General features: G+C 68.1%; 116 protein-coding genes and 1 tRNA gene (2 of these 117 cut by a window edge). 73 read left to right on the top strand and 44 right to left on the bottom strand.

All coding sequences use genetic code 11. The features are described 5' to 3' along the window. The 4 genes in view from G4H71_RS07310 to G4H71_RS07295 are tightly spaced (each overlapping or abutting the next) and all read right to left on the bottom strand, a layout consistent with a single transcriptional unit that may run on beyond the window. A protein-coding gene (locus G4H71_RS07310) for an acyl-CoA dehydrogenase family protein (protein WP_072736268.1) crosses the window boundary here: on the bottom strand, positions 1-462 show its 5' end (the start). Its footprint begins 504 nt before the window's first position; the window shows 462 of its 966 coding nt (coding positions 1-462); the start codon lies at positions 460-462; its stop codon lies off the left edge, out of view. Then, entirely contained in the window at positions 459-1,616 is a 1,158-nt protein-coding gene (locus G4H71_RS07305) for an acyl-CoA dehydrogenase family protein (RefSeq protein ID WP_072736267.1), read from the bottom strand. Before G4H71_RS07305 ends, G4H71_RS07310 begins: the two co-directional genes overlap by 4 nt. Further along, complete coding sequence (locus G4H71_RS07300) at positions 1,617-2,486, bottom strand: enoyl-CoA hydratase (RefSeq protein ID WP_072736266.1); 870 nt, start codon at positions 2,484-2,486, stop codon at positions 1,617-1,619. Then, positions 2,483-4,030, bottom strand: coding sequence for a FadD3 family acyl-CoA ligase (locus G4H71_RS07295; RefSeq protein WP_072736265.1), 1,548 nt, complete (start codon positions 4,028-4,030; stop codon positions 2,483-2,485). Before G4H71_RS07295 ends, G4H71_RS07300 begins: the two co-directional genes overlap by 4 nt. A 48-nt stretch (positions 4,031-4,078) precedes the next feature. Here G4H71_RS07295 and G4H71_RS07290 point away from each other — a divergent pair, with 48 nt between their 5' ends. Genes G4H71_RS07290 through G4H71_RS07275 form a run of 4 tightly spaced genes read left to right on the top strand, consistent with a single transcriptional unit; the run spans position 4,079 to position 7,950 of the window. Next, entirely contained in the window at positions 4,079-5,311 is a 1,233-nt protein-coding gene (locus G4H71_RS07290; protein ID WP_072736264.1) for an acyl-CoA dehydrogenase family protein, read from the top strand. Next, positions 5,308-6,111, top strand: coding sequence for an SDR family oxidoreductase (locus G4H71_RS07285; RefSeq protein ID WP_072736263.1), 804 nt, complete (start codon positions 5,308-5,310; stop codon positions 6,109-6,111). The genes G4H71_RS07290 and G4H71_RS07285 overlap by 4 nt, the downstream gene beginning before the upstream one ends. 38 nt (positions 6,112-6,149) lie before the next feature. Beyond that, positions 6,150-6,788 (top strand): TetR/AcrR family transcriptional regulator, encoded by a 639-nt coding sequence (locus G4H71_RS07280; RefSeq protein WP_072736262.1) that lies wholly within the window; start codon positions 6,150-6,152, stop codon positions 6,786-6,788. Between the two features lie 13 nt (positions 6,789-6,801). After that, entirely contained in the window at positions 6,802-7,950 is a 1,149-nt protein-coding gene (locus G4H71_RS07275) for an acetyl-CoA C-acetyltransferase (RefSeq protein WP_072736261.1), read from the top strand. 179 nt (positions 7,951-8,129) lie between these two features. Here the strand turns inward: G4H71_RS07275 and G4H71_RS07270 are convergent, their stop codons facing one another. The 3 genes from G4H71_RS07270 to G4H71_RS07260 all read right to left on the bottom strand — a co-directional run bounded on the left by G4H71_RS07270 (position 8,130) and on the right by G4H71_RS07260 (position 11,368). After that, the gene (locus G4H71_RS07270) at positions 8,130-8,903 is read right to left on the bottom strand and encodes a TetR/AcrR family transcriptional regulator (protein WP_072736260.1); all 774 of its coding nucleotides are present in this window, start codon (positions 8,901-8,903) and stop codon (positions 8,130-8,132) included. 60 nt (positions 8,904-8,963) lie between these two features. Further along, positions 8,964-10,379, bottom strand: a complete 1,416-nt coding sequence (locus G4H71_RS07265) for a cytochrome P450 (RefSeq protein WP_072736259.1) — start codon at positions 10,377-10,379, stop codon at positions 8,964-8,966. An 86-nt stretch (positions 10,380-10,465) separates the two neighbouring features. Then, a complete protein-coding gene (locus G4H71_RS07260) occupies positions 10,466-11,368 on the bottom strand; it encodes a bile acid:sodium symporter family protein (protein WP_072736258.1) in 903 nt (300 codons plus the stop codon). Between the two features lie 174 nt (positions 11,369-11,542). Between G4H71_RS07260 and G4H71_RS07255 the strand changes: the two genes are divergently transcribed. After that, positions 11,543-11,818: a DUF2277 domain-containing protein gene (locus G4H71_RS07255; RefSeq protein WP_072736257.1), complete on the top strand. Its 276-nt coding sequence runs from the start codon at positions 11,543-11,545 to the stop codon at positions 11,816-11,818. Here G4H71_RS07255 and G4H71_RS07250 read toward each other — a convergent pair. The 4 genes from G4H71_RS07250 to G4H71_RS22565 all read right to left on the bottom strand — a co-directional run bounded on the left by G4H71_RS07250 (position 11,815) and on the right by G4H71_RS22565 (position 14,631). Further along, positions 11,815-12,282, bottom strand: a complete 468-nt coding sequence (locus tag G4H71_RS07250) for an LLM class flavin-dependent oxidoreductase (protein WP_072736256.1) — start codon at positions 12,280-12,282, stop codon at positions 11,815-11,817. The two genes, G4H71_RS07255 and G4H71_RS07250, sit on opposite strands and share 4 nt — an antisense overlap. Next, positions 12,279-13,487 carry a DegT/DnrJ/EryC1/StrS family aminotransferase gene (locus G4H71_RS07245; RefSeq protein ID WP_072736255.1) on the bottom strand — a complete coding sequence of 403 codons (1,209 nt, stop codon included), beginning with the start codon at positions 13,485-13,487 and terminating at the stop codon, positions 12,279-12,281. Before G4H71_RS07245 ends, G4H71_RS07250 begins: the two co-directional genes overlap by 4 nt. An 89-nt stretch (positions 13,488-13,576) precedes the next feature. Then, complete coding sequence (locus tag G4H71_RS07240) at positions 13,577-14,377, bottom strand: mycofactocin-coupled SDR family oxidoreductase (RefSeq protein WP_072736254.1); 801 nt, start codon at positions 14,375-14,377, stop codon at positions 13,577-13,579. Beyond that, positions 14,356-14,631, bottom strand: coding sequence for a VOC family protein (locus G4H71_RS22565; protein WP_072736253.1), 276 nt, complete (start codon positions 14,629-14,631; stop codon positions 14,356-14,358). The genes G4H71_RS07240 and G4H71_RS22565 overlap by 22 nt, the downstream gene beginning before the upstream one ends. Before the next feature lie 404 nt (positions 14,632-15,035). Between G4H71_RS22565 and G4H71_RS07230 the strand changes: the two genes are divergently transcribed. Further along, the gene (locus tag G4H71_RS07230) at positions 15,036-15,671 is read left to right on the top strand and encodes a TetR/AcrR family transcriptional regulator (RefSeq protein WP_072736252.1); all 636 of its coding nucleotides are present in this window, start codon (positions 15,036-15,038) and stop codon (positions 15,669-15,671) included. A gap of 109 nt (positions 15,672-15,780) precedes the next feature. Here G4H71_RS07230 and ipdC read toward each other — a convergent pair whose 3' ends face one another. From ipdC to echA20, 4 genes are read right to left on the bottom strand one after another with little or no spacing between them, the layout of a single operon-like run. Continuing rightward, on the bottom strand, positions 15,781-16,854 hold the full coding sequence (gene ipdC / locus G4H71_RS07225; protein ID WP_072736251.1) for a (3aS,4S,5R,7aS)-5-hydroxy-7a-methyl-1-oxo-octahydro-1H-indene-4-carboxyl-CoA dehydrogenase: 1,074 nt from the start codon (positions 16,852-16,854) through the stop codon (positions 15,781-15,783). Continuing rightward, a complete protein-coding gene (gene ipdB / locus G4H71_RS07220; RefSeq protein WP_072736250.1) occupies positions 16,851-17,639 on the bottom strand; it encodes a cholesterol ring-cleaving hydrolase subunit IpdB in 789 nt (262 codons plus the stop codon). Before ipdB ends, ipdC begins: the two co-directional genes overlap by 4 nt. Further along, positions 17,636-18,535, bottom strand: coding sequence for a cholesterol ring-cleaving hydrolase subunit IpdA (gene ipdA, locus G4H71_RS07215; protein WP_139183144.1), 900 nt, complete (start codon positions 18,533-18,535; stop codon positions 17,636-17,638). The genes ipdB and ipdA overlap by 4 nt, the downstream gene beginning before the upstream one ends. Positions 18,536-18,542: 7 nt before the next feature. After that, a complete protein-coding gene (echA20, locus tag G4H71_RS07210) occupies positions 18,543-19,352 on the bottom strand; it encodes a (7aS)-7a-methyl-1,5-dioxo-2,3,5,6,7,7a-hexahydro-1H-indene-carboxyl-CoA hydrolase (protein WP_072736248.1) in 810 nt (269 codons plus the stop codon). 80 nt (positions 19,353-19,432) lie between these two features. On the opposite strand from echA20, the gene G4H71_RS07205 reads away from it, so the two are divergent. Genes G4H71_RS07205 through G4H71_RS07195 form a run of 3 tightly spaced genes read left to right on the top strand, consistent with a single transcriptional unit; the run spans position 19,433 to position 22,088 of the window. Continuing rightward, positions 19,433-20,218 carry an SDR family oxidoreductase gene (locus G4H71_RS07205; RefSeq protein WP_072736247.1) on the top strand — a complete coding sequence of 262 codons (786 nt, stop codon included), beginning with the start codon at positions 19,433-19,435 and terminating at the stop codon, positions 20,216-20,218. 49 nt (positions 20,219-20,267) lie between these two features. Next, positions 20,268-21,182: an SDR family oxidoreductase gene (locus tag G4H71_RS07200; protein ID WP_072736246.1), complete on the top strand. Its 915-nt coding sequence runs from the start codon at positions 20,268-20,270 to the stop codon at positions 21,180-21,182. Positions 21,183-21,230: 48 nt separating this feature from the next. Further along, complete coding sequence (locus G4H71_RS07195) at positions 21,231-22,088, top strand: LLM class F420-dependent oxidoreductase (protein WP_072736245.1); 858 nt, start codon at positions 21,231-21,233, stop codon at positions 22,086-22,088. Positions 22,089-22,094: 6 nt separating this feature from the next. On the opposite strand, the gene G4H71_RS07190 is transcribed toward G4H71_RS07195, so the two are convergent. Further along, positions 22,095-23,081, bottom strand: coding sequence for an XdhC family protein (locus G4H71_RS07190; protein ID WP_072736244.1), 987 nt, complete (start codon positions 23,079-23,081; stop codon positions 22,095-22,097). A 261-nt stretch (positions 23,082-23,342) separates the two neighbouring features. On the opposite strand from G4H71_RS07190, the gene G4H71_RS07185 reads away from it, so the two are divergent. The 23 genes from G4H71_RS07185 to G4H71_RS07075 all read left to right on the top strand — a co-directional run bounded on the left by G4H71_RS07185 (position 23,343) and on the right by G4H71_RS07075 (position 43,877). Further along, positions 23,343-23,894, top strand: a complete 552-nt coding sequence (locus tag G4H71_RS07185) for a MarR family winged helix-turn-helix transcriptional regulator (RefSeq protein WP_072736374.1) — start codon at positions 23,343-23,345, stop codon at positions 23,892-23,894. Positions 23,895-24,213: 319 nt separating this feature from the next. Then, complete coding sequence (locus G4H71_RS07180) at positions 24,214-25,182, top strand: ABC transporter substrate-binding protein (protein WP_072736243.1); 969 nt, start codon at positions 24,214-24,216, stop codon at positions 25,180-25,182. Between the two features lie 5 nt (positions 25,183-25,187). Beyond that, entirely contained in the window at positions 25,188-25,979 is a 792-nt protein-coding gene (locus G4H71_RS07175) for an ABC transporter permease (protein ID WP_072736242.1), read from the top strand. After that, entirely contained in the window at positions 25,976-26,905 is a 930-nt protein-coding gene (locus G4H71_RS07170; protein ID WP_072736241.1) for an ABC transporter permease, read from the top strand. Before G4H71_RS07175 ends, G4H71_RS07170 begins: the two co-directional genes overlap by 4 nt. After that, positions 26,898-27,680 carry an ABC transporter ATP-binding protein gene (locus G4H71_RS07165; RefSeq protein WP_072736240.1) on the top strand — a complete coding sequence of 261 codons (783 nt, stop codon included), beginning with the start codon at positions 26,898-26,900 and terminating at the stop codon, positions 27,678-27,680. Before G4H71_RS07170 ends, G4H71_RS07165 begins: the two co-directional genes overlap by 8 nt. Then, positions 27,680-28,567 carry an FAD binding domain-containing protein gene (locus G4H71_RS07160; protein ID WP_072736239.1) on the top strand — a complete coding sequence of 296 codons (888 nt, stop codon included), beginning with the start codon at positions 27,680-27,682 and terminating at the stop codon, positions 28,565-28,567. Before G4H71_RS07165 ends, G4H71_RS07160 begins: the two co-directional genes overlap by 1 nt. Next, positions 28,564-29,088, top strand: a complete 525-nt coding sequence (locus G4H71_RS07155) for a (2Fe-2S)-binding protein (RefSeq protein WP_072736238.1) — start codon at positions 28,564-28,566, stop codon at positions 29,086-29,088. The genes G4H71_RS07160 and G4H71_RS07155 overlap by 4 nt, the downstream gene beginning before the upstream one ends. Continuing rightward, positions 29,085-31,469, top strand: coding sequence for a xanthine dehydrogenase family protein molybdopterin-binding subunit (locus G4H71_RS07150; RefSeq protein WP_246442488.1), 2,385 nt, complete (start codon positions 29,085-29,087; stop codon positions 31,467-31,469). The genes G4H71_RS07155 and G4H71_RS07150 overlap by 4 nt, the downstream gene beginning before the upstream one ends. Further along, a complete protein-coding gene (locus tag G4H71_RS07145) occupies positions 31,466-32,272 on the top strand; it encodes an aspartate dehydrogenase domain-containing protein (protein WP_072736237.1) in 807 nt (268 codons plus the stop codon). The genes G4H71_RS07150 and G4H71_RS07145 overlap by 4 nt, the downstream gene beginning before the upstream one ends. A gap of 171 nt (positions 32,273-32,443) precedes the next feature. Continuing rightward, on the top strand, positions 32,444-34,000 hold the full coding sequence (locus tag G4H71_RS07140) for an aldehyde dehydrogenase (RefSeq protein WP_083342854.1): 1,557 nt from the start codon (positions 32,444-32,446) through the stop codon (positions 33,998-34,000). Positions 34,001-34,013: 13 nt separating this feature from the next. Further along, positions 34,014-34,355 carry a RidA family protein gene (locus G4H71_RS07135; RefSeq protein ID WP_072736236.1) on the top strand — a complete coding sequence of 114 codons (342 nt, stop codon included), beginning with the start codon at positions 34,014-34,016 and terminating at the stop codon, positions 34,353-34,355. Between the two features lie 46 nt (positions 34,356-34,401). Continuing rightward, positions 34,402-34,938, top strand: a complete 537-nt coding sequence (locus tag G4H71_RS07130) for a cupin domain-containing protein (RefSeq protein ID WP_072736235.1) — start codon at positions 34,402-34,404, stop codon at positions 34,936-34,938. Between the two features lie 29 nt (positions 34,939-34,967). After that, positions 34,968-35,927, top strand: a complete 960-nt coding sequence (locus tag G4H71_RS07125) for a PDR/VanB family oxidoreductase (protein ID WP_083342819.1) — start codon at positions 34,968-34,970, stop codon at positions 35,925-35,927. 43 nt (positions 35,928-35,970) lie between these two features. Then, positions 35,971-36,951 (top strand): VOC family protein, encoded by a 981-nt coding sequence (locus tag G4H71_RS07120; RefSeq protein ID WP_072736234.1) that lies wholly within the window; start codon positions 35,971-35,973, stop codon positions 36,949-36,951. Next, positions 36,948-37,772, top strand: coding sequence for an alpha/beta fold hydrolase (locus G4H71_RS07115; RefSeq protein ID WP_083342818.1), 825 nt, complete (start codon positions 36,948-36,950; stop codon positions 37,770-37,772). The genes G4H71_RS07120 and G4H71_RS07115 overlap by 4 nt, the downstream gene beginning before the upstream one ends. Then, positions 37,769-38,509, top strand: coding sequence for a 3-oxoacyl-ACP reductase family protein (locus tag G4H71_RS07110; protein WP_072736233.1), 741 nt, complete (start codon positions 37,769-37,771; stop codon positions 38,507-38,509). Before G4H71_RS07115 ends, G4H71_RS07110 begins: the two co-directional genes overlap by 4 nt. Positions 38,510-38,523: 14 nt before the next feature. Beyond that, positions 38,524-39,312: an SDR family oxidoreductase gene (locus tag G4H71_RS07105; protein ID WP_072736232.1), complete on the top strand. Its 789-nt coding sequence runs from the start codon at positions 38,524-38,526 to the stop codon at positions 39,310-39,312. A gap of 92 nt (positions 39,313-39,404) precedes the next feature. Next, a complete protein-coding gene (locus tag G4H71_RS07100) occupies positions 39,405-41,126 on the top strand; it encodes a thiamine pyrophosphate-binding protein (protein WP_072736231.1) in 1,722 nt (573 codons plus the stop codon). A 3-nt stretch (positions 41,127-41,129) separates the two neighbouring features. Beyond that, a complete protein-coding gene (locus G4H71_RS07095; RefSeq protein ID WP_246442491.1) occupies positions 41,130-41,786 on the top strand; it encodes an alpha/beta fold hydrolase in 657 nt (218 codons plus the stop codon). Then, complete coding sequence (locus G4H71_RS07090) at positions 41,779-41,997, top strand: recombinase-like helix-turn-helix domain-containing protein (RefSeq protein WP_072736230.1); 219 nt, start codon at positions 41,779-41,781, stop codon at positions 41,995-41,997. Before G4H71_RS07095 ends, G4H71_RS07090 begins: the two co-directional genes overlap by 8 nt. A 1-nt stretch (position 41,998) precedes the next feature. Continuing rightward, the gene (locus tag G4H71_RS07085; protein WP_072736229.1) at positions 41,999-43,087 is read left to right on the top strand and encodes a Rieske 2Fe-2S domain-containing protein; all 1,089 of its coding nucleotides are present in this window, start codon (positions 41,999-42,001) and stop codon (positions 43,085-43,087) included. A 20-nt stretch (positions 43,088-43,107) separates the two neighbouring features. Beyond that, entirely contained in the window at positions 43,108-43,419 is a 312-nt protein-coding gene (locus tag G4H71_RS07080) for a hypothetical protein (RefSeq protein WP_072736368.1), read from the top strand. 89 nt (positions 43,420-43,508) lie between these two features. Continuing rightward, positions 43,509-43,877 (top strand): Rid family hydrolase, encoded by a 369-nt coding sequence (locus tag G4H71_RS07075; RefSeq protein ID WP_072736367.1) that lies wholly within the window; start codon positions 43,509-43,511, stop codon positions 43,875-43,877. Here the strand turns inward: G4H71_RS07075 and G4H71_RS07070 are convergent. The 5 genes from G4H71_RS07070 to G4H71_RS07050 form a co-directional block, all read right to left on the bottom strand. Then, positions 43,859-44,356, bottom strand: a complete 498-nt coding sequence (locus tag G4H71_RS07070) for a nuclear transport factor 2 family protein (RefSeq protein ID WP_072736228.1) — start codon at positions 44,354-44,356, stop codon at positions 43,859-43,861. The genes G4H71_RS07075 and G4H71_RS07070 overlap by 19 nt on opposite strands. A gap of 161 nt (positions 44,357-44,517) precedes the next feature. Next, positions 44,518-44,943 (bottom strand): DNA-binding protein, encoded by a 426-nt coding sequence (locus G4H71_RS07065; RefSeq protein WP_072736227.1) that lies wholly within the window; start codon positions 44,941-44,943, stop codon positions 44,518-44,520. 71 nt (positions 44,944-45,014) lie between these two features. Next, a complete protein-coding gene (locus G4H71_RS07060) occupies positions 45,015-45,665 on the bottom strand; it encodes a GNAT family N-acetyltransferase (RefSeq protein ID WP_072736226.1) in 651 nt (216 codons plus the stop codon). Between the two features lie 32 nt (positions 45,666-45,697). Continuing rightward, positions 45,698-46,222 (bottom strand): nitroreductase family deazaflavin-dependent oxidoreductase, encoded by a 525-nt coding sequence (locus G4H71_RS07055; protein WP_072736225.1) that lies wholly within the window; start codon positions 46,220-46,222, stop codon positions 45,698-45,700. 4 nt (positions 46,223-46,226) lie between these two features. Further along, positions 46,227-47,390: a steroid 3-ketoacyl-CoA thiolase gene (locus tag G4H71_RS07050; RefSeq protein ID WP_072736224.1), complete on the bottom strand. Its 1,164-nt coding sequence runs from the start codon at positions 47,388-47,390 to the stop codon at positions 46,227-46,229. Positions 47,391-47,562: 172 nt separating this feature from the next. On the opposite strand from G4H71_RS07050, the gene G4H71_RS07045 reads away from it, so the two are divergent. Together G4H71_RS07045 and G4H71_RS07040 are read left to right on the top strand one after the other, a co-directional pair. Then, positions 47,563-48,816, top strand: coding sequence for a cytochrome P450 (locus G4H71_RS07045; protein ID WP_072736223.1), 1,254 nt, complete (start codon positions 47,563-47,565; stop codon positions 48,814-48,816). 190 nt (positions 48,817-49,006) lie between these two features. Beyond that, the gene (locus G4H71_RS07040) at positions 49,007-49,495 is read left to right on the top strand and encodes an acetyltransferase (RefSeq protein ID WP_072736222.1); all 489 of its coding nucleotides are present in this window, start codon (positions 49,007-49,009) and stop codon (positions 49,493-49,495) included. A gap of 42 nt (positions 49,496-49,537) precedes the next feature. Here the strand turns inward: G4H71_RS07040 and G4H71_RS07035 are convergent, their stop codons facing one another. From G4H71_RS07035 to G4H71_RS07015, 5 genes are read right to left on the bottom strand one after another with little or no spacing between them, the layout of a single operon-like run. After that, a complete protein-coding gene (locus G4H71_RS07035; RefSeq protein ID WP_072736221.1) occupies positions 49,538-49,951 on the bottom strand; it encodes a nuclear transport factor 2 family protein in 414 nt (137 codons plus the stop codon). Next, positions 49,948-50,820: a TIGR03619 family F420-dependent LLM class oxidoreductase gene (locus G4H71_RS07030; RefSeq protein WP_072736220.1), complete on the bottom strand. Its 873-nt coding sequence runs from the start codon at positions 50,818-50,820 to the stop codon at positions 49,948-49,950. Before G4H71_RS07030 ends, G4H71_RS07035 begins: the two co-directional genes overlap by 4 nt. Next, complete coding sequence (locus G4H71_RS07025; protein WP_072736219.1) at positions 50,817-52,001, bottom strand: thiolase family protein; 1,185 nt, start codon at positions 51,999-52,001, stop codon at positions 50,817-50,819. Before G4H71_RS07025 ends, G4H71_RS07030 begins: the two co-directional genes overlap by 4 nt. Then, positions 52,001-53,065: a thiolase family protein gene (locus G4H71_RS07020; RefSeq protein WP_072736218.1), complete on the bottom strand. Its 1,065-nt coding sequence runs from the start codon at positions 53,063-53,065 to the stop codon at positions 52,001-52,003. Before G4H71_RS07020 ends, G4H71_RS07025 begins: the two co-directional genes overlap by 1 nt. Positions 53,066-53,090: 25 nt before the next feature. After that, positions 53,091-54,095, bottom strand: a complete 1,005-nt coding sequence (locus G4H71_RS07015) for a Zn-ribbon domain-containing OB-fold protein (RefSeq protein ID WP_072736217.1) — start codon at positions 54,093-54,095, stop codon at positions 53,091-53,093. Positions 54,096-54,168: 73 nt separating this feature from the next. On the opposite strand from G4H71_RS07015, the gene G4H71_RS07010 reads away from it, so the two are divergent. From G4H71_RS07010 to G4H71_RS07000, 3 genes are all read left to right on the top strand, one after another. Beyond that, the gene (locus tag G4H71_RS07010; RefSeq protein WP_072736216.1) at positions 54,169-55,203 is read left to right on the top strand and encodes an LLM class F420-dependent oxidoreductase; all 1,035 of its coding nucleotides are present in this window, start codon (positions 54,169-54,171) and stop codon (positions 55,201-55,203) included. 234 nt (positions 55,204-55,437) lie between these two features. Beyond that, positions 55,438-55,998, top strand: coding sequence for a hypothetical protein (locus tag G4H71_RS07005; protein ID WP_139183128.1), 561 nt, complete (start codon positions 55,438-55,440; stop codon positions 55,996-55,998). An 89-nt stretch (positions 55,999-56,087) separates the two neighbouring features. Further along, positions 56,088-56,651 (top strand): septum formation family protein, encoded by a 564-nt coding sequence (locus G4H71_RS07000; protein WP_072736214.1) that lies wholly within the window; start codon positions 56,088-56,090, stop codon positions 56,649-56,651. Positions 56,652-56,718: 67 nt separating this feature from the next. On the opposite strand, the gene G4H71_RS06995 is transcribed toward G4H71_RS07000, so the two are convergent. Next, positions 56,719-57,453 (bottom strand): crotonase/enoyl-CoA hydratase family protein, encoded by a 735-nt coding sequence (locus tag G4H71_RS06995; protein ID WP_371842129.1) that lies wholly within the window; start codon positions 57,451-57,453, stop codon positions 56,719-56,721. 168 nt (positions 57,454-57,621) lie between these two features. Here G4H71_RS06995 and G4H71_RS06990 point away from each other — a divergent pair, with 168 nt between their 5' ends. Then, positions 57,622-59,286 (top strand): acyl-CoA synthetase, encoded by a 1,665-nt coding sequence (locus tag G4H71_RS06990; protein WP_072736212.1) that lies wholly within the window; start codon positions 57,622-57,624, stop codon positions 59,284-59,286. Beyond that, positions 59,286-60,401: an NAD(P)H-dependent flavin oxidoreductase gene (locus G4H71_RS06985; RefSeq protein ID WP_072736211.1), complete on the top strand. Its 1,116-nt coding sequence runs from the start codon at positions 59,286-59,288 to the stop codon at positions 60,399-60,401. The genes G4H71_RS06990 and G4H71_RS06985 overlap by 1 nt, the downstream gene beginning before the upstream one ends. Before the next feature lie 27 nt (positions 60,402-60,428). Here G4H71_RS06985 and G4H71_RS06980 read toward each other — a convergent pair whose 3' ends face one another. The 3 genes from G4H71_RS06980 to G4H71_RS06970 are packed head-to-tail and all read right to left on the bottom strand — an operon-like array spanning position 60,429 to position 64,429. Then, positions 60,429-62,054 (bottom strand): long-chain-fatty-acid--CoA ligase, encoded by a 1,626-nt coding sequence (locus tag G4H71_RS06980; protein WP_072736366.1) that lies wholly within the window; start codon positions 62,052-62,054, stop codon positions 60,429-60,431. A 55-nt stretch (positions 62,055-62,109) separates the two neighbouring features. Continuing rightward, positions 62,110-63,237, bottom strand: coding sequence for an acyl-CoA dehydrogenase family protein (locus tag G4H71_RS06975; RefSeq protein ID WP_072736210.1), 1,128 nt, complete (start codon positions 63,235-63,237; stop codon positions 62,110-62,112). Between the two features lie 10 nt (positions 63,238-63,247). Beyond that, positions 63,248-64,429, bottom strand: coding sequence for an acyl-CoA dehydrogenase family protein (locus G4H71_RS06970; protein WP_072736209.1), 1,182 nt, complete (start codon positions 64,427-64,429; stop codon positions 63,248-63,250). A gap of 144 nt (positions 64,430-64,573) precedes the next feature. Here G4H71_RS06970 and G4H71_RS06965 point away from each other — a divergent pair, with 144 nt between their 5' ends. The 14 genes from G4H71_RS06965 to G4H71_RS06900 all read left to right on the top strand — a co-directional run bounded on the left by G4H71_RS06965 (position 64,574) and on the right by G4H71_RS06900 (position 78,346). Then, positions 64,574-64,765, top strand: coding sequence for a ferredoxin (locus G4H71_RS06965; RefSeq protein WP_072736208.1), 192 nt, complete (start codon positions 64,574-64,576; stop codon positions 64,763-64,765). Between the two features lie 110 nt (positions 64,766-64,875). Further along, complete coding sequence (locus G4H71_RS06960; RefSeq protein ID WP_072736207.1) at positions 64,876-65,793, top strand: 3-oxoacyl-ACP reductase; 918 nt, start codon at positions 64,876-64,878, stop codon at positions 65,791-65,793. Positions 65,794-66,311: 518 nt separating this feature from the next. Continuing rightward, complete coding sequence (locus tag G4H71_RS06955) at positions 66,312-67,076, top strand: MlaE family ABC transporter permease (RefSeq protein WP_072736206.1); 765 nt, start codon at positions 66,312-66,314, stop codon at positions 67,074-67,076. A gap of 22 nt (positions 67,077-67,098) precedes the next feature. Beyond that, complete coding sequence (locus G4H71_RS06950; protein ID WP_072736205.1) at positions 67,099-67,950, top strand: MlaE family ABC transporter permease; 852 nt, start codon at positions 67,099-67,101, stop codon at positions 67,948-67,950. Between the two features lie 30 nt (positions 67,951-67,980). After that, on the top strand, positions 67,981-69,135 hold the full coding sequence (locus tag G4H71_RS06945; protein WP_072736204.1) for an MCE family protein: 1,155 nt from the start codon (positions 67,981-67,983) through the stop codon (positions 69,133-69,135). 2 nt (positions 69,136-69,137) lie between these two features. Then, the gene (locus tag G4H71_RS06940; RefSeq protein ID WP_072736203.1) at positions 69,138-70,160 is read left to right on the top strand and encodes an MCE family protein; all 1,023 of its coding nucleotides are present in this window, start codon (positions 69,138-69,140) and stop codon (positions 70,158-70,160) included. Continuing rightward, positions 70,157-71,212 carry an MCE family protein gene (locus G4H71_RS06935; RefSeq protein ID WP_072736202.1) on the top strand — a complete coding sequence of 352 codons (1,056 nt, stop codon included), beginning with the start codon at positions 70,157-70,159 and terminating at the stop codon, positions 71,210-71,212. Before G4H71_RS06940 ends, G4H71_RS06935 begins: the two co-directional genes overlap by 4 nt. Continuing rightward, positions 71,209-72,501 (top strand): MCE family protein, encoded by a 1,293-nt coding sequence (locus G4H71_RS06930; RefSeq protein WP_083342816.1) that lies wholly within the window; start codon positions 71,209-71,211, stop codon positions 72,499-72,501. The genes G4H71_RS06935 and G4H71_RS06930 overlap by 4 nt, the downstream gene beginning before the upstream one ends. Beyond that, positions 72,498-73,718: an MCE family protein gene (locus tag G4H71_RS06925; protein WP_072736201.1), complete on the top strand. Its 1,221-nt coding sequence runs from the start codon at positions 72,498-72,500 to the stop codon at positions 73,716-73,718. Before G4H71_RS06930 ends, G4H71_RS06925 begins: the two co-directional genes overlap by 4 nt. After that, the gene (locus tag G4H71_RS06920; RefSeq protein ID WP_072736200.1) at positions 73,715-75,151 is read left to right on the top strand and encodes an MCE family protein; all 1,437 of its coding nucleotides are present in this window, start codon (positions 73,715-73,717) and stop codon (positions 75,149-75,151) included. The genes G4H71_RS06925 and G4H71_RS06920 overlap by 4 nt, the downstream gene beginning before the upstream one ends. Then, positions 75,151-75,855, top strand: a complete 705-nt coding sequence (locus G4H71_RS06915) for an Rv1363c family protein (protein ID WP_246442493.1) — start codon at positions 75,151-75,153, stop codon at positions 75,853-75,855. Before G4H71_RS06920 ends, G4H71_RS06915 begins: the two co-directional genes overlap by 1 nt. Before the next feature lie 65 nt (positions 75,856-75,920). After that, entirely contained in the window at positions 75,921-76,451 is a 531-nt protein-coding gene (locus G4H71_RS06910; RefSeq protein ID WP_072736363.1) for an Rv1363c family protein, read from the top strand. Continuing rightward, entirely contained in the window at positions 76,421-77,263 is an 843-nt protein-coding gene (locus G4H71_RS06905; RefSeq protein ID WP_072736199.1) for a nuclear transport factor 2 family protein, read from the top strand. Before G4H71_RS06910 ends, G4H71_RS06905 begins: the two co-directional genes overlap by 31 nt. Positions 77,264-77,344: 81 nt before the next feature. After that, positions 77,345-78,346: an NAD-dependent epimerase/dehydratase family protein gene (locus tag G4H71_RS06900; RefSeq protein WP_072736198.1), complete on the top strand. Its 1,002-nt coding sequence runs from the start codon at positions 77,345-77,347 to the stop codon at positions 78,344-78,346. A 28-nt stretch (positions 78,347-78,374) separates the two neighbouring features. Here the strand turns inward: G4H71_RS06900 and G4H71_RS06895 are convergent, their stop codons facing one another. The 3 genes from G4H71_RS06895 to G4H71_RS06885 form a co-directional block, all read right to left on the bottom strand. Next, positions 78,375-79,907: an alpha,alpha-trehalose-phosphate synthase (UDP-forming) gene (locus tag G4H71_RS06895; protein ID WP_072736197.1), complete on the bottom strand. Its 1,533-nt coding sequence runs from the start codon at positions 79,905-79,907 to the stop codon at positions 78,375-78,377. Between the two features lie 28 nt (positions 79,908-79,935). Then, a complete protein-coding gene (locus tag G4H71_RS06890; protein ID WP_169847108.1) occupies positions 79,936-80,109 on the bottom strand; it encodes a hypothetical protein in 174 nt (57 codons plus the stop codon). Positions 80,110-80,279: 170 nt separating this feature from the next. After that, complete coding sequence (locus tag G4H71_RS06885; RefSeq protein WP_072736196.1) at positions 80,280-80,801, bottom strand: LpqN/LpqT family lipoprotein; 522 nt, start codon at positions 80,799-80,801, stop codon at positions 80,280-80,282. A gap of 223 nt (positions 80,802-81,024) precedes the next feature. Between G4H71_RS06885 and G4H71_RS06880 the strand changes: the two genes are divergently transcribed. The 3 genes from G4H71_RS06880 to G4H71_RS06870 all read left to right on the top strand — a co-directional run bounded on the left by G4H71_RS06880 (position 81,025) and on the right by G4H71_RS06870 (position 83,586). Next, positions 81,025-81,828, top strand: coding sequence for an alpha/beta fold hydrolase (locus G4H71_RS06880; RefSeq protein ID WP_072736195.1), 804 nt, complete (start codon positions 81,025-81,027; stop codon positions 81,826-81,828). Between the two features lie 175 nt (positions 81,829-82,003). Then, the gene (locus G4H71_RS06875; protein WP_072736194.1) at positions 82,004-83,341 is read left to right on the top strand and encodes a lysine N(6)-hydroxylase/L-ornithine N(5)-oxygenase family protein; all 1,338 of its coding nucleotides are present in this window, start codon (positions 82,004-82,006) and stop codon (positions 83,339-83,341) included. After that, positions 83,338-83,586 (top strand): MbtH family protein, encoded by a 249-nt coding sequence (locus G4H71_RS06870; protein WP_072736193.1) that lies wholly within the window; start codon positions 83,338-83,340, stop codon positions 83,584-83,586. The genes G4H71_RS06875 and G4H71_RS06870 overlap by 4 nt, the downstream gene beginning before the upstream one ends. 63 nt (positions 83,587-83,649) lie before the next feature. Here the strand turns inward: G4H71_RS06870 and G4H71_RS06865 are convergent, their stop codons facing one another. After that, positions 83,650-85,131 (bottom strand): threonine/serine exporter family protein, encoded by a 1,482-nt coding sequence (locus tag G4H71_RS06865; protein WP_072736192.1) that lies wholly within the window; start codon positions 85,129-85,131, stop codon positions 83,650-83,652. Between the two features lie 153 nt (positions 85,132-85,284). Here G4H71_RS06865 and G4H71_RS06860 point away from each other — a divergent pair. Next, a tRNA-Thr gene (locus G4H71_RS06860) sits at positions 85,285-85,359 on the top strand. 71 nt (positions 85,360-85,430) lie between these two features. On the opposite strand, the gene G4H71_RS06855 is transcribed toward G4H71_RS06860, so the two are convergent. Then, positions 85,431-86,807 carry an MCE family protein gene (locus G4H71_RS06855; RefSeq protein ID WP_072736191.1) on the bottom strand — a complete coding sequence of 459 codons (1,377 nt, stop codon included), beginning with the start codon at positions 86,805-86,807 and terminating at the stop codon, positions 85,431-85,433. A gap of 150 nt (positions 86,808-86,957) precedes the next feature. Beyond that, positions 86,958-88,274, bottom strand: a complete 1,317-nt coding sequence (locus tag G4H71_RS06850) for an NAD(P)/FAD-dependent oxidoreductase (protein ID WP_072736362.1) — start codon at positions 88,272-88,274, stop codon at positions 86,958-86,960. A 151-nt stretch (positions 88,275-88,425) separates the two neighbouring features. Between G4H71_RS06850 and G4H71_RS06845 the strand changes: the two genes are divergently transcribed. Beyond that, the gene (locus G4H71_RS06845) at positions 88,426-89,313 is read left to right on the top strand and encodes a LysR family transcriptional regulator (protein ID WP_072736190.1); all 888 of its coding nucleotides are present in this window, start codon (positions 88,426-88,428) and stop codon (positions 89,311-89,313) included. Between the two features lie 179 nt (positions 89,314-89,492). Here the strand turns inward: G4H71_RS06845 and G4H71_RS06840 are convergent, their stop codons facing one another. Then, positions 89,493-90,299, bottom strand: coding sequence for an ABC transporter (locus G4H71_RS06840; protein WP_072736189.1), 807 nt, complete (start codon positions 90,297-90,299; stop codon positions 89,493-89,495). A 187-nt stretch (positions 90,300-90,486) separates the two neighbouring features. Here G4H71_RS06840 and G4H71_RS06835 point away from each other — a divergent pair, with 187 nt between their 5' ends. The 3 genes from G4H71_RS06835 (at position 90,487) to G4H71_RS06825 (ending at position 92,904) form a co-directional block, all read left to right on the top strand. After that, a complete protein-coding gene (locus tag G4H71_RS06835) occupies positions 90,487-90,624 on the top strand; it encodes a hypothetical protein (protein ID WP_169847101.1) in 138 nt (45 codons plus the stop codon). Positions 90,625-90,781: 157 nt separating this feature from the next. Beyond that, positions 90,782-91,477, top strand: a complete 696-nt coding sequence (locus tag G4H71_RS06830; RefSeq protein WP_072736361.1) for a response regulator transcription factor — start codon at positions 90,782-90,784, stop codon at positions 91,475-91,477. Beyond that, complete coding sequence (locus G4H71_RS06825; protein WP_246442495.1) at positions 91,474-92,904, top strand: sensor histidine kinase; 1,431 nt, start codon at positions 91,474-91,476, stop codon at positions 92,902-92,904. Before G4H71_RS06830 ends, G4H71_RS06825 begins: the two co-directional genes overlap by 4 nt. 19 nt (positions 92,905-92,923) lie before the next feature. On the opposite strand, the gene G4H71_RS06820 is transcribed toward G4H71_RS06825, so the two are convergent. The 3 genes from G4H71_RS06820 to G4H71_RS06810 all read right to left on the bottom strand — a co-directional run bounded on the left by G4H71_RS06820 (position 92,924) and on the right by G4H71_RS06810 (position 94,740). Beyond that, positions 92,924-93,775, bottom strand: a complete 852-nt coding sequence (locus G4H71_RS06820; protein ID WP_083342813.1) for an oxygenase MpaB family protein — start codon at positions 93,773-93,775, stop codon at positions 92,924-92,926. A gap of 82 nt (positions 93,776-93,857) precedes the next feature. Next, positions 93,858-94,283, bottom strand: a complete 426-nt coding sequence (locus G4H71_RS06815) for an HIT family protein (protein ID WP_072736188.1) — start codon at positions 94,281-94,283, stop codon at positions 93,858-93,860. A gap of 40 nt (positions 94,284-94,323) precedes the next feature. Next, complete coding sequence (locus tag G4H71_RS06810) at positions 94,324-94,740, bottom strand: pyridoxamine 5'-phosphate oxidase family protein (RefSeq protein ID WP_072736187.1); 417 nt, start codon at positions 94,738-94,740, stop codon at positions 94,324-94,326. Positions 94,741-94,871: 131 nt separating this feature from the next. Here G4H71_RS06810 and purD point away from each other — a divergent pair, with 131 nt between their 5' ends. From purD to G4H71_RS06785, 5 genes are all read left to right on the top strand, one after another. Further along, positions 94,872-96,122: a phosphoribosylamine--glycine ligase gene (purD, locus tag G4H71_RS06805; RefSeq protein WP_072736186.1), complete on the top strand. Its 1,251-nt coding sequence runs from the start codon at positions 94,872-94,874 to the stop codon at positions 96,120-96,122. A 495-nt stretch (positions 96,123-96,617) separates the two neighbouring features. Then, the gene (locus G4H71_RS06800) at positions 96,618-97,745 is read left to right on the top strand and encodes a pyridoxal phosphate-dependent aminotransferase (RefSeq protein WP_072736358.1); all 1,128 of its coding nucleotides are present in this window, start codon (positions 96,618-96,620) and stop codon (positions 97,743-97,745) included. Between the two features lie 66 nt (positions 97,746-97,811). Next, positions 97,812-98,423, top strand: coding sequence for a TetR/AcrR family transcriptional regulator (locus G4H71_RS06795; RefSeq protein ID WP_072736185.1), 612 nt, complete (start codon positions 97,812-97,814; stop codon positions 98,421-98,423). Between the two features lie 23 nt (positions 98,424-98,446). Next, complete coding sequence (gene purB / locus G4H71_RS06790) at positions 98,447-99,868, top strand: adenylosuccinate lyase (RefSeq protein ID WP_072736184.1); 1,422 nt, start codon at positions 98,447-98,449, stop codon at positions 99,866-99,868. Then, positions 99,865-100,275: an HIT family protein gene (locus tag G4H71_RS06785; protein ID WP_072736183.1), complete on the top strand. Its 411-nt coding sequence runs from the start codon at positions 99,865-99,867 to the stop codon at positions 100,273-100,275. The genes purB and G4H71_RS06785 overlap by 4 nt, the downstream gene beginning before the upstream one ends. 36 nt (positions 100,276-100,311) lie before the next feature. On the opposite strand, the gene G4H71_RS06780 is transcribed toward G4H71_RS06785, so the two are convergent. After that, positions 100,312-100,827, bottom strand: a complete 516-nt coding sequence (locus G4H71_RS06780) for an OsmC family protein (protein ID WP_072736182.1) — start codon at positions 100,825-100,827, stop codon at positions 100,312-100,314. Positions 100,828-100,906: 79 nt separating this feature from the next. After that, positions 100,907-102,325, bottom strand: a complete 1,419-nt coding sequence (locus G4H71_RS06775; protein WP_072736181.1) for an MDR family MFS transporter — start codon at positions 102,323-102,325, stop codon at positions 100,907-100,909. 117 nt (positions 102,326-102,442) lie between these two features. Between G4H71_RS06775 and G4H71_RS06770 the strand changes: the two genes are divergently transcribed. The 6 genes from G4H71_RS06770 (at position 102,443) to G4H71_RS06745 (ending at position 110,296) form a co-directional block, all read left to right on the top strand. Continuing rightward, a complete protein-coding gene (locus G4H71_RS06770) occupies positions 102,443-103,327 on the top strand; it encodes a phosphoribosylaminoimidazolesuccinocarboxamide synthase (RefSeq protein WP_072736357.1) in 885 nt (294 codons plus the stop codon). 4 nt (positions 103,328-103,331) lie between these two features. Next, positions 103,332-105,479: a S9 family peptidase gene (locus tag G4H71_RS06765; RefSeq protein WP_072736180.1), complete on the top strand. Its 2,148-nt coding sequence runs from the start codon at positions 103,332-103,334 to the stop codon at positions 105,477-105,479. Between the two features lie 145 nt (positions 105,480-105,624). Then, the gene (locus G4H71_RS06760; RefSeq protein ID WP_371842125.1) at positions 105,625-106,923 is read left to right on the top strand and encodes an acyl-CoA dehydrogenase family protein; all 1,299 of its coding nucleotides are present in this window, start codon (positions 105,625-105,627) and stop codon (positions 106,921-106,923) included. After that, positions 106,920-108,332, top strand: a complete 1,413-nt coding sequence (locus tag G4H71_RS06755; protein ID WP_072736179.1) for an LLM class flavin-dependent oxidoreductase — start codon at positions 106,920-106,922, stop codon at positions 108,330-108,332. The genes G4H71_RS06760 and G4H71_RS06755 overlap by 4 nt, the downstream gene beginning before the upstream one ends. Before the next feature lie 52 nt (positions 108,333-108,384). Next, positions 108,385-109,767, top strand: a complete 1,383-nt coding sequence (locus G4H71_RS06750; protein ID WP_072736178.1) for a styrene monooxygenase/indole monooxygenase family protein — start codon at positions 108,385-108,387, stop codon at positions 109,765-109,767. Between the two features lie 34 nt (positions 109,768-109,801). Then, on the top strand, positions 109,802-110,296 hold the full coding sequence (locus G4H71_RS06745) for a glutathione peroxidase (RefSeq protein WP_072736177.1): 495 nt from the start codon (positions 109,802-109,804) through the stop codon (positions 110,294-110,296). Between the two features lie 188 nt (positions 110,297-110,484). Here the strand turns inward: G4H71_RS06745 and G4H71_RS06740 are convergent, their stop codons facing one another. Further along, complete coding sequence (locus G4H71_RS06740; protein WP_072736355.1) at positions 110,485-111,474, bottom strand: ABC transporter substrate-binding protein; 990 nt, start codon at positions 111,472-111,474, stop codon at positions 110,485-110,487. Between the two features lie 149 nt (positions 111,475-111,623). Here G4H71_RS06740 and G4H71_RS06735 point away from each other — a divergent pair, with 149 nt between their 5' ends. Then, on the top strand, positions 111,624-112,325 hold the full coding sequence (locus tag G4H71_RS06735; RefSeq protein ID WP_072736354.1) for a DUF2334 domain-containing protein: 702 nt from the start codon (positions 111,624-111,626) through the stop codon (positions 112,323-112,325). Here the strand turns inward: G4H71_RS06735 and G4H71_RS06730 are convergent. Then, positions 112,286-112,587, bottom strand: partial view of a TetR/AcrR family transcriptional regulator gene (locus G4H71_RS06730; protein ID WP_072736176.1) — the end only. 343 nt of this gene lie beyond the right edge of the window; the window shows 302 of its 645 coding nt (coding positions 344-645); its start codon lies off the right edge, out of view; the stop codon is at positions 112,286-112,288. The two genes, G4H71_RS06735 and G4H71_RS06730, sit on opposite strands and share 40 nt — an antisense overlap.

The following is a 112,587-nucleotide window of genomic DNA, read 5'->3' as shown; positions in this document are numbered from 1 at the left end:
CGAGGACCTCGCAGATCCCGCGGTCGCGACACCGACCGTGTCCCCGTCCAGGAGCAGGACGAGGTCGGCCACGTCCGCGTCGAGCGCGTAGGGCACCTCCGGGGGAGCGGCCACCGTCGTGAGTGATCCGGATGCCGCCGTGGACAACCGTTCCGGGGCGACCGCCGTGAGCAGTGCAGGTGCCACGGCGAGGGTTTCGGCCACCGGACCGGGGACGGCGTGGCGGCCCAGCTGTTCCACCGCGACGACGAGATCGATCGCGTCGGCGCCCAGCCCGTCGTGCTCCTCCGGAACGAGGAGACCGTTGACCCCGGTCTCCGCGAGCCGGTGCCAGACCTCGAGTCCCGGTGCGGTGTCGCCGGAGTTCCACGCCCGAATCACCGCCGGCATGTCCGCCTTGGTGAGCAGCGCGTCGATGCTGGACGCGAAGTCCTGGTGGGAGGAGTCGAGGGTGAATCTCATCGGTCCGCCTTCGGTAGGCCGAGCAGGCGCTCGGCGATCACGTTCTTCTGGATCTCGTTGGTACCGGCGTAGATCGGACCGGACAGCGAGAACAGGTATCCGTCCATCCATCCGCCGGCGAGTTCGGCCTCGGGCCCGAGCAGTTCGAGCGCCGTCTCGTGGGTGGCGATGTCCCACTCGGACCAGAAGACCTTGTTGATCGAGGATTCGGCACCCAGCTGCCCGCCGTCCGCGAGGCGGGTGACGGTGCCGAAGGTACTGAGCTGGTAGGCGCGCGCCCCGATCCAGGCATCGGCGACGCGACGTCCGCTCTCGGCGTCCCTGCTGCCGGCGGATCGGTACAGGTCGACCAGTCTGTCCACGGTGGCGAGGAATCGTCCGGGGCTGCGCAGCGACAGCCCGCGCTCGTTGCTCGCGGTGCTCATCGCGACCCGCCAGCCCTCGTTCACGGTGCCGATCACGCCGGACTCTCCGGGGGAATCCGGGTCGTCGGGGACGAAGACGTTCTCGAGGAAGATCTCGGCGAACCCGGGCTCGCCGTCGAGTTGGTCGATGGGACGGACGGTGACCCCTTCGGACCGCAGGTCGAACATGAAGTAGGTGATGCCCTTGTGGCGCGCTGCCTCGGGGTCCGACCGGAACAGGCCGAAACCCCAGTCCGCGAAGCTCGCTCGCGAGCTCCACGTCTTCTGGCCGTTGAGCAGCCAGCCGCCGTCGACGCGGGTGGCGGTGGCGCGCAGGCTCGCGAGGTCACTGCCGGACTCGGGTTCGGACCACGCCTGGGCCCAGATGTCGTCGGCACGGGCCATCCGCGGCAGGATCCGGGCCAACTGTTCCGGGTGTGCGTGTTCGAACAGGGTGGGTGCGAGCAGGAAGATGCCGTTCTGGCTCACCCGGCCTGGAGCCCCGGCACGGTAGTACTCCTCCTCGAACACGACCCACTGCAACAGGTTCGCGTCGCGGCCACCGAGCTCGGCGGGCCAGGACACCACGGACAGCCGGGCGTCGGCGAGCGTCCGTTCCCAGCCGCGGTGGGCTTCGAAACCCTCCGCGGTGTCCATCGAGGGCAGGGGTGTGGTGGGGACGTGTTCGGCGAGGAACGTACGCACCTCGTCGCGGAAGGCGAGGGTCGCGTCGTCGAATTCGAGGTCCACTTATCTGTCGCCTTCCTGCGTGCGTGCGCCGGCCGCCATGGACTTCGCGTCCTGTCCGCCGAGCGGGTCGGTGTCGACCTCGGCGTTGTGGGCGTGGGCGAAATGGTGCAGACCGAACACCGAGTCCATCCCGTTTCGCATCCCCATCTGGTCCTCGCACTGGTTGACGGCCTTCTTCGTCAGGGCCAGGCCGAGTCTGGGCATCTGTGCGATACGGCCGGCGATCGCGAAGGTCTCGGATTCGAGCTCGTCGCGCGGCACCACCCGGTTGACCATGCCCACCTCGTAGGCACGCTGTGCGGTGAAACGGTCACCGGTGAGCAGGATTTCCTTGGCGAAACGCGGTCCCAGCATCCAGGGATGCGCGAAGTACTCGACGCCGGGGATGCCCATACGTACGACCGGATCGGAGAAGAACGCGTCGTCGGAGGCGACGATCATGTCGCAGACCCACGCGAGCATGAGTCCGCCGGCGATACACGCTCCGTGCACCATCGCGACGGTCGGCTTGGGGATCTCCCGCCATCGGCGGCACATACCCAGGTAGACCTCCATCTCGCGGGCGAACCGCTGGTCCCCGCCGGGCTTGTCGACATGGTCCCACCACATCACGGCCTTGTTGTCGTAGTGCACGTGATGATCCCGGCCGGGAGTACCGATGTCGTGCCCGGCGCTGAAGTGCTTGCCGTTGCCGGCGAGGACGATCACCTTGACGTCGTCGTCCTCGACCGCTCGCTCGAATGCCGCATCGAGCGCGTAGGTCATCACCGAGTTCTGCGCGTTGCGGTAGTCGGGGCGGTTGAGTGTCACGACGGCGACGTGGTCGCGCACCTCGTAGGTGACGACGTCGGGTTCGTAGGGGATGGTCACGACTTCTCCTCACGCAAAACGTTTTTCAGAACTTTTCCGGAAGGGTTCCGGGGAAGCGATTCGACGAACCGCACCGAGCGCGGCACCTTGAAGTTGGCCAGCCGCTCCCGGCAGAAGGCGATGACCTCGTCCTCGCCCGCGGTGTGGCCGGGTTTGAGCACGATGTAGGCGCGACCCAACTCGCCCATGCGTTCGTCCGGAACACCGATGACGGCGGATTCGGCGACGGCGTCGAGCCGGGCGAGTTCGTTCTCGATCTCGGCGGGGTAGACGTTGAATCCGCCGGAGATGTACATGTCCTTCAGTCGGTCGGTGATGTCGAGATAGCCGCGTTCGTCGAGGGTGCCGATGTCACCGGTGTGCAACCAGCCGTCGGCATCGATCGCCTCGGCGGTGGCCTCCGGGTCGTCGAGGTAGCCGAGCATCATGTTCGGCCCGCGCGCCAGGATCTCGTCGTGCTCGCCGATCCGGACCTCGAATCCCGCGGTGGCACGGCCCGACGAGGTCGACACGGTTACCGGGTCGTCGTCCGTGCGGCACATGGTGATCACCACTGCCTCGGTCTGGCCGTAGGCCGTGATGACGGCGTCGAACCCGAGTTCGGACTGCATCCGCTCGACGAGGCGTACCGGCACCGCGGCGGCTCCGGTGATCGCCACGCGCAGGCTGGAGAGATCGAAGCGAGGGCGATCCGGGTGGTCGAGAACGGACTGGAAGATGGTCGGGGCCCCGGCGAGCACGCTGATCTTCTCCTCGGCGATCCCGGCCATCAGGGCGGGCACGTCGAAGACCGCCATAGGCACGATCGTGGCGCCGCGCAACACGCACACCACGATGCCGGCCTTGTACCCGAACGAATGGAAGAACGGATTGATGAGGAGGTAGTTGTCCTCGGCGACGACCTCGGCGCAGTCCGCCCACGCGTCGGCGATGTCGACGGTCTGCCGGTGTGCGGTCAATACTCCCTTGCTGCGCCCGGTCGTTCCGGACGTGAACAGGATGTCGCAGATGTCGTCCGGTGCCACCGCGCTCGCTCGGGCGTCGGCCTCGGCGAGGGTGGAGTCGTCGGCGAGCGCGAGGAAGTCCGGCAGGTCGAGCACACCGGCTGTCGGCTCGTCCCGGGCGTCACCGGGAACCCGGACGACCGTGGGGATCTCGAGCCGGGGGCCCGCCTCGCGCAGCCGGGTGTAGCGGTCGGTGCCGAGGAATGCGCCGACGACGACCAGCGCCCGGGCCGCGACGCGTTCGATGATGTCGAGGGCTTCGGCGCCGGTGTACCGGGTGTTGACCGGGACGACGACCGCCCCCGCGTAGTGCACTCCGAGCATCGCGATCACCCACTCGGCGGAGTTCGGCGCCCAGATCGCGACGCGGTCACCGGGCTGTACGCCGCGGGCGACGAGCGCTCCCGCGAAAACCCGGACACGCGCGTGCAGCTGTGCGAATGTCAGTCGGACGCCGTCGTCCACGATGGCGTCCCCGTCCGGAAACTCCCGTGCGGCGCGCACGAGTGCGGCGGGTGTGGTTCTCGGTTTCTCGCTCACTTCACTCCCTACCTACCTAGCAAGTGCTTGGTAGGTTATCTTACAAACGTGGACGAGAGCGAGAGCCGAGACGGACAGGTTGCGGACGAGAGTTTCGCCGCCGAGGTCAGGCAGTGGTTGGCCGAGAACCTCACGGGTGAGTTCGGAAAGTTGAAGGGCACCGGCGGGCCGGGCAGCGAGCACGAGTTCTTCGAGGAGCGGCTGGCGTGGGACCGGCACCTCGCCGCTGCGGGGTGGACCTGCCTCGGGTGGCCGGCCGAGCACGGCGGCCGCGGCGTGGGGATGGGCCAGCACGTGGCGTTCCACGAGGAGTACGCGAAGGCGAACGCGCCGGCGCGGGTCAGCCATGTCGGCGAGGAGTTGCTCGGGCCCACCCTCATCGCGTTCGGCACCGAGGAACAGAAGCGCCGCTTCCTCCCGGGCATCCGCAATGTCACCGAGCTGTGGGCGCAGGGCTACTCCGAACCCGGCGCCGGTTCCGATCTCGCCGGGGTGGCGACCACGGCGCGGCTCGCGGACGGCAAGTGGGTGATCAACGGCCAGAAGATCTGGACCTCGCTCGCCCACGTCGCCCAGTGGGCGTTCGTCCTGTGCCGCACCGAACCGGGATCGACCCGCCACCAAGGCCTGAGCTTCCTGCTCGTCCCGCTGGACCAGCCGGGTGTCACCGTCAGGCCGATTCAGCAGCTCACCGGGACGTCGGAGTTCAACGAGGTGTTCTTCGACGATGCGGTCACCGACGCGGATCTCGTGGTCGGCGAGCCCGGGGAGGGCTGGAAGGTGGCGATGGGGCTGCTCACCTTCGAGCGCGGCGTGTCCACGTTGGGTCAGCAGATCGGCTTCGCCCGAGAACTGCGCGGCATCGTGGATCTGGCGCGGGCCAACGGAGCGCATCGCGATCCGGCGATCCGCGAGCGCATCGCCCGCGCATACGTCGGCCTGCGGGTGATCCGCGCTCACGCGATGCGCACCCTCGACGCCGTCGATGCCGGTACCTCCGGAGGCGAGGCCTCGGTCGCGAAACTGTTGTGGGCCAACTGGCACCGAGACCTCGGAGCCCTGGCGATGGACGTGCGCGGTGCCGCGGGGCTCGTCGCGCCCGTGGCGGACTCGGCCGGAATACCCGGCGACGTGCGCGACCCGGAGCATCTCGAACTCGACGAATGGCAGCGGCTGTTCCTGTTCACCCGCGCCGACACCATCTACGGCGGATCCGACGAGATCCAGCGCAACATCATCTCCGAGCGCGTGCTCGGACTTCCGCGAGAGGCACGACCGTGACGCAATCGTCTCCCCTGTCCGTTCCACCCACCGAGCCCGAGGGGCACGGCCTGCTCGCCGGCAGAAAGGTCGTCGTCACGGCCGCGGCCGGCACCGGTATCGGTTTCGCCTCCGCCCGTCGGGCGCTGCTCGAGGGCGCCGACGTCCTGGTCTCGGACTGGCACGAGCGTCGGCTCGGCGAGACCAGGGAGAAGCTCGCCGCCGAGTTCCCGAACGCGAAGGTGGAGGCAATCGTGTGCGACGTCTCCAGCACCGAGCAGGTGGACGAACTGGTCTCCGGGGCGGCGGCCGCACTCGGCCGGATCGACGTCCTGGTGAACAATGCCGGCCTGGGTGGCGAGACCCCGCTCGTCGACATGACCGACGAGGAGTGGGATCGCGTCCTCGACATCACCTTGAACGGGACGTTCCGTGCGACCCGGGCCGCGCTGCGCTATTTCCGCGAGGCGCCGCACGGCGGCGTGATCGTCAACAACGCCTCCGTCCTGGGCTGGCGGGCGCAGCATTCGCAGGCTCACTACGCCGCTGCCAAGGCGGGCGTGATGGCACTGACCCGGTGCAGCGCGATCGAGGCCGCCGAGTACGGCGTCCGGATCAACGCCGTGGCGCCGTCCATCGCCCGGCACGCTTTCCTCGCGAAGGTGACCAGCGAGGAGTTGCTGGACAGCCTCGCGTCCCGGGAGGCGTTCGGCCGCGCCGCGGAGGTGTGGGAGATCGCGGCGACCATCGCGATGCTGGCCAGCGACTACTCCACCTACCTCACCGGAGAGGTGGTGTCGATCTCCTCGCAACGGGCCTGACCTGCAGAAAGCAAGCGCTTGGTAGATAGGATGGTGGCATGACTCCTCCGCGTGACAACGGTGACCGGCTCCGGACCGACAGCTCCAAGGGTGGTCGCCGAGCAGAACTGCGCGACCTCGCGGCGACGTTGTTCGCCGAGCGCGGCGTGCGTGCCACCACCGTGCGCGACATCGCCGACGCCGCCGGGATCCTCTCCGGAAGCCTTTACCACCATTTCGACTCCAAGGAGACGATCGTCGACGAGATCCTGCGGGGATTCCTCGACGACCTCTTCGCACGGTACCGCGAGATCGTGTCGGCCGGATGGGACAGCCGGACCACCCTCGAGGCGTTGGTGACGACGTCCTACGAGGCGATCGACGCCTCGCACGCGGCCGTCGCGATCTACCAGGACGAGGTCAAGCACCTCATCGACAACGACAGATTCTCGTACCTGCGGGACTACAACACCGAGTTCCGCACGCTGTGGGTCGGTGTCCTCGAATCGGGTGTCCGGGACGGGGGTTTCCGGGCGGACCTCGACGTCGAGCTCGTCTTCCGATTCCTGCGGGACACGGTCTGGGTGGCGGTCCGCTGGTACCGCCCGGGCGGATCGCTGACCGCGGACGCCGTCGCCAAGCAATATCTCGCCATCGTTCTCGACGGGCTCGCGAGCCCGTCGATCTCGACAACCTAGGAGTACTGCCATCATGACCGAGGTCTACATCGTCGACGCCGTTCGCACACCGGTGGGGAAGAAGAACGGCGGCCTGTCGCCGGTGCACCCGATCGATCTGGGTGCGCACGTCATCCGGGAGACGGTACGCCGCAGCGGGATCGGCCCGGAGAACGTGGACGACGTGATCTTCGGCTGTGTCGACGCCATCGGCGGCCAGGCGGGGAACATCGCACGGCTGGCCTGGCTGGCCGCGGGCTACCCGGAAGCAGTACCCGGGGTGACGGTGGATCGGCAGTGCGGGTCGAGCCAGCAGGCCGTGCACTTCGGGGCGCAGGCGATCCTCGCCGGCACCGCGGACGTCATCGTCACCGGCGGCGTGCAGAACATGAGCCGCATCCCGATCTCGTCGGCGATGGTGGTCGGCAAGCAGTACGGATTCGACACTCCGACATCCGGTTCGGAGGGCTGGACCCGGCGCTACGGCGACGAGGAGGTCTCCCAGTTCCGGGGCGCCGAGATGATCGCCGAGAAGTGGGACCTGTCGCGTGAGGAACTCGAGCGATGGGCTCTGCAGAGCCACCAGCGAGCCAAGTCTGCGATTGCCGAGGGGCGCTTCGAACGCGAGATCGTGCCGTTCGGGGACACCGCGGTGGACGAGGGACCGCGGGAGACGAGTCTGGAGAAGATGGCGTCGTTGCAGACGCTGGTCGAGGGCGGCCGGCTCACCGCCGCTGTGGCCAGCCAGATCTCGGACGGTGCCAGCGCGGTGACACTGGCGTCGGGCGAGGCGGTGGAGAAGTACGGACTGACCCCGCGCGCCCGCATCCATCACCTCAGCGCCCGCGGTGACGACCCCATCTTCATGCTCACCGCGCCGATCCCGGCCACCCGCCACGCGCTCGAGAAGACCGGAATGAGTATCGACGACTTCGACCTCGTCGAGATCAACGAGGCGTTCGCACCCGTCGTGCTCGCCTGGCTGAAGGAGACCGGCGCGGATCCGGCACGGGTCAACGTCAACGGCGGCGCCATCGCGCTCGGCCACCCGCTCGGTGCCACCGGCACCAAGCTGATGACCACCCTGCTGCACGAACTCGAGCGCACCGGTGGCCGCTGGGGCCTGCAGACCATCTGTGAGGGCGGCGGTACCGCCAATGTGACGATCATCGAGCGCGTCTGACTCACCCCACTCCACCCGACTCCACCGGACTCCACCGGACTCCACCCCGACTCACCCATCCCGCCCGAGTCCCCGCGCCTCCCCCTCCCTGGGTGACGGGACCATTCGACCGATCTGACGAGGCGAATGGACCCGTCACCCAGGGGTGGGGGATTCCTGCGCGGCGCCACCGCCGACGGTCAGGAGCCGGAGCGGGAGGAGACCAGACCCTCGAGGCCGTCGAGGATCCGTTCGAGGCCGAACCGGAAGGTCCGCCCGGGGTCGCTCGCGGCGTTGTACGTCGTGCCTGCAGTGGTGCCTACGCGCTCCGCGATCGGGTAGCGGTCGGCCGGCATCACCTCCGCGAGAATCGGCGCATTGATTTCCCACCAGCGTGCGTCGCTCATCCCCGATCGTTCCTGGATGCGCTGCATCTGGAGGGCCGCCCGGGCGCAGGAAGCGGTGAACCCGGTGATGGCTGCGACCGTCTGGTCCATCTCGATGTCGTCGAGGCCGAGACCTTCGATCAGCGCCAGTTGCCATTCGAACCGTTCGGATCCGTTCGGCCCCGGCGCGAACCGGAGGTCCCCGACATCGAGAAGCCAGGGGTGCCGCCGGTACTCGTCCCAGAGCGACTCGGCCATCGCGGCGAGCCGGTCGCGCAGGCCACCGGACGGCCCCGGTGGTTCGACCTCTCCCTCGACCTCGTCGACCATGAGGGCGACGAGGTCGTCCTTGCCCGGGACGTACGTGTAGAGGGTCATGACGCCGACGCCGAGGGCTTCGGCCAGTTTGCGCATCGACACCGCGGCCAGGCCCTCGCGGTCGGCGAGCGCGATACTCGCCCGTACCACCTCGTCCACGGTGATGCCCTGTCGGGGACCGCGCGCGCCGGCGGGCTCTCCGAGGGTGTGCCGCCAGAGGAGCCGCAGCAGGCGATCGGCCTCCTCGCTGGGCGACGGCTTCTTCGACATGGCCGCCATCCTAGATTCGTCCGGGTGAGGCTGCCGTACGGTGCGGCCGTACCGAGACGGTCAGCTCCGGCGCCGGAGCTCGAGGGTGAAACCCTCCGGCATCAGAGTGAGTCGTTCGGAGATCCGCAGCCGGTAGCCCGGGTCCGGGGTGAGAGTGTAACGCCGCAGGATCGTTCCGAGCACGAGAACAGCCTCGTGGATCGCGAACTGCCTTCCGATGCAGGCGCGTTCGCCGGTACCGAACGGCTTGTAGACGTGTGCGGGTCGGGCCCGCACACGCTCGGGCAGAAAGTTGTCGGGGTCGAACCGGTCCGGGTTCTCGCCCCACACCGAGTCCCGGTGCAGCCCAGGGATGAGGACCATCATCCATTCGCCGGCCCGCAGCGGGTACCGGCCGGCGAGGACGGTGTCCTCGCGGGCCTCCCGCGCGTACGCCGGCGCCGTGGGCCACAGGCGCAGTGCCTCGTCGAGGACGCGCCGGACGTACCGGAGCTTCGGTACCTGCGCGAACGTGGGCTCGTCGTCGCCCCACACCTCGTCCACCTCCGCGCGGGCCCGAGACAGGAACTCGGGGTGGCGGGCGAGGTAGTAGAGGGCGAAAGACAGTGCACCGGAGGTGGTTTCGTGTCCCGCGACGAGGAAGGTGACCACCTGATTGCGGATGTTGCGCTCGTCGAGCCGATGGGGGTCGTTCTCGCGGGAGGCCTTCGACATGAGTTCGAGCAGGTCGTTCGGGCGCGCTGCCGACGGATCGGCCTCGTACCCGTCCCGCCGTTCACGGATGACGGAGTCGACCACCTCGGCGAGATGGGCGAGCGCCTCCTCGTTGCGCCGTGTCGCTCTCGGGAACAGGTGACGGCCGATCACCGGAAGGGATGTGAGGGTACTCAGCTGCGCGTAGCTCAGTGCATCGACCATCGCTTCGACGAAGGGATGGGGTCGTTCCCGGCGGAACGAGTCGAACGAGTGGCTGAATCCGGTGCGCCCGATCGTCTCGAGCGTCAGCTTGGTCATGTCCCGGGAGACGTCGATCGGTTCGCCGAGACGAGAATCCCAGTGCGACGTCAGTTCTCCGGCGACTTCGGCCATCGTCGCGTGGTACGTACGCATCGCGCTCTGCGTGAACGCCGGACGCAGCAGATCGTGTGCCTTCGCCCAATTGGGCTCGTGGTTGTGGGCGGTGAACAGGCCGTCGCCTCCGATGTCCCGCAGCGCGGCGACGGCCGGCGAGACGTGTTTGGCGAAGCGGGATTCGTCGGAGAGTTCGGCAACGAGATCGGGGTCGGTGACCATCACGAACCGCGTCCCGAACACCACCCGTTCGAAGATCGGGCCGACCTGATCCGCAGTGCGCAGCGCTGCCTGGAGCGGGCGCTTCGTCGACAGGCCGAGGACGTCCCCCACGAGCGGAAGGCGCCGTGGCGGGTGGGGAATCGAGTCCGGGAGCCCGCCGTCCCGGAACGCTGTCGTGCCCATGTCTCGCCCCCGAATCCGGACCGTCGCCGTCGACGGTGTCTGTTACGCAACGTACGCCGCGAGACGGGAGTGTCAACCGTTTCCGGTCAGGTCTGCCGGACGGCCGGCGCGTCCGCGGAATCGTCGGAGGCGGCGGTGCCGCGCCGGGTGATGATCCAACCGAACACGGCGGCCACGGGGAACATCAGGACGCCGTACACCGCGGCGGGTACCGCCACCGTCACGTTCGCGAGCAGACTGACGGCGATGGTGATCGCCAGCGTGCTGTTGTGGATGCCGATCTCCATCGAGCAGGCGATCGACTGTCTGCTGGTGATGCCCAGACGCCGCGGGACGAAGTAGCCGATGCTCAGGCTCAGTACGCAGAAGATGAGGGTGATCAGCCCGACCGACGCGAGGTAGTCGGTGATGCTCTCGCGTTCTGCGAGCACGGTCCCGACGATGACGAGTGCGAGTACCGCGGCCGAGCCGATGCGGACCGGCTTGTCCATCGCTGCCGCGAAACCCGGACGCAGACGCCGGACCAGCACGCCGAGAGCCACCGGCACCAGCACGATCGCGAACACCTGGCTGACCTTCGAGAACTGCAGGCCGAGTGTGGCGCCGTCGTCCGGGTCGAAGTAGGCGAGCGCGAAGTTGGTGACCACCGGGAGCGTGACGACGGCGATGACCGAGTTGACCGCCGTGAGGGTCACGTTGAGGGCGACGTCGCCGTGGAAGAGATGGCTGAACAGATTGGCGGTGGTACCACCGGGGGAGGCGGCGAGCAGCATCATGCCGACGGCGAGGAGAGGATCCAGGCCGAAGAGCTTCACCAGGCCGAAGGCGATGACCGGCAGCAGCAGCAACTGGCATACGAGAGCGATCGTGACCGCCTTCGGGTGCCGGGCCACCCGCCCGAAATCGGCCACGGTCAGGGAGAGACCGAGACCGAACATGATGACGGCCAGTGCGATCGGAAGACCGACGGTGGCGAGAGCGGAATCCAAGGCGTCTCCTGGTGCTGGCTGCGGGGTGGTGCTGGCTGCGGAGTGGAGGGAGGCTACCGCACGGAACCTCCGCTTTGCCCGCTTTCGCGGGAAGCGGGCGGGAGGGCGGGAGGGGAGGTTGCCAATGTTGCTCGACCCTGGAACTCGGCGCGGGCCGGGTCTACCGTCGAAGGTATGTGCCGAAACATCACCGAACTGCGTGGGCTCGAGCCGGCGGCCACCGACGAGGAGATCGAGGCGGCCGCCAGGCAGTACGTCCGCAAGGTCAGCGGAATCCACACCCTGTCCGACAAGAATCGCGAACCGTTCGAACGGGCCGTCGCCGAGGTCGCCGAGGTGACGACGCGCCTGCTCGACGCGCTCCCGTCACGGCGACAGCCGCCCAAGACGGTGCCACCACTGAGAAGGCCGGAGGTTCGCGCCCGGGAGGCGGCCCGCGCGGCGGGCTAGGAGCTGCCGGCCGGGTCGCGGATCCCTGCCAGCTCGTGGATCAGCGGTGCCACCTCGGCGAAGCCCGTCGCTCCGAAATCCACGTAGTTCAGCCCCAGGCGCTCCCGGCGTTCGAGCAACTGTTCGGTGCACTCCTCGACGGTGCCCACGAGTAGCCCCGCCGACAGCACGTCGATGGTCGCGGCGGCCTCGTGCGTGAGTACGGGATGCCGATAGTCGTTGCACGGGACGAGCGCCATGAGTCGAACTCGGTCCGTGCATGCTGCCAGCGCGGCCAGGGCTGCGATCGAGTCCTGCCGCGAGGCCAGGAAGTGGTCCGACACCGACAGCGCGGTGAGCTCGCTCGCGTCGATGTGGCGGATCTTCTCGCGCCACCGCTCGATGTCGGGTTCGACGGGTGGGGCGTACAGCGCGGTCTTGACAGCTGCTCCGGTGACCGGCGGGTCCGATCGAGTCGGGATCACGCGATCCGGGAGGCGAAGGCATGGATGCTCGCGACGACATGGTCGAGTTCCTCGTCCGTCATGCCGTGACTCATCCCCAACGACATCCCCCGTTCGAATACGGCGTCCGCGTTCGGCAGGCCGGAATCCGGGATCCGATGCTCGATGCCCTTCATCATCGGGTGCCGGGTGATGTTGCCGCTCCACACCGTCCGTGTATCGATGCCGGCGGCTTCGAGCGATTCCTGGAGATCGCCCCGAGAGAACCCGGCCTGCTCCTTCACCAGTACGGGGTAGCACAGCCAGGCCGTGTGGAATCCGTCGAGCTGTCGGGGCAGTGAGAACAGCGACGGGTACGCGCCGAAGGCGGCGGACAGCGCCTCGAAGATCTCGGATCGCCGGGCGAAGTTGGCTGGGAGCTTCCGGAGTTGCTGGAGACCGAATGCTGCGCCGAGTTCGGAGGGTTCGAAGTTCCAGGGGAGGACGTCGAAGATGAAGTCGTTGTCGTAGGCAACTCCGTCGAGGTCCTCCCGGAAGACCCGGCCGCCACCGGCGGAACCGAACAGGTGAGGTTCGGATCGACGCCCCCACCGCCGGAGCATGAGGCCTTTGTCGCGCAGGGCCTCGTCGTCGAGGCACACCATGCCGCCGTTCCCGGCGCAGGTGATGATGTGCGCCATCGCGAAACTGGTGACGGTGATGTCCGACCGAGTCCCGGTCTTTGTTCCTCGGAGTGTCGTTCCGATGCAGTCGCAGGAGTCCTCGATCACCTTCAACCCGTGCCTGTCGGCGATTTCGCGGATGACATCCCAGTCCGGGGCGTTTCCCGCGAGGTTCGGGACGAGGATCGCTCCGGTATCGTCGGTGATCATCTCCTCGATCTTCGCTGTGTCGACGTTGTACGTGTCGGGTTCGACGTCGACGAAGACCGGGACCCAGCCTCCGCGGACGATCGGCGAGACGTCGGTGGAGAAGGTCAGTGGCGAAGTGATGACCTCGGATCCCTTGGGCAGGTCGAGAAGTTCGAGGGCGAGATAGATCGCCGAGGACCCGGAGTTGCACATCAAGCCGAGCTTCTTGCCGTAGAGGTCGGCGACCTTCTGCTCCATCTCGGCGACGTTCTTCCCGATCTTCAGTCCCAGTGGGCCACTGCGGAGCACGTCGAGGCAGGCATTGATCTCGGCGTCGTCGTGAACGCTGCGGGCATAGGTGACACGTGGGGACATCTGTTGTCGCTCCTCGGTGTGGAAGGTGACGGAAGGTGTGGAATGTGACGGAAGATGCTGAGGCAATAGTCGAATTGCTCACCGGCGAATCAGCGAATGGTCGCACCGGCATCGACCGGGAAGGCGACCCCGGTGACGTAGCGTGCGGCGTCGGAGATCAGGAACATCATCGCGTTGGTGACGTCCTCGGCGTCGATGCGTTCGACCGGAAGGCTGTTCACGAAGATCGACCGGAGGTCCGGTCGGCTGTCGAGCAGGGCGGGCAGGACGGACGAGTGGCCCTGTGGGGTGTCGACGCCGGTCGGCAGGATGGTGTTCACGCGGATGTTTCGGTCCGCGAGTTCCAGTGCGAGCGTGCGTGAGATGCCGATCAGCGCGTGCTTGGACGCCACATACGGCAGATAGAAGGGAAGGCCGACGACACTTCCCGTGGACCCGGTGATCACGATGTTTCCGCCGCCACCGGACACCAGGTGCGGTATCGCCACCGCGCAGGTGTTCCACACACCGGTGAGGTTGACGTCGAGGGTGGTGTTCCAGATCTCCGGTGTCACGTCCTCGAGCGGCTGCACCGAGCAGACCGACGCATTCGCGACGACGACGTCGAGCCGGCCGAACCGTGCGATCCCGTCCTCAACGACCTTGTGCAGGGCGTCCCGGTCGCGAACGTCGCATCGAGCCGCATGGATCGCGTGGCCGTGAGCCTCCACCTGTCGGACCGTCTCGGCGAGCCCGGCGTCGTCGCCCATGCGGTAGGGAACGACATCGATCTGTTCACAGATGTCGACGGCGATGACGTCTGCACCTTCGGCTGCCAATCGCACGGCGTGGCTCCGGCCCTGGCTCTGGGCCGCTCCGGTGACGAAAGCTACTTTTCCTGAGAGGGACACGAATCCCGCCTTTCCTGGATGATGGTGTCGACACGGGTACGGGATCGGGCCGACAATCGGGCCGCGCTGCGCCGGTCGAGAAGCTCGATCACCTGTCCCAGCGGATCCCGGTGATAGGTGACCCCGAAGGGGTACACACCGTCGCGGATGCCGCCCATCCAGATCGGCGATCCGGCTTCTTCGAGTGCGCGAGCGGCGAATTCGAGGTCGTCGACGACGAACCCGAGGTGGTGGATTCCTTCTTCCGACCACACCACCGAACCCGGACGGCCTGAAGCAGTTCGAGGTGAGGTGCCTTCCCGACCGACAGGCCGAGGCGTTGCGTCGGGTTCTGGTCGACGCCGTCGACACGGCAGGGAAAGGCGCTCTCGTCGAAGATCGTCACGGCTGTCCCGTACAGGCGCTCGACCTGCGTCGCGGCCCGCTCGATGTCGTCCACCACGACTCCGACATGGTGGAGTTGGTCGAATCGCATAGCTGAATCAAAGCTCCTGTATGAACGTTCAATCAACGGCCTCTCCCGCTGAGTGGGCGCGCCGTCGTGGCCGCGCCTTCGACGGCCCGGAGTGTGAAACAGTGTGCGGGAACTGATATTTGATTTCGCTCCGGCACGTCTCTAACGTCGGTGCCCGGTGCTCGACAAGATCCGGAGGAGTGCATGTCTCACGTTCAGGCTCGCCGAGAGTGCATTCTGGAGGCGTCGGCCCGGCTCTTCGCGAGCAAGGGCGTGGCGGCTACCTCGATGCGCGAGATCGCCGAGAGCGTCGGTGTCCGCCCCGGAGCGCTGTACCACTATTTTCCCTCGAAGGATGCCATCGTCAACGAACTCATCACCGGCTACCTGGAGCAGCTGCAGGCCGAATACGAGTCGATGGCGGGCGCGGAACTGGACCCGCGCTCACGATTGCGAGCGATCGTGGATGTCTCGCTCCGCACGGCGCAGGACAGCCCGTATGCCACCCAGATCTTCCAGAACGAACTGGCGAATCTGCGGGAGTTGGCGGAGTACCGGCGGGCGAAACTGCTGTCCGATCGAGTGCAGCAGGTGTGGATCGACGCGATCGAAGAGGGTAGGTCCCAGGGAGTGTTCCGAACGGACATTCCCACGAAGGTCTTTCACCGGTTCATCCGGGACGCCGTCTGGCTGTCGATCAAGTGGCATCGCAGCGACGATCCGTACTCCATCGACGACCTCGCAGACGATTGCCTCGCGGTCTTCCTCGACGGATTCGCCGTCTCGCCTCCGGTCCCGCCCCGCCCCGCCGCGGGTGAAGGGACCATTCGGCCGGTCTGAGGAGCCGAAGGCCACCTTCACCCACGGGTGGGGTGGGTGAAGGTGGCCTGGGGTGAGCGGTGGGTTGTCTCCGGAGAGCTCAGTGGCGGAGAGCTCAGAGGCGGAGAGCTCAGCGGGGGAGGGCGGTGAGAGCGGTGAGGGCATCGATGCGCGCCGCCGCGTCGGCGACGATGCCGTCGATGAGATCCCGACAGGTCGGCAGATCGTCGAGCATCCCCACCACCTGGCCGGAGGCCAGGACGCCGGCTTGCGTGTTGCCGTCCACCAGACCGGCCTTGAGAAGCATCGGGGTGTTGGCGGCCATGATGATCTGCTGCCAGGTACGGTCGCTCGACTTCTTCATGGCGAGCCCGTCGCGCACCAGCGTCGACCACTTCATTCCGGTCATCGACTTGAACTTCGACGCATTGCGTGCCGCCGCGATCAGGCCGCGCAGGTTGCCCGAGTGTTCGAGGCTGGTCACGAGCTCGGTGTCCAGGACGCGGTGCGGCATCCCGTCCACCTTGCGGGAGACGGTGGTGTCCTGCAGGCCACGCGAAAGGTACTCCTGCTTCACCGAATCGGGTACCTGGGACTCCTGGGTGAGCAGGAAACGCGTCCCCATCGCCACCCCGGCGGCGCCGTACGCGAGCGCCGCCGCCAGTCCGCGGCCGTCGTAGAACCCACCCGCGGCGACGACCGGAATGTCCACGGCATCGAGCACCGACGGCAACAGCAGGGTCGTGGCGACCGGGCCGGTGTGTCCGCCACCCTCACCGCCCTGCACGATCACCGCATCCGCGCCCCAGGATGCGACCTTGACGGCGTGCTTCGCCGCACCGATCGAGGGAACGACGACGACGCCGTTGTCCTTGAGCTTCGCGATCAGTTCCTTCTTCGGCGCCAGCGCGAACGACGCGACCTTCACCTGCTCCCGGATGAGCAGATCGATCCGTGCCGGTGCATCGCCGGCGTCGGCGCGGATGTTCACGCCGAACGGCTTGTCGGTGAGCGACTTGGTCTTGGCGATCGCGGCCTCGAGCTCGTCGTACGTCATCGTTGCCGACGCGAGGATTCCGAGCCCGCCCGCGTTGGACGTGCCCGCGACGAGGCGCGGGCCGGCGACCCATCCCATTCCCGTCTGGACGACGGGATGCTCGATGCCGACGAGTTCGGTGAGGGGAGTACGGAGATGGGTACTCACGACGCGACCTCGCGGTCACGCAGCCCGCGGGGGTCGAGGACCTCGCGGATGATCCGCAGTTCCTCGGCGGACGGGTCACGGGTGACGCCGGCCTCGTCCAGCCCGGCCACCTCGAAGGAGGTGGCCGCGGTGACGTCCTCGGGCGTGACGCCCGGGTGCAGGGTCAACGCCCGCAACGTGTGTCCCGGCCCGCCGAAGTCGAAGGAACCGAGGTTGGAAACCACCCGGTGCAGGTGCAGGAACCGGTAGGCCGGGTTCTCCGGGTCCACCTTGTCGTAGCCGACTCCGGAGACGACGTCGACCCGGTCGACGAACACCCGGGGAGAGTGCTTCCCCACCCAATAGCTGGTGGCGTGATTGATCGTGTTGCCGGGAGCGCCACGGACACCGAACATCTGGCGCGTCGGGTGCTGGAGCGGACCGAACGCCGAGAGGTTCTGGTTGCCGTGGCGATCGATCTGGTTGGCACCCATCACCACATGCCGGCGGCCCGAGGCGACGACGTCGAACACCTTCCGGAACGGCATCCAGCCCTCGACGGGGCCCTTCGCCCCGACCGCGGGGGTGTCGGCGAGGATCAGCGCCTCGCCGTCGGTGATCAGCAGGTCCGGCTCGGTGGTCAGCCGGGCGAGACGGGCACCGATCAAGGGCACGGTTGCCATCGGGCTGGCCATGATCTCGCCTGCGCCGGAGAAGATCTCGGCACACGAGATCGCGCAGTACTCGGCCCTGGTCACGGTGTCACTGTCGACGGTGTCGTTGTTCGTGGTTCCGGTGGAGGTCATGCCTTCTCCCCAGTCTTCTCGGCATCGGCGTGGAACTTCGTGACGGCGGCCTGGTAGTCGTCCTCGGATCCGGACAGGAACCGGTCCACGAAACTCTGCCAGGATTCGGGGGTCTTCGCGGCCTCGGCGTAGTGGCGCTGGAACTTCTCGTCGCGGCCGTAGGAGTCGCCCGCGAGGGTGAAGTGGGCGCCGTTCGGCGCCTCGACCACGCCGTCCACCATCATGCGGTTGAGGAGGAGTTGCTGCAGCGGCACTTCCTTGACGAGTTGCTCGGTCTCGACGATCTTCTCGACGGAGACGAAGCGCTTCTCCGCGGCCAGGCAGTACAGGTCGTCGAAGTACGGATCGACGCCCTGGTAGCCGGCGTTGCCGTGGGCGTCGCCGATGTTCAGGTGCACGAACGAGGCGTCCAGGTTCAGCGCGGGCATCGCGACCAGCGTCTCGGCCCTGCCGGAGGCGTCCGGGTAGGGGGAGGTGACGGTCTCGAGCTCGCCGCCCCAGAAGTTGCGCACGTCCGAACCGAGCCCGGCCCGGATCGGCAGGAACGGCAGGCGCGCGGCTGCGGCTTCGAGGCCGCACTTGACCATGCCCTCGTCCATCTCCCGCGCTTCGATCGCGCCTGCGGTGCGGGCCTGGGCGAACCACGGGTCGTAGAACGGCGCCGAATCGAGCGAGACGAAGCCGTAGTAGGCCTTCTTGACCTTGCCCGCCGAGCACAGCAGACCCAGGTCGGGGCCGCCGTAGGTGACGACGGTCAGATCGGTGACGTCCGAGCGCAGGATCGCGCGCACGAACGCCATCGGCTTGCGGCGTGATCCCCACCCGCCGAGCCCGATCGTCATGCCGCTGCGGAGCTCGGCGACGGCATCGTCGAGCGTCGTCCGCTTGTCGCGCATTCTCTTGTCATGCATGGTCGTTCACTTCCTTGTCGTTCGAGCGCGGCTTGCCGGTCGCGACGAACTCGTCCCGGTGTTCGTCGGCGACGCCCGCGAGATTCAACTCGAACGTGAATCCCTGCTCGAGCCGGTAGCTGGTCTTCACGTCGACGGGGTCGATGCCGTTGATCGCTTCCTTGGCGGCGCGGATCACCCGGGTGTCCTTGGCGGCGATCGCGCCTGCGACCTCGAGCGCGGTGGCGTCCAGATCGGCGCGGGGCACGACCTTGTGTACCGAGCCGAGGCGTTCGAGGGTGTGGGCGTCGACGTTCTGTGCGGTGAAGTACAGCGTGCGCATCATGTGCTGCGGCACCAGCCGCGCGAGGTGGGTTGCTGCACCGAGTGCGCCGCGGTCCACCTCGGGCAGGCCGAACACCGCGTCGTCGGAGGCGACGATGACGTCCGCGTTGCCGACCAGCCCGATGCCCCCGCCGACGCAGAACCCGTTGACGGCGACGACGACGGGGACCGCACAGTCGTACACGGCGGCGAACGCCGCAGCGCACCCGCGGTTGGCGCCGATGAGTGCGTCGTACCCCTCGGTGGCCTGCATCTCCTTGATGTCGACCCCGGCGTTGAACCCGCGGCCCTCGGCGCGCAGGACGACCACGTGGGTGCCCGGATCCGCGCCCGCGGCGGTGATCTTCTCGGCCAGTTCGAACCATCCGGCGGACGGGATGGCGTTGACCGGCGGGTAGTCGACGGTGACGGTGACGACCCCGGGTGCGGCGACCCGGGTGACGATGCCGGACCGGTCGGTCCGGGTGGTGCTGCCCATGGCTTGTTCCTCACGTTGTACCGAACCAAGCGATTGCTTGGTAAGTTAGCACAGAGGCCGACGGCAGCGGAGGAGTGACAGTGGACCGAAACGACCTGAACGGGCAGGTGACCCTGGTGACGGGTGGCGTCCGCGGCGTGGGCGCCGGGATCTCCCGGGCCTTCCTCGCGGCAGGGGCCACCGTGGTCACCTGCGCGCGGCGCCCCGCGGACGAACTGGTGGAGGCGGCGGGTAGGCAGGCCGAGTTCCGTCCCTGCGACGTGCGCGATCCGGAACAGGTGGCGACCCTGATCGACGGGATCGTCGCCGACCACGGCCGACTCGACATCCTGGTCAACAATGCGGGTGGGGCACCGTTCGCGCTCGCCGCGGAGGCGAGCCCGAACTTCCACGCCAAGATCGTCGAACTCAACCTGCTCGCGCCGCTACTGGTCGCGCAGACAGCCAATGCCGTGATGCAGCGTCAGGAGACCGGAGGCGCCATCGTCAACATCTCCAGCGTCAGCGGCTCGCGACCTTCGCCGGGCACGGCGGCATACGGCGCTGCCAAGGCCGGAATCGACAGCCTCACCGGGTCTCTGGCGGTCGAGTGGGCCCCGAAGGTTCGGGTCAATTCCGTCGTCGTCGGCCTCGTCCGCACGGAGCAGGCGCACCTACACTACGGCGACGAAGCGGGCATCGAGGCGGTGGCGGCGACGGTGCCCCTGGGCCGCATGGCCTTTCCCGAGGACGTCGGCCACTCTGCCGTGTTCCTCGCGTCGTCCCGCGCGTCCTACGTGAGCGGATCGACGCTGACGGTTCACGGCGGCGGGGAGCGGCCGGCCTTCCTGGCCGCCGCCGACACCGAGTCGCCGGCGCGCACCTGACACCTGGCCCGGAACTACCGAAACACCCACGAACACAGGAGATGTACAGATGAGCGGATTGGTCGACGGTCGCGTCGTCGTGGTCACCGGAGCGGGCCGCGGGATCGGGCGAGCGCACGCTCTCGCCTTCGCGGCAGAGGGAGCCAAGGTGGTGGTCAACGACATCGGTGCGGGTCTGGACGGATCTTCCACGGAGGAACATCCGGCCGAGCAGGTGGTGTCCGAGATCAGGGCCGCCGGTGGTGAGGCCGTGGTCAACGGAGACGACATCGCCGACTGGGACGGGGCGGCGAACCTGATCCGCACTGCGGTCGACACCTTCGGACGACTCGACGTGCTGGTCAACAACGCGGGCTTCCTCCGGGACCGGATGCTGGTCGGCATGAGCGAGCAGGAATGGGACGACGTGGTGCGGGTGCACCTCAAGGGCCACTTCGCGCCGCTGCGCCACGCTGCCGCGTACTGGCGCGCCGAGTCGAAGGCGGGTCGGCCGGTGGACGCGCGGATCGTCAACACCAGCTCCGGAGCAGGGCTGCAGGGCTCGATCGGTCAGGGCAACTACGCGGCCGCCAAGGCCGGGATCGCGGAGCTGACCATCCAGGCGGCGGCGGAACTGAAGAACTACGGCGTGACGGTCAACGCCATCGCCCCTGCGGCCCGGACCCGGATGACGGTCGGTGCGGGCGGAGCGATGGCCGAAGCGATGGCCGCGCCCGAGCAGGGGTTCGACGCCATGGCGCCCGAGAACATCTCCCCGCTCGTCGTGTGGCTCGGTTCCGTGGAGTCGAGCGAGGTCACCGGACGGGTGTTCGAGGTCGAGGGCGGAAAGGTGACCGTCGCAGAAGGCTGGCGGCACGGCCCCACCCAGGACAAGGGCGACCGGTGGGACCCGAAGGAGCTCGGTCCGGTCGTCGAGAAACTGCTCGCCGAAGCGGCGGTACCGGAGCCCGTCTACGGCACGTGACCGTTTCCGTCCCACCCCGCAGTCCGCCCCATCGCAGAGGAGTCGTTCGTGAAATTCGGAATCACCCTGTTCACCAGTGACCGGGGGATCACCCCGGCATCCGCGGCGAGGGCGGCAGAATCGCTCGGTTTCGATTCGTTCTACGTACCCGAACACACGCACATCCCGGTCAAGCGCGATGCGGCACACCCACAGACGGGAGACGCGTCCCTGCCGGACGACCGGTACATGCGCACTCTCGATCCGTGGGTGGCCCTCGCCTCAGTGTCGGCGGTGACCGAGCGTATCGAGCTGGGCACGTCGGTCGCACTTCCGGTCGAGCACGACCCGATCACCCTGGCGAAGACGATCGCCTCACTCGATCATCTCAGTGGCGGCCGGGTGGTGCTCGGTGTCGGATACGGCTGGAACACCGACGAACTCGCCGACCACGGAGTTCCCGCCGGTCGCCGCCGAACCATGTTGCGTGAGTACCTCGAAGCCATGCGCGCGCTGTGGACGGAGGAGGAGGCATCCTTCGACGGCGAGTTCGTGCAGTTCGGACCCAGCTGGGCGTGGCCCAAGCCGACGCGGATCCCGCCGGTGATCGTCGGCGCGAAGGGCACGGACAAGAACTTCGCCTGGATCGCGCGTTCCGCCGACGGGTGGATGACCACGCCGATCGAACAGGATGTGGAGGACCGGATCGAAGCGCTCGGGGCCGCGTGGCGTGAGCGGGGGAGGGCAGGGCAGCCGCAGGTCGTGGTGCTGGACGGGAAGCCGGATCTCGACCGGCTGCGGCGGTGGCGCGACCTCGGCGTGACCGAGGTCGTCTACGGTATGCCGGATCGTTCCGAGGACGAGGTGATCGCCTATCTCGGTCGGCTCGCGGGCAAGCTCGAACCCGTGCGGGCCCCGGTGGCGTGATCGCGCTCAGTGCCCGGTGACCGCGCTCCGGGTGCCCTGCACGATCTCGGCGGCGATCGAGATCGCGGTCTCCGCGGGTCCCCGGTTCCCGATCCGTAGCCCGACCGGGCTGTGCAGGGACTCGAGTTGCGCACGAGTGATTCCCTCGCGCAGTAGATCTCGTCGGCGGCTGTCGTCGGCGGTCCGGGAACCCATGGCACCGACGTAGGCGGGTGGTTCGGCCCACCGTCGCTCGTCGAGACACTCGGCCAGCACCGGCACGTCCACCTTCGGGTCGTGAGTGAGGACGACGATCACCGCTGTCGGTCCGAGGCGGCCGGCGTCCCGCTCGGCGGCGATCCAGTCCGACGGCCATCGGCACACGACGTCGTCGGCGTCGGGAAAGCGTTCCGGTGTCGTGAACACCGGGCGCGAGTCGCACACCGTCACCCGATAGCCGAGCCGGGCGCCCACCCGCGCCAGTTCCGCCGCGAAGTCGGTGGAGCCGACGATCACCATCGGCGGGCGCGCATCGAACGAGCGGACGAAGATCCCCTCTGCGGTCAGCCCGGTGCGTGGGCGGTCACCGAGTGCATCGACGACACGGTGTCGAGCCGGCCCGCGTTCGTCCAGAACGGTCTCCCAGCGCACCGGCAGATCGCCCCGTACCCGATCCGCGACGCGGCCGAAGTCGGGCATCGACTCCGTGTCGATGCGCTCGACCAGCACTCGGACGCTGCCGCCACAGGTCAGCCCGGGTGCGATGAGGTCGCCGTCGGGTCCGTAGTCCTCGATCCGGGGCTCGCCGGTGTCGAGGACGTTCTGTGCGGTGTCGAAGATCGCTCCCTCGACGCATCCACCGGAGATGCTGCCGACCACCGTGCCGTCCGCCTGGACGGCCATCATCGCGCCCGGGTCACGCGGAGCGGATCCGGTGACGGCCAGGACGGTGGCGATCGCGACGGGGCGCCGCGATTTCCATTGCCGGTGAATCGCTTCGAGAACGGTGTCCATGATCGCCTCCCGGGCCGACCGGCCGTGCCGGATTCGAGTCGGATCGTCCGGAACGGGTCGAGTCGCTGGCACAATGACGAGTTGGATCGTACAGTAGTTTTGCGCAAAGGTAAGTGTGAGACGTCGCTTGTGAGCCTGGGTTCGTGAGGGGGGAACGACGACGGAGGACTGGGACACGATGACTGGGACACGACTGAAAGCGGTGACGCGGTGACCGAAACGAGAACGGACGACGGGGTGGGAACGGACGCGCGGCTCGGGGTGGACGACCCGGACGGCTATTCGGACGGGGTCGGCGAGATCATTCGGCAGTGGGCGCGGACGCGTCCCGAGCTCGATGTCTCCGCGCTCGAGATCTTCGGCCGACTGCACCGCAGCTTCCTGCTGTATCGCTCGCAGATCAACGAGGTGTTCGAGGATTTCGGCACCAACGAGGCGGGTTTCGACGTACTCGCCTGCCTGCGCCGTGCCGAGCCGACGTTCAGCCGGACCGCAGGCCAGCTCGCGAAGCAGACGTTGATCACCACCGGCGGCCTCACCCTCCGAGTGAATCGCCTGGAGGAGGCGGGTCTGGTGGTGCGCGAGCGGGACGCCGCCGATGCGCGGGTGGTGTACGTGACGCTCACCGACGCCGGCCGGCAGCTGATCGACGATGTCGCCGACGCGCACTTCACCGAACTGGGTCGGCTGCTTCGTCAGGTCGGACCCTCGGAGCGCAGGCAGCTCGCCGGCCTACTCTCCACTCTCGAGGGCTCGCTGCGTGCTGCGGCCGAGGAAGCCGAGGACGAGGGGGAGGGCGCGAAGGCGGGCTGAGCCCCCGGCGTCACTGCTTCCCGACTGTTTCCGTAACGCTCCCAGATCTCAGTATCTGGGAGCGTTCGGCTTTTCCGGGGAAGTCGGCCACCTGGATCGAGAAGTGACGTGAAGTGCGTTGCGCACCCTCTGTGACCTGGGTCTCTCTGTCGTTCGGTATGTTCCGGTCAGGTAACCCGTCCGTTAAACCTGGCCGGAGGGGTATCTGAGCGGTTGACCTCTTAGCGGTAAGGAAGTAGAAATCTCTTGCACCCAAGATGTTTGGCGCTTCACGGCACCCCAGCCCGGTAGCCGTCAGTCTTCTGGACAGGAGATCCACATGAAGAACACCCGCATCGCGGCGACCGCCTTGGCTGCCGGCGCCGCGCTGTTGCTGACCGCCTGTAGCGGATCGGGAAGCGAGGCGGCCGTGGCGGACGGAACGCTCGAGAAGACGGACATCACGGTCGGGGTGCTGCCGCTCGCCGACTATGCGGCCGTGTACTGGGCGGACGAGAACGGCTTCTTCGAGCGGGAGGGCCTCACGGTCAATCTCGAGCCGATTCAGGGCGGGCCGATCGGTATCCAGAAGGTGGCCTCCGGCGAACTGGACTTCAGCATCGCGAACTCCATCTCCGGGGCGATCGCGCAGTCCAGGAACACGCCGATCACGACGGTCGCGCACACGTCCTCCCTCGGGGAGGGCAGCGGCATCCTGTACGTCGATCCCGACTCGCCGATCACGGATCTGGCCGACGTCGACGGCAAGACTCTCGGGGTCAACACCACCAACAACATCGGTGACGTCACCATCGGGAATCTCGCCGCCGACGAGGGTGTCGACATCTCGCCGCAGTACGTCGAGGTGCCGTTCCCGGAGATGTTGCCCGGGGTCCAGGCCGGTTCGATCGACGTCGGATACGCCCCGGAACCCTTCTCGTCGGCCGCACGCGGCGCCGGCATGCGGGAGATCGCCGATCTCACCACCGGCCCGAACAAGGATCTGCCCGCGTCGATCTTCGTGTCCGGCAACAACTTCGTGAATCAGAACCCGGACACGACGGCGGCTTTCGCTCGCGCGATCTACGCGGCCGGTGCCGACCTCTCGGCCAACGAGGAAGCGCTCCGTGCCTGGTTGCCCGCAGTCGCGAACGTCCCGCCGGAGGTCGCTCAGGTGATGGTCCTGCCGACCTACGTCTCCAGCACGGACGTCGACGCCCTGCTGGCGGTCGACGACATGCTCGCGGCACAGGGCCTCGTCCCGGACGACTTCGACGTGACCGAACATCTCTTCGTCCTCGAGGACTGATCGACGTGAATCTCCTCAGTGAACCCCTCGGCCGGTCCCGGCAGATCGGCTACGGAATCACCGGCATCATCGGTACCGCACTCGTTGCCGAGGTGGTGCTGCGTACCGGCCTGATCTCCACGCCCGGGCTCCCCGTGCCCAGCCAGGTACTGGCCGAGACCGGATCGCTGATCGGGGATCAGTTGTTCTGGCAGGAAGTGGCCTTCACCCTCCAGGAGTGGATGCTCGGCCTGCTGATCGCGACGATCGCGGGCGTCGTGCTCGGTGGATTGATGGGTGCCTTCACCAAGGTGTTCATCGCCTTCGAGCTGCCCGTGGAGGTCTTCCGGGTCCTCCCCTCCGTCGCTCTCGGACCGATTCTGGTCCTGCTGCTCGGTTCGGGAATGCTCCCGCTGTCGCTCACCGTCGCACTCGCGTGCGTCTGGCCGATCCTGCTCAACACCATGTACGGGGTGCGGGCCACCGATGCGACCGCGGTGCAGACGGCGCGGACGTTCGGTCTGTCCGGACTCGCCGTGCTCGCTCGGATCAAGATCCCCAGCGCACTCCCGTTCGCGTTCACCGGAATCCGGATCTCGGCGTCCATCGGCCTGATCGTCGCGGTCAGTGCCGAGCTGCTGATCGGCAACGGTCAGGGGATCGGCGGCTACATCCTGGTCAACAGCGCCAACGCGATGAATCTCGACACCGTGTATGCCGCGACGCTCGTCGCCGGAATTCTGGGTGTCGCGGTCAGCATGGTGTTCACGGTTCTCGACAACAAGGTGTTCGCATGGAAGAAGGGGCTGGCGCAATGACGGCCACATCGACGGGTACCGGAGCCGCCCGGGCCGAGCGGACCGATTCCCCTGCCGCCCGGGCAGAGCAAGCCCCGGCCGCACCGACCCCACCTCGCGCGCAGTCCACGACACGCAGGCGCACACCGAGATCCGTACTCGGAACACTCGGTCTGCGTCTGATCGTGCCGATCGCGATACTCGCCGGATGGTGGGCCCTGTCGCAGTCGGAAGTGGGCTCGCTGGTCGTGGCACAGCCGCTCGACGCATTCGAGCGGGTGTTCACGGACTTCTTCAGCAGTGACCCGAGCCGGCTCTTCCTCGGCGACGCCACCTTCGACCACTTCTTCCCCAGCGTCTACCGGGCACTGGCCGGGCTGGCTCTCGCCGTCGTCGTCGGTGTCGGGCTGGGAGTCGCTCTCGGTTCCAATCGTGTTCTCACGGCGCTGTTCCAGCCGCTGATCCACCTCGGTCGGTCGCTGCCCAGCCCGGCCCTGCTCGGCGTGTTCTTCTTCCTCTTCGGGACGGGGGACAGCCCCAAGATATTCCTCATCGCCTTCTCCGTGGTGTGGCCGATCCTGTTCAACACCATCGACGGAGTACAGAGTGTGGGCATCGGGCGGGTACAGGCCGCCGCGGTGTTCAAGATCCCGCGGCGCGACGTCCTCACCCACATCGTGCTCCCGGGGGCCGCACCGAAGATCTTCGCGGGTGTGCGTACCGCGATGTCGTTGTCCCTGATCATCATGATCATCTCCGAGCTGCAGAAGTCGGAGAACGGACTCGGGTATCTGCTGATCCAGACTCAGCGCAATTTCGACTACACCGGCTTCTGGTCCGTGTTGATCGTTCTCGCCGCACTGGGCGTGGCGCTCAACTTCGTCTTCGTGACCGTCGAACGCCGGGTACTGGCCTGGCACCGAGGAGTGACACAGCAAAATGACTAGCACCGAACTCACCCGTACGTCCGCTCAGCTCTCCCTCGACGGCGTCTCGAAGTCCTACGGCGACAACCTCGCGGTACGGAGCATCACCGCCGAGGTACCGGCAGGAAAGGTCAGCGTCATCGTCGGCCCGTCCGGCTGCGGCAAGTCGACGCTGCTACGCATCATCAGCGGTCTGGACTCGCCCACCGACGGTGCGGTCACCTTCGACGGAGCACGAGTCGACGGCGTCCCCGACGGCCTGGCGATGGTGTTCCAGGACTACGCCCGGTCCCTGTTCCCCTGGATGAGGGTCGACCGCAACATCGCCTTCCCGCTGCGGAATCTCGGCAAGGCCGAGCGCGCCGCCCGGGTCCAGGAGGCGATCGACGCCGTCGGCCTGTCCGGCAAGGAGAAGCTCTACCCGTGGCAGATGTCGGGCGGGATGCAGCAGCGGGTCGCGATCGCGCGTGCCCTCGCGAGCCACCCCACGCTCCTGCTCATGGACGAGCCGTACGCGTCGGTCGACGCACAGACCCGGGCCGAGCTGGAGGATCTGCTGCTGCAGATCCAGGCCAAGCTGGGAATCACCGTGCTCGTCGTCACCCACGACATCGACGAGAGCGTGTACCTGGCCGACCACATCATCGTGCTGTCGACCCCACCGAGCGTCGTCGCCGAGACCATCGACGTCGATCTGCCACGTCCGCGTGACCACATCACCACCAAGACCGATCCCCGCTTCGTCGAGATCCGGGGCCACGTGACGCAGCTTCTGCGGCGCGCCGAGGATCGTTGATGCGGCTGCAGGTCGGTGGCGGCGGTCTCGTCGCGCAGAACCAGTCCGCACTCGCACCGTTCCGGCTGTATCGACCCACGACGATCGCGGAGGCCTCCGGCGTCCTGGAACGCGAGCCGGAGGCGGTGCTCGCGGCGGGCTGCTCCGATCTGTTCGCTCGGTTCCGTGAGGGCCTCTCCCCGGCGGCGCTCGTGTCGCTCCAGTCCGTTCCCGAGCTGACGTCGATCGTCCACTCGGGCGGCGTCCTGCGCATCGGGTCGATGGTCACGCACCACCGTGGGGCCACCGATCCCGTGGTCGCGGAGGCCGTTCCCGGCCTGGCGGCAGCATGGTCCTCGGTCGCGACGGTGCGCATCCGGTACACGGCCACCGTCGGCGGCAACCTCATGGCGGGGCGCACCCGGTACGAGATGTCGCTGCTTCTCGGTGCGCTCGGAGCCGAGGCGATCTTCTCGAACGGTTCGGTCCGTGCGGTCGACGACCTGTGGCGCGAGGGTGGCGGCGTCACCGGGGCGGCGACCTCGCTCCTCACCGAGATCGCCGTACCCACCGGGGATCTCGTCTGGTTCGGCTACGAACGTTCGATGCGCCCGACGGCCACGCTCGCGCTCGCGGTGCGTCGGAGTGGCGGCGGAACCCTCCGGGTGCGAGCCGTCGCCGGATCCGAGTATCGCCCGGGCTTCGTGCTGGAGGCGGACACCGGGGCGGCGAGCCTCGCAGAGCTGGACACCGCCTCGATCGGTGCGGAGCTGGCGGCCGGGCTGCCCGACTCGTGCGCCGACTACACGGGGTCCGCCGAGTACCGGCGGCATCTGACGAACGTGCTCGCGGGCCGGCTCCTCGCCGCCGCGCTCGCCCCGGTGCGACCGGAAGGAGAAGGGCGATGACGCAGGGCACGGAGGGTGTGTTCGGCATCGATGTCGGTTTCACCCTCAACGGTGACGAGCAGATCCGCCACATCGCCACGAACACGGTCCTCCTGGATCTGCTCCGCGACGACCTCGGCTGCCGTGGAGTACGCCGATCGTGCGAACGGGGGGTCTGCGGGGCGTGCACGGTGCTCGTCGACGACGTGCCCGTCGCCTCGTGCTCGACCTTCGCGTTCGCGGTCGACGGCGCGAACGTGGACACCGTCGAGGGGCTCGCGGGTCCCGACGGATCGCTCTCGGCACCCCAGCAGGCCTTCTCCGAGTGCGGCGGCTACCAGTGCGGGTTCTGTACCTCCGGGATGCTGATGCTCGCGACCGGGCTGCTCCGCCAGGACCCGGATCCCGAACGCGCGAAGATCCGCGAATGGATCAGCTCCAACACCTGTCGCTGCACCGGCTACGAAATGATCCTCGAATCCGTCGAACGAGCCGCCCGACTGTCCTGCGGTGCATGCGCGGAGGAGGGGGATCGACCGTGACCACGCTGTCCGGCGAGCCACACACGGACATCTCGCCCGCCACCTCTCCCGGTACCGTCGACGGCTATCGGGTTCATGAGCTGCCCACGGCCCCTTCCGAGCACCGGGTGGTGGGGCGCGACGCCCCGCGGGCGGATGCGACCGCCAAGGTGACCGGACGAGCGGTGTACGGGGTCGACGTCGTGCGACCGGGAATGCTGCACGCGAAGGTTCTGCGCAGCCCACATCCCCATGCCCGGATCGTGTCGATCGACGCGGCAGCGGCTCGCGCCCTCGAGGGCGTCACGGCGGTGGTCACCCGGGACGAGATCACCGGCCTCGAATGCTACGGAACGATGGTCAAGGACCAACCCGTCGTCGCGACCGACGCGGTCAAGTACGTCGGTGACATCGTCGCCGCGGTGGCCGCCGTCGACGAGCGGACGGCCTTTGCGGCACTCGATCTGATCGACGTCCGGTACGAACCGCTGCCTGCCCTCCTCGGTATCGACGACGCGCTCGCTCCCGGCGCCCCGCTGATACATCCCGAGGAGCCGTTCGGCGGGCTACCGAAGTACGGATCGGGGGCGTCCGCGCGGCTGCGCAGCGAACCGAACGTGAGCTACGAATTCCGCTACCGCACCGGGCCCGAGGACATCTGGGACGAGTGCGACCACATCTTCGAGGACACCTTCCGGTTCTCCCGGATGAATCACATGCACCTCGAGCCGTTCGTGACGGTCGCGGAGGCGACCGCCGACGACATCGAGATCTGGACGTCGACGCAGAGCCCGTTCAACCTCCGCAAGGAGCTCGCGCGGGTCTTCCGGATGCCGGAGAACAGGATTCGTGTCCACGTGCCCCTGCTCGGCGGAGGCTTCGGCGCCAAGAACGGCCCGAAGGCGGACCCGGTGGCGATCCGTCTGTCGCAGCTCAGCGGTGGCCGGCCCGTCCGGTTCTGTATGACGACGGAGGAAGTCTTCCTCACCGTCTCGCAGCACGCCGCACATCTCACGGTCCGCTCGGGGGTGAAGGCCGACGGCACGTTCCTGGCGCGATCCTCCACCGTGCTGCTCGACGGCGGCGCCTACGCCGAGCACAGCCCGGCCGTCGCGGAGAAGGCCGGCTACCGCATGCCCGGGGCATACCGCTGGCAGCACATCGACTCGGTCTGCAAGGTCGTGACGACCAATACCGTGCCCGCCGGGGCCTACCGGGGATTCGGTGGAACACAGGCCACCTGGGCCAGTGAGCGTCAGGTCGACCTGATCGCCGAACGGCTCGGTATGGACCCGTACGCGCTGCGGCTGAAGAACCTCAAGACGCTGGGGGAGGAGTTCGTTCCGGGGGAGTCCGGAATCGACTCGGATCTCGCCGAGGGAATGCAGCTCGTGGCCGATGCGATCGGTTACCACGGCCGGGAACGCCGTCCCGGTCGCGGCATGGGCGTGTGCGTCGGGGTCAAGGACGGCGGCGGCATCAACAAGCCGGCGATGGCGCGGGTCAAGGTCACCAGCCGCGGCGACGTCATCCTCAACTGCGCTCTCACGGAGATGGGGCAGGGTGGGCACTCGGCGATGGCCCAGTTGGTGGCCGAGGTGCTGCGGTGCGATCCGTCCCGGGTCGCCTACGCGCGGATCGACACCGACAACACCCCGTTCGACCAGGGGACCAACGCCTCGTCCGGGATGGTCGTCATGGGTCAGGCGGTGCGCGGCGCCGCGGAGAAGCTCCGCGGGCAGGTGCTGGGCTGGGCCGGCGAGGAGCTCGGAGTCGAGGCCGGGGCGCTCGAGCTGGTCGACTGGAAGGTGCACACTCCCGACGGCCGGGTCGTCGACCTGTTCCCGATGATCATGGAGGTCTTCGGCAACACCGGGTTCGAGTTCTCGGCGGACGGCTTCCACAAGGCCCGCAACGACGATCGGGCGCCACTCGAGGCGCCGTGCGTGTTCTGGGAGATCGGTTGGGCCGCAGCGGAGGTGGAGGTCGACCCGGACACGGGCCGGGTGACCGTGCTCCAGCTGGCGGTCAGTGGTGACGCGGGCAAGGTGATCAACAAGATCGCCTGTCGCGGGCAGGACGAGGGAGCGGCGGTGTTCGGTCTCGGCCAGGCGCTGTTCGAGGAGATGCGTTACGGAGAGGCCGGCGCGCTGCTCAACGGCGAGGCGCTGCTGTATCGCGTACCGCTCGCCGAGGACATCCCCGAGCGATTCGTCTCCATCACCCAGGAGCAGGGACACGGAGCCGGGCCCTTCGGTACGAAGGGCATGGGGGAGGGCGGCATGCTGCCGGTCGCCCCCGCGATCGCCCAGGCGATCGCCGATGCCGTGGGCGCCCAGCTGATCGAGTTGCCGATGTCGCCGGAGCGCGTGTACCGCGCGGTCTCGGAGAGGGACCGGTGACCGGGTCGGTTCCGGGACCGCTGCGGGTGAGTGTCCTCGGGTACGGGAGCATCGGGTCGGTCGTCGTCGAGCGGTTGCGGTCGGGTGCGGTACCCGGTGCACGTCTGGTCGGGGTCGTCTGCCGGTCGCCGATCGACGACCCGACCATCCCGCAGTGCGATCTCGGTGACGCGATCGACGAGAGCGACATCGTGGTCGAATGCGCATCCCAGGAGGCCGTGTGGGACGTTGCCGACCGCGTGCTCACGGCCGGACGTGATCTTCTGGTCTCGTCGGTGGGTGCGTTGTCGGACCCGGATTTCGCGCGCGGGCTCACGGAACTCGGCCCGGGCAGGATCGTCTGCACCCACGGGGCGGTGGGAGGTCTGGACCTGCTGGCGGCGGCGGGTGATGCCGCACCGTTCGACCGGGTGCTGGTTCGCACGACGAAGACTCCGGCATCACTCGTGCAGCCGTGGATGGATCCGGTCGAACGAGCGCGAGTCCGAGACACCGGCGAGCGGATCCTGGTCTTCGAGGGCCCGTCCGACACCGCGGTCCGGCGGTTTCCGAAATCGCTCAACGTGGCGGCCGCCGTCGGGTTCGCGGTCCGTGATCCCACGTTGGTGACGGTGCAGCTGTACGCCGACCCGGCCGCCACGCTCACCTGCCACGAGATCGAGGCCTGCGGTCCGATCGGCCGGTACGCCGTGCGGATCGAGAATCTGCCGAGCGAGGACAACCCACGGACCAGCGCCGTCGTCCCCTTCTCGATCCTTCGCACACTCGCGCAGCGGACGGCGCGCCCGAATCTGATTGCTTGACAGGAGGACTGCGTACACCTCTCGGGAAGGGGGTGTGCGTCGTTCGTCACCACCAATTCACGAGAAAGCCTTGACGGTAAATATCTTTTAGCTCAGACTCTTTTAGTGAAGGGAGTTGGAGCCCGACCACCCGACGAAGGCAAGACAGACGAGGAACGGATGAAGACTCCGATGGACTTTCAGAGCAGGACGACCACTCGTCCGACCGCGGCGGCCACGGTGTCGTTCCCGTCGCCGGGCGGCCGTCTCCCGGTCGCCGACACGGTCGACGAGATCTACGTCGCCGGGCGGTGGGTCCGGGGTGCCGGAGAACTGATCGAGTCGGTCGATCCGGCCACCGGAGAGGTCTTCGCGACCCTGCACGGCGCCGTCCCCGGCGACGTCGACAACGCGGTGGACGCGGGCCGGCGCGCCGTGGCGGCCTCCGGATGGGCCACGATGCTCCCGCACGAGCGCGCGGCGGTCCTGTACCGGATCGGCAACGCCGTGGAGGCGCACGCGGAACGTATCGCCGCGCTCCAGACGATCGACACCGGCAAGACGCTCGCCGAGACGCGGGCACTCGCGCACAGCGCGGCCGGCACGTTCCGGTACACGGCCGCGGCGCTGGAGACCGCCGAGGAGGTGGTCACCCCGCCGCGCGGTCCGTTCGTGACGGTCTCCACCTACGAGCCGATGGGTGTCGTCGGTGCCATCACTCCGTGGAACTCCCCGATCGCCTCGGATGCGCAGAAGATCGCCCCCGCTCTGGCGGCAGGAAACGCCGTCGTGTCCAAGCCGCCCGTCTGGACTCCCTGGGTCACGCTGCTGCTGGCCCGCCTGGCGGAGGACGCAGGGCTGCCGGCAGGGCTGCTGTCGGTGCTTCCCGGTCCGGGACGCACCGTCGGGGATCGTCTCGCCCGCCACCCCGGGATCGGCAAGATCTCGTTCACCGGTGGCACCAGGACGGGGCGGACGCTCGCTCACGTCGCCGCCGAGAAGCTCATGCCCATCACTCTCGAGCTCGGGGGCAAGTCGCCGACCGTGGTGTTCGAGGACGCCGACCTGGAACAGGCGCTCGCGGGCGTGCTGTTCGGGATCTTCTCCTCGTCGGGGCAGAGCTGCATCGCCGGATCGCGGGTGTTCGTACACCGCTCGATCCACGACGAGTTCGTCGCCCGGCTCGTCGACGGAGCCCGCGCCTTGCGGGTGGGACCCGGCACCGATCCGGCGACGCAGGTGGCGCCCATGGTGGGCCACGAGCACCGCGACGCGGTGGCTGCGATGGTCGACGATGCCGTGCGCACGGGAGCACAGGTGTTGTGCGGCGGCTCGGTGCCGGACGACCCGGCGCTCGCGGACGGCGCCTACTATCTGCCCACCGTGCTCGCCGGGGTCGACAACTCCGCGACGATCTGTCAGGAGGAGGTCTTCGGGCCCGTCGCGGTGGTGCTGCCGTTCGACGACGAGTCCGACCTCGTCGCGCAGGCCAACGACACCGTGTACGGGCTCGCGTGCGGAATCTGGACCGCCGACTACCGCCGCGCCTGGCGCACCGCCAAGGCGATCCAGGCGGGCACCGTCTGGGTGAACACCTACAAGCAGTTCAGCATCTCCACCCCGTTCAGCGGTCTCAAGGACAGCGGCATCGGTACCGAGAAGGGCCGCGACGGAATCCGGTCGTACATGAATCAGAAGAGCATCTACCTCGACATGTCCGGGGCGCCGTTGCCCTGGGCAGGTCGGTGAGGAAGGGATCACCGTGAGCGCACACCCCTACAGCCCGGCCTTCGGCATCGCCGGATTCGGATTCGTCTCCGGCGCACTGTCGGTCGACGCGACCGGCGTCGCCGTCCCGGGCCGCCGAGAGGCTCTCGAGGCCGCGATGGATCGGTTGACCGAACGGCTCGCGACCGTCGACATGGCGCTCGAGGACGTCGTGAAGACCACCTACTTCGTCACCGACGTCTCACTGCGGGACGAGGCCAACCGCCACTACGAAACCGTCTTCGCCGAGCCCCGCCCGGCGCGATCGTTCGTCGAGGTCGCCGCACTACCGTACGGCGCCACCGTCGAGATCGAGGCCATCGCCCACAAGGCGTGACCGCACACCGCACCACCATCGATCCGGACAGAAGGAAGGCACGACCATGGCAAGCACCGAACAGACCGGAACCGCGCAGGCCGCGGGCACCGATCTCGAAGCGTTGATCGATTCCTGCATCGCCAGCGCCGACACCCGATTCGAGGACTGGGACGCCCTGGGATTCCAGGCGGACAAGGGGGGAGACCGGTTCAAGCGCGCCCAGATCCGCTACATCGGATCGGGAGCCACCGGCAACCACGACACCGACAACCGGATCATCAAGGCCGATCACTTCACCTTCTCCAACATGCGGCTCCCTGCGGGCGCCGTCGGCCCCGAGCACACCCACCATGACGTCGAAGAGGTCTTCTACGTCCTCGAGGGCGAGCTCGAGGTGGCAGTGCACGATGTGGAGGACGGTCACCGGAAGGCCGTGCGCAAGCTCGGGTACCGGGATCTCATCCGGGTTCCCGCCGGTGTGCCCCGCAGCCTCGCGAACGTCGGCGACACCGACGCGCTGTTCTGCGTGATCATCGGCACCCCGAAGCCGCAGCTGCCCACCTACCCGCCGAGCTCGGAGATGTTCGGCGTCACGCGCTGACATCGCGACGAAGGACCGAAGGAGGACTCATGGAGGGCACCGAGCGACGCGTACTGCGTGTCCACGCGAAGACCTGGGAAGCGGAGGGCGTCACGAGCGTCACCCTGGTCGACCCCACGGGTGCCGACCTGCCCGCCTGGGAGCCCGGCGCACACCTGGCGCTGCAACTCCCCGGTGGTCTCGTCCGCGAGTACTCGCTGTGCTCGGACCCGGCCGATCGGAGTCGCTGGACGGTCGCGGTCCTGCGGAAGCCGGACTCTCGCGGCGGCAGTTCGCTGATCCACGACGGTTTGCCGGTGGGCACACTGCTCGAGGTGGACGGCCCACGCAACGCCTTCGGGCTCGACGAGTCGGCGTCCTCCCACGTCCTGGTCGCCGGGGGAATCGGTATCACGCCGATCCTCGCGATGACCCGTCGTCTCGCCGAGCGCGGAGCGCAGTGGACGCTGCTCTACACCGGTCGATCCCGGTCGTCGATGGCGTTCCTGGACGAGATCTCCGCACTTCCCGGTAACCGGGTCACGGTGCATGCCGACGACGAGGCCGACGGTGGCTACCCGGACATCGCCGGTGCGCTGGCGGAACTCGCGCCGGACGCGCTCGTGTACTGCTGTGGGCCCGAGTCGCTGATGACCGCGTGCGCGGACGTGCTCGGTGACTCGAAGCAGCTGCGGATCGAGAGGTTCAAGGCTCCCGATCCGATCGCGCCGGTGGGGGAGGAGTCGGCGTTCGACGTCGTCCTCGCCAGTACCGGGCAGCGGATTCCGGTCGGTCCGGACACCAGCGTCCTGGCGGCACTCGAGAACGCCGGTGTCCCCGTGGAGAGTTCGTGCACCGAGGGTATCTGCGGAACGTGCGAGGTGGGAGTCGTCAAAGGCGACGTCGACCACCGCGACTTCCTGCTCAGCCCGGACGAGCACGCGACCGGGTCGACGATGTTCCCGTGCGTGTCCCGGTGCCGTTCCGCCGAACTCGTCCTCGATCTCTGACCGCCACACAATTCGACCGGCTCCGGAAGAAGGTTCACCGCACATGCGTTACTCCGACACCCCCGTCTGCACCCTCCGGTCCCTGCGCTCGGTTTCGCTGGCGGTGGCCGACCCCGTCGCCTCGCGGGACTTCTATCACGAGGTGTGGGGGCTGAGCACCGTGGACGAGGACAGCGATCGCTTCTGGTTGCGCGCCACCGGCTCCGAGCATCACGTGCTGCGGCTCTCCGCGGGGGAGGGCAACGCTCTCGACAGCATCTCGTTCGCGCTGACCACCCGGCGCGAGGTCGACGACGCCGCGCGGGCATTGCAGAAGCTCGGCATCCCGCTGTTGCGGGAACCCGGCCCACTCGACGATGCGGGCGGGGGATACGGGCTGCAACTGGTCGACCCCGAGGGGCGATGCATCGAACTGTCGGTGGACACGTTCGCGGTGACGCAGGCCGAACCGGCCGGGCGCCGCGCCATTCCGCGCAAGATCGCTCACGTGGTGCTCAACACCACCGACATCGATCGCACCGCGGACTTCTACACCGAGGTGCTCGGCATGCGGATCTCCGACTGGTCGGAACACCAGATGACGTTCCTGCGCTGCAATTCCGACCACCACGTGATCGCGCTCAACCAGGCGCGCTGGCCGTCGATCAACCACGTCGCCTACGAGATGCAGAGCATCGATCACTTCATGCGCGGCATCGGCAGCCTCAAGCGTCACGGTATCGACCCCCAGTGGGGGCCGGGTCGGCACGGGCCGGGAGACAACACCTTCTCGTACTTCACCGACCCGGCGGGCCTGGTCTGCGAGTACACCTCGGAGGTGGCGCAGATCGACGAGGATCGCTGGCTCTGCCGGACGTGGGAGCGTACTCCGGAACTGTCCGACCAGTGGGGCACCGCGGGACCACCGACCACGACGGTACGCACGGCCATGGCCGGGGTCGCCGACCTCGGCCACCGGCAGAAGGTGATCGCCGGAATCGACGAGTACTTCTACGGTTCCGCGGACGAGGAGACGGGGCCGTGAGTGCCGCGCTGGACGAGGCCACCCGGTGGGTCTCGGATCGTGGTGTGGCAGTGCGGATCGCCGGCAGCGGGGACCCGGTCGTGTTGCTCCACGGCATCGGCGGCAGCGCTCGGTCCTGCCGGGCACTGGCCGACACTCTCGCCTCGAACGGCTACCGGACCTTTCGCTGGGATGCGCCGGGGTACGGCGATTCGGCCGATCCCGCCGGGAACGACTTCCTGGACCACAGCGTGGTGGTCGAGGAGTTGCTCGGTGAACTCGGGCTCGGCGGCGTGCACCTGTTCGGGACGTCGTGGGGCGGAGTGATCGCCACAGCGCTCGCTCTTCGGCGGCCCGAACTCGTGCGGTCGATCGTGCTCGCGGACAGCACCCGCGGATCGGGCGTGAACGAGCAGCGTGCACACGGAATGCGTGCCCGGGTGGACGAACTCGCCACCCTGGGTCCGGAGGCCTTCGCCGCGGAGCGGGCACCGAGGCTCGTGTCTCCTCGCTGCGAAGCCGCAGTCGCGCAGGCGGTGACCGCCGACATGGCGCGGGTCCGGGTCCCGGGATACCGGGCCGCGGCGGAGTACATGGCGGGTACCGACCACGGCCCGATGCTGCACGAGCTGACCGTGCCGACCCTGGTGCTGGTCGGTGAACACGACACCGTCACGGGCGTGGACGAATCCCGGTTGCTCGCGGACGCGATTCCCGGTGCGGAGTTCGCGGTGATCACCGGCGCCGGCCATGCCGCGGCCTCCGAGCGACCGGAAGCACTCGCGGCACACATGCTGCGCTTCTGGACCGGCGCACGATTCCGAAAGGGTGCGGGAGTATGAGCAGACTCGTCGTCGTCACGGGAGCAGGCCGTGGCCTCGGATTCGCGATCGCACAGAGGCTGGGCGCCGCCGGCGACCGTCTCGTGATCGCCGAGGTGCGGGCCGAACTCGCCGAATCGGCCGAATCCTCGCTGCGGCAGCAGGGATACGACGTGACCTCCGTCGTCACCGACATCGCCGACGTCCGGTCGGTCCGTGCCCTCGCGCGCCGGGTGGACGATCTCGGCGGCGCGGATGCACTGGTCAACAACGCCGCCCTCGCCGACGGGGTCGGCGGCGACACGTTCTGGGAACTCGACGAGGAGTTCTTCCAGCGAGTGATGAACGTCAACGCCTACGGCACCTGGCTGGTGAGCAAGCATCTCTTCCCGCAACTCGCGCGTTCGGGCCGGGGCGCGATCGTCAACGTCGCTTCCGATGCGGCGCTGTACGGATCGCCGCGGCTCGTGCACTACGTCGGGTCGAAGGGCGCGGTGACGGCGATGACCAGGACCATGGCCCGCGACGCGGGCGGGCACGGAGTGCGGGTCAACGCCGTCGCTCCCGGACTGACCCGGGTGGAGGCCACCGAGTCCGTTCCGGATTCGCGGTACCGGCTGTACGCCGACAACCAGGTGCTCGGTCGTGAGCAGACTCCCGACGACGTCGCGGGCACAGTGCAGTTCCTGCTGTCCGACGCCGCCGGCTACATCACCGGTCAGACCCTCGTGGTCGACGGTGGCTTCGTGATGAACTGAAAGGGACGACACCCATGGATCTGAGGCTTCGCGACCGCACGGTGGTCGTCACCGGGGCGAGCTCCGGTATCGGTCTGGCCACCACGCGGCAGCTCGTGGGCGAGGGCGTGCGGGTGGCAGCGTGCGCTCGCGATCTGGACCGGCTGCGGGCCGCGGTGGGCGCGATCGAGGGCACCGACCCGGACCGGGTGCACCTCGGCACGTGTGATGTCACCGATCGCGAGGACGTCGAGTCGTTCGTCGGCGGCGTGGTCGGCCGGTTCGGCGGCATCGACGGACTGGTGTGCAACGCGGGGCGCTCCCTCATGGCGCCGCTGTCGGAGACCACCGACGAGCAGATCCGGGAAGAGTTCGACCTCAAGATCTTCGGATCCTGGAACGTCGTCCGGGCGGCGCGTAAGGCGCTCGCACAGTCGGACGCGGGCTCGGTCGTCAACGTCAACGCCATCCTGTCCCGGCAGCCGGAGCCGCGGCTGGCGGTCACGTCCGCAGCGCGCGCGGCCCTGCTCAATCTCACCCATTCGATGGCCGAGGATCTCGCGCACGACGGGACCAGGGTGAACTCCGTCCTGCTGGGGCTGATCGACACCGGCCAGTGGCGCCGCCGGTTCGAGGAGTCGGGTACCGCACTGGATTACGACGCGTGGAGCGCCGAGATCGCCGCCGATCGCGGGATCGCCCTGGGGCGCTTCGGTACCGCCGACGAGGTCGCGTTCCACATCGTGACGCTGCTGTCCCCTCTGTCCGGCTACACCACCGGAACATCCGTCGACGTCGGCGGCGGAGTCGGCCGCTACGTCTGACCCGAACGAATCCCGCTCACCTCATCCGCACGAAGTGGCCCGCACGAAGTGGCCCGCACGAAGTGGCCCGCACGAAGTAATCGGAGGACATCATGGCAACCGGAGAGAACACCACACCGAAGGAGCCGACCGGTGGTGACGTTCTGGTCGAGGTCATGCGTCGACACGGCGTCGACACGGCGTTCGGCGTCATCAGTATCCACAACCTGCCGTTGGTGGAGGCGGTTGCCCGCGAGCTGAACTTCGTGGAGGTCAGGCACGAGGCTGCCGCCGTCAACGCTGCCGACGGGTATGCCCGTGCGTCGGGTGGTATCGGTGTGGCGATCACCAGTACCGGGACCGGCGCGGGCAACGCTGCCGGCTCGATGCTCGAGGCGCTGACCGCGGGCAGTCGGGTGCTGCACGTGACCGGCCAGATCGAGAGCGAATATCTCGGCGACGCGGTGGCGGACAGTGCCGGCGACCGGGGCGTCAGGAGTGTGCGGGGCGTCATCCACGAGGTGCCTCGGCAGCTGCAGATGCTCGATGCGGTGTCCAAGTACGCCTCGACGATCGGCGACGCGAAGGGCGTCGAGGCCGAGCTCGAGGCGGCGATCGCACAGATCCTCGCGGCGCCGCAGGGGCCTGCCAGTGTGGAGTGGCCTTCGGACCTGCAGTACCTGGCTCGGCCCGACGAGCAGCGGCCCGCGGAGGCCACCGCAACGGGGCTCGCGGGATCGGGGCCCGGGACGCCGGATCCGTCCGCCGTCGCCGAGGCCGTCCGGCTACTGCAGCAGGCGAAGCGCCCGCTGATCTGGGTCGGTGGTGGTGCTGCCGGTGCGGGCGGGGAACTGACCCGCATCCTGCACACCCTCGGCGCCGGACTGCTCACCAGCAATTCCGGTCGTGCGATCGTGCCCGAGGACGACGAGCTGGTGATCGGCAACTTCGCCGCGAATCCGGGTGTCGCCGCTCTGCTGGGCGAGTCCGATCTCCTTCTCTCCGTCGGTACCCATTTCCGTTCCAACGAGACGAAGAGCTACCACCTGTCGCTGCCGTCGCCGCGTATTCAGATCGACGTCGACCCCGCCGCGATCGGCCGCGTGTATCCGGCCGACGTCGGAATCGTCGCCGATGCCGCCCAGGCCCTCGCCGCGATCTCCGCGGGCCTGACCACCACCTCGGTCGACGAGGACTGGGCAGCGAAGGTCACCGCCACCCGCACGTCGGTGCGGGCCGATCTCACCGAGTACATCGGTGGGTACGCCGAGATCTGCGAGGGGCTGCGGGCGCAGCTACCGCGGGAGTCCGTCGTCGCTCGTGACGTCACCATCCCGTCCAGCCAGTGGGGCAACCGCCTCTTTCCGTTCTACGAGCGGGAGACGAACGTCTTCCCTCTCGGCGGCGGTATCGGACAGGGCCTGGCGATGGGTATCGGTGCGGCGCACGCCCGCCCGGACGTGCCCACCGTGGTGATCGCCGGTGACGGCGGGCTCGCCGTACATCTGGGTGAACTGGCCTCCCTGGCCGGCAGCCGCGCGTGGTGTGTCGTGCTGGTGTTCAACGACGGAGGCTACGGCGTCCTGCGGAACATGCAGGAGGCCAACGGGTTCGATCGTGCTGGAGTGGATCTCTACACGCCCCGATTCGATCTGCTCGCGGCCTCTCTCGAGGTTCCCTACGCCCTGGTCCAGGGGCCGGGTCAGTTCGAGAAGATTCTCGCCGACGCCGTCGCGACCCGCGGGCCGGCGATCGTCGAGGTGGACGTCGCCGCGATCTCGCCGACGCCGGGAGCCTTCACCCCGCCCGTCCACATTCCCGTCCGAGAGGGGTGACCAGTGCGCGACACCGAACAGTCACAGTCACAGCCGCGCGACGCCGGGTGCCGACCGATCGTGTGCCTGCACGACCGCAGTGGTGCGGCGGACTGGTTCGCCGCACAGGTCGATCACCTGGACGCCCGGGTGATCGAGCCGCACGTCGCCCTGAGCGGAGAAACACTCGACGAGTGGGTGTCCTGGTCGGCTCGCGAGATCGAGGCGGTCGGAGAACCCGTGCACGTGCTCGCCACCGGGATCGCGGCGCACGGCGCCGTCGTCCTCGCAGTCCGGCACCCGGAGCTGGTCGTCAGCCTGCTGCTCGGCGACCCCGCAGACGAATCCCCTTCCACGGAGCGGGATCTGCTGGGTCGGGTGACGACCCCGACGCTGGTCATCGCGTCACAGCCCGACGGAGGCAGGGCGAGTTCGGCAGAGCCCGACGGAGGCAGGGCGAGTTCGGCAGAGCCCGACGGAGGCAGGGAGTCCGTGTCGTCCGCGGCCCAGGCTCTCGCGGGCGGCATCGACAACGGCGTGTTCGTCGTCATCGACGGAGCCGCGGTACCCGCTCACCGGGAGCGTGGGGCCTCGTTCGACGAATGGGTCACCTCGTTCACGATCATCGCCGAGGGCCTCGGTGCCCTCGGCGCGCACCGACAGGAGGAAGTGCATGTCTGACCAGTATCTGGAAGCCCACCAGACACATCCGCTACCGATGACCCCGTACGAGTCGAAGCTCTCAGGTTCGATCATGGAGGTGTTCGGCCGCGGGGTGCACGATCTTCCCGGCCTGATCGACGGACTCAACGAGCTCGGTCTGCACGCCCCCGACGGCGGCGGATGGACCGAGGACAATTTTCGCGCCGAGATGCGACGACTGGGAGACTGAGATGACCACCGCAACGAAGCCCCCTGCCCCGGCAGCCACCGGTGGCCCCCGCAAACGAGCGGTCGGCGTCCGCCGGGACCTCACCGCCGAGGACATCGCCGCAACCGGCCTCCGGGACCGCTGGTACCCGATCCTCCCCTCGCACATGGTCGTGGCCGGGGAGTCGAAGAAGGTCACCCGCCTGAACATCGACTGGGTCCTGTTCCGCGATGCCCAGGGCGTGCTGCACATGCTCGAGGACCGGTGCCCCCATCGCAGCGCGCCGCTGTCCGTGGGCCAGCATCTCGGTGACCGGCTCGCCTGCAAGTATCACGGTGTGCAGGTCGACGGCACCGGCACGGTCGTCTCGGTGCCCGGCATGCCCGGGTGTGCCCTCGAGGGCAAGCAGGCGACGGTGTCGCTGAAGGTCGTCGAGGCAGCCGACATCATCTTCGCCTTCGTGCCGCTCACCGCGGATTCCGAGCCGACGCCCTTCGTGCTTCCGGACCGTCTGGCCGATCCGGAGGTGTCCTGGTTCCCCAACTTCGCGGAGTGGGCGGGACCCTGGCGCTTCTACATGGACAACGTGCTCGATCCGATGCACGGCGCGTTCCTGCACCGTGATTCGCATTCGATGTTCGGTGGCGATACCTCTGCCCGGTTCCGCATCCGCGAGACCGATCGGGGATTCTTCTTCGAGAAGACGGACCAGCGCGGGGTGAACTTCGACTGGGTCGAGTACGTACGGGGCTCGATGGACTACGTGGACCTCGAGATCCCCTACGCCGAGAATGCCGGTCCGGGAGGCGTGTTCGGCATCGTCGGCATGTCGACGCCCATCGATGCGGACAACTCGGCGATCTTCCACTGGCGTACTCGTCGCGTCCAGGGATGGGAGCGCGAGGTGTGGCGGTTCCTGTATCGCACCCGGCTCGAGGCTCGTCACTGGGAGGTCCTCGAACAGGACCGCGAGGTGCTCGAGGCGCTCGCTGCCGACGCCGATGCCGAGGAACACCTGTACCAGCACGACCTGGGCGTGTCCCGGATCCGCCGCATCTACCGCGCCGACGCCAAGCGGCAGGCGGCGATCCTGGCGGGGGAACTCGTGTGAGCGAGCCGGACCCGGACACGATGCTGCTCACCGTGTTCCTCCGGCACGACCAGACACAGAACCTGGAACAGTTGCAGGACAGGCTCGACGGTGCCGACTGGTGGCACGGTTTTCCGCCGGAGGGCTGTGAGGTCGTCTCGTGGGTGGTGGCGATGGGCATCGGACAGATCGTGACCCTGCGGCTACCTGCTTCGAAGTTGAACGCCGTCAATGTCGAACTCGAGCGTCGAGCCTGGGGCGTCTTCGGCACCGACTTCTACCCGACGTACGACTTCCTGCCGGTGCGCGAGCGCCTCACCCGCGAGTCCGACGAGCGTCGGGCGACGGCGTGACCGGCGAGACGGCACGGACGGTGCGCGCCGTGGTGTCCGCACCGTCCGTGCCGGAGCCGCCTCGAGTCGGAAGCCGCAGTGGTGCGGCCGTGTTCAGCAACGCCAGGGTGGTCGGCGACCAGTTCTTCCTCTCCGGGATGCACGCGGGTGGCCCGGACGGCATCGTCGGCGGAGCCGACCCGTATCGTCAGGCGGTCGAGGCATTTCGCCGCGTGAGGGTCCTCACCGAGGCGTGCGGGGCGACGGTCGCCGACATCGTCGTGCTGCGGATCTATCTCACCGATATCGCCGACAAGGCCGCCGTCGGCAGGGCGCGTTCCGAGGTGTTCACCGGCGCGGCGCCCTGCTCGACCCTGGTGGAGGTGTCCGGCTTGGTCGATCCCGGGCTGACCGTGGAGATCGAGGCGCAGGGCGTCGCCCACGGCGTTCGAGCGGCCGGTCAGAACATCCCGTTCTGATTGGCCGCCGTCTCCGGAACCTCCTGTATGACGTCCCAGTGTTCGACGATCCTCTCGTCGTGCACGCGGAAGATGTCGACGACGGCGGAACCTCGATCGTTCGAACCGTCGGTCGAGTGCACGTGCAGGTACACGAGATCGCCGTCGACGGCACTCCGCACGATGCGGTTGCGGGATTCGGGGTTGTCCGCGAAGTACTCGGTGAAGTAGCCGACGAAAGGCTCCTTGCCGTCCGGCACATTCGGGTTGTGCTGCGTGTAGTCGTCGGTGATCACCGATGCCGCCGAGGTGTCGTGTTCGTTGAAGAACCTGTCGTAGAAGTCGATGACCAGTTCTCGGTTGGCTTCCGATGTCGCGGCGCCGACGTTCGACGGGCCCGGTTCCTCGTCGTTCGAGGCGCACGCCGCCAGGACGCCCGTCAGCGACAGGGCGAGCAGTGCGGTGACCGCCGGTCGGTTGTGCCTCGATCGTGTCGGCATCCCGGTGAGTTCCCTTCTCCTGGCACCCCGAATCGGCTCGGATGTGCTCCTGCTGTGGAGGTTAGGGGCCGTTCAGGACCTGCGACCAGGTCGAAGTCGGACAAGAAGTGGTGATTCTCCGCCAGGAGCCGAACCGGCCGGTGGCGATGTCGAGAGTCGCACTAGGGCCCTGCTCGCCTCACGAGACGGTCGTGCCGTTGTTTAGCGGCTTGGGCGCTGCCGAGCCCGAGTGCGACACCGATGCTCTGCCACGTCATTCCGCGGGTGCGCGCGGCCTCGAGGAAGACCGCCTCGAGCTGGTCCGTCTCCGCGCGGGCCTTGGGCAACAACGCCAGGGCGGCGGTGACGTCCTCGTCGTCGACTTCCGGTTCATCGGCGTCGAGCGTCAGCGAACCGGCGCACAGGCCGGCCACGATCCGGACGGCCTCCGCGGGCCCGAGCATCGCGGGGTGCGAGGCTCGGGCGCGGCGCTCAGGGGTGTCGGCGTGGCGTTCGGCGATACGGAAGAGGCCGGAGTACTCGCGCCGCGCGCGATCCCCGGAGCTCTCGGCGGGTGGGCCCTGGTCGGGGAGTTCGTGTTCGGACATGACTCCACCATGACTCTTCAACGAATCGTTGTCAACAGTTTGTTGAAGAATGGTTGCTCGCCCTGTCGGGCTCACGCCGGTGCGCGCACCACCAGCACCGTTCCGGGGAACTCGGCAGCCAACTGGCGACGGCTGTGCTTGACGGCTGCGGTGCCGTAGCCGCGCTTGCGCATCTCCGGGGCGATCCAGATCGCGACGTCCACCTCGCGGCCGGAGAGCTCGCCGAAGACGAGCCCGACGGTGTCGCCCGACTCGGTGTCCTCGGCGACGAACCACGCCGCCGACTCGTCCTCGATTCGCTCGACGCCCTCGGCGCGCTCCTTCTCGATCCGGTCGCCCGCCCAGTCGGGGTACTGTTCGCCGCACCGACGCCGGAACAACTCGGCGTCGGATTCCGTGAAGTCGCGCAGCCGGAACGTGGTGCCCGTGCTCGCCGGTCGGTCGATCGCCGTCCATTCCAGCGTGGCATCGAGATCCTCGAGCTCGGACTGGGTGCGTCGCCGTTCGCTCTTGGTCAGCCTGCGGAAGGTCAGATTCAGCACCGCCTCGGCGTGTGCTTCCGACGCATCGAGCAGACCCGCGACCGCGCTGACCGCGGCGGCGTGGTCCTCGCTGTCGACCACGGCATCGAGGACCTCGTGGCGCCGTTCGAGGGCGCGTACCAGCGCCGCGGTGAGTTCGCGCCGGTCGTGGATCTGATCCTGAACCGATGACGTGGCCATGGGAACCCCTTTTTCTCGGTGCCGATTTCGCTTCACTGTCGATTCTCGGGCGCGGGGGAGCAGACCACAACCGGAATGTCCCGGTCGGTCCACGACTGGTAGTCCGCGAAGTCCGAGTACATCTCGACCAGGCGCGGCCAGAGCTCCGCTCGTTCGTCCGAGTCGGCGACCCGCGCGCGCCGAGCCTCGACCCGCCTGCCGACCTGCACCGTCACGTCCGGGTCCGCGAGGAGGTTGAGGAACCAGAGCGGGTGCTTCGGTGCACCACCCTTGGACGCCACCACCACGATGTCGGCGCCGTTCTCGAGGAACAACAGCGGCGTCACCCGCGGCTGCTTCGTCTTGCGGCCCGTGGTGGTGAGCAGGCAGACGGGAAGCCCGCGAGGGAAGGCGCTCCCCACGCGCCACTTCCCGCCGAGTCGCCCGCCCGTCATCCGGTACGCCCGGACGTTTCCACCGGAGAACCACTTCATGATCCGGTCGACGAGCGGCGACCCGAGGCCGGGCGGCGCCTTGCGTCGAGCGTGCTCCTCGGCCGTGTCCCGCTCGTCGCCCATGACCTCAGACTCGCTCGAGGATGGTCCCCGTGGCAAGGGCGCCACCCGCGCACATGGTGACGAGTGCGGTGGAGCCGTCGGTACGTTCGAGTTCGTGCAGCGCCGTGGTGATCAGGCGTGAACCGGTGCTGCCCACCGGGTGCCCCAACGCGAGGGCCCCGCCGTTGACGTTCACCCGATCCATGTCCGGCCGATGGACCGACGCCCAGGACAGCAGGACCGACGCGAATGCCTCGTTGACCTCGAACAGATCCAGGTCCCCGATCTTCATTCCGGACTTCTCGAGGACTCGGGAGGTCGCCTGGACGGGTCCGTCCAGATGGAACTCGGGCTCGGCTCCGACGAGGGCCTGCGCGAGAATGCGCGCGCGGGGCTTCAGCCCGAGCGCCTTCGCCTTCTCCTCGTCCATGATCAGCACGGCAGCCGCGCCGTCGGAGATCTGCGAGGACGTCCCGGCGGTGTGGATCCCGCCGTCGAGTACCGGCTTCAGCGAGGCGAGCGATTCGGCGGTGGTGTCGCGTAGCCCCTGGTCACGGCGCACCACCCGGGTCTCGCCGCTCGGCACGCCCTCCTTGTCCACGACCGGGGCCGACACCGCCAGTACCTCGCGGTCGAACCGGCCTTCGTCCCATGCCTGTTTGGCGCGAGCCTGCGAGCGCACCCCGAGATCCTCGACGTCCGCGCGGGTGAGCCCGCGCCGTCGTGCGATCCGTTCGGCCGCCTCGAACTGGTTGGGCATGTCGATGTCCCAGGACTCCGGTCGACGCGGCCCGGCGGCCTCGCCGACGTTGGCTCCGAGCGGTACCTGGCTCATCGCCTCCACGCCGCACGCGATACCGACGTCGATCGTGTCGGTGGCGATCAGTCCGGCGATCAGGTGATTGGCCTGCTGTGCGGAACCGCACTGGCAGTCGATCGTGGTGGCGCCGGTCTGCCAGGGGAGTCCGGCATGCAACCAGGCCGTCCGGGTGACGTTGTTCGACTGCGCGCCGGCCTGGGTCACGCAGCCGCCGATCACCTGCTCGACGAGCGCGGGGTCGATCCCGGCCCGTTCCAGGAGACCGGACTGTGCCGCCCCCAGGATCTCCGCCGCATGCAGTCCGGACAACCATCCGCGTCGCTTGCCGATGGGGGTGCGTACCGCCTCGACTATTACCGGTGTGCCCACGCGGGCTCCTTTCCTCGTTACCTCTGAAAGTAGAACAAGTTCTTTGGTTGCGCCAAGGGGCTGGAACGTTTCCTTTGCTCGTGGCCCGCCCTGTGATTCAATGTAATTAGAACGTGTTCCACATCAGCTTTCCACACAACTGAGTGGTGTAGCAGAGGGCAGGAGACAGTCAGTGGCACAGCCCGACACTTTGCAGGGGTTCGATCCCACCGATCCCGACATCTATGCCGAACGGATCCCGTACGGGGAGTTCGCCGAACTGCGGAAGTCTGCCCCGATCTGGTGGTGCCCGCAGCCCCCCGAGGTCGGCGGATTCCACGACGACGGGTTCTGGGTCGTCAGCAAGCTCGAGGACGTCAAGGAGGTGTCCCGGCGCAGCGACGTCTTCTCGACCTTCGAGAACACCGCGATCGTCCGCTTCGCCGACGACATCCCCCGCGAGAACATCGAAATGCAGCGCGCGATCCTGATCAACAAGGACGCACCCGAGCACACCAAGCTCCGCAAGCTGGTGTCCCGGGGTTTCACGCCGCGGGCGATCAACAGCCTGCGCGAGGAACTCACCGAGCGCGCGGAGCGGATCGTCGCTGCCGCCGCCGAGAGCGGCGCGGGCGATTTCGTGACCCAGGTGGCCTGTGAGCTTCCGCTGCAGGCGATTGCGGAATTGCTGGGCGTGCCCCAGGAGGACCGGCTCAAGGTGTTCGACTGGTCGAACCAGATGACCGGCTACGACGATCCGGAGCTGGACATCGATCCGCAGGCCGCCTCGATGGAGATCCTCGGGTATGCCTATGCGATGGCCGACGAGCGCAAGAAGTGCCCGGCCGACGACATCGTCACCACGCTCATCGAGGCGGACATCGACGGCAACGAGCTCGCTCCCGAGGAGTTCGGATTCTTCGTGATCCTGCTCGCCGTCGCGGGCAACGAGACCACCCGCAACGCCATCACGCACGGGATGATCGCATTCCTCGACAATCCCGATCAGTGGGAGCTCTACAAGAAGGAGCGGCCCAAGACGGCCGCGGACGAGATCGTGCGATGGGCGACTCCGGTCAACTCCTTCCAGCGCACCGCGCTCGAGGACACGGACCTGAACGGGGTACAGATCAAGAAGGGCCAGCGAGTGGTGATGCTCTACGGCTCCGCGAATTTCGACGAGGAGGCCTTCGAGAATCCCGAGAAATTCGACATCATGCGGGACCCGAACCCGCACGTCGGGTTCGGCGGCACCGGTGCGCACTACTGCCTCGGCGCCAACCTGGCACGGCTGGAGATCGATCTGATCTTCAACGCGATCGCGGATCATCTTCCGGACATCAGCGGCCTCGGCGATCCCCGTCGGCTCCGTTCCGGGTGGCTCAACGGAATCAAGGAGTTCCCGGTGAATTACGGTACCAAGGGTGGCTGCCCGGTCGATCATTAGCGAGCAACCACCGACAGGACGCGGCGGCGGCGTCAGGGTTCCCTCATCCCCTGACGCCGCCGCCGTTTGTCGTCGTCCCCTCGGGAGTTCTGCATGCTGTCGCGCGCCGGATGATCCGAACGCCGCCGGCGTCGACTCCGGGCCGAAAACCGGTTGACGACTCGCCTTCCACCGTCTTGGGTATGTCTCCATGAGCGCATCCGAGGGACTCGTTCTCCGCCCGTGTGACGGTGAGGCGGAGTGGCCGGCGCTCGTGCGCATCTGGCAGAGCGCCGTCGAGGCAACCCACGACTTCCTCACTCCGGAGGACGTCGACTTCTACGAGTCGCGGATGCTCGGCGACTATCTCCCCGCCGTCGCAGTGACGGTCGCGGAGATAGGGGAGACGCCGGTGGGATTCTCCGGGCTCGCGGGTCACTCACTCGAGATGCTGTTCGTCGACAGCGGCTGCCGCGGGAAGGGCGTCGGTTCCGCGCTTCTGTCGTGTGCGATCGAGAACCATCCCGATCTGCGTCTGGACGTCAACGAGCAGAACCCGCAGGCCGTCGGCTTCTACCGGCATCACGGGTTCGTCGTTCTGGGTCGATCGGCGACCGACGGAGACGGGCGTCCGTTCCCGGTTCTTCACCTGGGCAGACGTCTCTCATCGGGCGACACGCCCTCTCGGCGACCTACCTGAGCAGGTCGATCCGCGGTTCGTCGAAGATCCGCAGGGGAACCGTCAGGCCTTGCGTACCGTCTTCATGGCACGCTCGAACTCCCAGAATGCCCGCAGCGACACGATCTTGCCGTCCTCGTCGACCCGATAGACGAACACGCCCTCGGCATCGATGGTGCTGCCGGCGACGGTCGAGCGGATCGTGCCGATGTTGACGTTCTCGTTTCCGCACACCAGGGAATCGGTGACGAGGAACTCGAGCGATTCGGTGTTCGCGATCGTCATGTCGTAGAAGCGGCTGATCGCGTCGAGCCCGTGGTGCCCCTTGCCGTCCGGATCGAAGACGGAGGGGCCCACCGGGTCCTCGACACACGCGTTCTCGGCGAACAGCGCCAGCCAGGCCGCCTTGTCCCTGGCGCTCGCGGCCGCTCGGGACGCCGCACCCGCCACCCGCGCCGGATGATCGGTGGTCGTCACGACGGCGCCCCGAGGTAGGTGTCGGCGAACTTGCGCAGCGAATCCTGCTTCGCCTCCAGCGGGCTGTCGAAGCCGAGGCCGTCGAAGATCCACGGGACCACGATCGTGTCGGTGACCCCGGCATCGGCGAGCTCGGCGTATCCGTCCTTGCCGAATCGATCGATGCACACGGTCTGGATCTCGTAGGGCAGATCGGCCCGACCGTACTGCTCGCGAAGCTCCTTCAACCGGGCGATGACGGAGACCAGGTCGTCGAACTTGATCATCGCCGACGTCCAGCCGTCGCCGACTCGTGCGGCGCGCCGCAGCGCGACCTCGGTGTGGCCGCCGATGTAGAAGGGGACCGGCCGGCTCGGCGCCGGGCTCATCTGGAGGCGATCGAAATCGAAGAACTCCCCGTGGTACTCGACCATTCCGCCGCCGAGGATGAGCTTGAGGACCTCGATCATCTCGTCCACACGCGCCCCGCGGCGGGCGTACGGTGCACCGCACCATTCGAACTCCTCGGGTGCCCACCCGATTCCCACCCCGAAACCGAAACGATCACCGGTGAGGTTGGCGACGGACCCCACCTGCCGGGCCAGCAGCACGGGATTGCGGGATCCGAGTTTGAGTACCTGCGTGTAGAACTCGATCTCGGTGGTCACCGCCCCCATCGCCGCGGCGGCGATCAGCGGGTCCACCCAGGGCGTGTCCGCATTCCACATGCGCGACCCGTCCGGGGTGTACGGATAGTCCGCGGCCTGGGTCTCCATGAAGAACAGCGAGTCGGGCAGCGCGATCGAGGAGAACCCGACCTCCTCGGCCGTCCGGGCCAGCGGCGCCAGTTGATCGAGCGGTGTCATCGCGACACCCACGGTGAACTTCACGACGTCACCCCCGGACGATCGGCTCCGACCACCCACATCGAGAAGTACTGGGAGCCACCACCGTAGGCGTGTCCGAGTGCCTTTCGGGCATCCGGGATCTGGTGGTCGCCCGCGCGGTCCATCACCTGCATGGCGGCCTCGGCGAAGCGGATCATCCCGGATGCGCCGATCGGGTTGGACGACAGCACGCCACCGGAGGCGTTCACCGGCAGGCGGCCGTCACGCGCGGTCTCGCCCTTCTCCGTGAGCTTCCAGCCCTCGCCCTCGGCGGCGAAGCCGAGGTTCTCGAGCCACATCGGTTCGAACCACGAGAACGGGACGTAGATCTCGGCGGCGTCGATCTCCTCGAACGGATCGGTGATACCTGCCGCTCGCCACAGCGCGGTCGCTGCGTCGCGACCCGCCTGCGGATTGACCTGGTCGCGTCCGGCATACGTGGTGGGCTCGGTGCGCATCGCCGTTGCGTGGACCCAGGCCACCTTGCGTCCGTCCGCCTCGACTCGCGCCGCGGCTTCCTCGTCGCCGATCACCATCGCGCACGCACCGTCCGAGGACGGGCAGGTCTCGTCGTAGCGGATCGGATCCCAGAGCATCTGCGACGCCTGCACCGATTCGAACGTGATATCCGGTTGCCGGAGATGGGCGTACGGGTTGATCGAGCCGTTGAGGCGGTCCTTCACCGCAACGAGGTAGCCGATGTGCTCGGGTGCGCCGGAGCGGCGGATGTAGGACCGGACGTGGGGCGCGAAATAGCCGCCTGCCCCCGCTCCCACGGGCATGTGGAACGGAACCGGAGTGGACAGCGCCCACATCGCGTTGGACTCGGATTGCTTCTCCCAGGCCACCGTGAGCACGCGGCGGTGAACGCCGGAACTCACCAGGCTCGAGGCGACGACCGCGGTGGAACCGCCGACGGAGCCCGCAGTGTGGACGCGCAGCAACGGTTTTCCGTTCGCACCGAGCGCGTCGGACATGGCCAGCTCCGGCATCATCGAGCCCTCGAAGAGGTCGGGTGCCTTGCCGACGACGACGGCGTCGATGTCGTCCCAACCGACGCGTGCGTCAGCCATGGCGGCATCGACGGCCTCACGGACGAGACCTGCCATCGAGACGTCGTGGCGTTTGGCCACGTAGTGGGTCTGGCCGGTGCCGAGCACGGCCGCGGGTCGCTTACCGGCCATCAGTTGCGTCCTTCCAATACGGCTACCAGATTCTGTTGCAGCACTGCTCCACTCGTCGCGTGGGCGAGGGAACGCTCGGCGGTGCCGTTCATGACCGCACGCGCGGCGTAACCGATGCGTTCGAGTCCGCCCGAGAACATCGGATTCCCGGTCAGCGGTCCGCCCGACGGATTGATCGAGGTGGTCTCGGGGAGTCCGATTGCCTCCCGGAGGATGAGTTCCTGGTGGGTGAACGGGGAGTGGAGTTCGGCGACGTCGATCCCGGCGAGATCGCCGCCGGTGACGACCTGTGCGGCTTTCGCGGTGGACGGTGAGACGGTGAGATCCCGTGCGCCGATGTCGGGCGAATCGATGCGGTGGTCGATTCCGGAGATCCAGGCAGGCCGCTCGCACAACTCCCGTGCGCGGTCACCTGCGGCCAGGACGATCGCCGCCGCACCGTCGGTGACCGGTGCGATGTCGTGCCGCCGCAGCGGGTCTGCGACGTACGGGCTGTCGAGGAGCTCGTCCACGTCGAACTGTCCGGATACCTGGGAGAGCGGGTTGTCCAGGGCTGCGGAGAGGCTCCGCGCGGCGACCTCGGCCATCTCCCGCGCCGTCCACTTCCCCGAGTCGAGGCCCAGCCGGGCCTGGATTCCGGCGAGCGAGACGGAATCCACCCCGAGCGGAGTGACCAGGTAGGGGTCGAGCTGGAGAGACAGGATCTGACGCAGAGTGCCCGCGGAGGACTTGCCGAAGCCGTACACCAGTGCGGTGTCCACCTCGCCGGTGAGGATCTTGATCCACGCCTCGTAGAACGCCCAGGCCGCGTCCATCTCGACGTGCGATTCGTTGATCGGGGGAACTGCGCCGATGGCGTCGACCGCCGAGATGAAGGAGAACGCCCGGCCGGCGAGATAGTCGGACGAACCCGAGCACCAGAATCCGATGTCGGACTTGGTGATGCCGAGGTCGTCGTAGAGCTGGCGAAAGCACGGAACGAGCATCTCGACGCCGTTGGTGGTGCCCGTCGTCTCCCGCACGTGCGGAGCGTGCGCGAAGCCGACGACTGCGATATCGGTCATGAATTGCCCTTAGTGTGAGGGGATTTCAGAGGTGGTTCTCGAAGGTCTCGTACTCGGCGTCGGGTTCGCCGGTGGGGCGGAAGTACTCGATGTTCTCGAGTGTGTAGCCCCATTCCTCGCGGGGTTTCCACTTCGCCTCCACCCGCATGCCCATCCGGACGTCGGATGCCTCGCACTCCTGGATCAGGTGCAGGAACGGAATGTCCGCGCCGTCGAGGAGGATGTACGCGGCGACGTACGGGGGCTTGATGCGTTGGCCGAGGAAGGGGACGTTGACGATGCAGAACGTGGTCACGATGCCGCGGTCCGGCAACTCGACCTGTTCGCGGGTGGGGATGCCGTCGGTCGGGTTGGCGCCGCGGGGCGGGATGTAGACCTTCTCGCCCGGTCCCGTGCGGCCTCCGATGAGGCGCCCTTCCTTCAGCCCGCGCAGGTAGTAGCTCTCCTCTGCGGAGGCCGAGTGCATGTAGTGCAGGTCCACCGGCGTGGTCAGCATGGTGATCGGGTCGTCGTCGAGAGCGAGGGACTCGGCTGCGCCCGCTGGATCGTCGCCGGATTCTCCGGGTGCGAAGCAGGTGATGTCGCGGAGGCCGTGTCCGCGCTCGTCCGCCCACCGTGCGTGCACCCGCATGCCGGTGTGCATCGCGTCGCTGCTGCCGGCATCGACGGCGTGCAGCAGAGCGGTGTCCGCGCCGTCGAGCCGGATCAGCGCCCAGGCGAACGGTCGTCGCAGTGGTTGGTTGTCGAGCGGTTCCTCCACCCAGGACCAACTGACCACGGTTCCGGCGTTGCCGACGGCGACGAACTCGGTGATCGGTTCGGCCGTGTCCGGGTCGTACTCCGGTGGCGGTGCGTAGACGCGTCCGTCCGATCCGCGCGCGCCCAGAACGGTGCCGTCGCGCAGTCCGGTGACGAATGCGCCGATCGTCGGGCCGAGCGAACGGGTGTAGTCGAATCGTAGGTTCAATGGTGCACTCAGATTCGGCAGTGCACTCCGGCTCTCCTCGAGCTCACTCTTTCCCAGGGTCACAACTTCGAGTAGAACAGGTTCTAGTGAGTGTGGCAAGGGTCACCGCTGACTACAGTGGATGCGGAGGAAGAGCATGAAGATCGGGTTGCAGTTGGGCTATTGGGGGGCGCAGCCCCCCACGCGTGCGCAAGAGTTGGTCGATGCCGCCGAGGCCGCCGGATTCGATGCCGTCTTCGCGGCGGAGTCCTGGGGATCGGATGCGTTCACTCCGCTCGCCTGGTGGGGGTCCGGCACCGAGCGGGTGCGGCTGGGGACGTCGGTGGCACAGTTGTCCGCGCGGACACCGACGAGTTGCGCGATGCACGCACTGACGCTGGACCACCTCAGTGGTGGCCGCGCGATACTCGGGCTGGGCGTGTCCGGACCGCAGGTCGTGGAGGGCTGGTACGGGCAGCCGTTCGCGAAGCCGCTCGCGCGTACCCGCGAATACGTGTCGATCGTCCGTCAGGTGCTCGCCCGTGAGGCGCCCGTCGTGAATCCCGGTCCGCACTATCCGCTTCCCTACGACGGGCCGGGGAGTACCGGCCTGGGCAAGCCTCTCAAGCCCATCACACATCCGTTGCGGGCGGACATCCCGATCTGGCTCGGGGCCGAGGGGCCGAAGAACGTCGCCATGACCGCCGAGATCGCCGACGGCTGGCTCGCGATCTACTACTCGCCGAGGCTGGCACCGCTGTACGACAAGTGGCTCGACGAGGGCTTCGCTCGCGCGGGCGCCCGGCGCAGCCGGGACGACTTCGAGATCGCGGCGACCTGTCAGGTGATCGTCACCGACGACACGGCTGCCGCCGTCGCCGCGCTCAAGCCGGTGACCGCGCTGTACGTCGGCGGGATGGGCGCTCCCGAACTCAATTTCCACGCGCAGGTGTATTCGCGCATGGGCTACGAGCGCGAGGTCGAGGAGATCGGCAGATTGTTCCGGGACGGACGCAAGGACGAGGCCGCCGCGGTCGTACCGGACGAGATGGTCACCGAGACGATGATCATCGGCGATGCCGACGAGGTCCGTGCCGGCGTCCGCCGCTGGGAGGACGCCGGGGTCACGATGCTGTTGGTGAACTGCCACGATGCCGACCAGGTTCGGCAGATCGTGGACATCGTGCGCTGAGCGGATGGCGAATATCGTGCCCTGAGCGGATGGCGAATATCGTGCCCTGAGCGGATGGCGAACATGGTGCCCTGAGCGGATGGCGAACATGGTGCCCTGAGCGTTCGCGTGTCCGTATGTGTCTGGTCGTGTCCGTTCGTGACCGCTCTGCCGAATCGGCGACGGGCGTGCCGTGCCGATGGTTCGATGTGGGTGTTCGTGTTTTCCGTCGGGGCAATCCCCAGGAGTCCTCCCATGCGCACCAGATCCACCGCCCGGGCAGCCGTCACCGTGCCCGTTGCTCTTGCCGCTGCTGTGATCGTCGCGGCCCCTGCGCTGGCCCAGGCCCGGCCCGCCACCGATATCGACGCACGCACGGACGCGCCGTGCGAGGTGACGTTCGGTATCGACAACCGCACCAACGCCGTCACCTACACGGTCGACTTCCGCGTCGACGGCGAACCCCTCACCGGGCCCGACTTCGGCAGTGGGCCCATCGGCCACACGACCGTGCGTTCCGAGGTGGCCCCGGGCACGCCGGTCTTCCAGCCCGGTGTGGTGGGCTATCGCTTCGATCTCGAGAGCTTCCGCAGCGAGCGGACCGAAGATCTGATTGCCCGCGGCTACCCGCCGAAGCCGCCGAGTGAGACCTACTACGTCGAGTATCGGATGATCCTCGGCCCCGACGCCAATGACCGCCATCCGGAATGGCGGGCGATCGAGGTGCCCGGATGCCAGGAATCGGGGTCGTCCGGGTCCTCGGGATCGTCGGGATCGTCTCTGTTCCACCTGCACGACCTGCTCGGGATCAGCTGAGGACGCTCGGTTGGCGGGTATCCGGCGGGGTTTGTTACCGTCCCCTCCGGGTCACGCCCCGTGGCCGAAGGGCTTCGGGAGGGAACGAGATGGCTACCCATAGGGCGACTCTGATTCGTGCAGGCGCCGCCGCTGTCGCCGTCGGCGGCGCGATGGCGTTGACCGCGTGTTCGACGTCGGTGGACGGCACGGCGGTGGCGTCGGATTCGGGCGGAGTCTTCGCCACGCCCGACACCACGACGGGCGCCCGGCCGACGTCCACGACGGTGGAACCCGAGGAGGTCGACGTCTTCGACCTGAAGGTGGGAACCTGCCTGGTCGACGATCTCGGGCTGGGCGACGAATCGGTGACCGTGCAGGGCGGTCAGCAGACCGTCCCGTGCAGCGAACCGCACACTTTCGAGGTCTACGCCGAGCACACCATGTCCGGCAGCGTCTTCCCGGGCGAGGACGAGACGGTGGACGAGGCGTCGGTCGAGTGCTCCGACGCGTTCGGCTCGTTCGTGGGAATCTCGTACGACGATTCCACCCTCGATCTCTTCTACCTGTACCCGACCGAGGACTCCTGGGAGGACGGCGACCGCATCGTGTCGTGCCTCATCACCGATCCCGCAGGCCCCACGTCCGGGAGCCTGCGCGGCGCAGCGCGCTGACCGCACCTCCCCTCCCACCTGCCTCTCTCCGCCCCATCCGGGGGAGATCAGAGGCAGGTGGATCGTGTCAGCGGCCTTCGAAGTGGGGGGTCCTCTTGGCCGCGAATGCGCGCGGACCCTCCTTGGCGTCGGAGCTCTTGAAGACCTCGGTGCCGAGCTTCGCGTCGATCTGGAAGGCCTCTTCCTCGTGCAGGCCCTCGGTGTCGCGGATGGTCTTCAGGATCGCCTGGACGGCGAGGGGGCCGTTCGCGGCGATGATGTCGGCGAGTTCGAGCGCCTTGTCGAGCGCCTGACCGTCGGGGACGACATGGCCGATCAGCCCGATCTCCTTCGCCTCCGCCGCCCGGATGTGCCTGCCGGTGAGGAGGATGTCGGCGGCGACGGTGTAGGGGATCTGCCGGACCAGGCGTACCGCCGAACCGCCGAGGGGGAACAGGCCCCACTTCGCCTCGGACACGCCGAACTTCGCACTCTCGCCGGCGACACGGATGTCCGTGCCCTGGAGGATCTCGGTGCCTCCTGCGATGGCGGGACCCTCGACGGCGGCGATCAGGGGCTTCGTGAGCCGGCGGCCCTTGAGCAAGGCCTCGATCCTGGACAGGTCCCAGCCGCCACCGGAGAACGAATCGCCCGGGTGCTGCGCCGTCATCGCCTTGAGGTCCGCGCCCGCACAGAAGGCGCCACCCGCGCCGGTGAGGATCGCGACGCGGATCTCCGGATCCGAGTCCACGCGATCCCACGCGTCCCGCATGATCGCCATCATCTCGCCGGACAGCGCATTGCGTGCCTGCGGCCGGTTCATCGTGACGATCAGGACGTGTCCGCGCTGCTCAACGAGGCAATGCGGCAATTCGGACGAAACGTCGGTGAGCGAGGTTGCGGTGTCGGACACTGAGTACTCCCGATAGGCTGTGAGCTGGATTACAAATTGGGTCTTGTCATGGACGATAACACGTTCTATTTTTAGGGCGTGGCCTATAACATCGCAGACCTCGTAGAGCACTCGATCGACCTCAATCAGGATCGCCTCGCGCTGGTTTCCGCGGACCGTGAGTTCACGTACGCGCAACTGGAGGAGCGGGCCAACCGATTGGCCAACTACCTGCGTGATCACGGCGTGCAGCCGGGTGACAAGGTGGGCATATACAGCCGCAACACCACGGAGGCCATCGAGGCGATGGTCGCGGTGTTCAAGGCGCGTGCCGTGATGGTCAACGTCAACTATCGCTATGTCGAGAACGAGTTGCAGTACATATTCGAGAACTCGGACATGGTCGCGCTCATCCACGAGCGCCGCTACTCGGACAAGGTTGCCGGGGTCCTCCCGAAGACACCGCTGGTGCAGACCGTGGTCGTCGTCGAGGACGGCACCGACCTGGACTACTCGTCCTACGGTGGCGTCGAGTACGAGACGGCACTGTCGGAGGGATCGCCGGAACGCGACTTCGGCGAGCGCAGCCCCGACGACCTCTTCATGCTCTACACCGGTGGCACCACCGGGATGCCCAAGGGCGTCATGTGGCGGCACGAGGACTGGTGGCGTGTCCTCGGCGGCGGCGTCAACTTCGTCACCGGCGAGCGAGTCGAGGACGAATGGGAACTCGCGAAGGTGGGAGCATCGAATCCCGCGATGGTGCGGTTCCCCATCCCCCCGATGATCCACGGCGGATCGCAGTCCGCGGTGTTCCACAGCCTCTTCGGCGGCGGAACGCTCGTGATGCACCCCGAGTTCGACGGCCACGAGGTCTGGCAGGTCATCGACCGGCACAAGGTCAACCTCATCTTCATCACCGGCGACGCGATGGCGCGGCCGATGGTCGACGCCCTGCTCGAGGGGAACCCCGAGACCGGTGAGTCGTACGACCTGTCGACGCTGTACGTGATCGCCAGCAGCGCGGCGCTGTTCTCCCCGTCGCTCAAGGAGAAGTTCCTCGATCTGCTGCCCAACCGCATGCTCACCGACTCCATCGGGTCCTCGGAGACCGGCTTCGGTGGCCTGTCCACCATCACGAAGGGGTTCGAGCACAGCGGCGGGCCGCGAGTGAAGATCGACGGATCCACCGTCGTCATCGACGACGAGGGGAATCAGGTGGAGCCCGGCTCCGGCAAGGTCGGCCTGCTCGCCCGGCACGGACACATCCCGATCGGCTACTACAAGGACGAGGAGAAGACCAAGGCGACGTTCAAGGTCTTCAACGGAGTCCGCTACTCCATCCCCGGCGACTATGCGCGGGTCGAGGAGGACGGGACGGTGACCATGCTCGGCCGCGGCTCCGTGTGCATCAACAGCGGCGGCGAGAAGATCTACCCGGAGGAGGTCGAGGGCGCGCTCAAGGGCCACCCTGACGTCTTCGACGTCCTCGTCGTCGGCGTCCCGGACGAACGTTTCGGCGAGTCCGTCGCCGCGGTGGTGCAAGCCAGGGACGGCGCCCGGCCGGCATTGCACGATCTGGTGACGACGGTCCGCAAGGAGATCGCCGGCTACAAGGTGCCGCGCAAGCTGTGGTTCGTCGACGAGGTCAAGCGGTCCCCGGCCGGTAAGCCCGACTACCGGTGGGCCAAGCGCCAGACCGAGGAGCGTGAACCGGACGACCGCAACGGATTCGGCGAGTCCGCCACGAGCGCGAGCGCCTGATGCGGACACCGCTCGCCGAACGGTTCGGTATCGAGCACGCCGTCTTCGGCTTCACCCCGTCCGAGCACGTCGCCGCGGCGATCTCTCGCGCAGGTGGGCTCGGTGTCCTCGGATGCGTGAGGTTCAACGACCCGAAGGAACTCGACGACGTCCTCACCTGGATGGACGAGAACACCGACGGCAAGCCGTACGGTGTCGACATCGTGATGCCGGCCAAGATCCCCACCGAAGGCTCGCAGGTCGACCTCGAATCTCTGATTCCGCCGGAGCACCGGGCTTTCGTGGATCGCACCCTCGCCGACCTCGGTGTACCGGCGCTGTCCGACGACGCCGAGCACGCGAGCGGGGTGCTGGGCTGGTTGCACTCGGTGGCCCGATCGCATGTCGACGTCGCTCTCGGACATCGGATCTCGCTGATCGCGAATGCGCTGGGTTCGCCGCCGCGGGACGTGATCGAGCAGGCACACGAGAAGGGCGTTCCGGTCGCGGCACTCGCGGGTGCGGTCGATCATGCCCGTCGGCACGTCGAGAACGGTGTCGACATCGTCATCGCCCAGGGGTACGAAGCCGGTGGGCACACCGGTGAGATCGCCTCGATGGTGCTCGTCCCCGAGATCGTCGATGCGCTCGGGGATTCGGCGGCGGTGCTCGCTGCCGGGGGCATCGGAAGCGGCCGTCAGGTCGCGGCCGCCCTCGCGCTGGGTGCGGGCGGGGTGTGGATGGGCTCCTACTGGCTGACCACGGCGGAGTACAAGCTCGGCAGTGCCTCCGGCGAGGGGCCCTCGGCCATTCAACGTGCCCTGCTCGGGGCCACGTCGTCCGACACGGTGCGCTCGCGCATCTACTCGGGCAAGCCGGCCCGCCTGCTCAAGACGAAATGGACCGACGCGTGGACCCGGCCGGATGCACCGGAGCCACTTCCGATGCCGCTGCAGAACATCCTCGTCAGTGAGGCGCACCAGCGGATCGCGGCGTCGGAGGACCCCGACGTGGTGGCCATGCCGGTCGGCCAGATCGTGGGCCGGATGAACGAGATCCACCCCGTTGCCGAGGTGATGGACGAGTTGGTCACCGGGTTCCGTGAGGCAGCGACGAGGATCACCCGCTACGAGTGATCCCTCGGTGCCGCGCTGCGCGGTGCGTCAGTCGGGAGTCCGTCCGGGTTCGAGGAGACGGAAGCCGGACGCGCCGCGCGGCCGGTACCAGACCGGATCGGCGCAATCCCACCGTTGGGCGGCGAGCGTGCGGGCCAGCACCTTGAAGGTGGCGGTGCGGGGGAGGGATGCGCAGACGCGGACCAGCGAGGGTGTCTGTTTCGGCCCCAGATCCGGCTGCTCCCCGAGGAACCGGGCGAAAGCCTCCGGGTCGAAATCCGTCGACGGAACCAACGCCGCCATCACCCTGTCTCCCACGTCGGGATCGGGGACCCCGTAGACGCACACCTGACGGAGACCGCTCCACCGCAGCAGGATCCGCTCGATCGGCGCAGATCCGAGATTTTCGCCGTCCACCCGCAGCCACCCCGAACTCCGTCCCGCGAAGTAGACGAATCCGTCGATATCACGATAGGCGAGGTCGCCGCTCCAGTACTTGCCGTCGCGGATCCGTTCGGCATCGGCGGCCGGATCGGCGTAATAGCCGGCGAAGGCACCGGAACCCGCGACATTGACCAGTTCCCCGGTCGCGGCCGCCGCGTTGCGGAGCCGTCCGCTGTCGTCGAATTCGGCGACAGCACAGACCTTTCCGGTGTCCGGTGAGAGGATCTCGATGCCGTCCGGCAGGCGTCCGAGAGCGCCTGCAGGAGCATCGGGCGTCGACGGAATCGCGATGCCGCCCTCGGTGGACCCGAAGCCGTCGATCACCCTGGTGCCGAAACGGCGCGCGAACTCCGCGACAGCCGTCGCGGATCCCTCGTTGCCGTACATGATCCGGAGTGGGTTGTCCGCGTCGTCTCCAGCAGGCGGTGTCGCGAGGACGAAGCTCAGTGGTTTGCCCACGTAGTTGGCATACGTGACGCCGTACCGTCGTACGTCCGGTAGGAAGCCCGACGCCGAGAACCGGGACCGCAGCACCAGCGAGCACCCCGCGGCGAGAGCGACCGACCACGACGCCATCATCGAGTTCGAGTGGAACATCGGCATCGCGAGATACACGACGTCGTCGGTGGAGAGCTCGAAGCGCTCGGCCAACATCTGGCCCGGTCCACAGATCTTCTCGTGGGTACAGCGCACTGCCTTGGGGTGCCCGCTCGTGCCCGAGGTGAAGATGAGCATGAACAGGTCCTCGGGGCTCGAGTCCCGTGCGACGTACTCGGCGGAGGCCGACTCGAGGAGGAGCTTCCATTCGTCACCGTCGATGTCGACGACCCTGGTGGAGGTATCGGCGCCGTCCGGCAGGGCATCGGCGCCGTCCGGCAGGGTATCGGCGCCGTCCAGCTGGACACGGTGCGCCGAATCGGTGAACACCACGGCGCAGTCGGAGATCGCGATGTCGCGTGCCAGCGCGGGCCCGCGCCGGGTGGTGTTGAGCCCGACGAGAACCGTGCCCGACAGCGCCGCGGCCCCGGCGAGGAGCGAGAACTCCGGCACGTTGTCGAGGAGGACCCCGAAATGCCGGGGCCGTCCCGGCGGAAGTAACTGTTCGAGCAGTGCTGCCCGCCGACGGCTCTCTCGCACGTGCACGGACCAGGACACGAACGAATCCTCGTGGTGGACGCCCCGGTCGTGATCGTCTTCGAGCGCGAGCAGGATGTCGCCGACGGTCCTCACGTCCGCTCCGCAGTTGCTTCCAGAATCGGCTCCGTGGTTGTTTCCGGAGTCGGCCTCATGCCGGCTCTGCCGCGAGAGCGCCACCGAGGACGCGGAGCTGTGTGGTCGCGGCTCCGAGCCGGAACTCGTTGTCCTTGGCGGCGAGGAAGTAGCGGTGAACCGGATGGTCCTCGTCCAGGCCCACTCCGCCGTGAATGTGAATCGCCGTGTGCGCCACCCTGTGCCCGGCGTCGGCGGCCCAGAACTTGGCCGTCTGTACCGCCCCCTCGCTCGGCCGGTTCTCGGCGAGCCGCCACGCGGCCTGCCACAGGGTCAGCCGGACGCCCTTGACGTCGATGTACGCGTCGGCCAGTCGTTGGCCGACGGCCTGGAAACTGCCGATCGGACGGCCGAACTGCACGCGTTCGCGCCCGTACTCCGCGGTCGCCTCCAGCGCCCGGTCGAGGACCCCGAACTGATGCGCGCACGTCCCGACGGAACCGCGGTCCACCAGCCAGGAGACGATCGCGCTTCCCGTCGCCACGGAGCCGAGCAGGCGATCGTCGGGCAGGGCGGTCTCCCGGAGTACCAACTCGCCGACACTCGAACGGCCGGTGACCGACTGCCGAGTCACGGTCACTCCGGCGTCGTCCGGCCGGACCAGGAAGACGGCGATCCCGTCATCGGTGGCGGCGGGCACCAGGAACATGTCGGCGACGGGTGCGGCGTCCACCAGGATCTTCGTGCCGTCGACCACCCAGCCGCCGTCGTCGACGGCGCGGCGGGCCCGGGTGACCGGCCGGGTGGGGTCCTCGTTCAGTTCCTCGGCGAGTGCCGCGGCGAGGATGACGTTTCCCCGGGCCGCGGGCGCGGCCCAGCGGGCGCGCTGATCGTCGTCACCGAATTCGGCAACGGCGGAGGCGGCCATGGTGATCGACGTCAGGTACGGGACGGGAGCCACGTGCCTGCCGAGCTCCACGAGGATGCTGCACTGCTCGAGGAGCCCGAATCCGTCTCCGCCGACCGATTCGGGGAGAGCGGCGCCGAGGATGCCGGCTTCGGCCAGCGCCTCCCACAGTGCGCGGTCGACGCGGTCGTCGGCCAGGTCGAGTTCGCGTAGGCGTTCGTTCGTCGTATGCCGGGCAACGATGTCCCGGGTCAGACCCGCCAAGTCCTGCTGAGCCTCGGTGTGTGCGAAATCCATCGCGCAGCCCCTATCGCTTCGCGGCCGGGAGGCCGAGTGCCGTCATGCCGATGATGTCGCGTTGCACCTCGTTGGTACCGCCGCCGAACGTGAGGATCAGCGAGGAGCGGTGCATCCGCTCGAGACGTCCACGGAGCAGGACACCGGGTGAGTCCTGCCGGAGAGTGGCGGACGGGCCGAGAATCTCCATGAGGAGCCGATATGCCTCGGTGGCGAACTCGGTTCCGAACACCTTGTTCGACGAGGCCGCCTCCGGTCCGGGAGCGGACTCGGTGGCCGAGGCGATCTCCCAGTTCATCAGCTTGAGGTACTCGGCCTTGGCGTGCACGCGAGCCAGGTTCACCTGCACCCATTCCTGGTCGATCACCCGTCGGCCGTCGGGGAGCTTGGTGTTCTGTGCCCATTCCCGAACCTCGCGGACCGCAGTGAGGATCGGCCCCGCAGAGGTCAGTGCGACCCGTTCGTGGTTGAGCTGGTTGGTGATCAGTGCCCAGCCGCCGTGTTCGGGCCCGACGAGGGCACTCGACGGCACCCGTACGTCCTGGTAGTAGGTGGCGCTGGTGTCCGGACCGGCCATCGTGTGCACCGGCGTGTAGGAGAATCCCTCGGCGGAGGTGGGCACGATGAGCATGCTGATGCCCTTGTGTCGCTTCGCATCCGGATCGGTGCGGCAGGCGAGCCACACGTAGTCCGCATACGCGATGAGACTGGTCCACATCTTCTGCCCGTTGATGACGTAGTCGTCGCCGTCCTTGACAGCGGTGGTGCGCAGGCTCGCCAGATCGGTGCCGGCCCCCGGTTCGGAGTAGCCGATGGAGAAGTGCAGCTCGCCCGCCGAGATCTTCGGCAGGAAGTAGGCCTTCTGCTCGTCGGTGCCGAAGTGCATGATCGTGGGGGCGACCGAGTTGATCGTGAGGAACGGGACCGGAGCCCCGGCCACGGCGGCCTCGTCGGTGAAGATCAGCTGCTCCATCGCGGAGCGCTCCTGCCCGCCGTACTCCTTCGGCCAGCCGAGCGTCAGCCAGCCGTCTCGCCCCATCTCGGCGACGACTTCGCGATACACATTGCCCGCCCCGTACTCGCCCGTGGTCGCGGCGAGGGCCTCTCGACGCTCGGGAGTCATGAGCTGCGCGAAATAGGCGCGTAATTCCTCCCTGAGCTGGTGTTGTCGGGAGTCGTAGGTGATGTGCATGTCCGAGCCTCTCCGGGTCGCGTGCAGTCCCTGTTCCCGAATCATTGCACACAACTGAAACAGGTTCTAGTGTGATGGGCGTCAGGGTGCGACCCCTCGGAACGGGGTCGAGCCGGGCCCGGAACGAAGAGATGAGGGAGCGCCATGAAGGTCGAGGTCGATCTGGACCGGTGCGAGGCCAACGGTGTGTGCGTCGGGATCGCGCCCGACATCTTCGAGCTCGACGATGACGACGAGCTCCACATCAACCAACCCGATTCGGGTGCTGCTCGCGACGACGACATCCGCTCCGCGATCGCGCAGTGCCCCCGCGCCGCGCTCACCGAGGTGCCCTGAGCGCTCGCGCTCGCGCCACCTGGAGAGAACGTGTTCCATGCCCAACGTGTCCACGACCACGGACCGCTGGTGTTCCACACCGGCACCCCTCAGTCTGCAGGAGAACCTCGATGAGTGACCCGAGCACCCCGGATCTCGACCTCGACGGCCGGGCCGCCGTCGTGACCGGCGCCGGCGCCGGTCTCGGCCGGGCGGAGGCGGTCGCCCTGGCGAGTGCCGGTGCCTCGGTCGTCGTCAACGACCTCGGTCCCTCCGATGCGGTCGAGGAGACCCTCGAGGAGATCCGATCCGTCGGCGCCAAGGCGGAGTTCGTGGCCGGCGACATCGGTGAACGAGCCACCGCGGACGCTCTGGTCGAGGCGGCCACGAGCCGGTTCGGACGCCTCGACGTGGTGGTGAACAACGCCGGAATCACCCGGGACCGGATGCTGTTCAACATGTCGGACGACGACTGGGACCTGGTACTGCGGGTGCACCTTCGCGGCCACTTCCTGCTCTCTCGCAACGCAGCTGCGTACTGGCGGGGGCAATCCAAGGCCGCGGGGGAGCCGGTGTACGGCCGCCTGATCAACACCTCCTCCGAGGCCGGGCTGCTCGGCCCCGAGGGGCAGGCCAACTACGGCGCCGCCAAGGCCGGAATCACCGCGCTCACCCTGTCGGCAGCCAGGGGGCTCGCCCGATACGGTGTTCGCGCGAACGCGATCTGCCCCCGGGCGAGGACGTCCATGACCGAGAACGTCTTCGGTGCGGCGCCGGACGCCGGCATCGATCCGCTGGCGCCGGAGCACGTGGCATCGCTCGTCGCCTACCTCGCTTCGCCGGCGGCGGACGCGGTGTCCGGCCAGGTGTTCGTCGTCTACGGGCCGATGGTGGCCCTGATGGCGGCGCCCGTGGTCGAGCACAGGTTCGACGCAGCAGGGGACAGGTGGGCGCCCGATGCGCTCGCCGCCGAACTGGGCGACTACTTCCTCGACCGGGATCCCGGGGCGACGTTCTCGGCGTCGTCGGCGTTGAAGGATCTGGGCTGACAGGTAACTGCGTGCTGACGCGTCACTACGCGGGCGACCGACAGCGCGGGCTGGTAGAAATATACGACAGGTGGGCGCGCGTCCAGGTCGACGATGCGCCACTGTCGAGTACTCGAGCGCGGCTCCGCGTCGACTGATACTTGTTCTAATTCTGAATGCAAACGAGACTGTGGCGAGGTATCTCCGTGCGTCGCGCACGCACACGCTTCGCCTGTTGTCCGAGTCGGACGAGCTTCCGTTCGTCCGATCGGCAACGTCTCCGTAATCAATTGGCATGCTTGATGTTTCGAAGAAAACTCCGGGGGTTGTCCGGGGCGCGTTCTCGGTCTAGTCTCGGCGGCGGAGGCGCTGCCATGCGGCAGCCGACCTCGCGGAGTATTTCCGAATCGAGACTTCGGTAATCGACTCTTGCGTAGTGAACACGTTCTAGTTACTATGACGTGAGTCACAGGCGCCGGGGGCCGGACCTCACAGTGGACACAGACTGACGCAGCGAGACAGAGGGACGAGGAGGGCGAATGGTAGACCTCCTCGAGGTGCCGTTGCGTGCTGTCGGTGGCTTCTTCACCGTGTCCGCCGAGACCCTTCGGTCCGTGTTCTCGAGGCCGTTCCAGCGACGAGAGTTCGTGGACCAGGCATGGTTCGTGGCCCGGGTCTCGATGCTCCCCACCGTGCTGGTCGCGATTCCGTTCACCGTGCTGGTGAGCTTCACCATCAACATCCTGCTCCGCGAGATCGGAGCAGCAGACCTCAGCGGGGCGGGTGCCGCGCTCGGCACCGTGACCCAGGTCGGGCCCATCGTCACCGTCCTCATCGTGGCCGGGGCCGGGGCGACGGCAATCTGCGCCGATCTGTCCGCACGCACCATCCGCGAGGAGATCGACGCGATGCGCGTGCTCGGGATCAACCCGATCCAACGTCTGGTGGTGCCTCGTGTTCTCGCGTCCACCGTGGTCGCACTCCTCCTCAACGGCCTGGTGTGCACCATCGGAATCCTCGGTGGATTCCTGTTCTCGGTCTACGTCCAGGGGGTCAATCCGGGTGCGTTCGTCAACGGCATCACGCTGCTCACCGGCTTCGGCGAGCTGATGATCTCGGAGGTCAAGGCGGGTCTGTTCGGGATGATCGCGGGGCTGGTCGCCTCCTATCTGGGGCTCAACGTCAAGGGCGGCGCCAAGAGCGTCGGCGACGCGGTCAACCAGACCGTCGTCTTCTCGTTCATGGCGTTGTTCGTCGTCAACGTCCTCGTCACCGCGGTCGGCATCAAGTTGACGACCGGATGATCGAGGGGACGGTGACCTAGACATGGCTCTCGCTGCTGCCGGACGCTTCCCGCGCACCCGCCGCCGGGTGGCTGCGGCCTCACGCTCGGTCGATCGCGTCGGCGAACAGGCGATCTTCTACCTGCGCGCGTTGGGATCCACGCCCCGTGCCCTGCTGCACTACCCGCGCGAGACACTGAGGCTCATCGCCGAGATCAGCATGGGGACAGGAGCATTGGCGGTCATCGGCGGCACCGTCGTCATCGTCGGCTTCCTGACACTGTTCACCGGTGGAACGATCGCGGTGCAGGGTTACAGCTCGTTGGGCAACATCGGTGTGGAGGCGCTCACCGGCTTCTTCGCCGCTTTCATCAACGTTCGAATCGCCGCTCCGGTGATCGCCGGTATCGGCCTGGCCGCGACGATCGGCGCCGGCTCCACCGCGCAGCTCGGCGCCATGCGGGTCTCCGAGGAGATCGACGCGCTCGAAACCATGGCCATTCCGTCCATTCCGTACCTGGTGAGCACCAGGGTCATGGCGGGGATGATCGCGATCGTTCCGCTGTACGCACTCGCGGTGATCGCCTCGTTCGTCGCCAGCCGCTTCGCGACGGTGGTGCTCTACAACCAATCCGGCGGTGTCTACGACCACTATTTCTCGACGTTCCTCATACCCACCGACATACTCTGGTCGTTCGCCCAGGCCATAGTGATGGCCGTGGCGATCATGCTGATCCACACGTACTACGGATTCCATGCTGCGGGTGGCCCGGTGGGCGTCGGCGTCGCCGTCGGCAACGCGGTGCGCGCCTCGCTGATCGCCGTGGTCACGGTGACCCTGCTCATCTCACTCGCCATCTACGGCGTGTCCGGCAACTTCAATCTCTCGGGATAGGGGACGCCGGTGGAAACAGATCCCAGGTGGATGAAAAAGGTCGCTGCGCTCGGGTTGGTCGGCGGTCTGGTGGCGATCGTCGCCGTCGCGCTGGTGATGTTCTCGGGTGGGTTCACCTCGTCGACGCCGGTCACGATCACCGCCGACCGGGTCGGCCTGGTCATGGAGCCGGACGCCAAGGTCAAGATGCTCGGCGTCGAGATCGGGCGGGTGGCGTCGATCGAACATGCCCCGGACGGTGCCCGCCTCGAGCTCGCCATGCAGCCGTCGATGATGGCGCTGGTACCGGCCAACGCCCGGGTGGAGATCAAGTCCACCACGGTGTTCGGTGCCAAGTACGTCGACTTCATCGTCCCCACCGATCCCGACGGGGGGCATCTCCAGCCGGGTGCGGTGATTCCCTCGGACAGCGTGACCGTGGAGTTCAACACCGTCTTCCAGCATCTCTCCGACGTACTCGCGCAGATCGAGCCCGAGAAGTTGAACGCGACCCTCGGGGCGATTTCCTCTGCGCTGCAGGGGCGGGGTGACGAACTCGGTTCCGTCCTCGAGCAGACCGAGAGCTATCTCGCCGAGATGAACCCGAGTCTGCCGCAGTTGCAGGAAGATCTGGTCAAGGCGGCGAACGTGACGAATCTGTACGCCGACACCGTTCCCGATCTGCTCCACACCGTCGACAACGTCACCACCACCGGGAACACCGTCGTGGAGGAGCAGACCAACCTGGACCTGTTGCTCCTCAACGTCACCGGGCTCGCGAACACCTCGAATCAGGTGCTGCGGGACAACGAGCCGAACCTGGTATCCGCGCTCGATCTCCTCACCCCCACCACCGGGCTCCTCGAGGAGTACGCGCCTCAGCTGTCCTGCTTCATCGTCGGGCTCAACAACGTCCGCCCCCTCGGTGAGGAGATCATGGGTGGCGGCCAGCCCGGAATCGCGTTGAGCGCCGGCTTCTTCTACGGTGCCGAGCCCTACACGTATCCGCGGGATCTGCCCAAGGTCAATGCAACGGGCGGGCCGGGCTGCTACGGCCTGCCGAATCCGGACCCGAACGTGAACGCCAAGTTCGTCGTGACCGATACCGGCACGGTGCCCTACGTCCCCTCGACGGTGATGCAGCCGAACATGCCGAAGCTGTTCCAATTGCTGTTCGCAGGCGTGTATCCGGAAGGAGGGCAGTGACGATGCGGGCCACCACAGTGAAGCTCCTGGTGTTCGCGACCGTGATGACGCTGATCTTCGCAGGTCTCGCCCTCGTGTTCAGCCAGTACCGTTTCGGCAGTTCCCACTCGTATCGCGCGACGTTCACGAGCGTGTCGGGACTCGCGGCGGGGGACAAGGTTCGCATCGCGGGAGTCCCGGTCGGAGCGGTACGTGGAGTGTCGGTGACCGAGGACAACGTCGCCGAGGTCGACTTCTCCGTCGACGCCAAGCATGTCCTGTACCGATCGACCAAAGCCACTGTGCGCTACGAGAACCTGGTGGGTGACCGCTATCTGGAGCTGATGGAAGGCCCCGGCACCCTGGTTCCCTTGGAGAGCGGCGGCTCGATTCCCGTGGAGCAGACTGCTCCTGCACTGGATCTCGACCTGCTGCTCGGCGGGTTCAAACCGCTGCTGCGAGGCCTCGATCCGCAGCAGGTGAACGACCTGTCGGAGGCGCTCGTCCAGGTGTTCCAGGGACAGGGCGGTACCTTGGTCTCCTTGCTCGGCAGCACCAGTTCGTTCACCCACACCCTCGCGGACCGCGACCAGCTGATCGGTGACGTCGTCGACAATCTGAACACCGTGCTGGGCACACTCGACGACCGCGGCGACCAGTTCACCGCGACTCTGGATCAACTGCAGCAACTGATCAGTGGCCTGTCCGCCGACCGGGGTCCCATCGGCGAGTCGATTCCGAAGATATCCACCGCGACAGCGGATCTCGCCCAGCTGTTGCAGGGAGCACGTCCCGACCTGCAGTCCACGATCGCCGAGGCGGGTCGTACCGCCGCGCAGATCGACATGGGGCGGGAAGATGTCGAGTGGGTGCTCGACGAGCTTCCCGACGCATATCGGAAGCTGATCCGTGTCGGTACCTACGGCAGCTTCTTCCAGATGTACGTCTGCGACGCCGTGCTCAAGTTCAGCGGTCCGGACGGGCAGGATCTGCACGTCAGTACTCCGGGCGCACAGACGACGGGGAGGTGTGCACCGCTGTCATGAAGACTCCACGTGATCCCGTGCAGGTCGGCATCATCGGCCTGGTCGTGGCCGGCGCGACGGTGGTGGCCGGGTTGCAGTACGACCAGCTGCAGTTCCTCACCGGCGGCAGCACCTATTCCGCCTACTTCGAGGATGCCGGCGGCCTGACCGGTGGCGACACGGTCACCTTGGCGGGCGTCGACGTCGGCAAGGTGTCCGAGATCGCGCTCGCCGATACCGAGGTGCTGGTGCGCTTCAGCGTCCAGGACGGAATCCGGTTGGGAACCGACACCGAGGTGGCGATCAAGACGAACACCGTCCTCGGCCGCAAGTCGCTCGAAGTCACTCCGCGCGGAAACGGAACACTGAAGGTCGGCGACCAGATCCCGAGCGAGCGCACCAATTCGCCGTACTCGTTGAACGACGCTCTGGGCGACCTCACCACGACGGTCGGCGAACTCGACACCGATCGCGTCAACGACGCGCTCGACGCGGTCTCCGGTGCGTTGACCGACACCCCGCCCGAGCTGCGCGCCGCGCTCGACGGCGTCACCCGCCTGTCCCAGTCCATCAATGCCAGGGACGAGACGCTGCAACAGTTGCTGGCGCGTGCCGAGAGCGTGACGGGAATTCTCGCCGAGCGGAGCGACCAGATCAACGCGCTGATCCTCGACGGCAACGAACTGTTCGGCGAACTCGACAGGCGCCGAACCGCCATCAGCGAATTGATCGTCAACGTCTCCGCGGTCTCGCGGCAACTCAGCGGCCTGGTCCAGGACAACCAGGAGCAGATGAAGCCCACCCTGGACTCGCTGAACTCGGTGGTCTCCATCCTCCAGGAGAACAACGACAACATCAGCCAGGCACTGGACGGGCTCGCGCCGTACGCGACGCAGCTCGGTGAGGCGGTCGGCAGCGGCCCGTTCTTCATGGCGTTCGTCTACAACATCGGTCTCGGCAAGCTGTTCCAGGGACTGTCCGATGCCGTCACCTGGCCGGAGCACCTGCCCGCAGACCTCGAGTCCTACCTGACGCCGCCTCCGTCGATCGAGCTGAAGGATCCGAACCGATGAGCCTGCGGGAAGCCTTGCGCGAGAACCGCCGCCCGGTGGCGGCGGCCGTCGCCGGCGTGGCCGTCCTCGCCGTGCTGGTCGCTGCGGCCGTCCTGGTGTTCCCAGGCCTCGGCAAGAACGAGATCACGGCGCGGTTCCCGGCGACCACGGGACTCTACGAGGGCGACGACGTGCGCGTGCTCGGGGTACCGGTCGGGCGCGTCACGTCCATCGAGCCCGGCACGGACTGGGCGGAGGTCACCATGCTGGTGGACTCGTCGGTTGCGGTGCCCGCCGACGCGAAGGCGGTCATCGTCGCGCCGAGCCTGGTGTCCGGACGATTCGTGCAGCTCACCCCGGTGTACGAGGGTGGCGACCGGATGGCGGACGGGGGCGAGATCCCGATCGAGCGGACGGCGGTACCGGTCGAGTGGGACGAGATCAAGGCCGAACTGACCAAGCTGTCGGAGGCCCTGGGCCCCCAGGCGGACGACGAGCAGGGCTCGCTGGGCACCTTCATCGACACCGCCGCAGACAATCTGGACGGCAACGGTGCGGCGCTTCGGTCCACCCTGAGGGAACTGTCGGACACGATGCGGGTGCTCTCGGACGGACGGACCGACCTGTTCTCGACGATCCGGAACCTGCAGGCGTTCGTGAGCACCCTGGCGGCGAGCAACGAGCAGATCGTGCAGTTCGAGGGCCGGCTCGCATCCGTGTCGAGCCTGCTGGCCTCGTCGTCCGACGATCTCGACCGTGCGCTGGTCGATCTGGACCTCGCGCTCGGGGACGTACAGAGATTCGTCGTCGACAACCGTGTGGCACTCACCGAACAGGTGGGTCGACTGGCCGACGCGACCCGGGTCCTCGCCGAGAAGCGCCCGGAACTCGAGCAGGTGCTGCACGTCGCGCCGACGGCGCTGGCGAACTTCAACAACATCTACCGGCCGGCGCAGGGTTCGCTGGCGGGCAAGGTCGGTCCGGTCAACTTCGGGAATCCGATCCAGTTCTTCTGTGGATCGATCGAGTCGCTCGAGACCAACGAGTCGGACCGCAGCGCGGACCTGTGCACCCAGTACCTCGCGCCGGTACTCAACTCGCTGACGATGAACTACCCGGGCGTCATGACCAATCCGGTGACCGGCGTGGGCGCGCTTCCCGGCCAGGTGCAGTATCAGCCACCGAGCCTCGAAGGCCAGGTGCCTCCGCGACCCGCCCCGGCCCCCGACGCGGGCGCTCTCGGTGGAATGCCGACCGTGTCGGTGCCGAACGGGCTCGAATCCCTGCTGGCTCCCGGAGGTGGACGATGACGACGTGGCGGAGCAGGGGCACCGCGGTCTGCGGTGCGATCGCACTGTCGGCGGCGGTGGCCGGATGTCAGTGGGAAGGATTGAACTCGCTGCCACTTCCTGGCACCGAGGGCAGGGGCGACGATGCGTACACCGTCGAGATCCGGATGCCGAATGTCACGACACTGTCCCAGAACTCGCCGGTACGCGTGAACGACGTGACGGTGGGATCGGTCGCCGGCATCGACGTCGAGGACTGGCATGCGTTGGTGACCGTCCGGATCAACGGTGACGTCCGGTTGCCCGCCAACGCCACCGCCAAGATCGGCCAGACCAGCCTGCTCGGATCCCAGCACCTGGAGTTGTCTGCTCCCGACGACACGGAGCCCGAGGGCACCCTGGCCGACGGAGACGTCATCCCGCTCGAACGGGCCGGCGCCTACCCGACCACGGAGCAGACCCTCTCGTCCCTGTCCGTGGTGCTCAACGGCGGCGGAATCGCGCAGATCCAGACGATCACGCAGGAGCTCAACGCGGCGCTGGGTGGACGCGAGGATTCGATCCGGAATCTCCTGCCGCAGTTGGACGATCTGGTCGGATCCCTCGATCGGCAGCGCGGCGACATCGTCAGCGCGATGGAGGGGATCGACCGGCTCGCGGGGACCGTGAACGCGCAGACCGCGACCGTGCAGCGTGCCCTGGACGAGATTCCCGCGGCGCTCGAGGTCCTGGTACGCGAGCGCACCGATCTGACCACGGCAATGGTGGCGCTCGGCGAGCTGAGTGACACGGCGACGCGGATCATCGACAGCAGCGGTGAGGATCTGAAGGCGAATCTCCGCAGCCTCACACCGGTACTCCGGGAACTCGCCAACTCGGGCAACGCACTGACCGAGGTGTTGTCCATCATGCTCACCTATCCCTTCCCGATGCGGACGATGGACGAGGCGATCCGGGGGGACTACGCGAACCTGATGATGACCGTCGATCTCACCAACTCCAGGATGGACAGCAACTTCTTCACCGGGACCGCGCTCGGCGGCACCCTGGGCGGCGTGGAAGGTGCCCTCGGATCACTCGCGGGCGTCGCCGGGCAGTCCAGCGATCCGATGCGCGATCCGCTGCAGCCACCGGCCGCCGCGCCCTCGGGTACTCCCCAGATACCCGGATTGCCGTACATCCCCGGGCTTCCCGAGATTCCCGGGTTGCCCTTCGGCGGAGGGGAGCCCGCACCATGATGCTGTCCCGATTCGTCCGCGTGCAGCTGGTGATCTTCTCGATCCTCACCGTGATCGGCCTGGTCGTCATGTCCGTCCAGTACGTGCGGGTGCCGAGCATGCTCGGCATCGGCAAGTACGACGTGTCGATGGAACTCGTCGCGACCGGCGGGCTGTATCCCCACGCCAACGTCGCGTTCCGCGGAACCAATGTCGGCGTGGTGGATTCGGTGACCCTCACCGACGAAGGCGTGGTCGCGAAACTGTCGATCGACCGCGGCTACGACATCCCGGCGGACGTCGATGCCTCGGTGAAGAGCGTGTCCGCGGTCGGCGAGCAGTATGTGGACCTGATCCCGCGCAGCGGGGCCACCCTGGCCTCCGCGGGTGGAGCCACGCTGTCCGGAGGAGACGTGATCCCACTGGACCGGACCAGCATTCCGCAGGACGTCGGGGAAATGCTCGACCAGGCGGACATCCTGCTCGACAGCATCGCCGACACGCGGTTGAAGACCGTGGTGGACGAGGCATTCCACGCCTTCAACGGATCCGGTCCCGACTTGCAGCGGCTGATCGACTCCGCGCGGTTGTTCGTCGAGGAGGCGGCCGACAACTCGGAGGCGACCCGCGTCCTCATCGATCAGGTGGGCCCGCTGCTCGACACCCAGATCGTCAGCAGCGACGCGATCCGGTCGTGGACGGCCGATCTCGTCACGTTCAGCGATCAGCTCCGGGCCAGTGACCCGACACTTCGGTCGATCCTGGCCACGGGGCCCGGCGCTGCCGAGGAAGCGAACATCCTCTTCCAGGAGCTCTCCCCGACGCTGCCGCTACTGCTCGCGAATCTGGTCAGTGTCGGCGAAGTGGCCACCATCTACCATCCTTCGATCGAGCAGATCCTCGTGCTCTATCCGCCGCTCACGGCGGCCCTGGCCACTGCGGCGACAGGCGGCCCGATCGACGAGGGTGCGATCGTGGACTTCTCGCTCGCGCTGAACGATCCGCCCGCGTGCACCACCGGATTCCTACCTCCCGATCAGCGTCGCCCGGGCAACGACACCACGGTCCCGCCGACGCCGAACAACCTGTTCTGCAATGTCGCCCCGGACGATCCGAGCGTGGTCCGTGGTGCCCGGAACATTCCGTGCATGGAGTATCCGGGCCGGCGCGCGCCGACCGTGCAGGGATGCCGGGACGGCTGGACCCCGTTGGGGAACAACCCGCCCACCGGTCCCGTCCAGTCTCCGGACGTGCCGTCCTACACGACGACGCCGAGTTCGCACGACGGCGGCGCAGACGCCGGTCCGGCACCGGTCGTCCCCGCGACGGCACGGCCCTACGATCCGTCCACGGGCGCCTACACGGCACCGGACGGGCGCATCTACACCCAACCGAATCTGGCATCGACGAGAGAGGATTCGACGTGGCAGACGATGATGACAGGTCAGCAGTGATGACCGAGGACCCGAAGCCACGGCGTCGACGGGCGAAGCGCGAGGCCGGGCCACCTCGCGACGGCCACCCCGCGACGGTGCAGGTCGGCGACGCCCGTCCGGCGCAGACGCGCGGGCCGGAGACGTCACCGGCGGCACCGGCACACCCCGGGCCGGCTCCCGTGTTCCAGCCCGTTCCTGCGGCACAGCCTCCCTCGTCGGTGCCGGAGGGGCCCGCACCTCGGCGACGGCCGAGGATGTGGACGGTGATCGCCTGCGTGGTCGTCGTCGCGCTCGTCGCGGTAGCGGCACTCCTGGCGCTCGGACTGCGTGCCGACGATGCCAGGGATGCCCGTCGGCAGGCATACGTCGACGCCGCGCGGCAGACGATCCTCAATCTCACGACGATCCATCCGGACACCGCGCGCGAGGACGTGGACCGCCTCCTCGCCGGAGCGAGTGGTGAGTTCGCGCAGGAGTTCGAGGGCCGTGCCGATCCTTTCGTGAGCGTGGTCGCGGACGCCCGCGTCGCCACCGAGGGTGAGGTGATCGTGGCCGGGCTGGAGACCGAAACGGACAGCAGTGCCACCGTTCTCGTGGCCGCCCGGGCAATCGTCAGCAGTGCGGATCAGCCGGAACCGTCGCCGCGGGACTTCCGGATGCGGGTGACGATCACCGACACCGACGGGGAACTGACCGCATCGAGAGTGGAGTTCGTGCCGTGACCGGAACCGGGAACACCGAGACAGGGAACACCGAGCCAGCGAAGACCGAGACAGGGACACCGACGATGACCGGACCCGCTGCGGACGTCGACCCGGCGCCCGCGCCCCCCGTCGCCTCGCGCGGCGTGCTGTTGCGGGTGGCCGTCGCGGCGGTGATCGGCGTCCTGGTCGTGACGATCGGGTGGATGCTGTATCTGCAGCGGCAGGACAATCTGGTCGAGCAGGCGCGCACCGACGCGACCGACGCCGCGGCGGCACAGGCGGTCGCGATGCTCGCCTACGAGTTCGGCAATGTCGACGAGCAACTGGCCGAGGCAGCCGACGGACTGACCGGATCGTTCCGTGAGGACTACCGCACCCTCGTGGAAGAAGCGATCGCCCCGGGGGCGAAGGAGAAGAAACTCACCGTGCAGGTGACGGTCCAGGCGAAGTCGGTGGTCGAGGCGGACGCGGACTCGGCGACGGTGTTGCTGTACCTGAATCAGGTCACCACCAGCGCGGAGGCCCCGGACGCGCGGACCGTCGGGAGCCGTATCACGATGGACCTGGAGAAGGTGGACGGGACATGGCTGACCAGCCGCCTCACCCCGGTGTGACGCCCGGTCGGGCGGACCTGCTCGCGCTCGTCGAGCAGTCACCGGCCGCGGTGGCGGCGCACGATCGTGACCGGTGGCTGGGATTGTTCACCGAGGACGCCGTCGTGAACGATCCGGTGGGCTCGGTACCCCACGTCGGTCCCGACGCGCTGGGCCGGTTCTACGACACGTTCATCGCGCCCAACAGCATCGCGTTCCGGGTCGAACGGGACCTGGTCTGCGGCGGCACGGTGGTGCGTGACCTGAGCATCGAGACCACGATGCCGAGTGGGGTCGTACTGGAGATCCCGATGCATCTGCGCTACGACGTTCGATCCGGCGAGTCGGGATCGGCGATCGCCGGGCTGTTCGCGCACTGGCAACTGCCGTCGATGGTCCTGCAACTCTTGCGTTCGGGCCGGCCCGGCCTGGTCGCGGCAGGGTCGTTGGGCCCGTTGATGCTGCGTACTCTCGGCCTGCGCGGGACTCTCGGGTTCAGCCGAGGGTTCTTCGGAACGGGCGCGCGGGGTCGAAGAACTGTCACAGGTTTCCTCGAGAGTCTGCGCGCGGGTGGTGGTCGCTCACTCACCTCGGTGCTGACGCCGGACGCCCGGCTGGAATATCCTGCCGGAACGCCCGTCGAGTCCGCCGTACTCCTCGATCCGGCTCGGAACATGCAGTGGGGCAAGATGATTTCCGCCGGACGCACGGTGAGCGTGTCGATCGACCGGGGTGACCTCGCGGGCGTCGCCTTCTTCGAGTTGGCGGCCGGATCGCGGCGTATCGCGCACGTCCGGTGGTACTCGGAAGGGCTTCACCCTCTTTCTAACTGAAACGTGTTCTAGTAGAGTCGCTCCTGCGGGCCGAGACGACGTGTCGACGATCGGGCGGCCACGGTCGAACAGGAGTAGTGCATGAAGGTCGCAGTCACCGGTGCCGCCGGATTCGTGGGCACCAATCTCGTCCGCTCCCTCGTTGCCGCGGGCCACCAGGTGGTCGCCGTCGATCGGGTGCGCCCGGCGGCGGACACCGGGGAGGCGGGCGACGAACAGGTCACCTGGGTGGACGGCGACGTGCTCGACCGGCGGTCGATGGAGCAGGCGCTCGACGGTGCCGAGGTGGTCTATCACCTGGTCGCGATGATCACGTTGGCGCAGAACAGTGATCGTGCCTGGACCGTCAACACGAAGGGCGTGCGCACCGTCGCGGAAGCGGCGTTGGCGGTGGGTGCGCGAAGGATGGTGCACTGCAGCTCGATTCACTCGTTCGACCAGATCCGCTGCGGGGGAGTCCTGGACGAGTCGTCGGTGCGTTCCACCGACCGCGCCCTGCCCGTGTACGACCGTTCCAAGTGGGAGGGCGAGGTCCAGCTCCGGCAGGTCGTCGATCAGGGACTCGATGCCGTGATCTGCAACCCGACCGGCGTCTACGGGCCCACCGATCACGGACTGTCCCGCATCAACGGTCTCCTGCGCACTGCGGCGCGCGGCCGTACCCCGGTGCTCATCGAGGGCGGCTTCGACCTCGTCGACGTCCGCGATGTCGCGGACGGCCTGATGGCCGCGGCCGAGAAGGGACGCACGGGCGAGAACTACCTGCTCTCCGGCTCCATGCTGCGGATGCTCGACGCCTTCCGGACAGCCGCACGAGCGGCGGGGAGGCGGGGCCCGGCATTCGCGGTACCGCTGTCGGTGGTCGACAAGATCCTGCCGGTCGTGGAGCCGATCGGCGCGCGGTTCGGTTCCGACGTACTGTCCCGGGCGGCGATGGCGGCCCTCCTGGCGGCGCCGGTCGTCGACGGCACGAAGGCGCGATCCGAACTCGGCTTCTCGCCGCGTCCGGCCGACGAGACCATCCGTGACCTCATCGCCTTCCTCGTCACCTCCGGCCAGTTCTCGGTGGCCCGCGCGGGCTAGCGGCGCGGGCGTTCCGTTCGGCTCGGCGCTACCCGCGATCGGTGGGTGGCAGCAGCGCGGAACCGGCGACACCGCTGCGCCCGAGCGCCTCGAGGAACGACTTCGCCCAGCGGTCCACGTCGTGTGCGAGGACCTGGCGTCGCAGCGCGCGCATCCGGCGGCGCCCCTCCTCACGAGTCTGGTTCAGCGCCTGCTCCATCGCGTCCTTGGTGTTGTCCAGGTCGTGCGGATTGCACAGGTACGCCTGACGCAATTCCGCTGCGGCGCCGGTGAACTCGCTGAGCAGCAGCGCGCCACCCAGGTCGCTGCGGCAGGCCACGTACTCCTTGGCCACCAAGTTCATGCCGTCGCGCAGCGGAGTGACGAGCATGACGTCTGCCGCGACGAAGAACGCGATCAGCTCGTCGCGGGGGATGGGCCGGTGGATGTAGTGGACGACGGGCCGACCCACCTGGGCATACTCGCCGTTGATCCGGCTGACCGTCTGCTCGATCGAACCGCGCATCTGCACGTAGCTCTCGACGCGTTCGCGGCTCGGCGTCGCCAGCTGGACCATGACGGTGTCCTCGGGATCGATCCGCTTCTCCTGCAGTAGCTCGTAGAGCGCATCCAGACGGATGTCGATTCCCTTGGTGTAGTCGAGGCGGTCGACGCCGAGCATGATGTGTTTCGGGTTGCCCAGCTCCTTGCGGATCTGCTTGGCGCGGTCGCGGATCGCCTTGCGGCGGGACTGCTCGTCGAGCACCCCCGAAGCGATGGAGATGGGGAAGGCGCCGACTCGTACCGTGCGGAACCCGACCTGCACCACGCCGAGTTTCGACCGCACCCCGACGGTTCCGCGGGAGGTCTGCTGCCCGGCGAGGCGTCGGGCCAGGTAGAGGAAGTTCTGCGCGCCGCCCGGAAGGTGGAATCCGATGAGATCGGCGCCGAGGAGACCCTCGACGATCTCGGTGCGCCATGGCAACTGCATGAACAACTCGACGGGCGGGAAGGGGATGTGCAGGAAGAAGCCGATGGTGAGGTCGGGGCGCAGCATCCGCAGCATCTTGGGGACCAGCTGGAGCTGGTAGTCCTGGATCCACACGGTCGCGCCCTCGGCGGCCGCGTTCGACGTCGCCTCGGCGAATCGGCGGTTGACCTGGACGTAGCTGTTCCACCACTGGCGGTCGTACTCGGGTTTGACGATGACGTCGTGGTAGAGGGGCCAGAGGGTGGCGTTCGAGAAGCCCTCGTAGTATTCGGCGATCTCGCCCGCACTGAGCGGTACGGGATAGAGCTCGAGGCCGTCCTCGACGACCGGATCGAGTTCCGCGTCCGCGACCCCGGCCCAGCCGACCCACGCGCCCTTGTTGCTGCGCAGGATGGGTTCGAGCGCCGTCACCAGCCCGCCGGGACTCCGCTTCCACCTCGTGGTTCCGTCGGGGAGGCGTTCGAGGTCGACCGGGAGGCGATTGGCGACCACCACGAACTCGGCCTGCCGGGAGACCGGATCGCTCGATGACGACGATGTCGGTGACGAAGACGACTGCGAACTCTCTGCTGGCTCCCGGCTCTCAGCCACGTTCTTCCTTCGCTCGATGAATGAAGTATCAGTCGATCTTATTCGTCGGGCCGATTCCCAGCATCGACAGCAGCATGCGGCACTCGTCCGCATCTGCCGCGTAAGCCGCCACGACACGCTGCGCCTGCCGCGCAGTCTCGTCGGCAACCGGCTCGAGTTCCTCGTCGGCGATGTCGTTGTCGGCGGTGGTCTTGGTGACCATGACTGTCCTCCCGGGCTTGCGACTGCAGGTGTAGCAGTAGGTGTATCCGCGACTCTATGAGAATCGGGACGGCTGATGCCACTTCCGGCCGTGGTGCGTGACCTGACTTACCGTGCAACGGTCCGGAGGTGGGGATCAGTCCCGCGGAGGGTGTTCGTCACACCGCTTCGTCAGACCAGCGCCAGCCCGATGTTCATGACGGTCACATCGCCACCGAGTTCGCCCTGCTGGCTCGCCGCCGTGGTGATCGTCAGCTGGACGAGGTACGTGCCGGTACCGTCCTCCACCACGACGTGGCGGGTGGTCACGGCCAGATCCCAGCCGTCCTGCGTGTACGTGCCCTTGACGAACAGCGACCGGTGACCGTTCCAGCGGCTCGCATCGACCTGGGACGGCACCCAGTCGGCGAGTAGTTCGACATCGTCGAGCGCGGAGTCGAGCAGATCGTCGACGTCGACCTCTCCGCCCAGGCGGAAGTGCAGGACGACGGCATTGGGTGCGAACCCGTCGACGACCCGGTCGGGGCGCACCAGGACCTGGTAGGTGCCGGGAAAGGCGTCCGGGGCGACCACTTCCCAGCCGACCGGCTGGGGGATGGCGACGGCGGGGTGATCGGGGACCGCGGGATCGCACGGGGTGCGGCCGATGCCCGCGCTGTCGAGGTACTCGTCGAGGGGAGTGGGCGCCGTCATGCCGCTCACGATAATGACTCCGCGGCGCGACGGGCGAGGCGAGGTGCCCGGGCCGGGTGGGGAAGGCCCGGGTCCGGTGCCGGGGGCCGACTCGCCCGGTCCCGCCTCGGGCGGACGGGCGCGTCGATACGATGTCACGACTGTCCGCGTGCCGTGCGGCCGCGACCGAATCGGACGGGCCTCCGTCCGACGTTCCCCAGAGATTTCCAGGAGAGATGAGGCCATGACGATCGCGACGATCAACGGGATCCCGCTGAACCATGACGTCAAGGGCTCGGGGGATCTCGTCGTGCTGATCATGGGCACCGGGAGCCCGGGGAGGGTGTGGGACCTGCACCAGACACCGGCGCTCGTCGCGGCGGGGTACCGGGTCTGCACGTTCGACAATCGCGGAATCGCGCCGACCGCCGAGTGTGCCGACGGCATCTCGATGACGGACATGGTGGCGGACACGGCCGCGCTCGTCGAGTATCTCGGGGGCGGTCCGGCGCGGATCGTCGGCACGTCGATGGGCGCGCGGGTGGCGCAGGAACTCACGCTGTCCCGGCCCGATCTGGTGCACAAGGCGGTGTTCCTCGCCGGGCACGCGCGGATGGATCACTTCCAGCAGACGTTGTCCGCGGGCGAACGCGAACTCGCGGACAGCGGGGTCGTCCTGCCCGCCAAGTATCGGGCGGCGGTGACCGCGGTGATGAATCTGTCTCCGGCCTCACTCGTCGATGCGCACACCGCGCGTGACTGGCTGGATCTGTTCGAGTTCTCCGGTGGCTCCACGTCGGCGGGGGTGCGGGCTCAACTCGACATGGATCGTTCCTTCGACCGCCGCGATGCGTACCGCGCGATCACCCGGCCGTGCCTCTCGATCGGATTCGCGGACGACCGGATGATTCCGGCGTATCTCTCGGAGGAGGTGGCGGACGCGATTCCGGGTGCGGAGTACCTGGAGATCCCCGACGCGGGACATTACGGGTACCTGGAACGCCCGAACGAGGTCAACAAGGCCCTGGTGGACTTCCTCGCGAGCTGATCCGAGCCGCAGTGTTCGGCGGGCGGTGACCCGGATCACCGGCTCCTGTGGTGCCCGGGCTCGCCGTGACGCTCGGGAACTTGATACCGTCTCCTCCAGTTAAGGGTAGCCTTCACTACTCTCAAGCCAGGAACGGCCGGAGCGTCGTTCGGTAACGACGTCGAGGACGGAATTCATGAGCGAATCTCCCCGTACGCCCGGAGGCAGTCGCGACGTACGCGACGTCGTCGGCATCGGGTTCGGGCCGGCCAACCTGGCCTTGGCCATCGCGATCGAAGAGCACAACGAGGCGCGCGCACCCGAGGACCGACTGACCGCACTGTTCTTCGAGGCGAACGAGGAGTTCTCCTGGCACCCGGGAATGCTCCTCGACGGTGCGACGATGCAGATCGCGTTCCCGAAGGACCTGGTCACCTTCCGGAACCCGCGCAGTGCCTACACCTTCTTCTCCTACCTGCACGACCGCGGGCGCCTGGTGGACTTCGTCAATCACCAGACGTTCTTCCCCACCCGGCACGAGTTCAACGACTATCTGAGTTGGGCGGCGGCCCGGGTCGCGGTCGACGTCCGGTACGGCAGCGCCGTCACCGAGGTACGGCCGGTGCGGGGAGACGACGGCGTCGCCGAGTTGTTCGAGGTGACCGGCAGCGACGGCACGGTGGTGCTCGCGCGCAACGTCGTGATGGGTTCCGGGCTGCGGGAACGGCTGCCGGAATGGGCCGTCCCCTCGGACCGGTGCTTCCACAACCACAACTTCCTCACCCGTATCGGCCGGATGCCCGAGGTGGCCCACCAGCGTTTCGCCGTTCTGGGAGCCGGGCAGAGTGCCGCGGAGATCGTGCAGTACCTGCACGAGAACTACCCGGACGCCGAGGTACACAACGTGTTCTCGCGGTACGGATACAGCCCGGCGGACGACAGCCCGTACGCCAACCGGATCTTCGACCCCGAGGCCGTCGACGACCTGCACGGTGCGCCCGCCGAGGAACGCGCCCGGCTGCTCGAGGTGCACCGCGGGACCAACTACTCGTGCGTGGACATCGAGCTGATCAACGACCTCTACGCCGCCGAGTATCAGGAGCGGGTGCGCGGTCACCGGCGGTTGTTCATGCGCCGGGCCTCGGAGATCGTGGCCGTCGACGACCGGGCCGACGGCATCGAGGTGTCGGTGCGCAGCGCGCTCGACGGGCTCACCGACACGCTCACCTACGACGCGCTGGTGCTGGCCACCGGGTTCGAGCCGGCACCGCTGGCACCGCTGCTCGGGGACCTGGCGAGTAACGCTCAGGGCGTGGCGCGCGACTACAGTCTCGTGCTCTCGGAGGACATCGAGGCCGGTATCTACCTGCAGGGTGGCACCGAGCGCACCCACGGGCTCACGTCGTCACTGTTGTCCAACGTGGCGGTGCGTGCCGGCGAGATTCTGACCTCGGTTCTAACCCGCCGTGGCCGCAGGGTCACGCTTGCTACTGTGAACCAGACCGACCCGTACGCGACGAGCGAGGCGAGATGAGCACCAATCCTTTCGACGACGAAGACGGCCGCTTCTACGTGCTGGTGAACGACGAGGACCAGCATTCGCTGTGGCCCACGTTCTCCGAGGTGCCCGCCGGATGGCGAGTGGTGTTCGGTGAGGACAGTCGTGCGGCGTGCCTCGAGTACGTCGAGAAGAACTGGACCGACATGCGTCCGCGCAGCCTGCGCGAGGCGATGGAGGCGGACGAGACGTCCGGCGGTCGGCACAGCGTCGACAAGTAGGCCCGGCGCGCGAGTACCTCGCGGTGTCGCGAGTTCTCCGTGGTTCGCAGATTTTCGTAGTTCTCAGGGTGTGCCCGGTCCGGACGGACCGGGCACATTCTGCATTCTGCCGCCGGGTCCGGGCCGCCTGCGGCGCACCCGCACCGGTCGCCGGATGACGACCGGGCGGCGCAGCGTGTCGGTGCGCCGCAGGATCCGGGGCCGGCGCACCTTCCTGGCGAGCCACTCACCGAGGGTCACGCCCGCGGCCAGGGCGCAGCCGATACCGAACGCGGCGAGCAGAGAGCTCAGCCCCACGACCACCTCGTCGTCCAGCAGGCCGTACAGACCACGATAGATCGACAGACCGGGCAGCAGCGGCGTGATTCCGGCGACCGCGACGATCAGTGGGGGCGTGAAGGCGCGGCGGGCCATGAGGCCACCGGCGAAGCCGACGACCGTCGCTGCCAGGGCGGACCCGACGACCGGCCCGATGTTGGTCTGGGCGGCGAGTGCGAACACCAGGGCACCGAACGCACCGCCGAGCCAGGCCGCGGGCAGCGCCCGCCGCTCCGCGTAGCACGCCAGCGCGTACGACAGCGAGGCGAAAGCCGCCGCGGGGACCAGGACCGGCATCGGGGCGAGAGCGGTGATCTCCACGTTGGTGGGTGGCAGCGTCGAGCCGAACAGGCTCGTCACCTTCAGTGAGATACCGACGCCGGCGATGATGCCGCCGGTCATCATCACGACCTCGAAGAAGCGGGCCGCTGCGGTGACCGGCGCCCCGGTGATCGCATCCTGCACCGAGCCGACGAGTGACAGGCCGGAGAGCAGCACGATCACGCCCGCTGCGATGATCTGCGACGGACGGATGTCCACGCCCAGCTGGTCCTGGAAGGTATAGAGCGTGGCGGCGGGAGCCGCCGCGATGATGCCGCCCATCACCTGCTGGAAGAAGAACGGCAGACCGATGCGGTTGAGGACCCGGTTCACCCGGTCGATGACCGTGGTGGTGAGGAATGCGACGGATGCGACGAGGACGCCGCCACCGAGCATCACCGAGATCATCGCCGCCATCGACGACCACGCCAGGGTCGCGATCCAGCGGTTGTACGGGTGGGGCGCGGTGGTGAGCGCCGTGAGTGCCTCGTGGGCTTCCCGGGGGGTCACCATCTCGCGGCGGATGCGCCGGGTGAGCCGGTCCACCGCGGCGAGCCGGGTGAAGTCCATCGAGCGGTAGTGCACCATGCGCAGCGTGCTGGCCGGTGGCAGCGTCGGCCCGCGGTGAGCAGACAGACGGATCGCGTTGTAGGTGACGTCGACGTCGGTGCGGGCCAGACCGTAAGTGGCCGCGATGAACTGGACCTGCTCGGCGGTGTCCATGGCGGACGTTCCTGCCGCGAGCAGGACTTCGCCGATCCGGACCGCCAGGTCGAGGACCTCGGCGACCTGAGGGTCGTCGGTCAGGTCGATCGGCTGCAGTGGAGCCGGCGCGGCCAGCACCGTGTCGACGGTGGCGAGCCGCTCTCCGGTCAGGCGATCGAGAAGTTCGCTGAATCTCACCATTCGCCCGCTCAGCGCGTCTTTCCACCCGGGCGGACGAGGTCGTCACGTCCCGGTCGCCGAGAGGGAAGAGGGGCACGCATGGCCACCACGGTAACGAATGCGGGCAGTGCGTGACGACGCAACGTCACCCGATATGATGGGCCGCGTCGCCACGCCTCCTTAGCTCAGTGGTAGAGCACTCGCCTTGTAAGCGAAAGGTCGTCAGTTCAATCCTGACAGGGGGCTCCACTCCTGGGTGAAGGTGGCCTTCGACCGGTCAGACCGGTCGAAGGCCACCTTCACCCGTTTCGGGGGAGGGATCAGCGGATGCTGACGTCCGCACCGCGCAGCGCGGGCGCGCCCAGTGTCGTCGTCCAGCCGGGGACGTCCTCCGGGGCCAGCCCGTTCGCCTCGCCGTAGACGACGTCGAGGGTGTCCTGCTCGGCTTTCGAGCCCACATACGACGCCTGCGCGCCGGTCCAGCGGGGCACCACGTTCGGCACGCCCTCCGGGGCGGGGAAGATCTCCAGCGGCCGGCTCGAGCCGGGATTGCGGGACGGCACCGGGTAGGCGCCGTCGTTGCGGGAGGTGCCGCCCGGATACTGCGGGAACGGCCGGTCGGCTTCCTTGTACGAGTCCTCGCAGCTGGGGCCGCGGTCGTCGCGCATGCGGGGTTCGTCCTGGTTGGGTAGATACCGGCCCTTCGGGTTGACGAGCTGGATGTTCGCGCGGACTCCGGGATGCGGATTGTCGGCCGCCATCACCTCGCGCGCATCCGGTGCGGTACGGGCGAAACCGCCCAGGATGCAACCCAGTGACGGGGAGTAGCGGCCGAGGATCTGCAGTGCCTCCCGGGAATCGGCCGAAATCGTGATCACCGCATCGGCATTCGCTGCCAGCAGGTCCGCGGTGGACCCGGACGTCGCGGTGGCGGAGGCCAGGAGTGCCACCAGTTCGTTGCGGCGCTCGACGACGGTGTTCCCCGTGACACGCAGGTTGTCCAGGGCGTTCACCAGGTCCGGGGCGGCGTCGGCGTACGTCCGGGAGAAGTCCGCGAGGCCGCGCAGGCCGGCCTGGAGATTCGGCAGCTCGTCGGTGACGGCCCCGAAGATCTCCTCGAGCCGATCGAGCGTGAATCCCAGCTCCGTGCCGCGCCCGGCGAGTCCCTGGGACAGTGCGCCCAGCGTGCTGGACAGGCTCTCGGGGGGCACTGCCCGAAGGAGGGGGAGAAGCCCGTCCAGGACGCGGCCCACCTCGATCGCGTTGCCGCTCGCGTCCTGACGGATCGTGTCGCCGTCGTGGACGGGCTCTGCCGCCGTGGTTCTCGGAATGGTGAGGGAGACATAGCGTTCGCCGAACAGGGTCTTCGGCAGTAGCCGGGCAGTGGTGTCCGACGGAATCAGCGCGGCCTTGTCCGGATCGAGCGCGAGTTCGGAGGTGACCTGCACGCCGTCGGTGTGGGACGAGCGCACCTGGCCGACGATGAGGCCGCGTACCTTGACGTCGGCGTTCTGCGGCAGGGAGTTCCCGACCGTGTCGGTCACGAGCGACACCGTCACCACCCGCTCGAAGGTGCGCGCGTAGATGCTCACCGTGCCGTACACGAACAGGCCGAGAACCAGGACGAACACGACGCCGAGTACCCGGCGTCGACCCGTCGTCGTGTCGTCGTAGAGACCGACCGTCGTCTCGCCCACCGGAACCTCACCGCTCTCGCCGCACCTGGACTGATGTCCAGTAGTCGGCGGGGAACGCTAGCGGAAGGCTGTGGGAAGTGGTTATGACCTACATTACTCGACGGTAAGTTCTGCGCGTCCGGTCATCGTCGGGGGCCGGTGCGGCCGCCCTCACGCCGCGTGCGACTCCCGGGGACTGTCGGAATTCTCCATCGACGTGACCACGCTCGAATCCTGCGCGAGGTGGAAGTGCGGCCGCTGCCGGCCCAGGAAGGACCCGATCCACGACATCACCGTCACCGCACGGTTCCGGAAGCCGATGAGGTAGTAGAGGTGCACCGCGAGCCATGCCACCCAGGCGATCATGCCGGTCAGCTCGATCTTGCTGACCCGCGTGACGGCACGGAAGCGATTGATGATCGCCATGCTGCCCTTGTCGCGGTACTTGAACGGGGTGCCGCGCTGGACCTTGCCGATGACCATCTTGGCCACGTGGCGGCCACCCTGCATGGCGACCGGCGACTGGCCCGGCAGATTGTCCAGGTTCGTCATGTCGCCGACGGCGAAGACGTCCGCGTAGCCGCCGACGGTCAGGTCCGGGTTCACCAGCAGCCGCCCGGCGCGGTCGGTCTCGCAGCCCGTGCGTTCGGCGAGCACTCCGGCGAAATCGTTGGCGCGCACGCCGGCCGACCAGATGACCGTCTCCGCGGTGAGGCGCTTCTGCATTCCGGTGCTCGGCGCGGACAGCGTCGCACCGTGGTCGTCGATGTCGGTGACCATCGTGTTCAGCACCACCTCGACTCCCGCCTTCTCGAGCGAAGTCTTGGTGTACTCGCTGAGCTTGCCGCCGAACGCGGGCAGTGCCTCGCCCGCGCCGTCGACCAGGGTGACAGTGACGTCGTCGGCGTCGATACCGTGGAACGACCGCTCGAAGTAGCGGCTCGCGAGCTCCTGGATCTGCCCGGCCAGCTCGACGCCGGTGGGGCCCGCGCCGATCACGACGAAGCTCAGCAGATTCCGGCGGTGCTCCGGATCGGTGGTCGTGTGCGCTTCCTCGAAGCAGCGCAGGATCTGCCGCCGCAGCTTCTCGGCGTCCTCGACGGTCTTGAGTGCGAAGGTGACCTTCTCGAACTCGTCCCGGCCGAAGTACGCCTGACGAGCGCCGGTGGCGGCGATCAACGATTGGTATCCGAGGGTGCGGACCACGCCTCCGGAGACATAGGCGACCTCACGCGCATCGGGGCGGACGTCGATGACCCGGCCCAGGCGGACGTCGCCCGTCGGGTACTTGGCGAGGATGGCGCGGATCGGCGGCGCGATCTCGGCGGGCGACAGTACGCCCGTCGCGACCTGGTACAGCAGCGGCTGGAACAGGTGCTCGGTGGTCTCGGAGACGAGAACGAACCGCTTGCCCGCCTTGCCCAGCTTCTCGGCTGCGGCAAGTGCGCCGAAGCCCGAGCCGACGATGACGACTTCGGTCCGATCCAACTCTTCGTTACCCACGTGAACCCTCCACCCGGTGCGATCTATCCCGATGCGATGTATGAGTGCCACGGTAGGGACGGACAGCCCTCCCGGGCCACTCAGCAGGCAGGTTCGCCGAAGTATTATCTCGATCGCTCATAAGTAGGATGTCGACATGGACTTTCGACAGCTGCGGTACTTCCTCGCGGTGAGTGAGGAACTCAGCTTCTCCCGCGCGGCGGGACGCTGCTTCATCTCCCAGTCCGCGATCAGCCACCAGGTGACCCGGCTGGAGAAGGAACTGGGCACCGCGCTGTTCGAGCGTTCCACCCGCGTCGTGCGGATCACCCCGGCCGGATCCCGGCTGGTGCCGATCGCGCAGCAGGTGCTCAGCCTCGAGGCGAGGGCGTACGCGGTGGCCCGCGAGCCACGCAACCGGATCCGGATCACCGCCAACATGAGCTTCGCGAACCGCAGCCTCGACGCCATCGCCCGGGTGCGCGAGGTGTATCGGGACATGGACATCGAGTTCGTCATCAAGAGCTTCACCGACCGCATCGACGCCGTCGTCTCCGGGGACGCCGACATCGCGCTGATCCGCGGGCACGCCGATCGGCCCGGCCTCGAGACCGTCGAGCTCGGGGTCGAGGACCTGGTCATCGTCACGTCGCGGGAACACCCGCTGTCCGCGTTCTCGACGGTCGAGATCGGCGAGCTCGCCCCCTACCCGCTGCTGCTTCCGCCGCGGCAGAGTCAGATCCTCATCCACACGGTGGTGGAGAACGCGTTCCGCGAGGTGGGCAGGCGCGTGCAACTCGGGCCCGCGGTCGCGCGGGATCACCGTGCCGTGCTGGATGTCATCACCAACCCCCGAGCATGGACCGTCCTCTATCCGACGAACGCCGGCGACACCCCGATCAAGGGCCTGCAGCTGATGCGGGAGGCGGACGATCGCCTACGAATCCCGGTGTGCGGGGTGGTACGCAGTGGAGCGCTCACCAGCCCGGCGATGGCCGGCGTCGTCCAGGCGCTGCGCGAGTCGATGGCCGACGACACGCGCTGACGAGGGAGTTCCGCGGCGGGAACGTTCGTCGCTTTTCGCCGTACCGGCGTCCCCGTGTGTCATACCTGAGATCGAATCGCTCGATGTCGTGGGAACGAGATCGACGACGAGCCCCACGGCGTCGAGCTTCGGCGGAATGGTGCTCCACCTCGACATCGAGGCCTGAGCGCCCCGAACGGTCAGATCGGCAGTTCCGGCCGGTCTCCCTTGCCACTCTTGAGCCACCGGCCGGGCAGGCGGCCGGCCAGGTCGCCGAGCGGCCCGACGGCGGCGCTGAGGACGCCGACCGTCTCCTGCAGCAGGTCGATGCTCGCACTCATCCGTTCGAGGTTCGGTGCCAACGAGGTGAGTGTCTCGGAGAGCGCCACGATCTGATCGAGTGGCCCGTCTTCGGCAATGAGTCGCTCGAACGCGCCGCCCTCGGCGAGGAGCGTCTCGAGGATGCCGTTCTCGGCCAGTGCTCGATCGACGAGGCCGCCCTGGGCGGTGAGCCTCTCGACGGCGCCGTCCTCCGCGGTCAGTCGCTCGAGCGGACCGTCCACCGCGGTGAGGCGGTCGAGCAGGCCGCCCGGCGCCAGCAGCCGTTCCAGTGCTCCGTCCTCGGCGAGGACCCGGTCGAGTGGCCCGTCCTCGGCGAGGACCCGATCCAGGGGTCCGCCCGGTACGAGGAGGCGTTCGAGCGTGCCGTCCGTGGCGGTGAGGCGATCGACCGGACCGCCGGGGGCCAGCAGCCGATCGAGCGGGCCGCCCGGTGCCAGCGCCTGTCCCAGCGGCCGGTCCGTCGCGGTCAGGGTCGACAACTGCTGGATCATCTGGAGCGGCGCCGCCGTGGACGAGGCGAAGGTGGTGGCGCCGGTGGTCACGACACCGGTGCTGACCACCGCGGCCCGGGCCGTGCCCACGGCCAGCTCGGCGATCCCCAGTCCGGCCTCGGTGACGGCGAGACCGAACCGAACCGGGGCGGTGACGATCGAAACCAGGTTCATGGAAGTCACTGTAACCCGCGACACACATCTACGACACGACGCGGACGGCAGCCGGGGACGGCGCAGGTGTGCCCGCGGAGCCGGACCCGGGCATCCGCCCGCCCGTAGTTCGCCGTATCGATCCGCGCGAGTCGGTTTTGCCCTACCGTTTCAGTCGTATGGTCGGCGAATTTTCCACTCAGGACACATGATCCAGGGGGTCACGATGGAGAACGGTCTACTCGGGCTGCTCGGTGCGCTCAACAGTGGAGTCACGATCGGTCTGGCGAACACCGTGTTGACGTTCGGCGGACTGGTGCTCAACCTCAACATCGTCGTCAACTGACGGCTACCTGCGGGGCGACACTCACAGGCATCTCCCAGGGAACACCCAGCGGAGCTCCAGCGGTCCGGGTCACGATGGAACCGTGCCCGACAACGACAGTTTCCGTTCACCGGCCGGCGCTCCCCGCGGACGCGGGGTCCCCGACGCCGACGACGCGGTGGCCGGTACTCGCGTACTGGTGGTCGACGACGAGGAGACCATCGTCGAGTTGCTCGCGGTGAGCCTGAGATTCCAGGGGTTCGAGGTGGCCACCGCCTCGGGCGGTGCCGAGGGTCTCGACGTCGCGCGGAGATTCCGTCCGGACGCCCTGATCCTCGACGTGATGATGCCGGGGATGGACGGGTTCGGGTTGCTGAAACGCCTTCGCGCAGACGGCATCGAGGCGCCCGTCCTGTTCCTCACCGCGAAGGACGCCGTGGCGGACAAGGTCGCCGGGCTCACGCTCGGCGCCGACGACTACGTGACCAAACCCTTCAGTCTCGAGGAGGTGGTCGCGCGGTTGCGGGTGATCCTCCGCCGCTCGGGCGCGCTGCCCGGCGCCGAGCGGACCTCGCGCCTGCGATTCGCGGACATCGAACTCGACGACGACACCCGGGAGGTGTGGAAGGCGGGTGAGCCGGTGTCGTTGTCGCCCACCGAGTTCACCCTGCTGCGCTACTTCGTGGTCAACGCGGGCACGGTGCTGAGCAAGCCCCGGATCCTCGATCACGTCTGGAACTACGACTTCGGCGGTGAGGTGGGCGTGGTCGAGTCCTACGTCTCGTACCTGCGCCGGAAGGTCGACACCGGGCCGACGCCGCTCCTCCACACCCTGCGCGGCGTCGGCTACGTCCTGCGCGAGCCGCGCCCGTGACCGCTCGGGCCGGCCCCGGGGTGCCGCTGCGCTGGAGCCTGGTGGCGGTCGTGGTCGTCCTGGCCGCGGCCGGGCTGGCGGTGTCCGGTGTCGCGGTGACGTCGGCACTGGACGATTCGCTCACCGGCCGGGTGGACGCGCAGCTGCAGGAGGCCACCGACGGGTGGGCGCGCCCACGGGAGTTGCCGCCTCCACCGCCGCCGGGAGCGGGGGGACCCAACCCGCAGCGGCCACCGAGCCTGTTCTTCGTGCAGACCACCGGCCCCGACGGCACGGAGCAGCAGACGTTCAACGATGCCGAGAGCGATCCGGACGTCGCCGGACAGACCTTCGGGGCGCCGACGACCGTCGAGTCGGTGGACGGATCGCAGCGCTGGCGTGCCCTCACCGTGGTGGCCCCCGACGGTGCGAGCACGACCGTCGCGATGTCGCTCGCCGACAACGACCAGACCGTGCGGCGGCTCGTGCTCCTGCAGGCCGGAGTCGGTGTGCTGGTCCTGCTGTTGCTGGGCGGTGCCGCGTATGCGGTGGTGCGCCGCAGCCTGCGTCCGCTTGCCGACGTCGAGGAGACCGCGGCGGCGATCGCGGGCGGGGATCTGCACCGGCGGATACCGGAGCGCGGCGTGCGTACCGAGGTCGGGCGACTGTCGGCCGCGTTGAACGGCATGCTCGCGCAGATCCAGCGGGCCTTCGCGCAGACGGAAGCGTCCGAGGAGGCCGCCCGTCGATCCGAGGAGAACATGCGGCGATTCGTCGCCGACGCAGGCCACGAGTTGCGGACTCCGCTGACCACCATCCGAGGCTTCGCCGAACTCCATCGGCAGGGGGCGACCACCGACTCGGCACTGGTGCTCGCCAGGATCGAGGGGGAGGCGCAGCGGATGGGATTGCTGGTGGAGGACCTGCTGATGCTCGCCCGGCTCGACGCGCAGCGGCCGATCGCACAGGAGACGGTGGATCTGTTGGGGGTCTGTACCGACGCGGTGCACGCCGCGCGCGCGACGGCGCCGGAGCGATCGATCTCGCTCGGCGTGTCCCAGGACGTCACGCGCGCGGAAGTCGTCGGCGACGAGGCGCGGCTGCGTCAGGTCCTCGGGAACCTGCTCGCCAACGCGATCGAACACACGCCCGCGGACGCCGACGTCATGGTGCGACTGGAGACGGGTGAGCGAACCGCCGTGATCGAGGTGTCGGACACCGGCCCCGGTCTCGACGAGAGTGAGGTGGGCCGGGTGTTCGAGCGGTTCTACCGTGCCGATTCGTCCCGTTCACGGAGTACGGGAGGGTCCGGACTCGGCTTGTCGATCGTCGCGGCCCTCGTCGCGGCGCACGGCGGGTCGGTCACGGTGCGGTCCCGGCCGGGGGAGGGATCCGTCTTCCGGGTGGAACTGCCCTTCCGGGGGGAACGGCCCGCACCGCCCGCATAGACGTTCCGCTCGCGTGGCGTCAGATCACGTGCCGATGCGCGGCGAGTCGGCGCCGCATGTCCCGCAGGTAGTACCGCGACGGAAGCGTGCGCAGCCACACCGGCATCCGGTTGTACACGGGCGGCAGGACCGTCATCAGGCGATCGAATCTGCGCTGATCGCGATCCGACCACGGGAGCGCGAGTGCCTCGCGCAGCTGTGGCGGAAGCAGCCCGATCGTGACGAATCGGTTGAGGCCCGTCGCCGCCCGGATCGGACGGGGCGCCCGGCCGCCGCGCAATAGTTGCCGGACGTAGTGACGGACCTCGGCGTCGACCGACAGGTTGTCCAGCGACTCGGTCCAGTAGGCGCGGAACGCGTGACGGTCCTGCGGCCACATGTCCTCGCGGACCTGCAGTGCGGTGCCGTAGATCGCGGCCTCCCGGTAGACGCGATCGGCGGACGCGTCGTCGAGGGGGCCGTGGAAGCGCTCGTGCAGATCCACGGCGCCGTGATAGAGCGTCGCGGCCACCCACAGCTGGAGTTCCGGATCGAACGCGTTGTACGTCGCCGAGCGCACCGGCACGTGCGCCTTGTTCACCATCCGGACGACCCGCCGCCGCTCGTCCTCCGTGCCCAGCGTCACCGCGTAGATGTAGGTCATCGTCGTACGCAGGCGGTCCAGCGGCCGGTCCAGGGTGGTGCTGTGGTCGGCGACGCCGTGTCCCACCCCGGGCTCGGCAAGTTGCAGGATCACCGTCGATCCGGCTCCGAGGAACAGGAATGCCTCCCGGGTGATGTCCCCGAGCCCGACCGAGCCGGTGTCGTGCGCTCCGGCCGGGGCGGAGCCCCGGTCCTCGGTGACAGGACCGGCAGTGAGCCTGAGCGACATGTTCGTGCCCCCGATCGCGATGCAACAATGTTTCGAGAACTGTTGCATAGTTGCGATCGGGGAGCAAAGGGTCCTGCTTCGGTCAGTCGGGAACCCGGTCCCCGTGTCCCAGCTCGCGCAGTGCCGCGCGCAGTTTCTCGGTCGCCTCGTCCAGCGACTCGGGTGAGGGGGACGGGTCGGCCTTGCTGATGTCGAAGTCGCCCATGTCGTAGGCGGGGAACACGTGCACGTGCAGATGCGGCACCTCGAGCCCGGCGATGAGCAGCCCGGCCCGCGGGGCGTCGAACGCCGTGCGCACTGCCCGGCCCACCGATCGCGCGACATCGGTGACCTCGGCGAACAGCTCGCCGTCCACCTCCTGCCACTGGTCGACCTCGCGTCGTGGCACGACCAGGGTGTGTCCCTGGGTGACAGGGGCGATGGTGAGGAAGGCGACGACGTTGTCGTCCTCCCACACGAACCGGCCGGGGAGGTCCCCGTTGATGATGGCGCTGAATACTGAAGGCATGTCGTGAGGCTATCTCCGCCGGCTCCGTTCCTCGACCGGGTCAGGCGGGGGTGCGGGTGAATCTGCGTCCGGTGAGGTCGGCGGGTTCGATCACGACGAAGTTGTACTTCTCGCCGGGTGCCCACGCGTGCAGATCGAGTTCCTCCGCGCGCTGGATCTCGTCGTAGTGCGTCAGCGTGCGGGCCCGTCCGTGCAGTACCACGCTCCACGCGAGGGTCTCGTCGACGTGGTCGACCTCGAAGGCGATGTTCGGGTACACGGTCAGCTCCGCGAGTTTGTCCCCCTCCCCGGTCCGGAACACCACGGTGCGATCGCCGACCGCGTAGTTCACCGGGAACACTTCCGGGCGGCCCTCGACCACCACGATCAGGCGGCCGAGATTCGACGTCGCGAGGTGCTCCCAGCACCGGTCCTCGGACAGGGGCTCGCCACCGGGGTGGGTCACGGGTTCGCTCATCGTCGATCACTCCTCGCTCGTCGCCACGCGGGACGTTCCTCGGGGCAGGTCGCCGTTCGGGTCGGTACCGGCGGATACCCGCCGCCCTACCGCTGCCAAACCCGGCCGGCGCAGGCCGTAGTCTGAAGGCCGTGCGCGTACTCGTTATCGGCTCCGGTGCCCGTGAACATGCCCTCCTGCTCGCCCTCTCCCGCGACCCCGGCGTTTCGGCGCTGATGTGCGCCCCCGGCAACGCGGGCACGGCGGAGATCGCCGAGCAGCATTCCGTCGACGTCGCCTCCAAGGACGCGGTGGTCGCCCTGGCGAAGTCGCTCGCTGCCGACCTCGTGGTCATCGGCCCGGAAGTGCCGCTGGTCCTCGGGGTCGCGGACGCCGTCCGGGAGGCCGGGATCGCGTGCTTCGGGCCGTCCGCCGACGCGGCCAGGATCGAAGGTTCCAAGGCCTTCGCCAAGGACGTCATGGCGTCCGCCGGCGTGCGCACCGCGCACAGCGAGGTGGTGGACACCCCCGCCAGGCTCGACGAGGCGCTGGACCGGTTCGGTCCGCACTGGGTCGTCAAGGACGACGGTCTCGCGGCCGGTAAGGGTGTCGTCGTGACCACCGACCGGGACATCGCTCGCGCGCATGCCGCCGAACTGCTCGAGAGCGGTCACCCGGTGTTGCTGGAGTCCTATCTCGACGGGCCCGAGGTGTCCCTGTTCTGTCTGGTGGACGGCGAGACCGTCGTCCCCCTGCTCCCGGCGCAGGACCACAAGAGGGTCGGCGACGGCGACACCGGGCCCAACACCGGCGGCATGGGCGCCTACACGCCGCTGCCGTGGCTGCCCGAGGAGACCGTCGCCGAGATCGTCGAGAACGTCGTCGAGCCCGTCGCCGCCGAGTTGGTGAAGCGGGGTTCGCCGTTCAGCGGTCTGCTCTACGCCGGGCTGGCGATCGGGAAGGACGGGCCGGCCGTCGTCGAGTTCAACTGCCGCTTCGGCGACCCCGAGACACAGGCGGTCCTCGCTCTCCTCGACAGTCCCCTCGGCGAACTGCTGAACGCCACCGCCACCGGAACGCTGGACTCGGTGGCACCGCCCCGTTGGCGCGACGGTGCAGCGGTCACCGTCGTCCTCGCCGCGGAGTACTACCCGGCGACGCCCCGCACCGGAGACGTGATCACGGGTGCGGACGCCGAGGGAGTGCTGCACGCGGGAACGAAGTCCGTGGACGGCAAGATCGTCTCGGCAGGGGGACGAGTGCTCGCCGTCGTCGGTGTCGGCGCGGATCTGGCGGGCGCTCGCGCCGACGCGTACGAGAAGCTCGCGGGCGTCGGACTGCCGGGTGGCCACTACCGCACCGACATCGGACTGGCCGCCGTCGAAGGCCGTATCTCGATCTGAATGTCGATCTGAACGATCGACCAATTTCCTTGTCACCGGCGGTTTTTCGCGGGCCGGGTGACAGGTTTCTCCGGTCCGGACGGTTCATTACCTACCGGCAACAAACAGGCAACAGGGCCTTCCTAGGTTCGTTCCCGGCTCGAACATCGAGCCCCGCCGGGTGGTTCCGCGATGGTTCACCCGGCGGGTTCACGTGAAGGGCGCCGCTTCGAAGCGGATGCCGAAGACGAAGGGAATCACCATGGGACTCGTTGCCGGACTCATCGGAATCGTCGGGGATCTTCTGCACCTGCTGCTGGGTGGGCTCTGACGCCCGAGGTACGTCGCGACGGATAGTCGGACAGCGCGATAGTCGAACGAGGCGGTGCGTACGCCCGGCCCGGTCACGGGAGCCGGGATGCGCACCGCCTCGTCTCGTGTGGACCCGCTACCGTCGGGTGCGTGCGAGCCGAACGCGCCGAATCACGGCGATCCCAGATCGAGACCTTCCATGTCATGGACGTGTGGAAGGCGGCGGCGGAACGCCGGCGCACGCACGGTGACGTCCTGTCGCTCGCGGCCGGGCAGCCGTCGACCCCGGCACCTCGGCCGGTACTCGCCGCGACCCGCTCTGCGCTCGACACCGAACTGCTCGGCTACACCGAGACCTTCGGGATTCCCGAACTGCGCACGGCAATCGCGCGGTACCACGCCACTCGCTACGACGTGGAGGTCGACGCGGACGACGTCGTGGTCACCACCGGATCGTCGGGCGCGTTCACACTCCTGTTCCTGGCGGCCTTCGACGCGGGAGACACCGTCGTCGTCACGCGACCGGGCTACCCGGCCTACCGCAACACGCTCGCCGCGCTCGGCTGTGCGGTGGTCGAACTCGAATGCGGCGCCGACACCCGGTTCCAACCCACCGTCGACATGCTCGAGGCGCTCCCGGAACCGCCCGCGGGCCTGATCGTGGCGAGCCCCGCCAACCCCACCGGGACGGTCATCGACGCCGCCGAACTGGCGGCCCTGGCCCGCTGGTGCGACGAACACGGCACCCTGCTCGTCTCCGACGAGATCTATCACGGCATCGAGTTCGGCGAACAGCGGACGAGTAGCGCCTGGGAGACCTCGCGCGACGCGGTCGTGATCGGCTCGGTGTCGAAGTACTTCTCCATGACCGGGTGGCGCCTCGGCTGGATGCTCGCCCCGCCTCGGCTGCGCCGTCCGTTGCAGCGTCTCGCGTCGAACATGACCGTGTGTCCGCCGGCGATCTCCCAGCACGCGGCCGTCGCGGCGTTCACCGACGCGTCGCGCGCCGAACTGTCCGGGCACGTCGCCCGCTACGCCGTCAACCGGGGCCTGCTGCTGAAGGGCCTGCCCGACCTGGGATTCGCGGACCTGGCCCCCGCGGACGGTGCGTTCTACGTCTACGCCGACATCGGCGGGCTCACCGACGATTCGTCGGCCTGGTGCGCGAGGTTGCTGCACGAGACCGGCGTGGCTCTCGCACCCGGGATCGACTTCGACCCCGTGCGTGGACACCGCACCGTCCGGCTGTCCTTCGCGGGGGCGACGGCGGACGTGGAGGAGGCGATCGCCCGCCTGCGTTCCCTACCGGCCCGGAACAGGGGCCGAAACTAGTCGAATCTTGCAGTTCGTGTGCCGAAACACCCTTGGAATCGAGCAGGTGACTGGCACGATGAAGCGGTGTCCACCGCGGCAACTCCCAAAGGTGAACGGCGTCGCCAGGCGCTGGTGGATGCCGCTGCCGACCTGCTCCTCGAGGGCGGGTTCGAGGCGGTGCGACACCGCTCGGTCGCGTCACGTTCCGGACTGCCGCTGGCATCGACGACGTACTACTTCGAATCGCTCGACGAGCTGATCGCCGCCGCCGTCGAACGCAACGGCGCCCGGGATCTCGACGAGATGCGCAACCATGTCCGGCAGGTCACCCATCGTCGCCGGGGCAGGGAGTCGACGGTCGATCTCCTCGTCGATCTGGTGGTGGGCTCCGGCGACGCCGAGCGTCTCGCGGCGCGGTACGAATGGCTGGTTGCCGCGGCCCGCCGCCCCGAACTGCGGGACGTCCAGATCCGATTGCGCAGTCAGATCGACGACGTCGTCGCCGAGGCGTGCCGCCGCTCGGATCGGGACGACCGCGGCCGTCCCCGGCGGCTGGTGTCGGTGATCGACGGCGCGATGGTCTGTGGGATCGGCAATCGCGATCCCGATCTCAGGGCGGCCGCCCGGACGCTGCTACTGGACGTCATCGACGTCCTGGCACCGCAGGCGGAGTACCACGACGGCGAGGAGCACTAGGACGCTGCGTAAACTGGGCGCCCGTGACCAGCATTCCGAACGTCCTTGCCACCCGCTACGCGAGCCCCGAACTGGTGGCGCTCTGGTCTCCCGAGCACAAGGTGGTCCTCGAGCGGCAGCTGTGGCTCGCGGTTCTGCGAGCCCAGGCCGAGCTCGGGATCGACGTCCCGGCCGACGCGGTCGCCGACTACGAGCGGGTCCTGAACGATGTGGACCTCCGCTCGATCGCCGAACGTGAGCGCGTCACCCGGCACGACGTGAAGGCCAGGATCGAGGAGTTCAACGAACTCGCCGGGCACGAGCAGATCCACAAGGGCATGACCAGCCGAGATCTCACCGAGAACGTCGAGCAGCTGCAGATCCGGCGCTCGCTGCAGCACGTGCACGACCACGGTGTCGCGATCGCGGCCCGCCTCGCCGAACGCGCGGCGCAGTACGGCTCGCTGGTGATGGCCGGGCGCTCGCACAACGTGGCGGCGCAGGCGACGACGCTCGGCAAGCGGTTCGCGTCCGCGGCCGACGAACTGTTGGCCGCGCTCACCCGGTTGCGTGAGCTGATCGACCGCTATCCGCTGCGCGGAATCAAGGGCCCGATGGGCACGGCACAGGACATGCTCGATCTCCTCGGTGGCGACGCCGAGAAGCTCGCGATTCTCGAGCGGACCGTCGCGCGGCACCTGGGATTCTCCGAGGTGCTCACCAGCGTCGGGCAGATCTATCCTCGCTCGCTCGACCACGACGTCCTGTCCGCGCTCGTGCAGGTGGGTGCCGGGCCGTCGTCCCTGGCGCACACCATCCGGTTGATGGCCGGGCACGAACTCGTCACCGAGGGATTTCAGCCGGGGCAGGTGGGTTCGTCCGCGATGCCCCACAAGATGAACACCCGGTCCTGCGAGCGGGTCAACGGCCTGCAGGTGGTGCTGCGCGGCTACGGGTCCATGGCGGCAGAGTTGGCGGGTGCCCAGTGGAACGAGGGCGACGTGTTCTGCTCGGTGGTGCGCCGGGTCGCGCTGCCGGACGCGTTCTTCGCGATCGACGGGATGATGGAGACCTTCCTGACGGTGCTCGCCGAGTTCGGCGCCTACCCCGCGGTCGTCGAGAAGGAGCTCGAGCGGTATCTGCCGTTCCTGGCGACCACCAAGGTGCTCATGGCCGCGGTGCGAGCCGGGGTGGGGCGTGAGACCGCGCACGAGGCGATCAAGGAGAACGCGGTCGCGGTGGCGCTCGCGATGCGTGAGGACGGGCGCGAACCCGACCTGCTCGATCGGCTCGCCGCCGACTCGCGGCTGCCGCTGGACCGGCCGCAACTGGACGAACTCCTCGCCGACAAGACGGCGTTCGTCGGTGCCGCGGAGGCCCAGGTGGCCGAGGTGATCGGAGCCGTGCAGGCGCTGGTGGACACACACCCGGAGGCGGCGGCCTACACTCCGTCGCCCATCCTGTGAACTGCATCTTCTGCGCGATCGTCGCGCGGGAGGCCGACGCGAGCGTCGTCCACGAGGACGAGGCCGTGCTGGCGTTCCTGGACATCCGGCCGTTCACGCCCGGTCACCTGCTGGTGATCCCGAAGAGGCACGCCGCGGGGCTGGGGACTCTCGATCCGGAGGATGCGGGTGCCATGTTCCGGGTCGCCTGCACGATCGGGGCCGCGCTCCGTACCGCGCCCGATGTGGACGGTGTCAACCTGCTACAGGCCGACGGGGTCGCCGCAGGTCAGGAAGTCTTCCACGCGCACCTGCACGTGATTCCGCGCCGCGAGGGCGACGGCTTCGGCCTGCGCGGGCCGCTGCCGTCGATGCCGCCGCGGGCGGCACTCGATCGCACCGCCGCGGGTATTCGCGCGCTGCTCTGACTCCCGTTCCGATTCCGGTTCGCCGGTCCCGGCGGCTCAGGCCGTCTCGAGGACCGTGTGCACCGGCGTCGCATTGCGGGTCAGGTCCAGCACCGGGCAGTGTGCGTCGACGGCTTCCTGGAGTTCGGCATAGCGGACGTCGTCCTCGGGCCCGGAGACGGTGACGACGACCCGGACCTCCCCGAACCCGGGGCGCACCTCGTCGTCGAGGCCGAAGAAGCCCCGCACGTCCAGGTCGCCCTCCGCCCGGGCAGTGATGTCGTCGACGCGGATGCCGAGCCGATCGGCCCAGAACCGGTAGGTGACGACCTGGCAGGCCAGCAGCGATCCCAGGTAGTACTCGACCGGGTTCGCGGCAGTGGCCCCGCCACCGAGCGCCGGCGGCTCGTCCACCTCGAACCGGTGCTGCCCGGTCTCGACGGTGCTGGCGACGGCGTCGTGGGCGGTGGCGGAGGCGCGGAAGACGGCGTGCGCGTTCGCCGGGTCGGCCGCCACGGCGTCACGCGTCGCGGCGACGATCGCGCCGAGCCGGGTCACGGAGGATTGGGTCATGTCTGCGGACGCTAGGGGCGGTGGGGCTCGGCGAACAGGGTTCGACACCGTGACGAGTACAAGGGTTGCCCCGGAGCCGTCATGGTGTGGGGGTGGACGGTCGGGCCCGTCCCGGCATCAGCGCGGCTGCGGTCACCATCACCAGTGCGCACACGAATCCGCCCGCGAACACCAGGTGTACGGCGTCGGCCAGCTCGCCGGGCGCCGGTGCCGACGGATCGGAGATGTTCGCGGCCACGATCGCGCCGAACACCGCGACCCCGACGGCACTGCCGATGGACCGCGCGAACATGTTCGTCGACGTGACCACCCCGCGGTCCGCCCACTCGACGCTCGCCTGCGCGGCGATCAGCGTCGGGCTGGCCACCAGGCCCATGCCGAGGCCCACCACGAAACAGAACAGTCCGACGTGCCAGATCGCGGAGGACTGCGACAGCATCAGTGTCAGCCCGGTCCCGAAGGACACCAGCACGCTGCCGCCGAGCGCCGTGGCACGGAAGCCGAACCGGAGATAGAGCGAACCGGCCCGGGACGCGGCGATCGGCCACCCGATGGTGAGCGTGGCCAGAGCGAATCCCGCGACGAGCGCACCGGTCCCGAGTACCCCCTGCGCGAAGGTCGGTACATAGGTGGTGAGGCCGAGGACCACGGCACCGACGAGCAGCGAGACCAGGCTGCTCGCGACGAGGACCCGGCGGGTGAGCACCCACAGCGGGAGGATGGGGTCCGGCGCACGCGTCTCGACGACTGCGAACGCGGCCAGCAGTGTGCCGCCGACGACGAAGATCCCCACCCCGGTCGGTGACGACCACGCCCACGCCTGGCCGCCTTCGAGGAGGCCGAGGATGACGAGCGTCGCCCCTCCGGTGAGCAGCACGGCACCGGCGTAGTCGATGGTGCGCGGGGTCCGTACATGTCTCTCGTCGAAGTTGCGCCACAGCACCACGGCGGCGATCAGGCACAGCGGGATGTTGACGAAGAAGATCCACCGCCACGACAGGTACTCGGAGAACAGTCCGCCGAGCGTGGGCCCGACCACCGCCGAGATGCCCCACACCGACGCGAGATAGCCCTGCGCCTTCGCCCGCTCCGCGAGCGTGTAGATGTCACCCGCGATGGTCAGGCTCATCGGTTGGACCGCGCCCGCGCCGAGGCCCTGGATCGCTCGGAACGCGATGAGCGCGGGCATGCTCCAGGCCAGCCCGCACAGGACGGAACCGAGCAGGAACAGCGCGATGCCCCACATCATGACCGGCTTGCGGCCGACGATGTCGGCGAGCTTGCCGTAGATCGGTACCGACACGGCCTGGGTGAGCAGATACACCGAGAACAGCCACGGGAACGAGGCGAATCCGCCGAGGTCGCCGACGATGGTGAACACGGCGGTCGCGATGATCGTCGAGTCCAGTGCGACGAGCGACGTCGTGAGCATGAGTGAGGCGAGGATCGGCCCCCGCTCCGAACGGAAGCCGACATCGGCGGTGCCTACGCGGGTCATCGAGAGTCCTGTCAGCCGGTCGTCGATCGGGGGATCGGAGATTCGATGCTCAGGCTAACGACCGCGGTGGTCGGGGGGCTCGGTGCGTACCCCGTCCGCCCGATAGGGTGGGAAATCGTGCGCCCTTCACTCGACAGCTATGCCCATCTGGCCGGTGGCAAGGTCCGCGACCTGTACACCGTCGACGACGAGCACCTGCTGCTCGTCGCGAGTGACCGGATCTCGGCCTACGACCACGTGCTCGACACCCCCATCCCGGACAAGGGCCGGGTGCTCACCGCGATGAGTGTGCACTTCTTCAATGTGCTGGGCGGCAACAACCACCTCGCGGGTGAGCCCGACGATCCGCGCATTCCCGAGGAGCTGCTCGGCCGTGCCCTGGTGGTGCGGTCGCTGGACATGGTTCCGGTCGAATGTGTGGCCCGCGGCTTCCTCACCGGGTCCGGCCTGGTCGACTACCAGCGCACGGGCGCGGTGTGTGGCAATGCGTTGCCGGACGGACTCGTCGAGGCGAGCCAGCTTCCGGACCCGATCTTCACCCCGGCGTCGAAGGCCGCCCTCGGCGATCACGACGAGAACATCACGTTCGAGGACGTGATCGAGAAGGTGGGCCGCGATCTCGCGGTGAAGCTGCGCGAGGACACGCTCGACATCTACAGCAGGGCCGCGATCTACGCCTCGGAGCGCGGCATCATCCTGGCCGACACCAAGCTCGAGTTCGGACTCGACGCGGACGGCAGACTCGTGCTCGCCGACGAGGTGCTCACTCCGGACTCCTCGCGATACTGGCCGGCCGACGGCTACGAGGCGGGCAAGGTGCAGCCCAGCTTCGACAAGCAGTTCGTCCGCAACTGGCTGACGAGTCCCGAGTCCGGCTGGGACAGGGCATCGGACACCCCGCCGCCGCCGTTGCCGCCGGAGATCGTCGAGGCGACGCGGGCACGGTACATCGAGGCCTACGAACGCATTTCGGGCCTCTCCTTCGACGACTGGATCGGATGATCGAATGAGTCACACACCGCCTGTCGCGAAGAAGGTCCCCACCGAGCGAGTGCACCACGGGCACGTGTTCGTCGACGAGTACGAGTGGTTGCGGCAGAAGGAGGACCCCGAGGTCGTCGCCTATCTCGAAGCCGAGAACGCGTACACGGAGGAGCGTACGAAGCACCTGCAGCCGCTGCGGGACAAGGTCTTCGGGGAGATCAAGGCGCGCACCCAGGAGACGGACATGTCCGTCCCGACCCGGATGGGCCGGTGGTGGTACTATGCCCGGACCCTCGAGGGCAAGCAGTACGCGATCCAGTGCCGTTGCCCGGTCGCCGACGCTGATCCGGCCGATGTCGCTGCCGGGGCAGGGGACTGGACTCCGCCGGATGTGGCCTCGGGCGCGGAGCTTCCCGGGGAGCAGGTTCTGGTCGACGGCAACGTCGAGGCGGAGGGGCACGAGTTCTTCGCGATGGGCGCGTTCTCCGTCAGCGAGGACGGCACGTTGCTGGCGTACTCCGTGGACGTCGTCGGCGACGAGCGGTACACGCTGCGGTTCAAGAACCTCGAGACCGGAGAACTGCTGCCCGACGAGATCACCGGCACCGCACCGGGGGCGACGTGGGCGATCGACCACCAGCACGTCTTCTACCTGACCGTCGACGAGTCGTGGCGGCCGGACACGGTGTGGCGGCACCGACTCGGCACTCCGGTGGACTCGGACGTCCAGGTGTTCCACGAACCGGACGAGCGGTTCTGGGTCGCGGTCGGATCCACCCGCAGCGAGAAGTACCTGATGATCTGGATCGGTTCCAAGATCACCAGCGAGGTCCGGGTGCTCGAATCCGCCGATCCGGAAGGCGATTTCCGGGTCGTGCTGCCCCGTCGCGACGGAGTCGAGTACAGCGTCGAGCACGCCGTCGTCGCGGGCGAGGACCGCTTCCTCATCCTGCACAACGGCGTCGTCGACGGCGAGAAGGCCGAGAACTTCGTACTGGCCGACGCGCCCGCGGACGACCCGTCGAACCTGCGTGTCCTCATCGAGCACCGACACGACGTGCGGCTCGAGGACGTCGACGCCTTCTCCGATCACCTCGTCCTCAGCTACCGGCGGGAGGCACTCACCCGCCTGGCGATCTGGCAGCTCACCGACGCCGGCTACAGCGGCTCGAGCGAGATCGAATTCGACCAGGAACTGTTCAGTGTCGGTCTGGGGCCCAACCCGGAGTGGATGCAGCCGATGCTGCGGATCGTCTTCACTTCCTTCATCACTCCCGCTCACGTGTACGACTTCGAACTCGCGACCGGAGAGCTGCTGCTGCGCAAGGCACAGCCTGTACTCGGCGAGTTCGATCCGGCGGAGTACGAGCAGAAGCGCGACTGGGCCACCGCCGACGACGGCACCCGGATCCCGCTCTCCATCGTCCGTAAGCGCGGTGGCGAGTCCGGACCGGCGCCCACCCTGCTGTACGGCTACGGCTCCTACGAGGCGAGCATGGACCCGGCGTTCTCGGTGGCCCGGTTGTCGCTGCTGGACCGCGGCATCGTCTTCGTCGTCGCGCATGTGCGCGGGGGCGGCGAGATGGGTCGGCACTGGTACGAGGGCGGCAAGACGCTCACGAAGAAGAACACCTTCACCGACTTCGTCAGCTCGGCCCGCCACCTGATCGACACCGGCCGGACCCGGCCGGAGCTCCTGGTCGCGGACGGGGGAAGCGCCGGCGGCCTGTTGATGGGCGCGGTGGCCAACCTGGCGCCGGAACTCTTCGCCGGCATCCTCGCGAACGTCCCCTTCGTGGATCCGCTGACGTCCATCCTCGACCCCTCGCTGCCCCTGACGGTCATCGAGTGGGACGAGTGGGGCAACCCGCTCGAGGATCCGGACGTCTACGAGTACATGCGCTCGTACTCGCCGTACGAGAACGTCGAGGCGAAGGACTACCCCGCGATTCTCGCGATCACCTCGATCAACGACACCCGGGTGCTGTACGTGGAGCCGGCGAAGTGGGTCGCGAAGCTGCGGGCCACGAAGACCGGGGATTCCCCGCTGCTGCTCAAGACCGAGATGAGCGCCGGTCACGGCGGTGTCAGCGGTCGGTACGAGAAGTGGAAGGAAATCGCCTTCGAGTTCGCGTGGGTGTTGGAGACACTCGGGCGCACCGACGCGTAGCCGCGAGGCGCGCACCGTAGCGGATCTGCGGACGAGAGGCGGGGCTGCCCCGGGTATTCGACTCTCCTCGATCACAACTGGTGTCATCGCACCTGCTGCGGGCCACCGTGGTGTCGGACCGACGACACTTCGAGGAGCGTGCCCCGTGAGCAGTTCTACCATCGATGCCCCAGCCGCAGACGTCCCAGCCGCAGACGTCCCTGCCGCACCGACCGTCACCGATCGGGAACTGCGGGAGTTGTTCCGACCGGTCTTCGAGCGCATCGCCGAGGGTGCACTTGTCAGGGAACGTGATCGCAGGCTCCCGTACGACGAGGTGGCGTGGCTGCGTGACGCCCGGTTCGGTGCCCTGCGGGTGCCGGTCGAGCACGGCGGATTCGGCGCCTCGGTCCGCCAGCTCTTCGATCTGCTCATCGACCTCGCCGCCGCGGAATCCAATCTGCCGCAGGCGCTTCGAGTGCACTGGGCCTTCGTCGAGGATCAGCGCCTGGCCGGGGACGACCGCGGCGCCGCCTGGCTGCGGGCCGCGGCCGACGGGACCCTGGTCGGCAACGCGATCACCGAGCCGGGCGTGGGCGCGGCGGACAGATATCGCACCGCGCTCACGCCGAGGGACGGGCAGTGGGTGCTCGACGGGGTCAAGTACTACAGCACCGGCACGCTGTACGCGGACCACGTTCTCGTCGCCGCGGACCGCGACGGGGAACGGGTGTCGGTTCTCGTCGACCCGCACGCCCCCGGCGTCGAACAGAGCGACGACTGGGACGGCTTCGGTCAGCGGCTCACGGCGAGCGGGACGACGACGTTCCGCGACGTCGCCGTCACCGAGGACCGGATCCTCGGGCCCGGATACGGCGCTCCCGGGCGCACCTATGCGACCTCCTACCTGCAGCTGGTTCAGCTCGCGGTGCTCGCCGGAATCGCCAGGAGGGCGGAGACGGACGTCGCCGAGTGGGTGCGGGCCCGCACCCGCACATTCACACATGCCGCGGCGGACCTGCCGCGGCACGATCCGCTGGTACAGCAGGTGGTCGGCCAGGTGTCCGCGGCCGCGTACGGGGCACGGGCGGCGGTGCTGGCCGTCGCCGACGAACTCGACGCGTTGCTCGATGCCGGTGGTGAGGACCCCGATCTCCTCGATGCGGCGGAGGTGGCGGCTGCCCGCGCCCAATCCGTCGTCATCGGCTTGGTGCTCGACGCGACCTCACGGCTGTTCGAGGTGGGCGGCGCGTCGATCTCCTCGGAGGGACTGGGCCTCGATCGGCACTGGCGCAATGCGCGGACGATCTCGGTGCACAATCCGCTGATCTACAAGCAACAGTCGATCGGCGCGTACGTCCTCAACGGGGACCCGTTGCCGTACGCGTGGAGCGCGGGTGCGCGATCCGATACGACAAGCGCGACAGGCGCTCCGGTCGAGGCGGACACCGGGGCGTCGCAGTGACCCGCCAGGTCCGGTTCAACGCCTTCGACATGAACTGTGTCGCCCACCAGTCGCCCGGGCTGTGGCGACACCCGGACGACCAGTCGCACCGCTACACGGAACTGGGGTACTGGACAGACCTGGCCCGGCTGCTCGAGCGCGGCCTGTTCGACGGGCTGTTCATCGCCGACGTCCTCGGCACGTACGACGTCTACGGCGGTAGCGACGAGGCCGCGTTGCGGCAGGGCGCGCAGATCCCGGTGGCCGACCCGCTGCTACTGGTGTCGGCGATGGCGGCCGTCACCGAACACCTGGGCTTCGGGGTCACCACGGGCACCGGGTTCGAGCATCCGTACCCGTTCGCCCGACGGCTCTCCACCCTCGACCATCTCACGTCGGGTCGTGTCGGCTGGAACGTGGTCACCGGGTACCTGCCTTCGGCGGCACGGAATTTCGGTGACGTGGACCAGCCCGATCACGATGCGCGATACGACCACGCGGACGAGTACCTCGAGGTGTTGTACAAGCTCTGGGAGGGCTCCTGGGAGGACGACGCCGTCGTCCGCGACGTCGAACGCGGCATCTACGTCGATCCCGGCAAGGTTCACCATATCGGCCATCGTGGCGAGCACTTCACGGTTCCCGGTATCCATCTGTCCGAGCCCTCACCGCAGCGTTCGCCGGTGATCTACCAGGCCGGCGCTTCTCCACGCGGCGTGCGATTCGCCGCCGAGAACGCGGAGGCGATCTTCGTCGGCCCGCCGTCGAAGCGGGTGCTGAAGGACACCGTCGCGCGCATCCGGGCGGCACTCGTCGCCGCCGGGCGGGATCCGTACTCGGCACGCATCTACGCACTCGCCACCGTCGTCACCGGCGAGACGGACGAGGAGGCCGCTGCGAAGCTCGACGAGTATCGGCGCTACGCCAGTGACGAAGGCGCCCTGGTGTTCACGTCGGGATGGATGGGGATCGACCTGTCCCGCTACGACCTGGACGAACCGATCGGCAACGTCGAGAGCAACGCGATCCGTTCGGCCGTCGCGGCATTCCAGGAAGCGGACGACGACGGACGTGAGTGGCGGGTGCGTGACATCGCCGAGTGGGCGAGCATCGGCGGGCTCGGCCCGCGGTTCGTCGGCTCCGGCGAGTCGGTTGCCACGCAGCTACAGGAGTGGGTCGACGAGACCGACGTCGACGGATTCAACCTCGCCTATGCGGTCACTCCCGGTTCCTTCCGGGACGTGGTCGACCATGTCGTCCCTGCGCTGCAGCGACGGGGTGCCTATCCCACCGAGTACGTTCCGGGAACATTGCGGCACAAGCTTTTCGGGAAGGGTGACCGGCTCCCCGACGAACACCGCGCCGCTCGGTACCGGCTCGGTGCGGATCTCTCGACCGCCACCGAGCGCTACCGAGCCTACGTTCCCTGACCTCCACTCGACTTTCCCGTCATCACTCGCCCCCGTTTGCAGAGGAGTTCCCATGACCACCACACGACGCACCGTCGCCGTCGTCGGTGCCGGACTGGCCGGCACGACCGCCGCGCTCGGCCTGCTCGACGCCGGATTCGACGTCACCCTGTACTCGGATCGGGACCGCGCTTCGCTACGCGACGACGTCCCCGCCACCGGAACCGCGGTCTACTTCGGTAAGTCCCGCGAGTCCGACGCCCAGATCATCGAGGATCTCTACTCGGCCGGGCCCCATTCGACCGGAATGAGTACGCGCCTGTATTCGGGTGTGGGGGAGACGCGCAGCGCGGTTCTCGAGTTCGACCCCGACTTCCGTTATGTCGCACAGGGAGTGGATGTGCGGCTGCGCGCCGACGACCGGCTCGGCCGGTTCCTGGAACGGGGTGGCCGATTCGAGGTCGACTCGGTGTCCGTCGACGATCTCGACGCGATCGCCGCTGAGCACGACCTCACTCTCGTGGCCACCGGGAAGGGCGGATTGTCATCGCTGTTCCCGGTCGACCCCGACCGGACGGTCTACAGCGAGCCGCAACGCACACTGCTGCTGGTGACGCTGCAGGGGCTCGGCCACGACTCGGACACCTGGGGATACCGGTCCGAGGCAGGTGGAGCGCACAACCTGTTCAACCTCCACACCGAGTTCGGCGAGGCATGGCTGGGTCCCTATCTGCACAAGGACGCGGGGCCGACCTGGAGTTTCCTCGGGTTCGCCAAGCCGGGGAGCCCGTGGATCGAGCGGTTCGAGGCGGTCACCGACGTCCACAGCGCGCGTCAGGCCGTCGTCGACCTGTACCGCGACTACTTCCCCGAGGACGCTCCCGAGGTCGAGCGGCTCCAGGTCATCGAGTCGGACCCGCACTCGTGGTTGCAGGGGGCCGTCACGCCCACCGTCCGACGGGCCGTCGGCCGCACCGCGAACGGACATGTCGTCGCGGCGATCGGGGACACGGCGATCGCGTTCGACCCACTCGCAGGCCAGGGCGCCCAGAACACGGCCGTGCAGGTTGCCGCTCTCGTCGCCGCTGCGCGGGAGCACTCCGGCGACTTCACCCAGGAGTGGTTGGAGGAGCAGTTCGAGAAGCACTGGCGGACGAGGGGTCTGGCCGCCGCCGAGGTGACACGGCTGTTCCTCGGCGACCCGAAGTACGCGGTGCACGCGGAGCTGGTGTTCCCGGCGGCGGCGGTGAGCGAGCCGGTCGCGGCGGCCCTGTTCGGGCTGTTGTCCGAGCCGGAGCCGCTGCTCGGGCTCGAGACGCGGGAGGACATCCTCGCTTTGATCGCCGCGGTGTCGGGGGAGCCGGCCGAGGACGTGCTCGCGCGATTCACGCCGAGCGGCACGTTCAGTGCGTCGCCCCGCATCGAGGCGGCAGCGGTGGGAGCGGACTCGGTATGAGCGCACCCGGCCCGGCGCGGTTACGTTGGACCCCATGACGACAGCAATCCAGAACATCGGTATCAACACTCTCGGTGGGGTGCCCACCTCGCTCGGGGAGTACGACGGCCGGGCCGTCCTGCTCGTGAACGTCGCCTCCAAGTGCGGGCTCACGCCGCAGTACGGCGCGCTCGAAAAGCTCGCCACCGACTACGCGCAGCGCGGCCTCACCGTGATCGGCGTCCCCTGCAACCAGTTCATGGGACAGGAGCCGGGCACCGCGGAGGAGATCCAGACGTTCTGTTCCACCACGTACGGAGTCACGTTCCCGCTGCTGGAGAAGATCGAGGTCAACGGAGAGAGCCGGCATCCGCTCTATGCCGAGCTCGTCGAGACGAAGGACGCAGACGGCGAGTCCGGGGACGTCCAGTGGAACTTCGAGAAGTTCCTCATCGCCCCGGACGGGACGGTCGTGAACCGGTTCCGGCCCCGCACGGTTCCGGACGCCCCCGAGGTCGTGGAGGCCATCGAGGCCGTCCTGCCCCGCTGATCCCTACTGATCCACTGCCCTTCTGATCCCCTGCCCTACTGATCCCCTGGGTGAAGGTGGCCTTCGACCGGTCAGACCGGTCGAAGGCCACCTTCACCCGTTCCGGGAGGGCAGTGGAGGGGAGGGCAGTGGAGGGGAGGGCAGGGCAGGGCAGGGCAGGGCAGGGGAGGGGAAAGGCGTGCCGAGGATCAGGGAGCGCCGACGGGGGCGACCACGGTGGCCGGGTCGTCGTCGGTGGCCTGGGCGAGCGAGGGGACCGTCTCGTCGAGTGCGAACGGCAGGCTCAGCGGACTCGCGAAGCCCAGCGCGGCCGGGACGTCGGTGCCGAACTCGCCGAGGTAGACCGTCCGGTCCTCGCGGACGACCGCGAGATTCGAGAAGAGTGGATCCGCTGCGAGCTGCTCCCGGGTGGCGCCCAGGACGGCCAGGTTCTGCTGATCGAGCAGGTCGAGGCGTTCGGCGCTCACGTCCCCGGCCTCTTCCGGCATGGCGAAGCCGAGACTGGTGAAGAAACTGGTCCGCGGGTCCTCCGCCTCGAGAATGTAGAAGGAATCGCCGAGGTACAGCGCGACCGCGAGGGTGCGGCCCTCGAACTGGGGGTTCGCCTCCCGCGCTGCCGTGAACGCCCCCTCGACCTCCTGCCGGACCTCCTGTGCGCGGTCGCTCTCGCCGAGTGCCTGCCCGATCGCCTCGAGCTGGCTCTGCCAGGCGCCGGCTTCGACGTCCTCGGTCGGGAGGTCGCCGACGGTGGGCGCGAGTGCGGCGAGAGTGTCGTAGACCGCGTCGCCCATCACCGAGTAGGTACCCAGAACCAGGTCGGGCCCCAGTGCCGCGACCTGCTCGACGTTGATCGTCATCTCGCCGACCTCGGGGATGGTCTGCCCGCCCAGCTGTTCCCGGGCCCAGGGGCGGTTCTGGTAGTCGTAGCCGGAGAAGGCCCTCGTGCCGATCGGTGTCCTGCCGAGGGCGAGCATGAAGTCCTGGTCGTTGAACCCGACGCTGACGACGGCTTCCGGCCGGCTCTCGATGGTGGTCGCACCGTACTGGTGCTCGATGGTGACCGGGAACCCGGCGTCGTCGACCTGCTCGGTACCCGAGCCGTCGTCGGTGCTGCAGGACGCGGCGACCCCCAACGCCGTGAGCACGATCGCGAGACGGGTGAGCCGGGGGTTCTTCATGGATGTCTCCTGTGGATACGGCGGTTGCTGCGGGCCCACGATAGTCGGAACCGACCGGCCGCGGTCGTCGCTTCTTCGAGTCCGCATCGACAGGCCGCGGTCACGCGCGCGTCGATCGGAGTTCACTCTGCGCGGTCATGCTGGGAGGCATGACGGCGCAGCTGATCGTGTCGGTATCGGGGATCAGGGACGAGACGCGCGAGCACGCCGAAGCGTTCGCCGAGCAGATGGACGCCCGGGGCGTGCGGCTGTCCCTGCTGGTGGCGCCGCGTCTCAAGGACAAGTATCGACTGGTGCGCGACGAGCGGACGCAGGACTGGTTGCGTCGCCGAAAAAGTGCAGGTGACGCCATCGTCCTGCACGGATACGACCAGGCCGCCACGAAGCGCCGACGTGCGGAGTTCGCCGACCTTCCCGAGCACGAGGCGCGGCTGCGGCTGCTGGCCGCGGATCGGGTGCTCGAGCAGGCCGGTGTGCGTACCCGGTTGTTCGCGCCGCCGCGCTGGTCCGCCTCGGCCGGTGCGGTCGCTGCGCTGCCGAGCGCGGGCTTCCGGCTACTGGCGCTGTCGAACGAGATCCGTGATCTCGAGCGGGGCACGGCGGTTCGCGCTCGGGTACTCGCCATCGGCGAGGGATCGCCGGCGGAGCCCTGGTGGTGCCGTGGCCTCGTTCTCGGAGCCGGACGCGCGGCGCGGCGTGGCGGGGTGGTGCGGCTGGCGGTCACCGCGAAGCAGCTCGGACGTTCCGCGCCCCGGCAAGCGCTGCTGGACGCCGTCGATCTGTGCCTACACCACGGTGCCGTCCCCGGTCTCTACCGCTGGGAGCGCCGACTCGGCGACACCGCGGCGTGAGACGGGCCGGGCGATTCCGGGTGCGCGAGGGAGTCGAGGTGTGCGGCGAGGGCGCCGGCCGCCGCGTCCGGTGAGTCGTTCTCACCGAGGACGAGATGCATCGCCAGTCCGTCCAGCAGCGCGTGCAGCCGCAACGCCTCGGCGCCGACGTCGCGTTCGGGATCGAACAGTCCGTGCCGGGACAGATCGGTGAGTACCCGGAAGCATCCCTCGCGGAGGGCATGGTGCGCGTCGAGGGCGATCCTGCGCAGGTCGGGATGCC

This window comes from Rhodococcus triatomae (genome assembly GCF_014217785.1).
GTDB classification, from domain to species: Bacteria; Actinomycetota; Actinomycetes; order Mycobacteriales; family Mycobacteriaceae; genus Rhodococcus_F; species Rhodococcus_F triatomae.
The sequence above is the reverse complement of the archived record's forward strand: the minus strand, read 5'-3'. Positions and strand labels throughout refer to the sequence as shown.

Bases quoted from the DNA above. Each gene is read 5' to 3' on its own strand.
- G4H71_RS07090 (WP_072736230.1), top strand. From the start codon at position 41,779: ATGTCTGACCAGTATCTGGAAGCCCACCAGACACATCCGCTACCGATG.
- G4H71_RS07110 (WP_072736233.1), top strand. From the start codon at position 37,769: ATGAGCAGACTCGTCGTCGTCACGGGAGCAGGCCGTGGCCTCGGATTC.
- G4H71_RS07120 (WP_072736234.1), top strand. From the start codon at position 35,971: ATGCGTTACTCCGACACCCCCGTCTGCACCCTCCGGTCCCTGCGCTCG.
- G4H71_RS06945 (WP_072736204.1), top strand. From the start codon at position 67,981: ATGAAAAAGGTCGCTGCGCTCGGGTTGGTCGGCGGTCTGGTGGCGATC.
- G4H71_RS06920 (WP_072736200.1), top strand. From the start codon at position 73,715: ATGATGCTGTCCCGATTCGTCCGCGTGCAGCTGGTGATCTTCTCGATC.
- ipdA (WP_139183144.1), bottom strand. From the start codon at position 18,535: ATGCGCGACAAGCGGACGACGCTCGACGATGCCGTCGCCGAGCTCCGC.
- G4H71_RS07165 (WP_072736240.1), top strand. From the start codon at position 26,898: ATGACTAGCACCGAACTCACCCGTACGTCCGCTCAGCTCTCCCTCGAC.
- G4H71_RS07200 (WP_072736246.1), top strand. From the start codon at position 20,268: ATGAGCGGATTGGTCGACGGTCGCGTCGTCGTGGTCACCGGAGCGGGC.
- G4H71_RS07085 (WP_072736229.1), top strand. From the start codon at position 41,999: ATGACCACCGCAACGAAGCCCCCTGCCCCGGCAGCCACCGGTGGCCCC.
- G4H71_RS07100 (WP_072736231.1), top strand. From the start codon at position 39,405: ATGGCAACCGGAGAGAACACCACACCGAAGGAGCCGACCGGTGGTGAC.
- G4H71_RS06965 (WP_072736208.1), top strand. From the start codon at position 64,574: ATGAAGGTCGAGGTCGATCTGGACCGGTGCGAGGCCAACGGTGTGTGC.
- G4H71_RS06925 (WP_072736201.1), top strand. From the start codon at position 72,498: ATGACGACGTGGCGGAGCAGGGGCACCGCGGTCTGCGGTGCGATCGCA.
- G4H71_RS06870 (WP_072736193.1), top strand. From the start codon at position 83,338: ATGAGCACCAATCCTTTCGACGACGAAGACGGCCGCTTCTACGTGCTG.
- G4H71_RS06905 (WP_072736199.1), top strand. From the start codon at position 76,421: ATGGCTGACCAGCCGCCTCACCCCGGTGTGACGCCCGGTCGGGCGGAC.
- G4H71_RS07245 (WP_072736255.1), bottom strand. From the start codon at position 13,487: ATGTCCCCACGTGTCACCTATGCCCGCAGCGTTCACGACGACGCCGAG.
- G4H71_RS06820 (WP_083342813.1), bottom strand. From the start codon at position 93,775: ATGTCGCTCAGGCTCACTGCCGGTCCTGTCACCGAGGACCGGGGCTCC.
- G4H71_RS06765 (WP_072736180.1), top strand. From the start codon at position 103,332: ATGAGTCACACACCGCCTGTCGCGAAGAAGGTCCCCACCGAGCGAGTG.
- G4H71_RS07255 (WP_072736257.1), top strand. From the start codon at position 11,543: ATGTGCCGAAACATCACCGAACTGCGTGGGCTCGAGCCGGCGGCCACC.
- G4H71_RS06740 (WP_072736355.1), bottom strand. From the start codon at position 111,474: ATGAAGAACCCCCGGCTCACCCGTCTCGCGATCGTGCTCACGGCGTTG.
- G4H71_RS07010 (WP_072736216.1), top strand. From the start codon at position 54,169: ATGAAGATCGGGTTGCAGTTGGGCTATTGGGGGGCGCAGCCCCCCACG.
- G4H71_RS07140 (WP_083342854.1), top strand. From the start codon at position 32,444: ATGGACTTTCAGAGCAGGACGACCACTCGTCCGACCGCGGCGGCCACG.
- G4H71_RS06875 (WP_072736194.1), top strand. From the start codon at position 82,004: ATGAGCGAATCTCCCCGTACGCCCGGAGGCAGTCGCGACGTACGCGAC.
- G4H71_RS06885 (WP_072736196.1), bottom strand. From the start codon at position 80,801: ATGACGGCGCCCACTCCCCTCGACGAGTACCTCGACAGCGCGGGCATC.
- G4H71_RS06735 (WP_072736354.1), top strand. From the start codon at position 111,624: ATGACGGCGCAGCTGATCGTGTCGGTATCGGGGATCAGGGACGAGACG.
- G4H71_RS06775 (WP_072736181.1), bottom strand. From the start codon at position 102,325: ATGACCCGCGTAGGCACCGCCGATGTCGGCTTCCGTTCGGAGCGGGGG.
- G4H71_RS06975 (WP_072736210.1), bottom strand. From the start codon at position 63,237: ATGGATTTCGCACACACCGAGGCTCAGCAGGACTTGGCGGGTCTGACC.
- G4H71_RS07060 (WP_072736226.1), bottom strand. From the start codon at position 45,665: ATGGCCACGTCATCGGTTCAGGATCAGATCCACGACCGGCGCGAACTC.
- G4H71_RS06845 (WP_072736190.1), top strand. From the start codon at position 88,426: ATGGACTTTCGACAGCTGCGGTACTTCCTCGCGGTGAGTGAGGAACTC.
- G4H71_RS07070 (WP_072736228.1), bottom strand. From the start codon at position 44,356: ATGCCGACACGATCGAGGCACAACCGACCGGCGGTCACCGCACTGCTC.
- G4H71_RS07180 (WP_072736243.1), top strand. From the start codon at position 24,214: ATGAAGAACACCCGCATCGCGGCGACCGCCTTGGCTGCCGGCGCCGCG.
- G4H71_RS07130 (WP_072736235.1), top strand. From the start codon at position 34,402: ATGGCAAGCACCGAACAGACCGGAACCGCGCAGGCCGCGGGCACCGAT.
- G4H71_RS07275 (WP_072736261.1), top strand. From the start codon at position 6,802: ATGACCGAGGTCTACATCGTCGACGCCGTTCGCACACCGGTGGGGAAG.
- G4H71_RS06815 (WP_072736188.1), bottom strand. From the start codon at position 94,283: ATGCCTTCAGTATTCAGCGCCATCATCAACGGGGACCTCCCCGGCCGG.
- G4H71_RS07105 (WP_072736232.1), top strand. From the start codon at position 38,524: ATGGATCTGAGGCTTCGCGACCGCACGGTGGTCGTCACCGGGGCGAGC.
- G4H71_RS07155 (WP_072736238.1), top strand. From the start codon at position 28,564: ATGACGCAGGGCACGGAGGGTGTGTTCGGCATCGATGTCGGTTTCACC.
- G4H71_RS07040 (WP_072736222.1), top strand. From the start codon at position 49,007: ATGAGCGCATCCGAGGGACTCGTTCTCCGCCCGTGTGACGGTGAGGCG.
- G4H71_RS06960 (WP_072736207.1), top strand. From the start codon at position 64,876: ATGAGTGACCCGAGCACCCCGGATCTCGACCTCGACGGCCGGGCCGCC.
- G4H71_RS07280 (WP_072736262.1), top strand. From the start codon at position 6,150: ATGACTCCTCCGCGTGACAACGGTGACCGGCTCCGGACCGACAGCTCC.
- G4H71_RS06840 (WP_072736189.1), bottom strand. From the start codon at position 90,299: ATGAACCTGGTTTCGATCGTCACCGCCCCGGTTCGGTTCGGTCTCGCC.
- echA20 (WP_072736248.1), bottom strand. From the start codon at position 19,352: ATGGGCAGCACCACCCGGACCGACCGGTCCGGCATCGTCACCCGGGTC.
- G4H71_RS07265 (WP_072736259.1), bottom strand. From the start codon at position 10,379: ATGGGCACGACAGCGTTCCGGGACGGCGGGCTCCCGGACTCGATTCCC.
- G4H71_RS06910 (WP_072736363.1), top strand. From the start codon at position 75,921: ATGACCGGACCCGCTGCGGACGTCGACCCGGCGCCCGCGCCCCCCGTC.
- G4H71_RS06915 (WP_246442493.1), top strand. From the start codon at position 75,151: ATGACCGAGGACCCGAAGCCACGGCGTCGACGGGCGAAGCGCGAGGCC.
- G4H71_RS06950 (WP_072736205.1), top strand. From the start codon at position 67,099: ATGGCTCTCGCTGCTGCCGGACGCTTCCCGCGCACCCGCCGCCGGGTG.
- G4H71_RS06995 (WP_371842129.1), bottom strand. From the start codon at position 57,453: ATGAACCGGCCGCAGGCACGCAATGCGCTGTCCGGCGAGATGATGGCG.
- G4H71_RS06890 (WP_169847108.1), bottom strand. From the start codon at position 80,109: ATGGTCACCAAGACCACCGCCGACAACGACATCGCCGACGAGGAACTC.
- G4H71_RS07230 (WP_072736252.1), top strand. From the start codon at position 15,036: ATGTCTCACGTTCAGGCTCGCCGAGAGTGCATTCTGGAGGCGTCGGCC.
- G4H71_RS07025 (WP_072736219.1), bottom strand. From the start codon at position 52,001: ATGGCCGGTAAGCGACCCGCGGCCGTGCTCGGCACCGGCCAGACCCAC.
- G4H71_RS06780 (WP_072736182.1), bottom strand. From the start codon at position 100,827: ATGACCCAATCCTCCGTGACCCGGCTCGGCGCGATCGTCGCCGCGACG.
- G4H71_RS07020 (WP_072736218.1), bottom strand. From the start codon at position 53,065: ATGACCGATATCGCAGTCGTCGGCTTCGCGCACGCTCCGCACGTGCGG.
- G4H71_RS06935 (WP_072736202.1), top strand. From the start codon at position 70,157: ATGAAGACTCCACGTGATCCCGTGCAGGTCGGCATCATCGGCCTGGTC.
- G4H71_RS07170 (WP_072736241.1), top strand. From the start codon at position 25,976: ATGACGGCCACATCGACGGGTACCGGAGCCGCCCGGGCCGAGCGGACC.
- G4H71_RS06745 (WP_072736177.1), top strand. From the start codon at position 109,802: ATGACGACAGCAATCCAGAACATCGGTATCAACACTCTCGGTGGGGTG.
- G4H71_RS07080 (WP_072736368.1), top strand. From the start codon at position 43,108: ATGCTGCTCACCGTGTTCCTCCGGCACGACCAGACACAGAACCTGGAA.
- G4H71_RS07065 (WP_072736227.1), bottom strand. From the start codon at position 44,943: ATGTCCGAACACGAACTCCCCGACCAGGGCCCACCCGCCGAGAGCTCC.
- G4H71_RS07005 (WP_139183128.1), top strand. From the start codon at position 55,438: ATGCGCACCAGATCCACCGCCCGGGCAGCCGTCACCGTGCCCGTTGCT.
- G4H71_RS07125 (WP_083342819.1), top strand. From the start codon at position 34,968: ATGGAGGGCACCGAGCGACGCGTACTGCGTGTCCACGCGAAGACCTGG.
- ipdB (WP_072736250.1), bottom strand. From the start codon at position 17,639: ATGACCTCCACCGGAACCACGAACAACGACACCGTCGACAGTGACACC.
- G4H71_RS06930 (WP_083342816.1), top strand. From the start codon at position 71,209: ATGAGCCTGCGGGAAGCCTTGCGCGAGAACCGCCGCCCGGTGGCGGCG.
- G4H71_RS06940 (WP_072736203.1), top strand. From the start codon at position 69,138: ATGCGGGCCACCACAGTGAAGCTCCTGGTGTTCGCGACCGTGATGACG.
- G4H71_RS07055 (WP_072736225.1), bottom strand. From the start codon at position 46,222: ATGGGCGACGAGCGGGACACGGCCGAGGAGCACGCTCGACGCAAGGCG.
- G4H71_RS06750 (WP_072736178.1), top strand. From the start codon at position 108,385: ATGACCACCACACGACGCACCGTCGCCGTCGTCGGTGCCGGACTGGCC.
- G4H71_RS06970 (WP_072736209.1), bottom strand. From the start codon at position 64,429: ATGCACATCACCTACGACTCCCGACAACACCAGCTCAGGGAGGAATTA.
- G4H71_RS06955 (WP_072736206.1), top strand. From the start codon at position 66,312: ATGGTAGACCTCCTCGAGGTGCCGTTGCGTGCTGTCGGTGGCTTCTTC.
- G4H71_RS06865 (WP_072736192.1), bottom strand. From the start codon at position 85,131: ATGGTGAGATTCAGCGAACTTCTCGATCGCCTGACCGGAGAGCGGCTC.
- G4H71_RS06900 (WP_072736198.1), top strand. From the start codon at position 77,345: ATGAAGGTCGCAGTCACCGGTGCCGCCGGATTCGTGGGCACCAATCTC.
- G4H71_RS07270 (WP_072736260.1), bottom strand. From the start codon at position 8,903: ATGTCGAAGAAGCCGTCGCCCAGCGAGGAGGCCGATCGCCTGCTGCGG.
- G4H71_RS07160 (WP_072736239.1), top strand. From the start codon at position 27,680: ATGCGGCTGCAGGTCGGTGGCGGCGGTCTCGTCGCGCAGAACCAGTCC.
- G4H71_RS06810 (WP_072736187.1), bottom strand. From the start codon at position 94,740: ATGAGCGAACCCGTGACCCACCCCGGTGGCGAGCCCCTGTCCGAGGAC.
- G4H71_RS06985 (WP_072736211.1), top strand. From the start codon at position 59,286: ATGCGGACACCGCTCGCCGAACGGTTCGGTATCGAGCACGCCGTCTTC.
- G4H71_RS06800 (WP_072736358.1), top strand. From the start codon at position 96,618: ATGGACGTGTGGAAGGCGGCGGCGGAACGCCGGCGCACGCACGGTGAC.
- G4H71_RS06880 (WP_072736195.1), top strand. From the start codon at position 81,025: ATGACGATCGCGACGATCAACGGGATCCCGCTGAACCATGACGTCAAG.
- G4H71_RS07190 (WP_072736244.1), bottom strand. From the start codon at position 23,081: ATGGACACCGTTCTCGAAGCGATTCACCGGCAATGGAAATCGCGGCGC.
- G4H71_RS06835 (WP_169847101.1), top strand. From the start codon at position 90,487: ATGATCCAGGGGGTCACGATGGAGAACGGTCTACTCGGGCTGCTCGGT.
- G4H71_RS07000 (WP_072736214.1), top strand. From the start codon at position 56,088: ATGGCTACCCATAGGGCGACTCTGATTCGTGCAGGCGCCGCCGCTGTC.